Source organism: Nocardia macrotermitis, assembly GCF_009604405.1.
Classification (GTDB): domain Bacteria; phylum Actinomycetota; class Actinomycetes; order Mycobacteriales; family Mycobacteriaceae; genus Nocardia; species Nocardia macrotermitis.
The window spans coordinates 57672-173014 of the sequence record NZ_WEGK01000016.1; the positions used below are offsets into that span (position 1 = coordinate 57672).

99 protein-coding genes, 2 tRNA genes and 2 pseudogenes (2 of these 103 cut by a window edge) are annotated in these 115343 nt (G+C 67.6%); 66 read left to right on the forward strand and 37 right to left on the reverse strand.

Annotated elements, in window-relative coordinates; all coding sequences use genetic code 11:
* A protein-coding gene (locus NRB20_RS29865) for an MFS transporter (protein WP_319945593.1) crosses the window boundary here: on the reverse strand, window positions 1–1120 show its 5' portion. 308 nt of this gene lie to the left of the window's left edge; the window shows 1120 of its 1428 coding nt (coding positions 1–1120); its start codon is at window positions 1118–1120; the stop codon falls past the left edge of the window.
* A gap of 1032 nt (window positions 1121–2152) precedes the next feature.
* Here NRB20_RS29865 and NRB20_RS39405 point away from each other — a divergent pair.
* The 6 genes from NRB20_RS39405 to NRB20_RS29895 all read left to right on the forward strand — a co-directional run bounded on the left by NRB20_RS39405 (window position 2153) and on the right by NRB20_RS29895 (window position 9069).
* A complete protein-coding gene (locus tag NRB20_RS39405; protein WP_319945570.1) occupies window positions 2153–2665 on the forward strand; it encodes a DUF6764 family protein in 513 nt (170 codons plus the stop codon).
* A gap of 359 nt (window positions 2666–3024) precedes the next feature.
* Window positions 3025–4443: a cytochrome P450 gene (locus NRB20_RS29875; protein WP_153414762.1), complete on the forward strand. Its 1419-nt coding sequence runs from the start codon at window positions 3025–3027 to the stop codon at window positions 4441–4443.
* A gap of 286 nt (window positions 4444–4729) precedes the next feature.
* Window positions 4730–5659: a L,D-transpeptidase gene (locus tag NRB20_RS29880; protein ID WP_153414763.1), complete on the forward strand. Its 930-nt coding sequence runs from the start codon at window positions 4730–4732 to the stop codon at window positions 5657–5659.
* A 260-nt stretch (window positions 5660–5919) separates the two neighbouring features.
* Window positions 5920–6849 carry a carbohydrate ABC transporter permease gene (locus NRB20_RS29885; protein ID WP_319945594.1) on the forward strand — a complete coding sequence of 310 codons (930 nt, stop codon included), beginning with the start codon at window positions 5920–5922 and terminating at the stop codon, window positions 6847–6849.
* Window positions 6850–6902: 53 nt separating this feature from the next.
* Window positions 6903–7694 (forward strand): carbohydrate ABC transporter permease, encoded by a 792-nt coding sequence (locus tag NRB20_RS29890; RefSeq protein ID WP_194290062.1) that lies wholly within the window; start codon window positions 6903–6905, stop codon window positions 7692–7694.
* A gap of 34 nt (window positions 7695–7728) precedes the next feature.
* A complete protein-coding gene (locus tag NRB20_RS29895; protein ID WP_319945572.1) occupies window positions 7729–9069 on the forward strand; it encodes an ABC transporter substrate-binding protein in 1341 nt (446 codons plus the stop codon).
* A gap of 42 nt (window positions 9070–9111) precedes the next feature.
* On the opposite strand, the gene NRB20_RS29900 is transcribed toward NRB20_RS29895, so the two are convergent.
* The 4 genes from NRB20_RS29900 to NRB20_RS29915 form a co-directional block, all read right to left on the reverse strand.
* Window positions 9112–11130 carry a M13 family metallopeptidase gene (locus NRB20_RS29900; protein ID WP_319945573.1) on the reverse strand — a complete coding sequence of 673 codons (2019 nt, stop codon included), beginning with the start codon at window positions 11128–11130 and terminating at the stop codon, window positions 9112–9114.
* Window positions 11131–11592: 462 nt separating this feature from the next.
* The gene (locus NRB20_RS29905; protein WP_406603891.1) at window positions 11593–13575 is read right to left on the reverse strand and encodes a M13 family metallopeptidase; all 1983 of its coding nucleotides are present in this window, start codon (window positions 13573–13575) and stop codon (window positions 11593–11595) included.
* A 73-nt stretch (window positions 13576–13648) separates the two neighbouring features.
* Entirely contained in the window at window positions 13649–14125 is a 477-nt protein-coding gene (locus NRB20_RS29910; protein WP_153414765.1) for a DUF4190 domain-containing protein, read from the reverse strand.
* 53 nt (window positions 14126–14178) lie between these two features.
* The gene (locus NRB20_RS29915) at window positions 14179–14970 is read right to left on the reverse strand and encodes a pirin family protein (RefSeq protein ID WP_319945574.1); all 792 of its coding nucleotides are present in this window, start codon (window positions 14968–14970) and stop codon (window positions 14179–14181) included.
* A 190-nt stretch (window positions 14971–15160) separates the two neighbouring features.
* Here NRB20_RS29915 and NRB20_RS29920 point away from each other — a divergent pair, with 190 nt between their 5' ends.
* Window positions 15161–16549 (forward strand): MFS transporter, encoded by a 1389-nt coding sequence (locus NRB20_RS29920; RefSeq protein ID WP_406603892.1) that lies wholly within the window; start codon window positions 15161–15163, stop codon window positions 16547–16549.
* On the opposite strand, the pseudogene NRB20_RS29925 reads toward NRB20_RS29920, so the two are convergent.
* Window positions 16521–16763, reverse strand: a pseudogene (locus tag NRB20_RS29925) (pullulanase); the annotation flags it as partial. The gene NRB20_RS29920 and the pseudogene NRB20_RS29925 sit on opposite strands and share 29 nt — an antisense overlap.
* A gap of 164 nt (window positions 16764–16927) precedes the next feature.
* On the opposite strand from NRB20_RS29925, the gene NRB20_RS29930 reads away from it, so the two are divergent.
* A complete protein-coding gene (locus tag NRB20_RS29930) occupies window positions 16928–18517 on the forward strand; it encodes a DUF4185 domain-containing protein (protein ID WP_406603893.1) in 1590 nt (529 codons plus the stop codon).
* A 3-nt stretch (window positions 18518–18520) separates the two neighbouring features.
* On the opposite strand, the gene NRB20_RS29935 is transcribed toward NRB20_RS29930, so the two are convergent.
* The 4 genes from NRB20_RS29935 to NRB20_RS29950 all read right to left on the reverse strand — a co-directional run bounded on the left by NRB20_RS29935 (window position 18521) and on the right by NRB20_RS29950 (window position 22467).
* On the reverse strand, window positions 18521–19639 hold the full coding sequence (locus NRB20_RS29935; protein ID WP_153414769.1) for a sulfate/molybdate ABC transporter ATP-binding protein: 1119 nt from the start codon (window positions 19637–19639) through the stop codon (window positions 18521–18523).
* 230 nt (window positions 19640–19869) lie between these two features.
* Window positions 19870–20760, reverse strand: a complete 891-nt coding sequence (locus NRB20_RS29940; RefSeq protein WP_153414770.1) for an ABC transporter permease — start codon at window positions 20758–20760, stop codon at window positions 19870–19872.
* Between the two features lie 550 nt (window positions 20761–21310).
* Window positions 21311–22078, reverse strand: coding sequence for a molybdate ABC transporter substrate-binding protein (gene modA, locus NRB20_RS29945; RefSeq protein WP_319945575.1), 768 nt, complete (start codon window positions 22076–22078; stop codon window positions 21311–21313).
* Window positions 22075–22467: a TOBE domain-containing protein gene (locus tag NRB20_RS29950; RefSeq protein ID WP_227834007.1), complete on the reverse strand. Its 393-nt coding sequence runs from the start codon at window positions 22465–22467 to the stop codon at window positions 22075–22077. The genes modA and NRB20_RS29950 overlap by 4 nt, the downstream gene beginning before the upstream one ends.
* Before the next feature lie 139 nt (window positions 22468–22606).
* Between NRB20_RS29950 and NRB20_RS29955 the strand changes: the two genes are divergently transcribed.
* Entirely contained in the window at window positions 22607–23422 is an 816-nt protein-coding gene (locus tag NRB20_RS29955) for a hypothetical protein (protein ID WP_153414772.1), read from the forward strand.
* Window positions 23423–23428: 6 nt separating this feature from the next.
* Here NRB20_RS29955 and NRB20_RS29960 read toward each other — a convergent pair whose 3' ends face one another.
* A complete protein-coding gene (locus NRB20_RS29960; RefSeq protein ID WP_406603894.1) occupies window positions 23429–24913 on the reverse strand; it encodes a CCA tRNA nucleotidyltransferase in 1485 nt (494 codons plus the stop codon).
* 125 nt (window positions 24914–25038) lie between these two features.
* Between NRB20_RS29960 and NRB20_RS29965 the strand changes: the two genes are divergently transcribed.
* From NRB20_RS29965 to NRB20_RS30000, 8 genes are all read left to right on the forward strand, one after another.
* Window positions 25039–25575, forward strand: a complete 537-nt coding sequence (locus NRB20_RS29965; protein ID WP_319945576.1) for an NUDIX hydrolase — start codon at window positions 25039–25041, stop codon at window positions 25573–25575.
* 22 nt (window positions 25576–25597) lie between these two features.
* Entirely contained in the window at window positions 25598–28144 is a 2547-nt protein-coding gene (locus tag NRB20_RS29970; protein WP_153414774.1) for a DUF6049 family protein, read from the forward strand.
* A 1165-nt stretch (window positions 28145–29309) separates the two neighbouring features.
* Window positions 29310–33407 (forward strand): lipid II flippase MurJ, encoded by a 4098-nt coding sequence (locus NRB20_RS29975; protein ID WP_319945577.1) that lies wholly within the window; start codon window positions 29310–29312, stop codon window positions 33405–33407.
* A gap of 218 nt (window positions 33408–33625) precedes the next feature.
* Window positions 33626–34204 (forward strand): RNA polymerase sigma factor SigM, encoded by a 579-nt coding sequence (sigM, locus tag NRB20_RS29980; RefSeq protein WP_319945578.1) that lies wholly within the window; start codon window positions 33626–33628, stop codon window positions 34202–34204.
* Window positions 34205–34313: 109 nt separating this feature from the next.
* The gene (locus NRB20_RS29985; protein WP_153414775.1) at window positions 34314–35258 is read left to right on the forward strand and encodes a hypothetical protein; all 945 of its coding nucleotides are present in this window, start codon (window positions 34314–34316) and stop codon (window positions 35256–35258) included.
* Between the two features lie 120 nt (window positions 35259–35378).
* On the forward strand, window positions 35379–36365 hold the full coding sequence (trxB, locus tag NRB20_RS29990) for a thioredoxin-disulfide reductase (RefSeq protein ID WP_153414776.1): 987 nt from the start codon (window positions 35379–35381) through the stop codon (window positions 36363–36365).
* A 25-nt stretch (window positions 36366–36390) separates the two neighbouring features.
* Window positions 36391–36717: a thioredoxin gene (trxA, locus tag NRB20_RS29995; protein ID WP_153414777.1), complete on the forward strand. Its 327-nt coding sequence runs from the start codon at window positions 36391–36393 to the stop codon at window positions 36715–36717.
* A gap of 313 nt (window positions 36718–37030) precedes the next feature.
* Complete coding sequence (locus NRB20_RS30000) at window positions 37031–38236, forward strand: N-acetylmuramoyl-L-alanine amidase (RefSeq protein WP_153414778.1); 1206 nt, start codon at window positions 37031–37033, stop codon at window positions 38234–38236.
* A 70-nt stretch (window positions 38237–38306) separates the two neighbouring features.
* Here the strand turns inward: NRB20_RS30000 and NRB20_RS30005 are convergent, their stop codons facing one another.
* From NRB20_RS30005 to rpmH, 9 genes are all read right to left on the reverse strand, one after another.
* A complete protein-coding gene (locus tag NRB20_RS30005) occupies window positions 38307–39056 on the reverse strand; it encodes a GNAT family N-acetyltransferase (RefSeq protein WP_319945579.1) in 750 nt (249 codons plus the stop codon).
* Window positions 39057–39257: 201 nt separating this feature from the next.
* Window positions 39258–40277, reverse strand: a complete 1020-nt coding sequence (locus NRB20_RS30010; protein WP_153414779.1) for a ParB/RepB/Spo0J family partition protein — start codon at window positions 40275–40277, stop codon at window positions 39258–39260.
* Between the two features lie 4 nt (window positions 40278–40281).
* On the reverse strand, window positions 40282–41280 hold the full coding sequence (locus tag NRB20_RS30015) for a ParA family protein (protein WP_227834025.1): 999 nt from the start codon (window positions 41278–41280) through the stop codon (window positions 40282–40284).
* Between the two features lie 2052 nt (window positions 41281–43332).
* Window positions 43333–44061: a 16S rRNA (guanine(527)-N(7))-methyltransferase RsmG gene (rsmG, locus tag NRB20_RS30020; RefSeq protein ID WP_319945580.1), complete on the reverse strand. Its 729-nt coding sequence runs from the start codon at window positions 44059–44061 to the stop codon at window positions 43333–43335.
* 103 nt (window positions 44062–44164) lie between these two features.
* Window positions 44165–44830, reverse strand: coding sequence for a Jag family protein (locus NRB20_RS30025; RefSeq protein ID WP_227834008.1), 666 nt, complete (start codon window positions 44828–44830; stop codon window positions 44165–44167).
* A 33-nt stretch (window positions 44831–44863) separates the two neighbouring features.
* Complete coding sequence (gene yidC / locus NRB20_RS30030; RefSeq protein WP_319945581.1) at window positions 44864–46096, reverse strand: membrane protein insertase YidC; 1233 nt, start codon at window positions 46094–46096, stop codon at window positions 44864–44866.
* A gap of 4 nt (window positions 46097–46100) precedes the next feature.
* Window positions 46101–46457: a membrane protein insertion efficiency factor YidD gene (yidD, locus tag NRB20_RS30035; protein ID WP_153414781.1), complete on the reverse strand. Its 357-nt coding sequence runs from the start codon at window positions 46455–46457 to the stop codon at window positions 46101–46103.
* Window positions 46454–46870 carry a ribonuclease P protein component gene (rnpA, locus tag NRB20_RS30040; RefSeq protein WP_319945582.1) on the reverse strand — a complete coding sequence of 139 codons (417 nt, stop codon included), beginning with the start codon at window positions 46868–46870 and terminating at the stop codon, window positions 46454–46456. The genes yidD and rnpA overlap by 4 nt, the downstream gene beginning before the upstream one ends.
* 82 nt (window positions 46871–46952) lie before the next feature.
* On the reverse strand, window positions 46953–47096 hold the full coding sequence (gene rpmH / locus NRB20_RS30045; RefSeq protein ID WP_033085250.1) for a 50S ribosomal protein L34: 144 nt from the start codon (window positions 47094–47096) through the stop codon (window positions 46953–46955).
* Between the two features lie 583 nt (window positions 47097–47679).
* Here rpmH and dnaA point away from each other — a divergent pair.
* The 8 genes from dnaA (at window position 47680) to NRB20_RS30085 (ending at window position 59785) form a co-directional block, all read left to right on the forward strand.
* Entirely contained in the window at window positions 47680–49548 is a 1869-nt protein-coding gene (gene dnaA, locus NRB20_RS30050) for a chromosomal replication initiator protein DnaA (RefSeq protein WP_319945583.1), read from the forward strand.
* 859 nt (window positions 49549–50407) lie between these two features.
* On the forward strand, window positions 50408–51577 hold the full coding sequence (gene dnaN / locus NRB20_RS30055; protein WP_153414782.1) for a DNA polymerase III subunit beta: 1170 nt from the start codon (window positions 50408–50410) through the stop codon (window positions 51575–51577).
* Between the two features lie 131 nt (window positions 51578–51708).
* A complete protein-coding gene (gene recF, locus NRB20_RS30060; protein WP_153414783.1) occupies window positions 51709–52905 on the forward strand; it encodes a DNA replication/repair protein RecF in 1197 nt (398 codons plus the stop codon).
* A gap of 134 nt (window positions 52906–53039) precedes the next feature.
* Window positions 53040–53603 carry a DUF721 family protein gene (locus NRB20_RS30065; protein WP_153414784.1) on the forward strand — a complete coding sequence of 188 codons (564 nt, stop codon included), beginning with the start codon at window positions 53040–53042 and terminating at the stop codon, window positions 53601–53603.
* 389 nt (window positions 53604–53992) lie between these two features.
* Window positions 53993–56038, forward strand: coding sequence for a DNA topoisomerase (ATP-hydrolyzing) subunit B (gene gyrB, locus NRB20_RS30070; RefSeq protein ID WP_319945584.1), 2046 nt, complete (start codon window positions 53993–53995; stop codon window positions 56036–56038).
* Between the two features lie 48 nt (window positions 56039–56086).
* Complete coding sequence (gene gyrA / locus NRB20_RS30075) at window positions 56087–58600, forward strand: DNA gyrase subunit A (RefSeq protein ID WP_153414785.1); 2514 nt, start codon at window positions 56087–56089, stop codon at window positions 58598–58600.
* A gap of 44 nt (window positions 58601–58644) precedes the next feature.
* Entirely contained in the window at window positions 58645–59568 is a 924-nt protein-coding gene (locus tag NRB20_RS30080) for a DUF3566 domain-containing protein (protein WP_153414786.1), read from the forward strand.
* A 143-nt stretch (window positions 59569–59711) separates the two neighbouring features.
* Window positions 59712–59785: transfer RNA gene (locus NRB20_RS30085), tRNA-Ile, on the forward strand.
* An 81-nt stretch (window positions 59786–59866) separates the two neighbouring features.
* On the opposite strand, the gene NRB20_RS30090 is transcribed toward NRB20_RS30085, so the two are convergent.
* Window positions 59867–60322 (reverse strand): carboxymuconolactone decarboxylase family protein, encoded by a 456-nt coding sequence (locus tag NRB20_RS30090; RefSeq protein WP_153414787.1) that lies wholly within the window; start codon window positions 60320–60322, stop codon window positions 59867–59869.
* Here NRB20_RS30090 and NRB20_RS38560 point away from each other — a divergent pair.
* A complete protein-coding gene (locus tag NRB20_RS38560; RefSeq protein WP_227834009.1) occupies window positions 60321–60605 on the forward strand; it encodes a MarR family winged helix-turn-helix transcriptional regulator in 285 nt (94 codons plus the stop codon). The genes NRB20_RS30090 and NRB20_RS38560 overlap by 2 nt on opposite strands.
* Before the next feature lie 51 nt (window positions 60606–60656).
* On the forward strand, window positions 60657–61373 hold the full coding sequence (locus NRB20_RS30100) for an enoyl-CoA hydratase/isomerase family protein (protein ID WP_319945585.1): 717 nt from the start codon (window positions 60657–60659) through the stop codon (window positions 61371–61373).
* A gap of 56 nt (window positions 61374–61429) precedes the next feature.
* Here NRB20_RS30100 and NRB20_RS30105 read toward each other — a convergent pair whose 3' ends face one another.
* Both NRB20_RS30105 and NRB20_RS30110 read right to left on the reverse strand, forming a co-directional pair.
* A complete protein-coding gene (locus NRB20_RS30105; protein WP_153414789.1) occupies window positions 61430–62245 on the reverse strand; it encodes an SAM-dependent methyltransferase in 816 nt (271 codons plus the stop codon).
* Window positions 62246–62345: 100 nt separating this feature from the next.
* Window positions 62346–62816, reverse strand: coding sequence for a MarR family transcriptional regulator (locus tag NRB20_RS30110; protein WP_153414790.1), 471 nt, complete (start codon window positions 62814–62816; stop codon window positions 62346–62348).
* Here NRB20_RS30110 and NRB20_RS30115 point away from each other — a divergent pair.
* From NRB20_RS30115 to NRB20_RS30125, 3 genes are all read left to right on the forward strand, one after another.
* Window positions 62815–63582: an NmrA family NAD(P)-binding protein gene (locus tag NRB20_RS30115; protein ID WP_194290055.1), complete on the forward strand. Its 768-nt coding sequence runs from the start codon at window positions 62815–62817 to the stop codon at window positions 63580–63582. The two genes, NRB20_RS30110 and NRB20_RS30115, sit on opposite strands and share 2 nt — an antisense overlap.
* Window positions 63583–63716: 134 nt before the next feature.
* A complete protein-coding gene (locus NRB20_RS30120) occupies window positions 63717–64181 on the forward strand; it encodes a hypothetical protein (RefSeq protein WP_153414792.1) in 465 nt (154 codons plus the stop codon).
* A gap of 85 nt (window positions 64182–64266) precedes the next feature.
* Window positions 64267–64674, forward strand: a complete 408-nt coding sequence (locus NRB20_RS30125) for a helix-turn-helix domain-containing protein (RefSeq protein WP_153414793.1) — start codon at window positions 64267–64269, stop codon at window positions 64672–64674.
* A gap of 80 nt (window positions 64675–64754) precedes the next feature.
* Here the strand turns inward: NRB20_RS30125 and NRB20_RS30130 are convergent, their stop codons facing one another.
* Window positions 64755–65843 carry a DUF1152 domain-containing protein gene (locus NRB20_RS30130; protein WP_153414794.1) on the reverse strand — a complete coding sequence of 363 codons (1089 nt, stop codon included), beginning with the start codon at window positions 65841–65843 and terminating at the stop codon, window positions 64755–64757.
* Window positions 65844–65908: 65 nt separating this feature from the next.
* Here NRB20_RS30130 and NRB20_RS30135 point away from each other — a divergent pair, with 65 nt between their 5' ends.
* From NRB20_RS30135 to NRB20_RS30180, 10 genes are all read left to right on the forward strand, one after another.
* On the forward strand, window positions 65909–66652 hold the full coding sequence (locus NRB20_RS30135) for a GntR family transcriptional regulator (protein WP_153414795.1): 744 nt from the start codon (window positions 65909–65911) through the stop codon (window positions 66650–66652).
* A 201-nt stretch (window positions 66653–66853) separates the two neighbouring features.
* On the forward strand, window positions 66854–67144 hold the full coding sequence (locus NRB20_RS30140; RefSeq protein ID WP_153414796.1) for a hypothetical protein: 291 nt from the start codon (window positions 66854–66856) through the stop codon (window positions 67142–67144).
* On the forward strand, window positions 67141–67455 hold the full coding sequence (locus tag NRB20_RS30145) for a hypothetical protein (RefSeq protein WP_153414797.1): 315 nt from the start codon (window positions 67141–67143) through the stop codon (window positions 67453–67455). The genes NRB20_RS30140 and NRB20_RS30145 overlap by 4 nt, the downstream gene beginning before the upstream one ends.
* Window positions 67452–67931 (forward strand): hypothetical protein, encoded by a 480-nt coding sequence (locus NRB20_RS30150; protein ID WP_153414798.1) that lies wholly within the window; start codon window positions 67452–67454, stop codon window positions 67929–67931. The genes NRB20_RS30145 and NRB20_RS30150 overlap by 4 nt, the downstream gene beginning before the upstream one ends.
* A gap of 78 nt (window positions 67932–68009) precedes the next feature.
* On the forward strand, window positions 68010–68240 hold the full coding sequence (locus NRB20_RS30155; RefSeq protein ID WP_153414799.1) for a DUF397 domain-containing protein: 231 nt from the start codon (window positions 68010–68012) through the stop codon (window positions 68238–68240).
* Between the two features lie 316 nt (window positions 68241–68556).
* A complete protein-coding gene (locus NRB20_RS30160; protein WP_194290056.1) occupies window positions 68557–69447 on the forward strand; it encodes a nucleoside hydrolase in 891 nt (296 codons plus the stop codon).
* 96 nt (window positions 69448–69543) lie between these two features.
* On the forward strand, window positions 69544–70374 hold the full coding sequence (locus NRB20_RS30165; protein WP_319945586.1) for an SAM-dependent methyltransferase: 831 nt from the start codon (window positions 69544–69546) through the stop codon (window positions 70372–70374).
* Between the two features lie 29 nt (window positions 70375–70403).
* Window positions 70404–70721 (forward strand): hypothetical protein, encoded by a 318-nt coding sequence (locus NRB20_RS30170; RefSeq protein ID WP_153414801.1) that lies wholly within the window; start codon window positions 70404–70406, stop codon window positions 70719–70721.
* Window positions 70722–70761: 40 nt separating this feature from the next.
* Window positions 70762–71661 (forward strand): helix-turn-helix domain-containing protein, encoded by a 900-nt coding sequence (locus NRB20_RS30175; protein ID WP_153414802.1) that lies wholly within the window; start codon window positions 70762–70764, stop codon window positions 71659–71661.
* A 110-nt stretch (window positions 71662–71771) separates the two neighbouring features.
* Entirely contained in the window at window positions 71772–72626 is an 855-nt protein-coding gene (locus NRB20_RS30180) for a helix-turn-helix domain-containing protein (RefSeq protein WP_406603895.1), read from the forward strand.
* Window positions 72627–72814: 188 nt separating this feature from the next.
* On the opposite strand, the gene NRB20_RS30185 is transcribed toward NRB20_RS30180, so the two are convergent.
* A complete protein-coding gene (locus NRB20_RS30185) occupies window positions 72815–73615 on the reverse strand; it encodes an MmyB family transcriptional regulator (RefSeq protein ID WP_153414804.1) in 801 nt (266 codons plus the stop codon).
* A 1073-nt stretch (window positions 73616–74688) separates the two neighbouring features.
* Here NRB20_RS30185 and NRB20_RS30190 point away from each other — a divergent pair.
* The 9 genes from NRB20_RS30190 (at window position 74689) to NRB20_RS30230 (ending at window position 85455) form a co-directional block, all read left to right on the forward strand.
* On the forward strand, window positions 74689–75159 hold the full coding sequence (locus tag NRB20_RS30190; protein WP_153414805.1) for a hypothetical protein: 471 nt from the start codon (window positions 74689–74691) through the stop codon (window positions 75157–75159).
* Entirely contained in the window at window positions 75156–76388 is a 1233-nt protein-coding gene (locus NRB20_RS30195; RefSeq protein ID WP_319945587.1) for a cutinase family protein, read from the forward strand. Before NRB20_RS30190 ends, NRB20_RS30195 begins: the two co-directional genes overlap by 4 nt.
* Window positions 76385–77530: a lipase family protein gene (locus NRB20_RS30200; RefSeq protein ID WP_153414806.1), complete on the forward strand. Its 1146-nt coding sequence runs from the start codon at window positions 76385–76387 to the stop codon at window positions 77528–77530. Before NRB20_RS30195 ends, NRB20_RS30200 begins: the two co-directional genes overlap by 4 nt.
* 125 nt (window positions 77531–77655) lie before the next feature.
* Window positions 77656–78819, forward strand: coding sequence for a lipase family protein (locus NRB20_RS30205; RefSeq protein WP_153414807.1), 1164 nt, complete (start codon window positions 77656–77658; stop codon window positions 78817–78819).
* A gap of 93 nt (window positions 78820–78912) precedes the next feature.
* Window positions 78913–79626, forward strand: coding sequence for a hypothetical protein (locus tag NRB20_RS30210; RefSeq protein ID WP_153414808.1), 714 nt, complete (start codon window positions 78913–78915; stop codon window positions 79624–79626).
* Window positions 79627–79732: 106 nt separating this feature from the next.
* Window positions 79733–80635: an alpha/beta fold hydrolase gene (locus tag NRB20_RS30215; protein ID WP_153414809.1), complete on the forward strand. Its 903-nt coding sequence runs from the start codon at window positions 79733–79735 to the stop codon at window positions 80633–80635.
* Window positions 80636–80662: 27 nt separating this feature from the next.
* Window positions 80663–82627, forward strand: coding sequence for a BTAD domain-containing putative transcriptional regulator (locus tag NRB20_RS30220; RefSeq protein ID WP_153414810.1), 1965 nt, complete (start codon window positions 80663–80665; stop codon window positions 82625–82627).
* Window positions 82628–83541: 914 nt separating this feature from the next.
* Window positions 83542–84834, forward strand: coding sequence for a hypothetical protein (locus NRB20_RS30225; protein ID WP_153414811.1), 1293 nt, complete (start codon window positions 83542–83544; stop codon window positions 84832–84834).
* 132 nt (window positions 84835–84966) lie between these two features.
* On the forward strand, window positions 84967–85455 hold the full coding sequence (locus NRB20_RS30230) for a hypothetical protein (protein ID WP_153414812.1): 489 nt from the start codon (window positions 84967–84969) through the stop codon (window positions 85453–85455).
* 315 nt (window positions 85456–85770) lie between these two features.
* Here the strand turns inward: NRB20_RS30230 and NRB20_RS30235 are convergent, their stop codons facing one another.
* The 6 genes from NRB20_RS30235 to NRB20_RS30260 form a co-directional block, all read right to left on the reverse strand.
* A complete protein-coding gene (locus tag NRB20_RS30235) occupies window positions 85771–87225 on the reverse strand; it encodes a cutinase family protein (protein ID WP_194290058.1) in 1455 nt (484 codons plus the stop codon).
* Between the two features lie 257 nt (window positions 87226–87482).
* On the reverse strand, window positions 87483–88484 hold the full coding sequence (locus NRB20_RS30240; protein WP_153414814.1) for a C40 family peptidase: 1002 nt from the start codon (window positions 88482–88484) through the stop codon (window positions 87483–87485).
* Between the two features lie 6 nt (window positions 88485–88490).
* On the reverse strand, window positions 88491–89495 hold the full coding sequence (locus tag NRB20_RS30245) for a replication-relaxation family protein (protein ID WP_153414815.1): 1005 nt from the start codon (window positions 89493–89495) through the stop codon (window positions 88491–88493).
* An 86-nt stretch (window positions 89496–89581) separates the two neighbouring features.
* Complete coding sequence (locus NRB20_RS30250) at window positions 89582–92080, reverse strand: type IV secretory system conjugative DNA transfer family protein (RefSeq protein WP_153414816.1); 2499 nt, start codon at window positions 92078–92080, stop codon at window positions 89582–89584.
* Window positions 92077–93084, reverse strand: a complete 1008-nt coding sequence (locus NRB20_RS30255) for a TRM11 family SAM-dependent methyltransferase (protein WP_227834030.1) — start codon at window positions 93082–93084, stop codon at window positions 92077–92079. The genes NRB20_RS30250 and NRB20_RS30255 overlap by 4 nt, the downstream gene beginning before the upstream one ends.
* An 83-nt stretch (window positions 93085–93167) precedes the next feature.
* Entirely contained in the window at window positions 93168–93836 is a 669-nt protein-coding gene (locus tag NRB20_RS30260) for a hypothetical protein (RefSeq protein ID WP_153414817.1), read from the reverse strand.
* Between the two features lie 622 nt (window positions 93837–94458).
* On the opposite strand from NRB20_RS30260, the gene NRB20_RS30265 reads away from it, so the two are divergent.
* The 6 genes and pseudogenes from NRB20_RS30265 to NRB20_RS39700 form a co-directional block, all read left to right on the forward strand.
* On the forward strand, window positions 94459–95283 hold the full coding sequence (locus NRB20_RS30265; protein WP_153414818.1) for a hypothetical protein: 825 nt from the start codon (window positions 94459–94461) through the stop codon (window positions 95281–95283).
* A complete protein-coding gene (locus NRB20_RS30270) occupies window positions 95283–95666 on the forward strand; it encodes a pilin (protein WP_227834010.1) in 384 nt (127 codons plus the stop codon). The genes NRB20_RS30265 and NRB20_RS30270 overlap by 1 nt, the downstream gene beginning before the upstream one ends.
* A 2-nt stretch (window positions 95667–95668) precedes the next feature.
* Window positions 95669–97672 (forward strand): hypothetical protein, encoded by a 2004-nt coding sequence (locus NRB20_RS30275; protein WP_153414819.1) that lies wholly within the window; start codon window positions 95669–95671, stop codon window positions 97670–97672.
* Window positions 97669–100632 carry a PrgI family protein gene (locus NRB20_RS30280; RefSeq protein ID WP_153414820.1) on the forward strand — a complete coding sequence of 988 codons (2964 nt, stop codon included), beginning with the start codon at window positions 97669–97671 and terminating at the stop codon, window positions 100630–100632. Before NRB20_RS30275 ends, NRB20_RS30280 begins: the two co-directional genes overlap by 4 nt.
* A 61-nt stretch (window positions 100633–100693) precedes the next feature.
* Window positions 100694–100927 (forward strand): hypothetical protein, encoded by a 234-nt coding sequence (locus tag NRB20_RS30285; protein ID WP_153414821.1) that lies wholly within the window; start codon window positions 100694–100696, stop codon window positions 100925–100927.
* A gap of 164 nt (window positions 100928–101091) precedes the next feature.
* Window positions 101092–102183: pseudogene (locus NRB20_RS39700) on the forward strand (recombinase family protein); the annotation flags it as partial.
* Window positions 102184–102853: 670 nt separating this feature from the next.
* Here NRB20_RS39700 and NRB20_RS30295 read toward each other — a convergent pair.
* The 3 genes from NRB20_RS30295 to NRB20_RS30305 all read right to left on the reverse strand — a co-directional run bounded on the left by NRB20_RS30295 (window position 102854) and on the right by NRB20_RS30305 (window position 104734).
* Window positions 102854–102926, reverse strand: a tRNA-Ala gene (locus NRB20_RS30295).
* 75 nt (window positions 102927–103001) lie between these two features.
* A complete protein-coding gene (locus tag NRB20_RS30300; protein WP_153414822.1) occupies window positions 103002–103880 on the reverse strand; it encodes an SAM-dependent methyltransferase in 879 nt (292 codons plus the stop codon).
* A gap of 68 nt (window positions 103881–103948) precedes the next feature.
* Entirely contained in the window at window positions 103949–104734 is a 786-nt protein-coding gene (locus NRB20_RS30305) for an NAD(P)H-dependent oxidoreductase (protein WP_153414823.1), read from the reverse strand.
* Window positions 104735–104874: 140 nt separating this feature from the next.
* Here NRB20_RS30305 and NRB20_RS30310 point away from each other — a divergent pair, with 140 nt between their 5' ends.
* The 8 genes from NRB20_RS30310 (at window position 104875) to NRB20_RS30340 (ending at window position 111533) form a co-directional block, all read left to right on the forward strand.
* Entirely contained in the window at window positions 104875–105729 is an 855-nt protein-coding gene (locus tag NRB20_RS30310; protein WP_153414824.1) for a helix-turn-helix transcriptional regulator, read from the forward strand.
* 84 nt (window positions 105730–105813) lie between these two features.
* Window positions 105814–105921 carry a DLW-39 family protein gene (locus tag NRB20_RS38570; RefSeq protein ID WP_227834011.1) on the forward strand — a complete coding sequence of 36 codons (108 nt, stop codon included), beginning with the start codon at window positions 105814–105816 and terminating at the stop codon, window positions 105919–105921.
* A gap of 150 nt (window positions 105922–106071) precedes the next feature.
* Window positions 106072–107124 carry an adenylate/guanylate cyclase domain-containing protein gene (locus tag NRB20_RS30315; RefSeq protein ID WP_153414825.1) on the forward strand — a complete coding sequence of 351 codons (1053 nt, stop codon included), beginning with the start codon at window positions 106072–106074 and terminating at the stop codon, window positions 107122–107124.
* 713 nt (window positions 107125–107837) lie between these two features.
* Window positions 107838–108812 (forward strand): ATP-binding cassette domain-containing protein, encoded by a 975-nt coding sequence (locus NRB20_RS30320; protein WP_153414826.1) that lies wholly within the window; start codon window positions 107838–107840, stop codon window positions 108810–108812.
* Entirely contained in the window at window positions 108812–109654 is an 843-nt protein-coding gene (locus NRB20_RS30325; RefSeq protein WP_194290060.1) for an ABC transporter permease, read from the forward strand. The genes NRB20_RS30320 and NRB20_RS30325 overlap by 1 nt, the downstream gene beginning before the upstream one ends.
* Before the next feature lie 53 nt (window positions 109655–109707).
* Window positions 109708–109899, forward strand: coding sequence for a hypothetical protein (locus NRB20_RS30330; protein WP_153414827.1), 192 nt, complete (start codon window positions 109708–109710; stop codon window positions 109897–109899).
* 146 nt (window positions 109900–110045) lie between these two features.
* Window positions 110046–110573: a peptidylprolyl isomerase gene (locus tag NRB20_RS30335; protein WP_319945588.1), complete on the forward strand. Its 528-nt coding sequence runs from the start codon at window positions 110046–110048 to the stop codon at window positions 110571–110573.
* 90 nt (window positions 110574–110663) lie between these two features.
* Window positions 110664–111533: a rhomboid family intramembrane serine protease gene (locus NRB20_RS30340; RefSeq protein ID WP_319945589.1), complete on the forward strand. Its 870-nt coding sequence runs from the start codon at window positions 110664–110666 to the stop codon at window positions 111531–111533.
* 49 nt (window positions 111534–111582) lie between these two features.
* Here NRB20_RS30340 and NRB20_RS30345 read toward each other — a convergent pair whose 3' ends face one another.
* Window positions 111583–112044, reverse strand: coding sequence for a PH domain-containing protein (locus NRB20_RS30345; protein ID WP_319945590.1), 462 nt, complete (start codon window positions 112042–112044; stop codon window positions 111583–111585).
* 85 nt (window positions 112045–112129) lie between these two features.
* Complete coding sequence (crgA, locus tag NRB20_RS30350) at window positions 112130–112393, reverse strand: cell division protein CrgA (protein ID WP_153414829.1); 264 nt, start codon at window positions 112391–112393, stop codon at window positions 112130–112132.
* A gap of 191 nt (window positions 112394–112584) precedes the next feature.
* On the opposite strand from crgA, the gene NRB20_RS30355 reads away from it, so the two are divergent.
* From NRB20_RS30355 to NRB20_RS30365, 3 genes are all read left to right on the forward strand, one after another.
* Window positions 112585–113223: an aminodeoxychorismate/anthranilate synthase component II gene (locus NRB20_RS30355; protein WP_153414830.1), complete on the forward strand. Its 639-nt coding sequence runs from the start codon at window positions 112585–112587 to the stop codon at window positions 113221–113223.
* Between the two features lie 27 nt (window positions 113224–113250).
* The gene (locus NRB20_RS30360; RefSeq protein WP_153414831.1) at window positions 113251–113946 is read left to right on the forward strand and encodes a RibD family protein; all 696 of its coding nucleotides are present in this window, start codon (window positions 113251–113253) and stop codon (window positions 113944–113946) included.
* Between the two features lie 333 nt (window positions 113947–114279).
* A complete protein-coding gene (locus NRB20_RS30365; protein WP_194290061.1) occupies window positions 114280–114747 on the forward strand; it encodes a deaminase in 468 nt (155 codons plus the stop codon).
* 66 nt (window positions 114748–114813) lie between these two features.
* Here the strand turns inward: NRB20_RS30365 and pknB are convergent, their stop codons facing one another.
* Window positions 114814–115343: the 3' end of a Stk1 family PASTA domain-containing Ser/Thr kinase gene (gene pknB, locus NRB20_RS30370; protein WP_153414832.1), read on the reverse strand. It continues 1354 nt past the right edge of the window; the window shows 530 of its 1884 coding nt (coding positions 1355–1884); the start codon falls outside the window, past its right edge — the gene reads right to left on this strand; the stop codon is at window positions 114814–114816.

Here is a 115343-nt window from a genome sequence, read left to right on the forward strand (position 1 = left end):
CGGCGGCGGGGACCGCGCCCAGCACCGCCCCGGTCAGCGGGGCCACCAGGGTGGACAGGCCGAGGCCGAAGACGATCACGCCGGGCAGCACGTCGCGCAGGTAGCCGCCCACATGTCCGGAGTCCGGGCCGATGCGCAGCAGCAGCACCAGTCCGGCCGCGGCCAGCAGCGGACCGATGGTCATCGGCAGGCGCGGACCGTGGCGTTGCGCCCAGCGGCCCGCGGGGGCGGACAGCACCAGCATGAGCACGGTCAGCGGCAGGGTCGCGATACCCGCGAACAACGGCGAGAAGTGCGCGACCTGCTGGAGTTGCAGGACCAGGAGGAAGAACACGCCGCCCAGGGCCGCGTAGACCGCGAGGGTCACCAGGTTGGCCGCGGTGAACACCCGGGAGCGGAACAGCGCGGGCGGCACCAGCGGATGGTCGCTGCGCAGCTCGATCAGCACGAAGACCGCCAGCAGCACCACGCCGGCGACGGCGAGCAGCGGCATCTTCTCGATCAGCCCGAAGGTCAACGCGCCCAACGCCACCGCGACCACGAGCGCCCCCGGCACATCGGCCCGGCGCGAGGCGGCCGGATCCCGGCTCTCGGGCACATGCCGCAGCGCCACCGCGACAACGACCGCCGCCAACGGCACATTGATGAAGAAGATGGACCGCCAGGAAGCCACCTCGATCAGCCAGCCGCCCAGGAACGGCCCGACCGCGCTGGCGATGCCGCCGAACCCGGACCACAGCCCGATCGCCGCCCCCTGATCCCGCTCATCGATCGAGGAGGAGATCAACGCCAGACTCCCCGGCGTCAGCAGCGCCCCCGCCATGCCCTGCACGACCCGCGCGGCCACCAGCATCTCGATATTCACCGCCGCACCGCACAGCACCGACGCCGCCGCGAACCCGACCGTCCCCCAGACGAGCACCTTGCGCCGCCCGAGCCGATCCCCCAGCGACCCGCCGAGCAGAATGAACGACGCGAGCGTCAGCGTGTACCCGCTCAACGTCCACTGCAACCCCGCCACCCCGGTATGCAACGCATCCCCGATCCGCGGCAGCGCGATATTGACCACGGTCGCATCCAACGAGGCCACCGCCGACCCGAGCACGGTAGCCACCAGAATCCACCGCCCGGTCCGAGACCTCAACCGAGGCACCCCACCCCCACTCACACCCCACCCCCACGCTCGCCCACCGCCCAAGCACAACCGCTCACCCGGCCAGGCTACGACCCACCCCCACCCATCCACACCGTTTCACCGTGCGCGGAAATTTCCCAACCCCAACCAGTCCCGCCCCACATCTGGTCCTGTCCACTTGTCTTCGGGACATCCGGACCGCACGAACGGGCTGTCCACAGCACCGCCCTCGCAGGATGAACCGAGTTACCCAGCGGGAATACGTGATTCGGCAACGGCCCGGACACCCGACCATCGGACAGCACGGTCCCCTCGCCTCCGGTCCGGCCACCCCTGTCCGGTCACCTCCGGTCCGCTCGAAGCCGGTCCGGCCAACCCCGCACAGTCCGGCCACAACTCCATCAGCGCTCGATCCGCACCTGGTCGGTCTCGGCGACAGCGTCCCGACCATCGCGGACAGGCAGGCCGTCACACAGAACCGACCGGGCGGGCAGGCCCGAATCACTCGGCGAGAACACGTGATTCAGCGACGGCCCGGACACCCGAGCATCGCCCCTCTCGGACCACGCGCCTCCGGTCCGGCCAGCCCTGACCGATCGTGTGCTGGTCTCGTTCGGCCCGCTACGTCCGGTCCACTCGAGACCGGTCCGACTCTGGACAGTCCGGCCACGACTCCACCGGCGCTCGCATCCCGTGGTCGGTCTCGGTCACTCGGTCCGGCCGACGAAGCGTGGTGATTGGGACCTGTAACCCCGGGCCGGCTGACTCAGGTCGGTCTGTCTCGATCGGGGGCTCGGGCTGATCGGGGCCGCGGCTGTTCGGTCCGGGCATGTTGGGGCGATGGCAGGCGGGCCGCGGCTACTTGGTCTCGGGCTGTACGAGTCGGGTTGGTGAGGAGTGGATGGGAGCGGGGTGTTCAGGGATGCGGGGGTGGGCGCGGGGAGTGTTCATGTGCTCGATTCCTGGGTGTAGCAAATATCTAGGTATGGTTAGCGGTAGGTCAGGAGGGAGCGAACGGTGAAGGTTGTCAGCGTGGTTGGGGTTTCTGCTGTGGTGGTGGGGGTTTGTCTTTGTGGTGCTGGCAATGCGTCGGCTACTCAGGTGCAGTGTGATTCGGATGGGGGGCGGGATATCACGGTGGTGGCGGGGAATACTGCGTGTCGGGCGGCGGTGGGGGGTGCGGGGCACGCGCGGGCGGTGGGGTTGGACGGGATCGGGTTCGCGCAGGCCGGAGCGGGGGCTGTCGCGTTGGGGCTGGGGGTGTCCGGGGGGATCGGGGCCAGTGAGGGGACTGCGGGGGTGCCTATTGCTATCGGGGTGGGGCCGGAGGCGTATGCGTTCACCTCGTTGCACGATGCGACCGGGCCGGGGGTGAGCTTCGCGATGAATGGGTCGCTGGCGCAGGTCATCTCGGATTCTCACACCGTCACCTGTCTCGGATCGGCTGCGTTGGCATGGGATTCGCGGACCGGCAGTGGTTGCCTGGCCACACCCGTGGGCCTGTGGCGCACCGCCACACCACCGCGCTGACCGAACTCACCGGATTGCCCAGCACCGGCGGACGACACGGGAATCTGTAAGCCGAGACGGCCCGGTACTGCCGACGCCGAACGCCGCCGGTAACGACTGAAACTTTCGGCAGTCAGGAGAACCCGAACCGCATCGGGCTGGGTCGCGCTCGGGTGGGGATGGCACTCCGCCGCCGGGACGGCACTCGCCCATCGCCGTCAGAACGACGCTGCGCATCACCGTCGGGACGACGCCGCGCATTGCGGGAACCGCCGCCGAGACGGCCTGGTATCGCTGACACTGCCGAACATCGCGAGCAGCGGACTGTTTCGATAACGGATGCGCTCGAACCGGAGCGGGGGCTGTGTCGTGTTTCGGGTATGACTGGTGTGTCTCGGGGCGAGGGTGGGTTGCGGGTGCCGCGGCCGGTGGTGGGGCATGCGGTGGCGGCGGGGGTGGACTTCGAGCGGTATTTCCGGTGGCGGCGGGGGCGGGACGGGGATCCGTTCGTGGTGCGGTTTCCCGGGTTCGGGGGTGCGGTGTTCACGGGGACGGCGGAGGGGGCCGGGGAGATCTTCCGGGCACCGGTGGAACTGTTGAGGCCGCCGCTGCCGAATCCGATCGAGCCGTTGGTCGGGGCGGCATCGCTGATTCTGGCGCGTGATCAGCGGCATCGGCGGGAGCGGTCGATGTTGATGCCCGCCTTCCATCGGTCGCGAATCGCACACTACGCCAACGTTGTTCGTGATTCGGCGGATGCGGAACTGGATGGGGCGGGGGCGGGTCCGGCGTGGCGGGCGGGCACCCGGGTGGACGCGCGGGTGGCGGCGCGGGCGATCACGTTGCGTGTGGTGCTGGAGGTGCTCTTCGGGGACGGAAGCCGTTCTCGCCGTGCGGAATACACTGACGCGGTGGTGCGGTTCCTGAATGCCTTCAGCGGGCCGCTGATGTTGCTTCCGGCGTTGCGGCACAGCGCATTCGGATATGCGCCCTGGGATCGGTTCCTGGACGCCCGAGCCCGGCTCGACGCCTTGATCGATGCCGAAATCGCCACGCGGAGAACGGATATCGCGCGCAACCCGGCCCTGCCCACGGGCACCGACGTCCTGTCCACCCTGCTGGCGGCCCGCCACGACGACGGCTCCCCGATCGACGACGCCGACCTGCGCGATCACCTCCGCACCCTGCTGGTCGCGGGCCACGAGACGACCGCGACGAGCCTGGTCTGGGCGCTGTACCGACTACATCGCCATCCCGAAACGCTGGCCCGCCTGCGCACCGAACTGGCCGATCTCGATCCCGGCGACGATCCCGCCGAACTACCCCGACTGCCGTATCTGGACGCGGTCTGCCAGGAGACGCTGCGGCTGCATCCACCCGTGCCGATCGTGTTGCGGCGGCTGACCGGACCGTTCACGCTGCGCGGTGCGGCGCTGGACGCGGGGGACACCGTGGGCGTCGCCGTACCGTTGCTGCACTCGGATCCGAGGGTGTGGCCGGAGCCCGCGCGCTTCCACCCGGAACGTTTCCTGGACCGCCGCTACGGTCCCGCCGAGTTCGCCCCGTACGGCGGCGGACACCGCCGCTGCCTCGGTTCCACCCTGGCGGACTACGAGTTGCGCATCGTGCTCGCGCGGGTGCTGATGCGGACCGAACTGGCACTTACGCGCCACTATTCGCACGGACCGATACCGCTGTCCGTACCGCACAACATCGCCACGGGCCCGCGTGCCGGAATTACGTTCATTGTCGTGTCCCACCACGGACACCTTCGTGATTCGTATCACAATACTATTTGAAGTGACATCGTTTCCAATGTTGCTGGGTACTACGCCAGGTCGGGCCCACGACCCCCGCGAACGGCGATTACGCCCCGGAACACGGCTTCGCGACCACCCCGGTGACGCATCACACCCCATCCGGAACGAGCCCATGACCACCGATCGGCGATTGGCCGAACCCGTTCGGAAATGTAGTAATGGATGCCGGGCCGGGGACGACACACATCTCGTTGTGCATCGTGAGCTAGATCTTCCGCGCATCTGCGCGCGTGAGAAGAGTTGAGGACTGAGAGGACGTACGGCTTTGCGCACCACCACCTGTCGGAAACCCGCGCGGGACAAGGCAACACGAGGCACGCGGATCGGCGTTCTAGCCCTGGCGATCAGCGCCGCCGGAGCGCTCGCCGTGGCACCCGCGGCCGCCTCGCCGCTGTGGCCGGGCGGCCCCGATGTGCCGGGCGCACCCGCCCTGGTCCAGAGCCCGCAGCCCACGCCCGGCGCGGCCCCCATGCAGAACCCGCCGCCGATGCCGCAGGCCAACTTCGCCGCACCCGCCCTGAGCCCCGGCGACGGTGACGTGGTCGGCGTGGCCGAGCCGATCTTCGTCAACTTCAAGGCGCCGGTCACCGATCACGCCGCTGCGGAGAAGGCCATCCGGATCACCTCCTCGACGCCGGTGAAGGGCCACTTCTACTGGTACGGCGACAAGCAGGTGCGCTGGCGGCCGGAGAACTTCTGGCCCGCGCACGACACCATCACCGTGCAGGCCGCCGGCACCCACGTCGAGTACAAGACCGGCGACGAGGTCATCACCACCGCCGACGACGCCACCCACCAGCTCACCATCACCAAGAACGGCAAGGTCATCAAGACCATGCCGACCTCGATGGGCAAGAAGGGCCACGAGACGCCCAACGGCATCTACTACGTGGGCGAGAAGAACCGCAAGATGATCATGGATTCGGCCACCTTCGGCGTGCCGAACACCTCGCCCGAGGGCTACAAGACCCCGGTCGAGTACGCGACCCGGCTGGCCGGCAACGGCATCTTCCTGCACGCCGCCCCGTGGTCGGTGGCCCAGCAGGGCAACTCCGATGCCAGCCACGGCTGCCTGAACGTCAGCACCGACGATGCCAAGTGGTTCTTCGAGAACGCGCAGAAGGGCGATCCGGTCGTGGTGAAGAACTCCACCGGCACCGCCAGCCACAGCGACGGTATGGGCGACTGGGACTGAAGTAGGTAGTCACGCAGCGTGGCCCCGGGCATTCGTCCGGGGCCACTGTTGTCGGTGGCACCGCGCGCCGCCGATCCGCGAAAACCCTTGACGCGTCACGGTAGAACCCCCTGATGTTCACCGCGATTTGCCGTCGACGTGGGGTGGGCGCGTTTACGATTCGGCGCATGTCCGTTTTGCCACAGGGGGAGGCCACCGCCGAGCCGGTTCGGGGAGTCGGCGGGATAGGTCGAATGCTCGCACGTCGTCGCGGGGGCGAGGTGCGGGCCCGGCCGGAACGCGTGCTGCCGCGGGCCCGGGGGCGGGGATTGCGGGGGCGGCCGTGGAGCGACTACGCGTTGTTCCTGGTCCTGGTGGTGCCGAACCTGGTGCTGCTGGGCGTGTTCGTCTACCGGCCGCTGATCGATGACATCCGGTTGTCGTTCACCGACTGGAATCTGGCCGATCCGCTCGCGCACTACATCGGGTTCGCGAACTACCGGGAATGGTGGGGGCGCGGCGATTCCTGGCAGATCGTGGGCAACACGGTGATCTTCACCGTCGCCGCGGTCGCCGGAAGTATGCTGCTGGGCCTGGCGCTGGCGCTGCTGCTGGATCGGAAGCTGTTCGGGCGCAACGTGGTCCGCTCGGTGATCTTCGCGCCGTTCGTGATCTCCGGGGCGGCGATCGGGGTGGCGTTCCAGTTCATCTTCGACCCCAGCTTCGGCCTGATCCAGGACCTCCTGCACCGGCTCGGCGTCACGAATGTGCCGGACTTCTACCAGAATTCGCACTGGGCGCTGTTCATGGTGACGGTGACCTACATCTGGAAGAACCTCGGCTACAGCTTCGTCATCTACCTGGCCGCCCTACAGGGCGCCCGGCCGGATCTGATGGAGGCCGCCCGCATCGACGGCGCGGGCGCGTGGACGCGATTCCGCCGAATCCTGTTGCCGCAGTTGCGTCCGACGACGTTCTTCCTGTCCATCACGGTGATGCTGAACTCGTTGCAGGTCTTCGACATCATCAACGTGATGACGCGCGGCGGCCCGCTGGGCACCGGCACCACGACCATGGTCTACCAGGTCTATCTGGAATCCTTCCGCAACTTCCGGGCCGGGTACGGCGCGACGGTCGCCACCATCATGTTCGTGGTGTTGCTGATCATCACGCTGGTGCAGGTCCGGGTCATGGATCGGGGAGAGCAGTGAACGCCACCTACCAGCGCCGCAAACTCGCGGCCACGCTGCTGGGGTACGCCGCGATGGTGTGTGTGCTGATCATCGTGGGCGTCCCGCTGTTCTGGATCGTGATCACCTCCTTCAAGGCGCGCCCGGACATCTACACCGCGCCCGCGGTGTACTGGCCGCACAGCTGGCATCCGGAGAACTACCGCGAGGCGACCACGACGCTGCCGTTCTGGCAGTTCCTGCGCAACTCGCTGATCGTCACCGCGATCGTCTCGGCGGTGAAGTTCGTGCTCGGCATCATCAGCGCGTACGGGCTGGTGTTCCTGCGGTTCCCGGGCAAGAACCTGGTGTTCCTGGTGATCATCGCGGCGCTGATGGTGCCGAACCAGATCACCGTGATCTCCAACTACGCCATCGTCGCGCAGCTCGGCTGGCGAAATACGTTCCTGGGCATCATCGTTCCGCTGTGCGGCGTCGCCTTCGGAACGTTCCTGATGCGCAACCACTTCCTGTCGCTGCCCGCCGAGGTGATCGAGGCCGCGCGGATGGACGGCGCGGGCTGGTGGTCGCTGCTGACCCGGGTGGTGCTGCCGATGTCGGGGCCGACCATGGTCGCGTTCGCGGTGGTCACGCTGGTCAACGAGTGGAACGAATACCTGTGGCCGTTCCTGATGGCCGACGATTCGCGGGTGGCGACGCTGCCGGTCGGGCTGACCCTGTTGCAGAACACCGAGAATCCCAGCGTCACCAACTGGGGTCCGGTGATGGCCGGAACACTGCTGACGATGGTGCCGATCCTGCTGGTCTTCCTGGTCCTGCAACGGCACATGATCAAGGGTCTGACCTCCGGTGCCATCAAAGGCTGAGCCCGGCAACCAGTTCGGGGAGAAGGAGAGTTTCGTGTCCGATGCCGGTGGGCGTAACGCCGCGCGAAATGTGTTGTCCCGGCGTGGATTCCTGGGACTGTCGGTGGCCGCGGCGGGAGTCGGGGCCGCGGCGTGTGCCGGGATGGGCGGCGGCGGGGTGCAGGGGGGCGATCCGAACAACATCACGTTCTGGTCGAATCACCCGGGCCAGTCCAAGCACAAGGAACAGGCACTGATCGCCGCCTTCGAGCAGGCCCATCCCGGTCTGCGCGTCACGCTGGTGGACGCCGGCAAGGACTACCAGGAGGTGTCGACGAAGTTCAACGCGGCACTGATCGGCGGTCAACTGCCCGATATCGTGGTGCTCTCGGACGTGTGGTGGTTCAACTTCGCGATCAACAAGGCGATCACGCCGCTGGACCAGTACTTCGGCGCTGCCGGTGTGCGACTGGACGATTACGTGGACACCTTCGTCAGCGACTACAAGTTCCAGGACAAGCACTACGCGCTGCCGTATGCCCGCTCGACGCAGATCTTCTGCTACAACCAGGACATCTGGGCCGAAGCCGGTCTGCCGCAACGGGGTCCGCAGTCGTGGCAGGAATTCGACGAGTGGGGCCCGAAGATCCAGAGCATCATGGGCCCGAACAAGTGGGCGCACGGGTGGTACAACGCGACCAACAACCTGGCCTGGACGTTCGAGGGGCCGACCTGGACCTTCGGCGGCGCGTACTCCGACGGCTGGACGTTGAAGTTCACCGATCCGGGCACGATCGCGGCGGGAAACGCGTTGCGCGAGATGATCAATGTGAAGAAGTACGCCAGCATCCGCCCGCAGGCCGCCACCGATTTCGGCACCGGGGTCATCGCCTCGGCGATCACCTCGACCGGCGATCTGTCCGGTATCAACGCCAATGCCAAGGGCAAACTGTCCTTCGCGACGGACTTCCTCCCGCATCCCAACGGGCCGGGCTGCACCACCGGCGGCGCGGGACTTGCCATTCCGCAGCGCATTTCCGATGAGCGAAAGGTGAACGCGCTCAAGTTCATCGAGTTCATCACCGATCCCGCCAACACGGCTTCGTTCGCGCAGTCCACCGGATATATCCCGGTGCGCAAATCCGCACAGCAGGATCCGTCCGAGATGGCCTTCCTGGCGCAGAATCCGAATTTCCAGACCGCGCTGAATCAGTTGCCGCTGACCAAATCCCAGGATTATGGACGGGTATTCCTGCCCGGCGCGGATCAGATCATCGGTACCGGGCTCGAGCAGATCGGGTTGCAGAATCAGGATGTGCACACGGCGATGTCGAGTGTGGAGAATCAGTTGAAGGGAATCTACACCCGGCAGATCGCGCCGAAACTGCCGAAATAGCCGGCGGTTTCGGCCCTCGCGGCACTTCCCCCGCAACCGGAATTACCAGATACGTACGCGCTCTTCGGGTTCCAGATACAACGCATCGCCCGGCCGCACCTCGAACGCCTCGTAGAAGGCATCGATATTGCGCACCACGGCATTGCAGCGGAATTCGTTGGGCGAGTGCGGATCCGCGGTCAGGCGGCGGATCGCCTCCTCGGGACGTACCTTCGCGCAACGCATCCGGGCCCAGCCCATGAAAAACCGCTGCGCGCCGGTGAATCCGTCCAGGATCGGCGATTCGCCGTCGCCGAGCGAGATCCGGTACGCCGTCATGGCGATCGACAGTCCGCCGAGGTCGCCGATGTTCTCGCCGATGGTGAATTCGCCGTTGACGGTGTATTCGTCGGGCAGCTCGCGCGGGGACAGCACGGCGTACTGATCGATCAGAGCCCTTGTCCGCCGGTGGAATTCGGCGCGATCGGTGGCGGTCCACCAGTCGACCATGGTGCCGTCGCCGTCGTGGGTGCTGCCCTGATCGTCGAAGGCGTGGCCGATCTCGTGGCCGATCACCGCGCCGATCGCACCGTAGTTGGCCGCGTCGTCGGCGGACGGATCGAAGTAGGGCGGACGCAGATAGCCCGCCGGGAAGGTGATCGCGTTCATGCCGCGGTGGTAGAAGGCGTTGACCGTCTGCGCGGGAGTCAGCCATTCGGCGCGGTCGACCGGGCTCTCGAGGCGGCGCAGCTGGTGGTCGTGCGCGGCGGCGTGGCCGCGACGGTAGTTGCCGACCAGGTCGTTCGGGTCGATGTGCACGTCGGAGTAGTCGAGCCAGTGGTCCGGGTAGCCGATCTTGGCGACGATCTTCTCCAGTTTCGCCGTCGCCGCGATCTTGGTCTCCGGACCCATCCACGGCAGGTCCGCGATGCTGCGGCGGTAGGCTTCGCGCAGGTGGGACACCATTTCGGTGAGCTTCGCGCGGGCCTGCGGCGGGAAATGTTCGGCGATGAAGATCTTGCCGACCGCGTCGGGCAGCAGGTCCTGGACCAGCGCCACACCGCGCTTCCAACGCTCCCGGATCTGCCTGGCGCCGGTCAGGGTGCGGCCGTAGAACTCGAAGTGCTGCTGGGCCACGTCATCGGTGAGATACGGTGCGCGCCTGCGGATCACCTGCCAGGCGGTCCATACCTGCCAGTCGGCGAGAGGCGCGTCGGCCCACAGGCGCGCGAAGGTGGTCAGGTAGTCCGGCTGTCGCACCACGACTTCGGCATGCACTTCGGGTCCCGGGCGGCCGACGCCCGCGGTGAGTGCGGAAGTCCATGCCGCCCAATCGAATTCCGGGGCGGACTCGGTGAGTTCGGCGAATGTGCGCAGATTGTAGGAGGATTCGACGTCGCGACGGCGGACCACGTCCCAATGTCCAGCGGCCAGTGCGTGTTCGAGTTCGAAGACGCGTTTGCCGATGCCGTCCAGGTCGCCGGTGAGCGATGCGCGCAGGGCGGGATCGGCGGCGATCAGGGCGAACATCGCGTCGACGTGTTCGATGTAGGCCGCGCGGATCTCCGCGAATCCGGCTGTGCGGTAATAGGATTCGTCGGGCAGCCCGAGGCCGGACTGGGTCAGCTGGACCAGGTTCCGGCGCGCGTCGTGACTGTCGCTGCTCACATAGCTCTCGACCGCACCGCTCACCCCGGTGCGCTGCAACCGGCCCAGCAGCGCGGCCAACGCGGATCGGTCGGTGACGGCGGCGATGTCGGCGAGTTCCCCCGCGATCGGCGTCAGCCCGGCCTCGGCCACCGCGTCCAGATCCATGAAGCTCGAGTACAACTCGGCGATCCGGCGGATCTCCTCGCCCGCCGCGGCCGGTGCGGTGACCGCGGCCATGATGATCGCCTGCACATCCATTTCGGCCTGATCGCGCAGGTCCGACACCGAACCCGCGTGCACGCGGTCCGCCGGGATCTCGCAGGTGCGCAGCCACGCACCGTTCACATAGCCGTACAGATCGTCCTGCGGCCGCACGTCCGCGTCGATACGGGAGAGATCGATACCTGACACAGTTTCCGGCACAGCAGTCACCTCAACCAGTATGCCGTGATCATGCCCCCGACTCGGGCGAATCGGACCGCCTGCCCCGAATTCACCGTGCGGCAACCCGCTCGGCTCGATCGGACCGCCGACGCCCGGCCCACATCCGATTCCACCGATCCGGCTCGATCGCACCACCGACGCCCGGCCCACATTCAATTCCACCGATCCGACTCGATCGCACCGAATCCCAGCCGACCCGAGTCCGGCGGACATCGCCGAACCCGAGCCGACTTCGATCGAGTCGAATGCGACTGATGCTGCCGAGACCGGCCGCGTTCGACCGGACCGACCCATGTCGAACGCATCTCGGCCGACCGCAACGGGATCGAGCCGCCGCTCTCCGGATCATCGACACGTGACAACGCCGTTGCAGCGGAATTCGGCGGGGGAGTGTGGGTCGACGGCGAGGCGGCGGATGGCCTCCTCGTCTTCCGGACAGCGGCGCGCGAATCACCAAATGCGAACGCGCTCAGTGGGTTCCAGGTAGAGGGCATCGCCGGGTTTCAGATCGAACGCCTCGTGGAAGACGTCCAGATTCCGGACCACGCCGTTGCAGCGGAACTCGGCGGGGGAGTGCGGGTCGACGGCGAGGCGGCGGATGGCCTCCTCGTCGCGGGCCTTGGTCCGCCAGACCTGCGCCCAGCCGAAAAACACCCGTTGCAGACCGGTGAGTCCGTCGATGACGGGGGCCTGGGCCGCGCCGAGCGCGATGCGGTAGGCCACCAGGGCGATCGACAGGCCGCCCAGATCACCGATATTCTCGCCGATCGTGAATTCACCGTTGACCTTGTGGTTCTCGGCCAGCCCCTTGGGGGTGAACTCGTTGTACTGGTCGATCAGGGCGCGGGTGCGCTTACCGAATTCGGTGCGGTCAGCATCGGTCCACCAGTCGACCATATTGCCGTCGCCGTCGAACTTGCTGCCCTGATCGTCGAAGCCGTGACCGATCTCGTGGCCGATCACCGCGCCGATACCGCCGTAGTTGGCCGCGTCGTCGGCGTTCATGTCGAAGAACGGCGGTTGCAGGATGGCCGCGGGGAAGACGATCTCGTTCATGCCCGGGTTGTAGTAGGCGTTGACCGTCTGCGGGGTCATGAACCATTCGTCGCGATCCACCGGACCGCCGAGTTTGGCCAGGTCACGGTCGTGATCGGCGGCGTAGCCGCGACGGTAGTTGCCGACCAGGTCGGCCGGGTCGACGACGACGGCGGAGTAGTCCCGCCAACGGTCCGGGTAGCCGATCTTCGGGGTGAACTTGTCCAGTTTCGCCAGGGCGGCCTGCCGGGTGTCGGGGCTCATCCACTCCAGGTCGGTGATGTTGCGCCGGTACGCCTCCTGCAAGTTCTGCACCAGCACCTGCATCCGGGCCTTGGCCTCGGGCGGGAAGTGCTGTGCCACATACAGTTTGCCGACCACCTCGCCCAGGACGTCCTCGACCAGCGAGACGCCGCGCTTCCAGCGTTCCCGGTTCTCCTCGGTGCCGGTCAGCGTGCGGCCATTGAAATCGAACGACTCCTCGACGATCGCCGCGGTGAGATACGCCGCGCGCCCGCGCAATACCCGCCAGCTCGCCCACGCCTGCCAGTCGGCCAGCGACTCCGAGGCCCACAGCCCGGCGAAGGTGCGCACGTAGTCGGGCTGGCGCACGACGACCTCGGCGAACAGCTCCGGACCCGACGCCTCGACCCCCTCGGCGAGCGCGGATGTCCAAGCCGCCCAGTCGAATTCCGGATGCTCGGCGGTCAGTTCGGCGAAAGTGGTGAGGTTGTAACTCAATTCGGCGTCGCGGCGACGGACCACGTCCCAATGTCCCACAGCCAGTTTGCTTTCCAGGTCGAACACGCGCTGCGCGTCGAAATCCAGTCCGGCCAGGGCGAACATCCGGCCGATGTGCTCGACGTACTTGGTGCGGATCTCGGCGTAATCCTCGCCGCGGTAGTACGACTCGTCGGGCAGCCCGATCCCGGACTGGCTGGCGTGCACCAGATAACGCTGCGAATTCTTGTCGTCGGTGTCGACGTAGAACCCCAGCGCACCGCCCACCCCGACGCGCTGCAACCGGCCCAGCAGGGCGGCGAACGCGCCGCGATCGGTGACCGCGGCCACCTCGGCCAGTTCGGCGGCGATCGGCGTCAGCCCCGCCGCCTCGACCGCGGCCTCGTCCATGAAACTGGTGTAGAGGTCGCCGATCTTGCGCTCGTCGCTGCCGGATTCGGCCGCCGAGGCCGCCGCGGTCTGGATGATCTTCCGCACATCCCGCTCGGCCTGGTCGTAGAGGGTACGGAAGGCGCCGTCGACCGCGCGGTCCGCCGGAATCTCGTACGTCTCCAGCCATTGCCCGTTGACATGCGTGAACAGGTCGTCCTGCACCCGCACGGCGGCGTCGCGGTAGGTCAGATCCAGGCCGGAGGAACTCGTCAGATCAGCAGTCACGCAGTCCAGTATGCCGATGCGTGGCGAGCGTCGCCGGGATGTTCGCTCCGGGCGAGGAGTACCGGCCGATGCTTCAGCGGGACGGGGTGGGCGTGTTCTCGAAGCTGGAGCGGAACTGGTCGGCGCACTTCTGTACCTTCGCCTGATCGCCGTTGGCCTGCTGCGCGCAGTCCCAGTAGGTGCGGCCGCCGTGATCGACGATCCACATGCCCTCCACGACACCGAGCGCGATCGCGGCGATCAGGCCCAGGGCCGCCAGCGCCAGACCGACCCAGGCCATGGCGCCACCGCCCGCGGTGCCCCGACGCGCCTTGACCACCGCGATGATGCCGAAGATCAGACCGAGCAGGCCGAACAGCACACCGCCCACCAGGGTCGGGGAGCTGATGATCGCCAGAATGCCCAGTACCAGCGCGGTGATCGCCAGGCCGCGGCCCTGTCCCTGCGGCCGCTGCTCACCCGGCGGGGCCGGATAGTCGCCGGGCGGCGGCGGGGGATAACCGCCCTGACCCGGCGACGGGTACTGACCGGGCGGTGGATACTCCGTCATGACAGTCCTCTCGGAAGTTTCTCGGAGTCTGGAAGGTTCGCCAGTCCGGAAGGTTATTGCCCGCCGAGCCGCGCGTGCATCTCCCACACCAGGATCTCCGAAGGCTGGTTCGCGGTGATGCGCTGGCCGCCGCTGCGGGTCAGGCGCACGGCGTCACCCGCGTAGAGGGTGCCGATCCCGGCCATCTCGACCTCGCCGTGCGCGATGAAGAGATGCAGGTAGGGGGCTTCGGGCAGGTCGACGCCGGTCGGCCGGCCGGGCTGCGCGAGCCGCGCGACGTGCAGGGCCGAATGACTGCTGTTGATCTTGATAGCGGTGCGGTCGCGATAGCGCGGCAGTCCGGAAGCCACCGTCACCAGGCCGCCCGCGGCCAGTTCGGTATCGATCTCGAGCTGCTGATATCCGGGATCGATACCGGGCTCGTCGGGCACCACCCACATCTGCACGAAATGCACCGGGTCGGTGTGCTCGGCGGTGCCGCCCTGTTCCGGGGGCAGATGCCAGGAGTCGTTCTTCTCCGAGTGCAGGATGCCGGTGCCCGCGCTCATCCGCTGCGCCAGGCCCGGATAGATGATGCCGCTGTGCCCGAGCGAATCCTGATGGACCAGTGAGCCGCTCAACACCCAGGTCACGATCTCCATGTCCCGATGCGGATGGGTGTCGAAGCCCGCCCCGGGACGCACCATGTCCTCGTTGTTGACCAGCAGCAGGCCGTGGTGGGTGTTGTCCGGATCGTAGTGCTCGCCGAAGGAGAACGAATGCTTCGAATCCAGCCATGCCACACGGGTTTTCATGCGGTCGCCGCCGCGATGGACATCGATGTGCGGGGTCGTGAGTGTGGACACCATGGTCCTCCTCTCGGGCCGGGCGTCGAAACAGACAGTTCCAGCGTGCCACAACAGCACCCGCATCCGCCCGGTGGACGTGGTGGCCACACCGCAGCGGACTCTATCAGCAATTATTCGGCAAATACGCTGCCGCCCATCGTGCACCCGGGATATCGGACACGGCATCGAGATCGGCTAATCTCCCCCCGTGCCCGACCCGCGCCCCGATGACGTTCCGTCCACACCGGGTCGCCCGCCCGCGCGGCGGGAGCTGCTGCGTCTGCTCCGGAACTCGGGCGCGGGCGTGCGGCGGCTGTCGGCGGTGCGGTTCGCGGGCCAGTTCGGGGACGGCATGTTCCAGGCCGCGCTGTCCGGCGCGATCCTGTTCAACCCGGAACGACAGACCGATCCACCGGCCATCGCGGCCGGATTCGCGGTCCTGCTGCTGCCGTATTCGGTGATCGGGCCGTATGCCGGTGCGCTGCTGGACCGTTGGGATCGACGCGCGGTGCTGTTCGTGGCGAATGTGCTGCGGGTGGTGCTGATCGGTGCGGCGAGCGTCGGTCTGGCGACCGATATCGCCGAGACGCCGCTGCTGCTGCTCGCCCTGGCGGTGGTGGGGGTGGGCCGATTCGTGCAGGCGGGCGTCTCGGCGTCGCTGCCGCGGGTGCTCGAACAGCGGTGGCTGGTGGCGACGAATTCGATACTGGCGACGGTCGCGTCCGGATTCGCGACGGCCGGCGCCGCGGTGGCCGTCGCGATCATCGGGGCCATCGGATCGGGCAACCTGGCCGGATCGGTCGCGGTCGCGGCCAGTGCGTCGGGATCGTTGATCGGCGCGGTGTGCGCGGTCCGGTTCACGCCACGAGCACTCGGCCCGGACGAACACGACCCGGACGACCGGCAGGTGAGCTCGATCCGCGCCATCGCGACCGGGCTGCGCACCGGCGCGCGAGCGGTGTGGGAATCCGCGCACTGCACGATCGCGATGCTCGGAATCGGCGTGCACCGCATCGTCTTCGGCGCGGACACCCTGCTCATGGTGCTGGTACTGCGACGTTCGGCGCACGAGAGCGGATCGCTCAGCGGCGGTCTGGTCGGATTCGGGGTGGCCATCGCGGCGACCGCGGCCGGGATGCTGCTCGCCGCGGTCCTCGCACCGCTGGTGATCCCCCGGCTCGGGCGGCCGCGCACCGTGCTGGCGGGTCTGCTGCTCGCGCTGATCGTGCAGTCCGCGCTCGTCACACCCGTCACCGTGACGCACGGCGCGGACACCGACCTCGCGCATCGGCTGCTGCTGGCCGGAGCGTTCCTGCTCGGGCTGGCCGGGCAGACGGTCAAACTCACCGGCGACGCGACCATGCAGATCGATATCGACGACGCCCGCCGCGGCCAGGTGTTCGCCCTGCAGGACACGGTGTTCAATATCGGCTTCGTGCTGGCCCTGGCCGCGGCGGCGCTGATCGTCCCCGCCGACGGGCGGTCGATCGGTGTGGTGCTGGCCGGATCGGCCTGCTACGCGGTGGGCATCGTCGCGGTCGCGATCGTCATGGCCAGATCTGCTCGTCCCAGGTCCCCAGTCCGCTCGGATCGGTGAAGTAGTGGTCCAGGACGCCGTCGCCGTCCAGATCCAGGGCGGCCACGTCGGCGAGGCCGTCGCCGTCGGAATCCCAGAGCGCGTCGTCGGGGTGGCCGGAGCCGTCGAAATCCAGGCGGACCGCGTCAGGCACACCGGTGCCGGACAGGTCCAGATCGGCCGGGGCGGACCAGGTGTGGGCGGTGCCGTCACCGGTGCCGAAGACGTAATCGATGTCGGTCATATCGAGTTCGACGGATGCGCTCACCAGCGGGTTCCCGGCGAATCGGACCCGTTTTCGGCGCACCGGTTTCGCGGCGACGGGCGATTCGGTCCGGTGTGCGAGGATTCGGTCCGTTAGATTGGACGGGCTCTGCCCGGAACAGACCGAGAGAGGCCGTGGGGTTGCTGGCGAAATCCGCGCTGTTCGGCGTCCTGCTGACCGGTGTGCTGGCGGTACCCACCCCGGCGTGGGCCGCACCGCTGCCGTGGCAGCCGCCGCCCAAGAACTCCTGTGGGGAAACGGGTTTCGATCCCCGGGCGCGTAAGCCCGATCCGAATGCCAAGCCCGGGCCGCTGCTGCCGCCCACCATCGAGATTCCGATTCCGGTTCCGAAGATCACGCCGGTGCCGATTCCCGGGCCGCCGCCGAACAACACCCGGATCACGCCCGCGCCGCTGCCGTCGGATCCGTGCCGCAATCCGTGCCCGGACGTCCGGGACACGCCGAAGCCGACGCCGCCCGCGACCAAGCCCGAACAGCCTGCGCCACCGGCGGATTCGGGTTCGGCCTCGGGATCGGGTACCGGTTCGGGGACGGGGTCGGGCACCGGGTCCGGGCAGTTCAACCTGCCGAACATCCGGATCAAACCGGATATCGAGCCGATCCCGATTCCGGTGCCGGGTGGTCCCGCGCCCTCGCCGCAGCAGCCGCCGCCGACCATCGTGCATCCGGCCCAGCCCGGTCCGGTGGCCGCGCCGCCCGCGCCGCGGACGGTGAGTTCGGTGGATCTGGTCGATCAGGTCACCGGGCACGGGTCGGCCAACCGCACCGATATGCGCTGGCAGGTCGACGGCACCGATCTGGGCATCATGTGGGAGAGCGCGCCGGGACAGGTCGCGGTCGTGTTCGGGGACAGCTTCGGCAAGGGCTGGCACGGCGGCGGCGCGGGCGGGGACGATCAGGACTGGCGCAGTAATGTGCTGGCCTACAGCAGCAATCACGATCTGTCCCAGGGTCTGAAGATCGACACCATGGTCCAGGACAGCCGCTGCCACGCCGCGGAACTGCTGGACAGCCGCAAGATCGTCAACTTCGAGACCACCGTCATCCCGACCTCCGGATTCGCCCTCGGCAAGCGGCAGTACCTGAGCTACATGTCGGTGAACCACTGGAGCAAGATCCCGGGCATGTGGTGGACCAACGACGGTGGGCTCGCCTACTCCGACGACGACGGCAGGACCTGGGTCAAGGACCAATATGCCAAGTGGAACAACATGTTCGGGGTGGATCGGTTCCAGGTCGCGACGATGGTGCCGCACGGTGACTACGTCTACATGTTCGGCACACCCAACGGGCGTATCGGCGTCATCGGGCTGGCGCGGGTGCCGAAAGCGCAGGTGCTCAACAAGTCCGCGTATCAGTACTGGGTGAACGGGACCTGGGCGCCCGCGCAGGAGAATCTCGCCACGCCGCTGGTGCCGGGTATCGCGGGCGAATTGTCGGTCCGCTACGACGATTCCAGCGATCAGTGGCAGATGGTGTATCTCGATTCGCTGCGTCGCGCGATCGTGCTGCGTACGGCGAAGGAACCGCAGGGCACCTGGACCGACGGCGTGCCGCTGGTGAACACCGACGACTATCCCACGGCCTACGGCGGTTTCATCCATCCGTGGTCGACCGGGAAGGATCTGTACTTCACCATCTCGGCGTGGAACAGCTACAACGTGTACCTCATGCACGCGACGTTGAACCAGCCGACGCGGTAACGCTCAGCACGGATAGACCTGCACCTCAGCGGCTTTCACGGTGAAGTAGGCCCGCTCGCCGGGCGTCAGGGCGAGTTCGGCGACCGCGGCGGGGGTCAGGTCGGCGACCACCCCGGCACCGTCGGCACGGTCCGCGGCGTGTACCCGGATGACGCCGCCGCGGTCGGTGAGTTCGGTGATGGTGACGTGGAAGACGTTGCGGGGGCTGCCTTCCGGATGATTCCGATAGACCGCGACGGCCGCGGGGGAGAAGACGGCGGCGGCGCGGATGCCCGGGGGCAACGGGGATTCGGCGCGCCCCTGGACGAGGTCCGCACCGCAGCGGATCGTGCCCGAATCCGGCTGGGACGCTTCGGAAGTGCCGATCATGAGGTTGACGCCCGCGATCCGGGCGGCGAAGGGGCTGCGGGGGCGGGAAAGTACCTCGGCGACCGGGCCCTGTTCGACGATGCGTCCAGATTCGACGACCACCACGCGATCGGCGAGGGTGAGGGCGTCGACAATGTCGTGGGTGACCAGGAGGGCGCTGGGAGCCGCGGCTGTTTCGCTCTCGCGCAAGGTCTTTCGCAGCAGGACCCGCATCGCGGGGGCGGCGGTGACATCGAGCGCGGCCATCGGTTCGTCCAGCAGGATCACGCGCGGGGCCACTGCCAACGCCCGCGCCAGCGCCACCCGCTGCGCCTGCCCGCCGGACAACTCACCCGGCCGCCGACCGGCGAATTCGATCGCGTCCACGGCCCGCAACCACTCATGCGCCACCGCAACCGCCGCGCGCGAACGCATTCCGCGACTGCGCGGCCCGAACGCCACATTCGCCGCCGCCGTCAGATGCGGGAACAGCAGCGCGTGCTGCGCCAGCAGCGACACCTGCCGCCGATGCGCCGGAACCGCCACGCCCGCACCGACATCGGTCAACACCCGGCCATCCAGCCGCACCTGCCCCGCATCCGGCCGCACCAGCCCCGCCACGATTTCCAACAGCGTCGACTTCCCGGCACCATTGGGCCCCAGCACCGCCAGCACCTCCCCGGACCCCACCCGCAACTCGACATCCAGTCCTCGCTGCGCCAGCTGAACCGAAACATCCAGCCCGACAGCATCATTCACGACATCGTCACTCATCGCATATCACCCCCGGTGTCCGGTCACTGTCGCGATCGAACCAGCGGATCCGGCCGCTGCCACACCGACGGTCACCACATTCGAGCCGCGCACGACCTCCAGAATCCGCCCGGAACTGCCGTAATCCCAAGCAGTGCGATCTCTTCCGAATACCGCGCATGCCACGGCAACCGGCCCGTGCCGGCACTCGCGAAGCCGGATCGACGGCACCGGCCCGTCCGGTCGCTCGGTCACCGCTGCTCACCCTCGTCCCCAGTGGCCGCTGAGGCGCGGCCACCCCAGCGCCAGAGACCCGCGGCCCATTCGCGGCCCTCCGGGACACCGACGCGGCGGTAAGCGACCAGGACGATCAGGACGGCCATCACCACCAGCAACAACGAAAGGGCAACGGCGGCACCGGGATCGTTCTCACGCTGGAGGTAGATCTCCAAGGGAAGGGTTCGAGTACGGCCCTGCAAACTGCCCGCGAAGGTGAGTGTCGCGCCGAACTCGCCCAGCGCGCGGGCGAAGGCCAGCACCGAACCGGAGATCAGCGCGGGTCGCAACAGCGGCAACGTGATTCGCCACCACACCGTCGTCGGCGCGGCCCCGAGCGTGGCCGCGATCCGCTCGTAACGCTCACCCGAGGTGCGCATCGCCCCCTCCAACGTGATCACCAGGAACGGCAACGCCACGAAGGACTGCGCGAGCACCACAGCCGTTGTGCTGAAAGCGATCTCGACCCCCAGCGCCTCGAGATGCCGCCCCAGCAACCCGTACCGCCCGAACAGATACAGCAGCGACAGACCCCCCACCACCGGCGGTAACACCAAGGGCAGCAACACCATCGCCCGCAACACCGGCAACACCCGCCACCGCACCCGAGCCAACATCACCGCCATCGGCACCCCCAGCACCACACACACCACCGTGCTGGCCAGCGCCGTCTTCAAGCTCAACCACAGCGCGTCCCGGGACGCCTCCGAGGTCACCAACTCCCCGAAATGCGACCACTCCACCGCCCCCGTCAACGCCACCAACGGTCCGATCACGAACGCGAACCCCACCACCGCGGGCACCAACAACCACCGCGGCACCCCGGCCCCCGGCCCCCGCAACACCACCCGCAGACCGCGCGTCATCGGACCGACCGCCGACCGCTCGCGTACACCACCATCCAACGCAGTCGGCCCTTCATTGTTCACCGAGTCACCGCGCACATCGACACCGCCCGCCATCCCGAATCACACACCCCCATGACAGCGGCCCGGGCACATCTGCCACCGCGCGCACCTGTACTCGGCCCACTCCCCGCCGAGCACGCTGGCGAGGCCGGCTCCGCACATCTCGGTCGTAGTGCTCGGACACGTTCCGACCGATGCAAATCCGATCGCGCGCAAACGAATCGACCGGTCTCCGCCACCGCCGCTGTCCTCTGTCCGGACCGCACCCGTCCGGACAGGACTCCTCCTGTTCCCGCGCGTCCGATTGTGTCCGGACCACACGGTTTGCAGTCGGCTCCCCGCTGCCCGTGGCGATACCGACCCGAACACGTCCCGCGCACGGCCCGAACCATACGGACCGGGACACCCATCCCACAGCGTCCGAGCGGCGGGAAGTGTTCGGGGACAGCATCGTTCACCGGTCGATGCGATAGCGCCGCGGCCGTCGAACGATGCTGTCCGCCGACGGTCACGGGGCGCCGAATCCGGCCTTCGCCAGGGCCGCGCGGCCCTCGGGACCAGTGACCAGCTCGTCGAACTGCTTCGCCAGGTCGGCGTGCTTCGAATCGGCAACCGCGGCAATGGGATAGGTGTTGACCGCGCCCGACGACTCCGGGAAGGAGACCGCGGTGACCTTGTCGCCCGCGCCGGACGCGTCGGTCACGTAGACCAGACCGGCGTCGGCGGCACCGGAGGTGACCTTGGCCAGCACGTCGGTCACATCGGACTCCTCGCTGACCGGGTGCAGGGTGACGTGCGAGGCCGACTCCACCTTCTTGGTCGCCGAACCGCACGGCACCTGCGGCGCACAGACCACCACCTTCAGATCCGGTTTGACCAGATCGGTAAGGCTCGCAACATGTTTCGGGTTGCCGGGCGGGGTGACGATGGTCAGCACATTGGTCGCGAAATTCTTCGGCGTCTCGGTGATCCGCTTGGTCTCGACCACCTTCTGCATGTTCGCGGTATCCGCCGAGGCGAACACGTCGGCGGGCGCGCCCTGGTTGAGCTGCGCGGCCAGATCCGAGGAACCGGCGAAGGAGAAACTCACCTTGGTATTCGGATGCTCGGACTCGAACTTCTTGCCCAGATCGGCGAACACCTTGTTCAGCGAGGCCGCGGCGAACACCGTCACCGTCGTCGTCGAACCGCCGGAATCGCTCGAACCACAGGCCGTCAGCGCCGCGCCCAGGGCCGCGGCCGTGAGCAACACCCCCGCGCGCCGCGCGTACCTCACGGCGTTTCGACCACCACCGTGGTCGCCTTCACGCTCGCCACCGCGACGCTGCCGGGCTCGAGCCCCAGCCGCCGCACCGACTCGCTGCTCATCAGGGATATCACCGTGAACGGGCCGCATTGCATCTCCACCTGTGCCATCACCCCGTCGACCACCACATCGGTGACCAATCCGGGAAAGCGGTTGCGGGCCGAACTGGCCCCGCCGAGGGTCACCTGCGGCGGCCGCGCCTGCGCGACCGCCCATGCCGCCAGATCCTTGCCGTCGATGACCAGGCGTCCGGACGCATCCTTGTGCGCGTCCAGCACGCCGGTATCGATCCACCGGCGCACGGTGTCATCGCTGACTCCGAGCAGTTCGGCGGCATCACGAATCCGCAGGTCGGGCATCAGTCGAGAATAGTTCCGCAGATACGGTCGAACAATGGCGAATCCTCCGAAGCTGCGGAATTAATCGCCAGTTAACTCGGGAGGTGTGACATATCAGGAACGCCGGATGTCACCGGTTGCCAGTACGCTCGAAGCAATCATGGCCACCTATTTCGATCCGCGATCCTGGTCGCCGTTGCGGGCCGTCGGCCTCGGCAGGCGGTTGCTGGACCCGGGCTGGTTCGAACAGTGGAGTTCGTTCACCACCGCCTGGCTCGACCCGTTCGCCGACTTCGGCGCGGGCGCGGTCACCGCACTGCTGCCCGACGTGCTGATGACGCTGCTCAGCGAGGGCATCCTGAGCCGATTCGGCGGTCAGGTGATCAGCGCGACCCTGCTCGGCAGCGATATGACCGCCACCCTGGAATCCCTCGAGGCCCGCCGCCGCGGCGCGCACTTCGAAACCCGGGCGGTACTGCGCGGACTGCGCTGGAATCGGCATCCGATCGAGCACATGACCGTCGTCGGCCACGGGATGCGGCTGATTCCGGGGGTGCCGACGAAACTGCGCAGCACCCATCTGGACATCACCGGCACGATCAGCACCGCCGCCCTGATCGGCTGGCTCAACACCTGGCAGTTGGATTGGCGGCTGGGCATCGGCCCCGACGGGCTGATCACCGCCCGGCACCGGCGGCTGCGGATCCGAGCGCTGGTCGACGCCTCGGTGACCAACGATCTGCTCACCGTGCGGGTGCGACAGGCGAGCTGGCTGGGGGTGCGGATTCCGCGGCGGGCGTTCGCCGTGACCCCGATACCGCTGAGCAACCTGCCTAAACAGATTTCGGTGCGCACCGCCGAACGCGAGGGTGAGCTGGTGCGATTCCACGTCGACGTGCCCGAGATCGTCGGCTCGTTCGATCTGGCGCAGATGCGTTCGGCGATCGTCGCGGGGACGACGCTGATCATCTTCTGAGCGCGGCTACTGCCCGCCCGCGCGCCACCATTGCGTCAGCGCCGCCTCGGCCTCCTCGCGCGTCATCGGACCGCGATCCAGCCGCAACTCCTTCAGATACTTCCAGGCCCGCCCGACCTGCGGCCCCGGCTCCAGACCGAGCAGTTCCATGATGGCGTTGCCGTCCAGATCCGGGCGCACCCGCGCCAGATCCTCCTGCTCCTGCAACCGCTCGATGCGCACCTCGAGATCGTCGTAGGTGGCGCGCAGGGCGGCGGCGCGGCGCTTGTTGCGGGTCGTGCAGTCCGCGCGGACCAGTTTGTGCAGGCGGGGCAGGAGTTCGGCGCCGTCGGTGACGTAGCGGCGCACCGCGGAATCGGTCCACTGACCCTTGCCGTAGCCGTGGAAACGCAGGTGCAGGTAGACCAGGCGGGCCACGTCCTCGGTGAACTGCTTCGGATACTTCAAGGCGCGCATACGTTTTCGCACCATCTTCGCGCCGACCACCTCGTGGTGGTGGAAGCTCACGCCGCCGCCGGGCTCGTTGCGTTTGGTCGGCGGTTTGCCGATGTCGTGCAGCAGCGCCGCCCAGCGCAACACCAGATCCGGATCGCCCTGCTCCTGATCGATGGCCTGCCGCAGCACCGTCAGCGAATGCTCGTAGACGTCCTTGTGCTGATGATGCTCATCGATCTCGAGTTTCATCGCGGGCACCTCGGGCAGCACCCGCTCGGCCAGCCCGGTCTCGCACATGATGTCGATGCCCTCGGTCGGGTATTCGCCGCCGATCAGCTTGTCCAGTTCGGTGCGCACCCGTTCGGCGGTGATCCGGCCGATCTCGTCGGCCATCGTCGCGATCGCGACCCGCACCCGGGGGGCGAGTTCGAAACCCAGCTGGGACACGAAACGCGCGCCCCGCAACATCCGCAGCGGGTCGTCGTTGAACGAATCCTCCGGCGCCGCAGGGGTATCGAGCACGCCGGCCAGCAGCGCGGACATGCCGTCGAGCGGATCGGCGAACTCCAGCGCGCCGTCCGCGCCGATCCGCACGGCCATCGCGTTCACGGTGAAATCGCGGCGGATCAGATCGGCCTCGAGGGTGTCGCCGAAGGTCACCTCGGGATTGCGCGAGACACGGTCGTAGCTGTCGCTGCGGAATGTGGTGATCTCCAGCTGCCAACCGGATTTGGACGCGCTGACCGTGCCGAACGCCAAACCGCCGGTGTCCCACAGATTGTCGGCCCAACCCCGGATCAACTGCTGCACGATCTCCGGCCGCGCGTCGGTGGTGAAATCCAGATCGGTGCCCAGCCGACCGAGCACCGCGTCCCGCACACTGCCGCCGACCAGGTACAGCTGATGCCCGTGTGCGGCGAATATCTCACCGAGCGGGGTCAGCACATCGGACACCCGGCCCAGCGTGATCGCCGCCGACGCGAGCAGTCTCGTACGCCGATCCTCCGGCGACAGCGGGACCGGTACGGCTACATCCTCGGACTTCGGCGAAACCACAGCCACGCAGCTTACTGACCGGGCCGCGCCACTCCCACCGGCAGGTGTTCCGGCCGACGGCGAGCTCGCGGGCCGCAAACCCGCCGTAGCGGAGCGGAGGCCGAAGACGCCGTTAGACTGACCGGGTGTCTCCGGCCGATCGCGCGAACAGTCGACGCCGCCAACCCCGGCGCCGCGGTTCGGCCGGTAATGCGGCCATACCGAGGATGCGCACCGTGCGCGAAACCTCCGCGGGCGGGTTGGTCGTGGACGGGCTCGACGGGCCCCGCGAACAACGCTGCGCCGCCCTGATCGGGCGCACCGACCGGCGCGGGCGACTGCTGTGGTCGCTGCCGAAGGGACATATCGAACAGGGCGAGACCGCCGAACAGACCGCGGTACGCGAGGTCGCCGAGGAGACCGGGATCAACGGTGTCGTCGTCGCCGAACTCGGCAGTATCGATTACTGGTTCGTCACCGAGGGCCGCCGGGTACACAAGACGGTGCACCACTATCTGATGCGCTCGGTCGGCGGCGAACTGTCCGACGCCGATATAGAAGTCACCCAGGTTGCCTGGGTTCCGCTCACCGACCTCGATTCCCGGCTGGCGTACGCCGATGAGCGTCGGCTGGCGGAGGTCGCGAACCGCCTGATCGACCGGATGGAGAACGGCAAACAATGACGCATGCGGGTCGGAGGCGTCAATGAGTCAGCTCATCGACGCCTCCCAGGCGCGGGCGCGCACACTGTCTCGAAACCGCTGGGCGGCGCTGGTCGCCGCGCTGGCACTGGCCGTGCTCAACATCGGGCTCAGCGGCCCGGCCACCGCCGAACCGACGGGGATCGGCGACGCCTCCTCGACGCCGAAATTCCTCAAGCTCACCCTCGACTCCGTCACTCCGAACACGGTCACCACCAGCAGCGATGCCGTGGTCACCATCGCCGGGACGGTCACCAATATCGGGGATCGGGTGGTGGACGACATCGAGATCCGCACCCAGCGCACCGGTGCCATCACCGATCCGCGCGGGCTGCGGTCGGCGCTGCGGCTGGATCAGTCCAGCTATACGGTCAACACGCCGTTCGTGGACGTCGCGCGGGAGCTGAATCCCGGGCAGCGCAAACAGTTCACGCTGCGGATGGGGGTGCGCGCCGCGAGCAAGGGCAGCGCGTCGCTCGACATCACCGCACCCGGGGTGTATCCGCTGTTGCTGAACGTCAACGGGACGCCCGCCTACGGTGGTCAGGCCCGCCTCGACGACGCGCGTTTCCTGCTGCCGATCCTCGGCCTGCCGGGCGATTCGGATCCGAAGAGCACACCGCCGGTGTCGGCCCCGACCGAAGCCCCCGTCGCCACCACCATGCTGTGGCCGCTGGCCGACCGCCCGCGCCTGGTCGCCGGCATCCCGGGCTCGGTCAACGGCAAGGCCCTGCTCACCGACGACGAGTTGGCCGGTGAACTGGCCACCGGCGGTCGCCTCGATCAACTGCTCGGCGCGCTGGAATCCGCGGTGCACCCCGACTCGGCCGGGACCGGCGCCAACCTCGCGAACGCGCTGTGCCTGGCCGTGGATCCCGATCTGCTGCTCACCGTGTCGGATATGACCACCGGATATCGCGTGCTGGCCAGCCCGTCGGACCCGGACGGCCCGACCCGCGACGGCACCGGGACCGACGCCGCCAAGGCGTGGTTGAACCGGTTGCGCGCGCTGTCCTCGACGATGTGCACCGTCAGCCTGCCGTTCGCGCAGGTCGACCTGTCCGCGCTGGCCGCGGTGCACGATGCGGCGCTGACCGCCCGTGCCATCACCTCGCCCGCCGATCTGGTCGACCAGATCCTGTCGATCAAATCCGTGCACGGAGTGAGCCTGCCCGAATCCGGCAGTTTCGACGCCGATGCCGCGACGATGCTCGGCCAGCAGGGTTTCACCTCCGCGGTGCTGGCCGACAACGCCGTCGCACCCGCCGGAACCGCCGGGACGTCGAGCAGTTCCGGTTCCTCGGTGCACACCGCGACGCCGGTCTCGGTGAATTCGAGCACTGCGGCCCCCTCGACCGTGCGACTGCCCGGTCCGACGCCGCCCGCGGCCGCCGCGCCCGCGAACGGGACCTCCACCGTCACGGCCGATCCGGGGATGAAGGTGTCCACCTTCGACATCTGGCCCGCCACCGCCCTGGCCGCGGTCGGCTCCAATCCGCCGACGCCCGCGTTCACGCCCGAGAACGTGCGTTACGACGTGTCCAAGGACTCCCGGACCGCCCGCCTCCAGGACGCACTCGGCGCGATGTCGTGGACCGCGCTCAATCCGCAGCCGAACCGCCCGCGGTCCCAGCTGCTCATGCCGCCGCAGCAGTGGAGCGCCAACCGCGACGAGGCGAGCACACTGCTCACCCAGTTGCAGACCCTGGTCCACAGCGGGCTGGCGACACCGCGCTCGTTCCAGGATCTGCTTGCCGCACAAGCCGATTCGCATTCCTACGAGGTGCGGTACTCCTCCGGCGCGACCACCGACGCGGTGCCGAACACCTTCATCGCGCCGGTTCAGCTCCAGGCCGGGCGGATCACCGATCTGATGAAAACCCTGGTCGAGGTGCCGCAGCAGGAGCCGACCCCGCGCACCTTCCTGACCCCGCTGCGGGACGATCTGGTGCGTTCGTTGTCGCTGTCCGACCGGACCAGCACCGGTTCGCAGGCCGACACCGCCGCGCAACGTCGGCTGGATCAGACCACCACGGCCCTGGACGGACTGTTCCGCTCGGTCACCGTGCTGCCCCCGGGCGGGGTGTACACGCTGGCCTCGGAGCAGAGTCCGCTGCTGCTGGTCGCGCGGAACGAACTGCCCGTCGCGGCCCGGATCCGATTCAAGATCGGCGTCCCGTCCGGCACCGACATCACCGATATCGGCGAGCAGACACTGCCCGCGGAGGGCACCCGGTCGTTCCAGATCCCGACGAAGGTCAGCGACAGCCGCAGCCTGACGATCCCGATCTCCCTTACCACACCCGACGGGATCGCGCTCGGCAACGCCACCTCGGTCAAGGTACGGTCCAACGCATACGGTTCAGCGTTGGCGATAATTACCGCATGTGCCGGTGCACTGCTGTTCCTGTTGGCCGGTCGTCGTCTGTGGCGGCGCTTCCGGGGACAGCCCGATCCGGCCGACGAGGGGTTGGACCCGGGGAAACGACGCAGGCTGAACAAATACCTGCGTGCGCGCTCACGGGTCCTGCAGCGACAGGAGACACCATGAGGCACAACAGTGATCGAGCGGACGGCACGACCGCTCGGGGTGTCCCGTCGCGCCTGGATTTCGCCGACGCGTCCGGGCCCGTCCGCCCGACGCCGGGGGTCCGATGAGTGAATACGACGACCCTCGCCGCGCGGATCCGGCCGGAGACGATTCGTCCCGGCGACGCCCGCCCGCCGCGCCGTGGGAGCGGGGGAGCGCACCGGACCAGTTCGGTGAGCCGGGAAATCAGCCGGAGGCCCGGCCGCTGCGGGTGCCGCTGACCGGACCCATTCCGCAGATCTCGCAGTCCGATCCGCGTGGGCCGGAACAGGTTCCGCCGAACGGGCCGCGACGTGTCCCGGCGGATCGGCGGACTCCGGACCAGTCGCCGCCCAGCGGCACCATCCGCCAGTCCCCGCCGAACGGTGCGGACCGTCGTCCCCCGGACGACCGGCAACCCGGTCCGGACCAGCGTCCCCCCAGCGGAACCCTGCGACGCGTCCCCCCGAACGGGACCCCCCAACGCCCGCCCAGCGGAACCATGCGACGGGTGCCGCCAGGGGAGGCCGATCAGCGGCCGCCCGCTGGAACCACGCGCCGGGTGTCTCCGGGCGAGCCCGACCGGATGCCGCCTGAGAACGCGCGCCGGATTCCGCCCGGGTCCTCCGATCAGATGCCACCCGGACCCGACCGCCGCCCGCCCAGCGGAACCACGCGACGGGTGCCGCGGAACGAATCCGAGCAAGCGTCTCCGAACGAGCCCGCGCGACAGCCTCGTCCCGCCGGACCGGATCAACGTCCGCCGAGCGGAACCATGCGACGTGTCCCTCCGGGCAGCGCGGACCAGACACCCTCGGACGAACCGACCCGGCGGACACGTCAGCCCGGTCCGGACCAACGCCCACCCAGCGGCACGATGCGCCGGGTTCCCCCGGACCGCACACCCTCCGACGAGACCACCCGACAGGTCCGTCGCGGCGGCCACGATCAACGCCCGCCGAGCGGGACCATGCGTCGCGTGCCCCCGGGCGGCGCGGACCAGATGCCCCCGGACGATCAAGCCCGGCGGACAGGTTCGCCCGGTCCGGACCGACGCCCGCCGACCGGATCGATGCGGCAGACACCCCCGGACCGACAGTCACCCCCGGACCGCCGGTCCGCCGACCCCGGCCCGCCGAGCGGATCAATGCGCAGGTCACGGGGCGGACCGGTACGCCGGACAGCCCCGGACCAACCTGCCTCCGGTCCGATCGGGCCGGACCAGCAGCCACCGACCGGCGCGGGCCGACGCGTCCCGCCGCGCGGCAGACCACCGGCACCGGACAGCGGTCCGATCCGTCGGTCCGCGCCCGACGGCCCCGAAGGCAGGAGACCGCGGACCGGTCCGGGCGCACAACCCGGACCGCAGGGCCGCCGGACCCCACCGGGCGGACCGCAGACCGGCCGCCGCCCGGCCGCCGACTCGCGGTCCGGACCGCAACGCATCCCCGCACGCACCGAACGGACCGAATCCGGCACGGCCACCGCGACCGCACCGCAGCCCGAAACCAAACCGGCGAGCGCGAATTCACGTCTGCTCAGCGCCACCGGTTCGATGGCGATCGCCACCCTGATCAGTCGCATCACCGGATTCGGTAAGCAGGCGCTGCTGCTGATGGCGCTCGGCCCGGCCGTCGCCAGTGCGTACACCGTCTCCAGCCAGATCCCGACGATGATCGAACAGCTGGTGCTGGGCGCGGTGCTGACCGCCTTCGTTGTCCCGACGCTGATCCGTGCTCAGAAAGAGGATTCCGATCACGGCGAGGCGTTCATCCGGCGGTTGTTCACCACCGCCCTGGTACTGCTGGGCACGGCGGCGGTGGTGTGTACCGCACTGGCTCCGGTGCTGACCAGGTACCTGTTCCTGACCCATGACGGCAAGGTCAGTACCGACCTGACCACGGCGCTGGCCTATCTGCTGATCCCGGCCGTGCTGTTCTACGGCATGTCATCGCTGTTGATGGCGGTGCTCAATACACACGAGATCTTCAAGCCGGGCGTCTGGGCTCCGGTGCTGAACAATCTCACCACGCTGGTCGTGCTCGGCCTGTACATGGTGCTGCCCGGCGAGATCTCACTCGACCCGGTCCGGATGGGCCAGCCGAAACTGCTGCTGCTCGGCTTCGGCATTACCTTCGGTGTCTTCGTCCAGGTCGCGAGCATGGTCCCGGCTATCCGACGCACCGGAATCAATCTGCGGCCGCTGTGGGGTTTGGACGCCCGCCTCCGACAGTTCGGCACCATGGCCAGCGCGGTCGTGCTCTACGTGCTGATCAGTCAGGCCGGATTCGTGTTCGCCACCCGGGTCTCCTCGCACTGGGACGTGGCCGGGCCCGCGATCGTCAACCAGGCGTGGCTGCTGTTGCAGCTGCCCTACGGCGTGCTGGGCGTCACCGTGCTCACCGCGATCATGCCGCGCCTGAGCCGCAACGCCGCCGACGACGACACCCCCGCGGTGGTCGACGACCTCGGCGCCGCGACCCGGCTGACCATGATCGCCCTGGTCCCGGTCGTGCTGTTCCTGACCGTGGCCGGGCCGCAGGTCGGCGAGGTGCTGTACGGCTACGGTCATTTCGGCCACGACAACGCGCACCGCTTGGGCGAGGCGGTCAGCTGGTCGGCCTTCACCCTGATCCCGTACGCGCTGGTGCTGATCCATCTGCGCGTCTTCTACGCGCGCGAACAGGCGTGGACGCCGACCTGGATCATCCTGGGCATCACCGCGGTGAAGATCCTGATCTGCGTGATCGCACCGCTGGTGGTCAGCCCGGACCAGGTCGTGATGGCGCTGAGCATGGCCACCGGACTGGGATTCCTGGCGGGTGCGGTCATCGGTGGCTGGCTGCTGCATCGCAGCCTCGGCGATCTACGCATGTCGAACGTCGGGCGCACGGTGACCCGGGTGGTGCTGGCCTCGGTCGCCGCGGCGGCGGTCACCCTGATCGTCGATCAGCTGCTGGGGCTGTCGCGGCTGCATCACGGTCTGGGTTCGCTGTTCCGGGTCGGGGTCGACGGCATCGTGATGTTCGGTGTCGCGTTCGGGCTGATGCGTCTGGTCGGCATTCCGGAGATCGTCGCGATCACGGTCGCGATCTCCCGCAAGCTGGGCTTCACCCCGCCCGCGCCGGATCTCGATCTCGAGGGCCCGGCGGGCGACGACCACGAGACCACACTGCTGCCGCGGCCCGAAACCGCGCAGCCGTACTACTACCGGTACGACCCCTACACCGATGCACAGACGATGGTCCTACCGGTCATACGACCAGAAGCGGTTGACCGTACCGGCGGGGGTGAGTTCCCGTACCCTGTTCGGCAGAGAAACGCAAATGCCGAACCCGGTGCTCGCGGAGACGAGATTTTCACTTCTTCCGCAGCTCCGGGGCTCGGCCGGGTCGGCGACGAGCCGGGTGCGCCGTCGGCATATGGGACTTCGACACACCAGGGCGAAGGAGGAACGAGGGTGAGCGACGATGCGGCGGGCGGCGTCCCTGCCGCGCAAGCCGATGCCACCGCAGCGAGCGCGGTGCGCACCGAGGACGTCGTGCCCGGCGAGGTTCCCCCGGATGATCCGGGTGACGGGACGGAATTCGCCGAGGCACAGGACCAACCACCACACAATCCGACCTACGACACCGGCATGCTGCCGGTGGCCTCCCCCGAGATGCCGCCGATGCGTGTCGAATCGCCGTCCAAGCGATCGCAGCGCGGTCCGAAGCTGATCCCGGGCGCGTCGGTCGCAGGTGGCCGTTACCGGCTGCTGGCCGACTGCGGCGGTGCCCGCGGTCTGCGATTCTGGCAGGCCCTGGACGTGAAACTGGACCGCGAGGTCGCGCTGACCTTCGTGGACGCCGATCAGAAGTCCGCGGACAACTCCGGGCACGACGGACCGCAGGCCATCCTGTCCCGCACCCTGCGACTGGGCCGGATCAACTCCCCGGGCCTGGCCCGCGTGCTGGACGTGGTGCGCGGCAGTTCCGGCGGCATCGTGGTGGCCGAGTGGACCCCAGGACGGTCACTGCGCGAGATGGCCGAGACCAGGCCCTCGCCGATCGGGGCCGCCCGCGCGGTCCGGGCCCTGGCCGCGGCGGCCGAACTGGCCCATCGCGGCGGCGGTTCGCTGTCCATCGACCATCCGGACCGGGTCCGGATCAGCGCGTCCGGCGATGCGGTGCTGGCCTTCCCCGGCACCCTCGCCGATTCGGACGCGCAGTCCGATGTGCGTGGTCTGGGCGCGATGCTGTACGCCCTGATCACCGCGCGCTGGCCGATCCGCACCGGCGGGGTGAGCGGTACCGCCGCCACCGTGGGCGGGCTGAAACTGGCCGATTTCGGTCCCGACGGCACCCCGGTCGAACCGCGCCAGATCCGCCCGGAGACCCCGTTCGAGATCTCCGCGGTCGCGGTGCGCTCACTGGAGTCGAACAAGGGGGTGCGCACCGCCGCGACGGTGCAGCACGTCCTGGAACAGGCGTCGGTGGTCGATCAGAAGACCGATTTCATCCCGGTGCTGCGGTTGGGTCAGCGGGCCCAGGCGCTACCCGACGAATCCCTGGCCGATCCGGAACTGCTCGCCGCGGAGAAGGAACGCTCGCAGCGGATGATGTGGATCCTGGTCGGGCTGGGTGTGCTGGCGGCGCTGGTGGTCGGCGTGATCATCTGGTGGCTGTTGAGCGTCTTCGCGCCGTCGTCCTCCAACGCCCCGCTGGAAGACCAGCAGAAACTGGGTCTGACCACCGCCGCGGTGGCCCCCGCACCGTCCAACGCCGCCACCTCGGCACCGGCGAGCAGTGTCTCCGCCGGTGCCGGGGTGCCGGTCCCGACGACCGCGGCCACGGTGTTCTCCCCCGAGGGCACCCCCGACGATCCGAGTCACGTCTCGGCGGTACTGGACGGCAATCCGACCACCATGTGGCGCACCGACCAGTACTTCCAGCAGTTCCCCTCCCTGAAGAAGGGCGTGGGCATCCTGACCACCCTGGGCAGCCCGAGCAAGCTGACCAAGGTGATCATCAATTCCCCGAGCGCGGGCACGGTCGTCGAGATCCGCACCTCGCCGACCGCCTCGCCCACGCTCGACCAGACCCAGTTGATCGGCCAGGTCACCCTCGGCAACGGCGTGACCAACATTCCCGTGCACAGCGATCAGCCGGTCGGCTACGTGCTGATCTGGATCACCTCGCTGGCGCACACCGGCAACCAGTACCAGTCGCAGATCGCCGATATCCGCTACGAAGCGGCCCGCTGATCGTTCTGGTTGCCTGCCCTTCGAACCTGCCGATATGATTCGCAGCGCGCTCTCGGCAGGGGAGCTTCCCGGGATCTGACCACGCGGCCCCGGACGAGCGGGTATGGGCAGTTGTCCGAAACTGGGCATCGTGCCGTCGAGAGCGCTGTGCCAAGGGGTATGTGTTGCCGTTTGAAGCGATCGAGCGATCCACCGGGGGGACGTCGGAGGCGTCCGCTGTGGGCAGACGCCCGATCGAGCTGGACACGGCCACCGATATCGAACTTCTGAACGCCCATGTCGCGGGTGATCGCGATGCCTTCGGCGTGCTGTTCCGCCGACACTACAACCACCTCTGGCAACTGGCCCTGCGAACCTGCCGGATCCAGGAGGATGCGGCCGATTCGCTACAGGACGCGCTGTGGTCCGCGCACCGCAATGCCGCGAAGTTCCGGGGTGATGCCGAAGTACGCAGCTGGCTGCATCGCATCGTGCTCAACGCCTGTCTGGATCGGATGCGGCGCAACAAGTCCCGCTACAGCGTGTCGCTGTCCGACGAGAGCGTCGCCGAACCGGTCGTCGAGCGCGACGACATCGCTCGGTTGGAGGTATCGATGCTGGTCGACAGCGCGCTGATGCGGCTGCCCGACGATCAGCGCGCCGCGCTGGTGGCGATCGACATGGAAGGGTATAGCGTGGCGGATGCGGCGCAGTTGCTGGGCGTCGCCGAGGGGACGATCAAGAGCCGGTGCGCCCGCGGCCGCAAACGACTCCAGCAGGAGTTGGAATTCCTGCGGAATCCCGGGAACCGGATGTAGTCGAGATGCGTCATTACTAGTGACGGACGAATTCCGTCATACTGGCGGGCTCCGCGCGTAACGGAGTCGGCGAGTAGCCCGATTCAACACGGCCCGATCCGGAGAGGCGATGGATGACACAGGCGAATCCGCCGAGCATCAGCGCCGCACCGGAGTGAGCGGTCCGGACGACACAGGAGGTTCGATGGCAACTCCGCGACCTCCCTTCTCCACGGATCTGCTGGCGGATCTGCACGCCGACAATGTCGCCCCCGACCTGTCCGATCGGCTCTGGCCGCAGATCCGGCGCGATCCCGAGGCCCTGCGATTCCTGCGCTCGCTCGACGATGTGACCACCGAACTGCGGAATCTGGGCCGCGAACCCACGATCCTGCACCCGATGCCCGACCAGGTCACCGCCCGGCTCGACGCCCTGCTCGATCAGCTCGCCACCGGCGGCCCGGCATGTTCGGGCGAACCGGCCACACCCGCCCCCGAAAGCCCCGAACACGTCGCCACCGTGCACCGCCTGCCGCTTGCCCGCCCGGCGCAGGGCCCGCCCAGCACGCGTCCCCTGCCCGCCCTGGACGCCGAACACCCCGATACCGAAGAGCTCGAGCCCGTCGAGCCCGCGGCGCCGATCCCTCTGCGCCCCGGTCGAAGACGCTGGCGCTGGCTCGCCGCGGCGGCCGCGGCCGTCGTCGTGGTCGCCGGATCCCTGATCACGGTGGACGCCATGCGCAGTCCGCAGAGTCCGCCGACCGCACTCCCCACTCCGCAGTCCGGTGACGACGTCGACATCTCCGACGATCTGCCGGTCTCCCAGTTGCTCGGCGCGATGGGCCGCCGCGATCTGAGCGGTCCGCTGGCCGATCACGCCGCCCTGGTCGGCTGTGTCAACGCGGCCGGGCTGGATCGGTCGATCCTCGGCGCGACGAACGCCACCTACCACGGCAAATCCGCGGTACTGATCCTGCTCACCGGCCCGAGTTCGCCGAAGATCACCGCGCTCATCGTCGGCCGGGACTGCGGTCCGGGCAATGCCCACGTGCTGGTGCAACAGGACATCGGCTGAGCCGGATTCCACCTGCGGTCCCGCTCACACCGTGTACTGGCCGTTCGGGGGCGGGAACAACAGCGTTTACCCTGTTGTTGACCGACACGCCTGTTGAAACTTTTTCTTCGGAAGGGCCTCATGAGTACGCAAGTTCGCGACCTGATCATCGTCGGCTCCGGCCCGGCCGGGTACACCGCAGCGGTGTACGCGGCGCGCGCCGAACTCGAGCCGGTGCTGTTCGAGGGCACCCAGTTCGGTGGTGCGCTGATGACAACGACCGAGGTGGAGAACTTCCCCGGTTTCCGCGACGGCATCATGGGCCCCGACCTGATGGACCAGATGCGTGAGCAGGCCAAACGTTTCGGCGCGGACATCCGCACCGAGGACGTCGAGGCGCTGGACCTGTCCGGCCCGATCAAGAAGGTCACCGTCGGCGGCGAGGTGCACGAGGCCTACGCGGTCATCCTGGCCATGGGTTCCGCGGCCCGCTACCTCGACGTCCCGGGGGAGCAGCAGCTGCTCGGCCGCGGCGTGAGCGCGTGTGCCACCTGCGACGGATTCTTCTTCAAGGGCCAGGACATCGTCGTGGTCGGCGGCGGCGACTCGGCCATGGAAGAGGCGACCTTCCTCACCAAGTTCGCCGCCAGCGTCACCATCGTGCACCGCCGCGAGGAGTTCCGCGCCTCGCGCATCATGCTCGAGCGGGCCCGCGCCAACGAGAAGATCCGTTTCCAGCTCAACTCCGAGGTGGTGCGGGTCAACGGCGAGAACAGCGTCACCAGCCTGACCGTGCGCGACACCCGCACCGGCGAGACCTCCGAACTCGCCGCGACCGGCCTGTTCGTCGCGATCGGCCACGACCCGCGCAGCGAACTGGTCCGCGGCCAGGTCGACCTCGACGCCGAGGGCTACGTGCAGGTGAACGACCCGAACACCTACACCTCGCTGCCGGGCGTCTTCGCCGCGGGCGATCTGGTCGACCACACCTACCGCCAGGCCATCACCGCGGCCGGCACCGGCTGTCGCGCGGCCATCGACGCCGAGCGCTGGCTCGCCGAACAGGGCGACATCACCAGCAACACGCTCGACAACGCCGGTAAGCCGGTCGAAGTCTCCGCCAACTGATCCATCGCTCGAGGAGTTCATCACCATGTCCGATGTCACGAAGACCGTCGTCGACGCCACCTTCGCGCAGGATGTGCTCGGCAGCGCCAAGCCCGTCCTGGTCGATTTCTGGGCGGACTGGTGCGGCCCGTGCAAGATGGTCGCCCCGGTGCTGGAGGAGATCGCGACCACGCACGGCGACAAGCTGACCATCGCCAAGGTCGACGCCGACGCCAACCCCACCACCTCGCGCGACTACGGCATCATGTCGCTGCCGACGATGATCCTGTTCTCCGAGGGCAAGGAGATCAAGCGGATCGTCGGCGCCAAGGGCAAGGCCGCGCTGCTGCGCGAACTCGACGGCATCATCTGACCGACACATCTGACAAGCATTCACCTCACAGCGACGGCGACACGGGTTAGTATTTCGTCGCCGTCCGCTGCTGCGTGTGTTGTTCGCACGTCCGGCGTGGTTCCGTGGTTACGCAATGACGCGCCACCGCCGGGGTAGGATCCTCTGCACTCGCCAGAATTGCAGAAATTCGGTCCGGGTCTGAGACAATCGACCGACGTTCCGGACGTGCGCCCCGCGGGGATCGCGCCCTGGCACACCCCCGAAAAAGCTTCGGGAGTGGACGGTCCCAGAAATGGGTACTCGGGTTGGCGGAAGGAAAGGGCTCTCACGCATGCACCGACTTCGTCACGGCGATACCGGTCCAGCCGTAACAGAGGTTCGGAGCACCCTCGCAAGTCTGGGTTTCCTCCACATGCATCCGCATGGTGCGGATCGTTCCGACGGCCACGGTGAATTCTGGAAAGAGACCGACGGCGTCTTCGACCACGATCTCGATTCCGCCGTACGCGCCTTCCAGCAGCATCGCGGACTGCTCGTCGACGGTGTGGTCGGTCCGGCCACCTATCGCGCGCTCAAGGAGGCGTCCTACCGCCTCGGCGCGCGCACCCTCATCTATCAGCTCTCGGCCCCGCTGTACGGCGACGATGTCGCGACATTGCAACGCCGCCTGCAGGATCTGGGCTTCTACGTGCACCGCGTCGACGGCTACTTCGGCCCGCAGACCCACGACGCGCTGACCGCGTTCCAGCGCGAGATCGGCCTGTCCGCGGACGGTATCTGCGGTCCGGACACGCTGCGTTCGCTGGATCTGCTGGGTGCCCGCGTCACCGGCGGCAACCCGCACCGGATCGCGGAGGAGGAGGTCGTGCACCGGGCCGGGCCGCAGCTGACCGGTAAGCGGATCATCATCGATCCGGGTATGGGCGGTCCCGACAAGGGCGTCACCGTGCCCACCGAATTCGGCGACGTCTACGAGTCGGAGATCCTGTGGGATCTGGCGAGTCGGCTGGAGGGCCGGATGGCCGCGACCGGCATGGAGACGTTCCTGTCCCGGCCGTGGGGCGCGAATCCGACCGATGCCGAACGCGCGGACATCTCCAACACCTTCGACGCGGATCTGATGATCTCGCTGCGTTGCGCGACCAACCCCAGCACCCTGGCCAGCGGCGTCGCCAGCTTCCACTTCGGCAACTCACACGGCTCGGTCTCGATGATCGGCCAGGTGCTGGCCGGATTCATCCAGCGCGAAATCGTCGCGCGCACCTCGCTCCAGGACTGCCGCACCCATTCGCGCACCTGGGATCTGCTGCGCCTGACCAAGATGCCGACCGTGCAGGTCGACATCGGTTATCTCACCAACGATTACGACGCGTCGGTGCTGACCAATCCGCGCATGCGCGATGTGATCGCCGAGGCCATCCTCGTCTCGGTCAAGCGCCTGTACCTGCTCGGGCAGGACGACCAGCCCACCGGCACATACACTTTCGCCGAACTCCTCGCCGAGGAACTGGCTGCGGCCGACTCGGCCGCCACGTAATTCCCCGCATCACCAACTCGGCTCCGGACGCGTACTGCCCTGTGGCGGTACACCTCCGGAGCCGATTCGTTCACCGGCAGCCCACCCGGGTCGGAGTCGTGCTCGCGGCCGCGGCGGCCAGCAGTTGATCGAGGGCGTGTTCGACATCCTCTTTCCAGAGGTGATCGCTGTCGAGCTCCAGCCGCAAGCGCGGAAAACGCTGATGCGGTGCGATCACCGAGAATCCGACGTCCTCGAGGAATTCGGCCTCGATCATGCAGCCCTCGGGGGTACAGGCGCCGTTCGCCCGGGAGGCCGACGGTGTGCCGGACGGTATTCCGCTCGCGGGCGTATCGATCCGTTCCATCAGGAACATCGAACTGACCGACCGGGTCGGCAACATCGTGGCGGCCGGATCCTGGCGAATACCGAACGCCTCGATCGCGCGCACACCGCGGCGCATCAGATCGGCCACCACGGCCTGTATCAGCCGATTGGCGACACCGGTGTCCTGATAGGGGAGTTCGGCCCGCAGCGTGGTCAGCAGGACCGCGTCCGGGCTCACCGGCGAGGTGGGGAACAGGCCCGCCCGCGGCACCGCACTCGGCGGTGAGTACAGCGCGCATCCGGCGGACTGGCCGTCGACGAGCGCAACCTGTCCGCACGAACCCCATTCGAGCATGACCGTGGACAGCCATGCTTCCTTCTCGAAGACCGGATCACTGAATTCGCGAGAGTCCTCGGCCACGGCGGGGTCGATCTCCCAGAACACGCACCGGCGTGCGTGCGTCGGGAGTTTGTCGAGTCCGCCGAGGGTCAGTGCGGTCACGCTGGTCGACACCGCTCTGCTCAGCCTCCAGCTGTCGGATTCATCCACGCTCACGTGGCATCAATAACTACTCGCCAGCAAGAATAAGCGATCAACACGAACCGCCTCATTTCCGTCGCCACATCTCGATGACACATGCCCGTCACAGTGACGTTTCGGCGCAGGGGCAATGTTCATCGGATGCTCATGGATTTTCGACCACTATTTACGGTGTCAGGACCGCTGTTTTTCCATCAGTGTCACGATGCGCTCGAGATCGGCGAGATCACCGAACTCGACGGTGATCTTGCCCTTCTTCTTACCCATACTCACCGTGACACGAGTATCGAACGAATCGGCCAGGCGCTCGGCCAGACGATCCAGACCGGGGGCGTACACGGGCTTGCGTTCGGGGGCGGGCTTGCGCTCCTGTTCCGGATAGCGGTTCGCGAGCGTCACCGCCTCTTCGGTCGCGCGGACCGACAACCCCTCCGCGACGATCCGTTCCGCCAACTTCTCCTGCGCCTCGGCGCCGGCGTCCAGGCCGAGCAGCGCACGGGCGTGCCCCGCCGACAGCACCCCGGCCGCGACCCGTCGCTGCACCGGGATCGGCAGTTTGAGCAGCCGGATCATATTCGTGACGACCGGTCGGGATCGGCCGATCCGATTCGCCAATTCCTCGTGGGTGACGTCGAATTCCTCGAGCAGCTGCTGATAGGCGGCCGCCTCTTCCAACGGATTGAGCTGCACGCGGTGGATGTTCTCCAACAGCGCGTCGCGCAGCATGGCGTCGTCGGTGGTCTCCCGGACGATCGCCGGAATGGTCGCCAGCCCGGCCTCCTGGCAGGCCCGCCAGCGACGCTCACCCATGACGATCTGGTAGCGCAGGGGGGAGCCGGAGTCGGTCGTGGCGGGCTCGCTGAGCGCGCGCACCACGATCGGCTGCATCAGGCCGAATTCGCGAATCGAGTGGATCAGCTCATCGAGCGCGCCCTGTTCGAAGACCTGACGCGGCTGCTTCGGATTGGGCTGAATCTCCTCGGCCGGGATCTCGCGGTACACGGCTCCGGCCTCGGAATCCGCGGCCGGATCGGGGACCCGGTGCAGATACGCCTCGGCGGGATGCGGTCCGATCGGATCCAGGCCGATGACGGCGTTCGCCGCGGCACTCCCGAGCCCCTGCACCTCGGCGGGACCGGTCGGGATCAGCGCGGCCAGCCCGCGCCCTAATCCACCCTTCTTCGCCTGACTCATCGGCTTATCGGCCCCTTTCCTCATTCACATCGCCACCCTCGGTAACCGGCGTCGCCGTCACCAGATCCGACGCATTGGTCGCACCGACGGACCGAGCCGCCATTTCCCGACCGGCATCCAGATAGCTCATGGCACCACGAGAACCGGGATCGTAATCGAGAACCGTCATACCGTAGCCCGGTGCCTCGGAAACCTTCACACTGCGTGGAATGACCGACCGCAGCACCGCGTCGCCGAAGTGTCCGCGGACCTCCTCGGCAACCTGATCGGCCAATTTGGTGCGGCCGTCGTACATGGTGAGGACCACCGTCGAAACGTGCAGTTCCGGATTCAGATGCGACTGCACCAGGCCGATATTGCGCAGCAGCTGTCCCACGCCCTCCAGGGCGTAGTACTCGCACTGGATCGGGATCAGCACCTCCTTCGCGGCGACCATCGCGTTGACGGTCAGCAGGCCGAGCGAGGGCGGGCAGTCGATCATCACGTAGTCGATCTCGTAACCGGCCAGGTTCGCCTCCTGGATCGCGGTCTTGAGGCGACCCTCGCGGGCGACCATCGAGACGAGTTCGATCTCGGCGCCGGCCAGATCGATGGTGGCCGGAATGCACAGCAGGCGCTCGTTGTGCGGACTCTGCTGGATCGCGTCCTGGACCGGGATCTCGCCGATGAGAAGTTCGTAGCTCGACGGGACGCCGGAATGGTGGTCGACGCCGAGCGCGGTACTGGCATTGCCCTGCGGGTCGAGATCGATAACGAGGACGGTCATTCCCTGTAGCGCGAGCGCTGCGGCGAGGTTGACCGCCGTCGTGGTTTTGCCGACGCCACCCTTCTGGTTGGCGATGGTGATGATTCGTTGTTCGCGCGGCTTGGGAATGTTCATCGAACCAGGGTGCAGGACCTGGCTCGCACGTTGTGCTTCCGCCGCGATCGGCGTGTCCGCGGAGATGCCTCCGAAGGGCGTGCGACTGAAGTCCTCCGAGTCGAAGGCATTGCCCTCGAGCATCCCGGGAACCCGCGAGGTTGTTTCCCGTGAAACTTTTGCCGGACCGTTCGACATACAGGCTCCTAACCCCGAGAACTTCAGACACGTGCCGAGCGTGGCGTCGACGTCACGCGGCTCGAGTAGGCGGAGCGCCGCCTTGTTGCGAGACCGATGGCCATCCGGCGGACTGCCGGGCACCGAGAAAATGCGCTCACACTCAACGCCACTTAGCTTGCCAGTACTGGACGCAATACGGAAGTTGAACCGCGGCAATCCTTCTCCGACACGCCGAGAATCGGACAATTCTTCTGTGCACCGCAAGCACGCGCACCCCATCCGCAATGTTTCACATGAAACCAGCACCCCCGAGCCGCAGCTCCAGTCCCGCCGCCGCCCACCAACAGACCTCGAACTGCGGACCCGAAATCACGGTCAACTGTCCGCCGCTCCAACCACTCGCTGCCCGCGTCCGCCACTCGCTACCCGCGTCCGCCACTCGCTACCCGCGTCCGCCACTCGCTACCCGCGTCCGCCACTCGCTACCCGCGTCCGCCACTCGCTACCCGCGTCCGCCAGTCACTACCCGTGTCTGCAACCCGTGTCTGCAACTCATGTCTGCTACCGATGTCCGCCACTACCTGTCGGTCGCCCGTATCCGCCATGCGGACAGTCCGCACAGCGCCCACCTCTTGTCCGTCCTGACGGTCCGCTGTCCGCCCTAACAGCCCGCTGGCCCACATCGCGCCCACTGGCCCGACTGTCATTTGCGCATTGGCCAACCCATCCGATGACTACTGGCCGAGTCGCCCGATAGTTGTCCCGAGCGCATCGATGCGCTGTCCCACCGGCCGCGCACTCGGCCTGCCTCACAGCCGCTTCCGGCCCCAACCACGTATGGCGGTCCGCAGCTTCCCGCCTCAGCCTTTCCTCTTTCCACGTCTCCCACGAAGTTCATCAAGCCGGCCGGTCTCATCGGCCCAGCCGTTCCCGCTCAGCCAGGAGGCATCCAACCGCCGATCCGAGTTCCACATCTCCGACGAGTCCAGCGCACAGATCGGGCCGACCCACCCTCGGCCCGCTGCTTCCTCCGGCCCGCTGCTTCTTCCGGCCCGCCGTTTCCTCCGGCCCGCCGTTTCCTCCGGCCCGCTGCTTCCTCCGGCCCGCCGTTTCCTCCGGCCCGCCGTTTCCTCCGGCCCGCTGCTTCTTCCGGCCCGCCGTTTCTTCCGGCCCGCTGCTTCTTCCGGCCCGCTGCTTCTTCCGGCCCGCTGCTTCTTCCGGCCCGCCGTTTCCTCCGGCCCGCTGCTTCTTCCGGCCCGCTGCTTCCTCCGGCCCGCTGCTTCCTCCGGCCCGCTGCTTCCTCCGAGCCGCCGCTCCCTCCGAGCCGACACGTTCGCGGTCCGGCTATGCCTTCGGCCTTGCACAGCACTTCGACGGTTGCGGTCCGGACCGCTCTCTGTCCGCGACAAGTCCTTGCTCTCGAGTGAGGTTTGTCCCTCCGGCCTGTCCGTCCACCCCGCCTCGACACTGAGTCTCGAGCCACCTTCGGACAAGGCGTATCCCGCTTCCGTCAGTTGGTCCGGCATCAACTGCGATCGAAGTGTCTGCCTGACGGGCAATCTGACCGAACGCGAAATGAGCGCCACCATCCCGTCCGTCGACCGACCTTCGTCACCGTGACGGGAACGGTGCGACCGCAAGATCATTGCCAACCCGACCGGTTGAGCGGGAGGATCGATAGCCACCCTTACGACGGCTTCTGCGGCCGGGACTCGGGGTGGGGCGGCAACTCGTCCGACCGACACTGCAACTCGTGTTTCACATGAAACATGCACGCTCGACGACGATCGAAACGAAGCGCCCGCGATCCAGACCAACCACCGGGTTCGACGGGGATTGCATGCCGATCAATCTCAACGCCGACAGCGCTACGGCACTCCCGAGAACGACAGCGCTACGGCGCGACAGCCAACCGCTCACCGGAGATCCCCGGAACTACATCGAGCCGGTCACGTTTCACGGGAAACATGACCGGCTCGATGTGGCTCCGGTTTCACATGAAACATTCGAGCCGAACTACCGCGTCCGACGCACTCGAACTCCGCGACGTCCCGGACGCTCGGAGCGGGGGAGTCGCTCCACGCTCAGCACCACGGTCGGCGGATCGACGAGACCCGCGCCGCATTCGAGAACCTGCGCGTTGCCGCCACCGGCTCGTGTCAACTCCTCGCGATCCCGCTCCAACTCCTCGGCGACGCTCGATCCCTTCAGCGCCAACATCCGGCCGTGGTCGTGCACCAGCGGCAGCGACCACTGCGCCAATTTGGCGAGCGGCGCGACCGCGCGCGAGGTGACGACATCCGCGCCACCTACTTCCTTCCGAACTCCCGGCTGCTCCGCGCGCCCGCGAATCACCGTCACATCGAGACCGGCGGCCTCGATGAACTCCGCGAGAAATATGGTCCGCCGCAGCAGCGGCTCGACCAGCGTGACCCGAAGATCGGGTCGAGCGATCGCCAGCGGGATCCCGGGCAACCCGGCGCCACTGCCGACATCGACCACCGCGGCCCCCTCGGCGATGAGCTCCCCGAGCACGGCGCAGTTGAGAATGTGTCGATCCCACAGCCGCGGTAGCTCCCGCGGTCCGATCAATCCGCGGTCGACCCCGGCACCCGCCAGGGCCGCGTAGTACTGCCGGGCCAGCGGTAGCCGATCTCCGAAAACTCGCGCCGCCTCAACGGGCGGCTCCTCCGCACCGGAAGCGGGGGAGGGGTTCGGATCAACGCCGTCTGCGCCTCGTTCCACGTGAAACTTCCTTCCCGACCGATAGGACTGGATCTCCGGACGTCCGTACAAGACTAGGGCCCCCGGTTCAGCGAACCGGGGGCCCTACCCTCACACCACACTGCTACGACGGCACGACCACCACGTGCCGGTTGGGCTCGACGCCCTCGCTCTCGCTCTCGACACCGTCGACAGCGGCCACCGCATCGTGCACGATCTTCCGCTCGAACGGAGTCATCGCAGCGAGCGATTCGGGCTTACCCGAGTCCAGCACCCGCTGCGCCGCGGCGGCGCCCAGCGCACTCAGATCTTCCCGGCGCTTGGCCCGCCACCCGGCGACATCGAGCATCAACCGGCTGCGGACTCCGGTCGCCTGCTGCACGGCCAACCGAGTCAGCTCCTGCAACGCGTCCAGCACCTCGCCGCGACGACCCACCAGCTTCGACAGATCGCGGCCGCCGTCGATACTCACGATCGCCCGATCGCCCTCGACATCCAGATCGATGTCACCGTCGAAGTCGAGCACATCCAACAGCTGCTCGAGGTAGTCGCCGGCGATCTCGCCTTCCTCGATCAACTCCTCTTCCGCATCACCGGCCTCGTCGGCGTCATCCGCCTCGTCGGTATCATCCGCGTCGGAGTCGGTTTCACGTGCCACACCGGAATCGGCCGGGGCCTCCTGCACGACGTCGGATTCGGGGACCTCAGTGGTTTCCGCGGCCGCCTGCTCGATCGTGCCGTTCGCGCTCAGCGCCACAGTGGCGTCCCCTCCATCGGTCTCAACAGTCATTGTTGTCGTTTCCTTCACTCCTGCCGCGAGCTATCAGCGACGTCGCTTCTGATTCGGACGGCCACGATTACCGGATCGCTTGCGATTACCCTGTCCGGTCGACTTACCCGAGGAGGCGGTCGACTTACCCGACTTCGCCGTCCCGTTCTTCGACGCCGCGGTGCCGTTCGCCGACTGTCCGGTGCCGTTCTTCGATGCGGTCGAATCGTCGTCGACGGGAGCATCGACGGGCACATCGGCACCATCCACGGTCGCGTCGACCGGAGCATCGGTCACCGCACCGCGCTTACGCCGGTTGTCGGGCTTAGCTCCCGGCTTGGGAGCATTCTGCGCGCGACGCTCGAGCGCCTCCTGCTTCTTGCGCTCGTCTTCCTTGTCGATCTGCTTGAACACGATGTGCTGCTGCGCGAACGTCCAGATGTTGTTCGACACCCAGTAGAGCAGGATGGCGATCGGCAGGAACGGACCACCGACGATCACACCGAGCGGGAAGACGTACAGCGCCAGCTTGTTCATCAGCTCGGCCTGGTTCGGCCCCATCGGGCTCGGCGAACCGCCGCCGCCCATACCCGTCGGATCCACCGAGACGCCGGTCGCCCGCTGCCGGGCCACCGAGGCACGCGCGTTGAAGTGCGTAGCCAGACCCGCGATCAGCATCAGCGGAACGGCGACCGCGATCATGTGCGAGATCTCGGGAATGCCGCCGTAATCGGCGAACGCTGCCATCTGCGATTTAGGCGTGGTGATCGCCGCGGAGATCGGCGCACCGAAGATCCGGGCGCGCAGGAAGGACTGCACATCGTCGACACCGAAGGCGTAGTTCGCGGTGTGCGCGTTCGCGTACGCGCTCATCCCGCCGCCGTGGCCGAAGCCGGGCAGGCCGCTGGTGACGCCGACCCGGTTGAACGAGCGCAGCACGTGATACAGACCGATGAAGACCGGCACCTGGGCCAGGATCGGCAGACAGCCCATGAGCGGGTTGAAGCCGTGTTCCTTCTGCAGCTTCTGCATCTCGAGCGCCATCTTCTGGCGATCGTTCTTGTACTTCTTCTGCAGTTCCTTGATCTTCGGCTGCAACTGCTGCATCTGCCGGGTGGTGCGCACCTGCTTCACGAACGGCCAATACAGCACCAGACGGAGAGTGAACACCAGGAACACCACGGACAGCGCCCAGGCGAACCCGTTGTCATTGCCCAGTGCCAGCCCGAAGGCCTTGTGCCAGAACCATAAGATCCAGGACACCGGGTAATAGATGAAATTGAGCACGGCTCTAAGTACTCCCGTCGGTCGTGTCGCCGGTCGCCGCGCGCGGCGACTCCTTCAAAGGCTCGTGTTCGGCAGCCGCGTCGGACGATGCCGGATCGGCAGCAGCCCCTTTCCGTTTACGCTCCGGAACGGGGTCCCACCCTCCAGGGTGCCAGGGTGCACATTTGGCCAAGCGCACGGCCGTCAGTCCGAGACCGATGAACAGTCCTCGGGTGCGCAACGCCGTCACCGCGTACTCACTACAGGTGGGCGTGAATCGGCATACCGGCATCCGCGTGGGGGAGACGTAGGTGCGGTACAGCTCGATGAGAAAGATCAGAATTTTCGCCGGGAGTGCGGCCAACGTCCGCAGCCGGTTCATGAGGACCTGCCGTGTTCCGGCACACCCTTGTCCGCGGAGGTCGGCGGCGGAAGCAGTTTGCGCAGCGCGGATCGCAGCTGCCGATCCAGTTCCGCGCTGTCGGCGGCCGCCGCACCGGGCAGGGCACGAATCACGACGTTCGCGGCGGTGGGCAGTTCCTCGATCACGCCGGCGCAGATATGACGCAGGCGGCGGGCCACCCGGTGACGAACCACCGCGGGGCCCACCGCCTTACTGACGATCAGACCGAACCTCGGCCCGCCACCGCGGACGGACGGAGTTACACCGTCCGCCTGCTGCGCGGGTGTGAGGTATATGTGCACGACAAGATCATGTCTCCCGATTCGTCGGCCGTGCCGCACCGTCCGGGAGAAATCGGCACGATGATGCAGCCGGTACGGCTCAGGCAGCACCTGGGTGTCCGAGCACGTAACGGGTGGAGCGGAGCGGACCGAACGGCGAACAGATCATGACGCCGATACCGGTACCGATGGATCAGGCCGTGAGCTTGGCGCGGCCCTTGCCGCGACGCGCCGACACGATGGCGCGACCCGCGCGGGTCCGCATCCGGAGACGGAAGCCGTGGACGCGCGCCCGACGACGGTTGTTCGGCTGGAACGTCCGCTTGCCCTTGGCCACGGTCGACACTCCTCGAGTAGGTGGGCGTCCAGTGACGCCCGAAGCTGGTGGGTGAAACTCTTGCGTGCTCGCGACGGCGGACGACATCCGCATCGGAGCAATCCCATCGGGATGCGCCAACCTCGCTACCTGGGCAGCAGACATTCGGCACCACGTCAATGGGTGACTGTACGAGGGTACTGATCTGCTCCGACAGGGTCAAACCCGGGTCCCCGGATGCGATCCACACCACTTCGGAGTGATTCCGCGGCCCGACACGCCGCCGGGCCACACGAGATGGCCCTATGCCGTACGAGATGGCCGAAACCACCCTTGTCGGCCGGTCCACACAGCATATAGGGTGCTTAGCTAGCAGATTGCTACGGAAGCGCTGGTCTCGGCGTTCCAGGGGGAATGTGTACAGCGCGACGCTAGCGCACAGGGTTGTCCACATCTGTGGATAATTGTGTGGAAGAAGCAGTGGGGTGGCATATTCTTATGGCCCCCAGCCATCCAGACGGCCACGTCGACGCTCATGCCACCGGGGGTTGCGGGCGATGCCGACCGTCGGCTCCTAGCGACCTTTATCGGGGAGGAAGTATACGTGGACGACGAGCAGAACGTGTTGACCGCCGTGTGGCCGGAGGTGGTCGCCGAGCTCACCACCGGATCCGGTGATGGTGCCATACCGCCGGTGTCCAATGCCCAGAAGGCATGGTTGGGCCTGGTCAAACCGCTGACGGTGGCCCAGGGGTTCGCGCTGCTCTCGGTGCCGTCCTCACTCGCCCAGGAGGCGATCGAACGCGATCTGCGCGAACCCATCCTCCGATCGCTGGCCCGTCGGCTCGGTCCACAGGTGGAGGGACTCGGTGTGCGCATCGCCGCGCCGGCCGCGCCACCGGCCGATCGCACGGGTGGTCCGCCCCGGCACGCCCGGCTCACCTCGCGTCCGGACCGGCTGCGCGAACATCCGCGCGCTCCTCGCGAGCCTGTGAATTACCCCGCACCGGACGCCTACCAACCGGCCCCCGAGTACGGCGCACCGCGCTATCACACCCCGCCCGAATACCCGGGTCACGACGACTATCCCCAGCCCGAGTACGTCACCGCGCCGATGGCCGGAGAATTGCCGACCATCCCCAACCACGCGCAGGCAACCCCTCAACGACGTGATATCGATCTACCTCCGGTCCGGAACGTCCCGGTTCCGCCCGGACAGGAGTCGTTGTTCGCCTCGGATCCCGAACCCGCGCCGCCGCGTCATCCGATGCAAACCGAACAACCGATGCATCACCAGATGCCGGGCGAACAACCGATGCACCGTCCGATGCCGAACGAGCAGCAGGACGACGAGCCGGTCGTCAACGCGCACAACTCGTGGCCGACCTACTTCACCAAACCGTCGGAACCGCCGGCCCCGGCACCGGCCCCGGCGGCGTCGTCCTCCGCGAGTCTGAATGCCAAGTACACCTTCGAGACGTTCGTCATCGGCGCCTCGAACCGGTTCGCGCACGCGGCCGCGGTGGCGATCGCCGAGGCCCCCGCACGGGCCTACAATCCGCTGTTCGTCTGGGGCGCTTCGGGTTTGGGCAAGACGCACCTGCTGCACGCGGCCGGTCACTACGCCCAGCGGCTGTTCCCCGGCATGCGGGTGAAGTACGTCTCCACCGAGGAATTCACCAACGACTTCATCAACAGCCTGCGCGACGACCGCAAGGTCGCGTTCAAGCGCCGCTACCGCGAGACCGACATCCTCCTGGTCGACGACATCCAGTTCATCGAGGGTAAGGAAGGTATCCAGGAGGAGTTCTTCCACACCTTCAACACCCTGCACAACGCGAACAAGCAGATCGTGGTCTCCTCGGACCGGCCGCCCAAACAGCTGGCCACCCTGGAAGAACGACTACGCACCCGGTTCGAATGGGGGCTGATCACCGATGTGCAGCCGCCCGAACTCGAGACCCGCATCGCGATCCTGCGCAAGAAGGCGCGGATGGATCGCCTGGACGTCCCGCACGACGTGCTCGAACTCATCGCCAGCCGGGTCGAACGCAACATCCGCGAACTCGAGGGCGCGCTGATCCGGGTGACGGCCTTCGCCTCGCTCAACGGTCAGCCGCTGGATCTGTCGCTGGCCGAGGTGGTGCTGCGGGATCTGATGCCCGACACCACCACCCTGGAGATCACCGCCTCGACGATCATGGCCGTGACCGCGGAGTACTTCAACACCACGCTCGAGGAGCTGACCGGCCCGGGTAAGGCGCGTCCGCTCGCGCAGGCCCGGCAGATCGCGATGTATCTGTGCCGCGAACTCACCGATCTGTCACTGCCGAAGATCGGCCAGGCCTTCGGCCGCGACCACACCACGGTCATGTATGCGGAGAAGAAGGTGCGCAAGGAGATGACCGAACGCCGCCGGGTGTACGACCAGGTTCAAGAACTAACAGCCAGAATCAAACAGCGCTCCCGCTGATTGCCTCCACAGGCCCCTTCACCCCGTTGACCTGGGTGAAGGGGCTTTTTTCAGGTGTGGATTCCTCGAGGAATTCTTGTGGAGTCCTCGAGGAATCCACCGGCTGTCCACCGAGTTGCCCACAGCGCTGGGGAGGAATCTGTGTACGGGCCACTCACAGGGGTTAGTACACAGATTGCACAGGCGGATCCATCCTCGAGGGCTGACCTGCGCGGACGACCTTTTCGGCTTGTGGATTCCTCGAGGAATCCATGTCAGGTCCTCGAGGAATCCACCCGTTCTGCACGGGATGGTGCACATGTGTGCACAACCGGGTGATCATGATGGAAGAACTCGAGGATGGCTCGAGGATGGACCTGGGACAGATTCGCGGCGTCCACAACGACTCTCCGTTCATCCTCGAGTCACCCGCTCGACATCCCCATGCCGCCACGCCTTCCCAGCAGGGGATTCGGCGGGAGTCCACAGATTCCACAGCGCCTACTACTACTTCAGTTCTTCTTCTAGAGATCTCTCTTTTAAAACAGGGTGTGTGGAAACTCGGTTAGGGACGGATCGGCACGAGGGGGCTTCGTCCCCAACCCGTATCGATGAGCAAGGAGAAGAACGGAACAGTCCGGAGCCGGAACATCGCGCGAACCCACCGAGCCGCGCCCGGATGCGCATTGCCCATCCGACGCACCGGGAGGGGTGGTTCAGTCGGTAGGCTCGTCCGCGAGTACGGTTTGGTGTCGGTCGCCTGTGTCACACTGCGTTGAGACGAATGCGGGAGGCCGATCCAGCACCTCCTGCATGAACCCGTACCGCCGAACCGATACAGATCACGACCGATCGAAACTGGGAGAGGAACTACCGGGCGATGGAGCTTGCAAGCATGAAGTTTCGGGTCGCTCGCGAGGATTTCGCCGAATCCGTCGCCTGGGTGGCCCGGAGTCTGCCCTCGCGGCCGCCGGTTCCCGTGCTCGGTGGCGTCCTGCTCGTCGCGAGTGAAGACGGCCTGACGGTCTCCGGTTTCGACTACGAGGTCTCCGCGCAGATGCGAGTGGCCGCCGAGGTCGCCGGTCCGGGTCAGGTCCTGGTCTCCGGCCGCCTGCTGGCCGACATCACCAAGGCGCTCTCGAACAAGCCGGTCGACGTCTCGGTCGACGGCACCCGCGTGCTGATCGCCTGCGGCAGCGCCAAGTTCTCCCTGCCGACCATGCCGGTCGAGGATTATCCCCAGCTGCCCGAACTGCCCCCGCAGACCGGTGAACTCGGTGTGGACGTCTTCGGTTCGGCCGTCGGCCAGGTCGCCGTCGCCGCCGGCCGTGACGACACGCTCCCCATGCTCACCGGTATCCGGGTCGAGATCGACGGCGAGAAGATCGTGCTGGCGGCCACCGACCGCTTCCGGCTCGCGGTCCGGCACCTGGAATGGCGGCCGGGCCGTCCCGATGTGGAGACCGCGGTGCTCGTCCCGGCGCGCACGCTCTCCGAATCGGCCAAGACGCTCGGTTCCTCCGATGCCCCGGTGCAGCTCGCCTTCGGCACCGGCACCGACGGTCTGCTCGGCATCGTCAACGGCGGCCGCCGCACCACCACCCGGCTGCTTGACGCGGAATTCCCCAAGTTCCGCCAATTGCTCCCCAAGGAGCACACCTCCATCGCCACCCTCGAGGTCGCGGCGCTGATCGAGGCCATCAAACGTGTTGCGCTGGTTGCCGAACGCGGTGCCCAGGTTCGGCTGGAATTCTCCGAACAGGGCCTGCAACTCTCGGCCGGCGGCGACGACGCGGGCCGCGCCGAGGAGTGGCTGGAGGCCGAGTTCCGTGGTGATCCGCTGACCATCGCCTTCAATCCGGGCTACCTCAACGACGGTCTGTCGGCACTGCATTCGGATCGGGTGACCTTCGGATTCACCACACCGAGCCGTCCCGCGGTGCTGACCCCGACCGGCGAGGAGGAGCCCGAGGTGCTCGACTCCGGTGCCTTCGCCGCGTTGTCCACCGACTACATCTACCTGTTGATGCCGGTGCGCCTGCCGGGCTGATGCCACGGGTGAGCATCCGGACATCTGTGGATAAATGTTGACAGCTCTGTGAAAAACCAAGGGCGAGGCCGGTATTCGACGGCCTCGCCGAGGTTTTCCACAGTGTTCCCGAACGGGCGGTGGACTGAGCGATGTACGTGCGGACGTTGACGCTGCGTGACTTCCGCTCGTGGGATCAGGTCGATCTCGAATTATCCACAGGCCGAACGGTTTTCCTGGGTGCCAACGGCAACGGCAAGACCAATCTCATCGAGGCGATCGGCTACCTGTCCACACTCGGTTCCCACCGCGTCGCCTCGGACGCACCGCTGATTCGCCTGGGCGCGAACAAATCTCGGCTCGGGGCGACGGTGGTCAACGCCGGGCGGGAACTGCGCGTGGATGTGGAGTTGAATCAGGGCTCGGCCAATCGCGCGCAGATCAATCGTTCACCGGTCCGGCGTACCCGGGAGATCCTGGGGATAACTCAGACCGTGTTGTTCGCGCCGGAGGATCTGGCCCTGGTCCGCGGCGATCCGAGCGAGCGCCGCCGCTTCCTCGACGAATTGTGCACAGCCCGGCTGCCCAGACTGGCCGGTGTCCGCGCGGATTACGACCGGGTGTTGCGGCAACGTTCGGCGCTGCTGAAAACCGCTGGTAGACAGTCGCGTTCGCGTTCCTCCCAGGCGACCGAACTGAGCACGCTGGACGTCTGGGACGGACATCTGGCCACCCACGGCGCCGAACTGCTGGCCCAGCGGCTGCGCCTGGTGCACGACCTGTATCCACACCTCGAACAGTCCTACCGTTCGATCGCCCCCGAATCGCGCACCGCGTCGATCCGCTATCGCAGCGGTTATCTGCTGCCGGAATTCCTGGATCCGGCCCGCGATCCACAGCCCGAGGACGTCGAGGTGCTGGCGGCGACCATGCTGAGCGAATTGGCGCAGGCCCGGCCCAAGGAGCTCGAGCGCGGGGTGTGTCTGGTGGGCCCGCACCGGGACGATCTGGAACTCGTGCTCGGCTCGGCTCCGGCGAAAGGCTTTGCCAGCCATGGGGAATCGTGGTCGTTCGCGCTGGCGCTGCGGTTGTCGGCCTTCGAACTGCTGCGCGGTATGGGCACCGATCCGATCCTGATGCTCGACGACGTGTTCGCCGAACTGGACCGGCGTCGCCGCACCGCGCTGGCCGCCGTCGCGGCGACCGCCGAACAGGTGCTGATCACCGCCGCGGTCCCCGAGGACGTCCCGTCCGAACTCGAGGCGACCCCGTTGCGAGTGGAGACCTCCGGCGAGGCCGACGAGCGAACCTCACATATCGCAGATCAGGTGTCGCCCACGACAACCTGACTGTCACCGGATGTCACAACAAAGTCATGTGACACTGCCCGGCATCCCGGCGTGTCCCCGCGCGAAGCGACTAGCCTACTTATCCACAGATCGACCCCGCATTCCACAGCTCGACCGAAACGAAGGACACCGCGATGGATTCCGGACCCGACGAGGCCGCCGCATCGTCCGGTGCTTCCGGCCCGGAGTTGCGCGGTGTCGATCTCGCCCGCCGCGCGCTCGAGGAGGCGCGGGCCGCGGCCAAGGCCAGCGGCAAGGCGGTCGGACAGGGCCGGGCCTCGCCGCGTAAGGGCGGCGTGCGGGCGCTGCGTCGCCGCGGCTGGTCCGGTGCACGCCCCGATGAACGCGATCCACAACTGCTCTCCGCGGTCGCCGGTGCGTTGGCCAAGAGTCGCGGCTGGAACGGAAAGGTCGCCGAGGGCATGGTCTTCGGCCGCTGGTCCACCGTGGTCGGCGAGGATATCGCGACCCACGCGACGCCGATCTCCCTCACCGACGGCGTGCTGAGCATCCAGGCCGAATCGACCGCCTGGGCCACCCAGCTGCGCATGTTGCAGGCTCAACTGCTGGCCAAGATCAATGCGGCCGTCGGCCAGGGCGTGGTCAAAACCCTCAAGATCAGCGGCCCGGCCGCACCCAGCTGGCGTAAGGGTGCGCGGCACGTGAAGGGCCTGGGTCCGCGCGATACCTACGGCTGATCCGTTTCACGTGGAACCTGCCGCGTCCGGTATCGGCGAGTGCCGCAACCGATCCCGAGCCGGTTCCACGCGCCGGATCCACACCGCAGTCGCACGGGCATCGGATCGGCCGCAGAGGCTTACGGGATATTCACACCTACAAGCCGACCCGGTGTAACTCGATTTATCGCACTCACGGAGCCGCCAGGGGTGTCATAGGTGCATCCTGTGCCGGGCGTACCAGTAGGATGGTGAGGTAACTAGCGGCGATACTCTCGGCATGTTCCGTGCCGCCGCGCGCTGGACCCGTAATTCTCGAGCGCTTCGTCATCTCGAGCAGAGACCGTCTGGGGTCCGACGTGTGTCGTGGCCGTGCCGAGGGATCAGCAAGTAAGGAGAGCTACCGAGCAGTGGCTGCCAACGACTCCCAAGCAAGCGGCTCGACCAACCCCAAGTCAGGTAAGCAGACCTACGGTGCCGACTCCATTACCGTCCTCGAGGGACTCGAAGCGGTACGCAAGCGCCCCGGTATGTACATCGGTTCCACCGGTGAGCGCGGTCTGCACCACCTGATCTGGGAGGTTGTCGACAACTCCGTCGATGAGGCGATGGCCGGTTACGCCACGCGCGTCGACGTCACTCTGCTCGCCGATGGCGGTGTCGAGGTCGTCGACGACGGCCGCGGTATTCCGACCAGCATGCACGCCCAGGGCATCCCCACCATCGAGGTGGTCATGACCCAGCTGCACGCGGGCGGCAAGTTCGACTCCGAGTCCTATGCGGTGTCCGGCGGTCTGCACGGCGTCGGCATCTCCGTGGTGAATGCGCTGTCCACGCGTTTGCAGGCGGAGATCGACTACGACGGATATCACTGGAGCCAGGAGTACAAGGACGCCAAGCCCGGCAAGCTGATCCAGGGCGAGTCGACCAAGCGCACCGGTACCACCATCCGCTTCTGGGCGGATCCCAATATCTTCGAGACCACGGTCTTCAACTTCGAGACCGTATCGCGTCGCCTGCAGGAGATGGCCTTCCTCAACAAGGGCCTGACCATCACGCTGACCGACGAGCGGGTGACCGATTCCGAGGTCACCGAGGAGGTCGTCAGCGAGACCGCCGAGACGCCCAAGCACGCCGAGGAATCCGCGCCGGTCGAGCACAAGGTCAAGACCCGGACCTACCACTACCCGGGCGGCCTCGAGGATTTCGTCAAGCACATCAACCGGACCAAGCAGCCGATCCACAACACGGTCGTCGCGTTCACCGGTAAGGGCACGGGCCACGAGCTCGAGGTCGCGATGCAGTGGAACTCGGGTTATTCCGAGTCCGTGCACACCTTCGCCAACACCATCAACACCCACGAGGGCGGTACGCACGAGGAGGGTTTCCGTGCGGCGCTGACCACGGTGGTGAACAAGTACGCCAAGGACAAGAAGCTCCTCAAGGAGAAGGACGGCAACCTCACCGGCGACGACATCCGCGAGGGCCTGGCCGCGATCGTCAGCGTGAAGGTCGGCGAACCGCAGTTCGAGGGCCAGACCAAGACCAAGCTGGGCAACACCGAGGTCAAGTCCTTCGTGCAGCGCACCTGCAACGAGCACCTGGCGCACTGGTTCGAGGCCAATCCGGCCGACGCGAAAACCATTGTGAACAAGGCGGTTTCCTCCGCGCAGGCCCGCGTCGCCGCGCGCAAGGCCCGCGAGCTGGTGCGGCGCAAGAGCGCGACCGATCTGGGCGGGCTGCCGGGCAAGCTGGCCGACTGCCGTTCCAAGGATCCGACGAAGTCCGAGATCTACATCGTGGAGGGTGACTCCGCCGGTGGGTCGGCCAAGTCCGGCCGCGATTCGATGTACCAGGCGATCCTGCCGTTGCGCGGCAAGATCATCAACGTCGAGAAGGCCCGCATCGACCGCGTGCTGAAGAACAACGAGGTGCAGTCGATCATCACCGCGTTCGGCACCGGCATCCACGACGAGTTCGACATCGCCAAGCTGCGGTATCACAAGATCGTGCTGATGGCCGACGCCGACGTCGACGGCCAGCACATCTCGACGCTGCTGCTGACGCTGCTGTTCCGCTTCATGCGCCCGCTGGTCGAGCACGGTCACGTCTACCTGGCGCAGCCGCCGCTGTACAAGCTCAAGTGGCAGCGTTCGGATCCGGAGTTCGCGTACTCCGACCGCGAGCGCGACGGCCTGCTCGAGGCCGGTCTGGCCGCGGGCAAGAAGATCAACAAGGACGACGGCGTCCAGCGCTACAAAGGTCTGGGCGAGATGAACGCCAAGGAGCTGTGGGAGACCACGATGGACCCGGCGGTGCGCGTGCTGCGCCTGGTCACCCTGGACGACGCCGCCGCTGCCGACGAGCTGTTCTCCATTCTGATGGGCGAGGACGTCGAGGCGCGTCGCAGCTTCATCACCCGCAATGCCAAGGACGTTCGCTTCCTCGACGTGTAGTCCGGTGCGAAAGACACTGCCGCACACCAGGATTACCAAGGAGACTTCATGACTGAGACGACACTGCCGCCCAGCGGTGGTGGCGACCGGATCGAACCGGTCGACATCCAGAACGAAATGCAGTCCAGCTACATCGATTACGCGATGAGTGTGATCGTCGGCCGTGCGCTGCCCGAGGTCCGCGACGGCCTCAAGCCGGTGCACCGCCGCGTGCTGTACGCGATGTACGACAACGGCTATCGCCCCGATCGCGGCTATGTGAAATCCGCGCGTCCGGTCGCCGAAACGATGGGTAACTACCACCCGCACGGCGACGCGTCGATCTACGACACCCTCGTGCGTATGGCGCAGCCCTGGTCGCTGCGGTATCCGCTGGTAGACGGCCAGGGCAACTTCGGTTCCCGCGGTAACGACGGCGCGGCCGCCATGCGGTACACCGAATGCCGCCTGACACCGCTGGCCATGGAGCTGCTGCGCGAAATCGACCACGAGACAGTCGATTTCACGCCGAACTACGACGGCCGTTCGCAGGAACCGGTGGTTCTCCCCAGCCGGGTACCGAACCTGTTGATGAACGGTTCGAACGGCATCGCGGTCGGAATGGCGACCAACATCCCGCCGCACAACCTGAACGAACTCGCCGAGGCGATCTACTGGGCGCTGGAGAACTACGACGCCGACGAGGAGGCCACCCTCGCCGCGTGCATGGAGCGGGTCAAGGGCCCGGACTTCCCGACGCACGGCCTGATCGTCGGCACCCAGGGCATCCACGACGCCTACACCACCGGGCGCGGTTCGATCCGCATGCGCGGTGTGGTGGAGATCGAGGAGGACAATCGCGGCCGCACCACGATCGTCATCACCGAGCTGCCGTACCAGGTCAACACGGACAACTTCATCAACGCGATCGCCGAGCAGGTCAAGGACGGCAAGATCGCGGGCATCTCCGACATCCACGACGAGTCCTCGGACCGCGCGGGCATGCGGATCGTGGTCACGGTCAAGCGTGACGCGGTGGCCAAGGTCGTGCTGAACAACCTCTACAAGCACACCCAGCTGCAGACGAGTTTCGGCGCGAACATGCTGTCCATCGTGGACGGGGTGCCGCGCACGCTGCGCCTGGATCAGATGATCCGGTTCTACGTCGATCACCAGTTGGACGTCATCGTCCGGCGCACCCGCTACCTGCTGCGCAAGGCCGAGGAACGCGCCCACATCCTGCGTGGTCTGGTCAAGGCGCTGGACGCGTTGGACGAGGTCATCGCCCTGATCCGGCGTTCGGCCAATACCGAAACCGCGCGCACCGGCCTGATGCAGCTGCTGGATATCGACGAGATCCAGGCCACGGCCATCCTCGATATGCAGCTGCGTCGTCTCTCGGCCCTGGAGCGGCAGAAGATCGTCGACGAGTTGGCCAAGATCGAGGCCGAGATCGCCGATCTGAAGGACATTCTCGCCAAGCCGGAGCGTCAGCGCGCCATCGTGCGCGACGAGCTCAAGGAGATCGTCGAGAAGTACGGCGACGACCGGCGCACCCGGATCATCTCCGCCGACGGCGACGTCGCCGACGAAGATCTGATCGCCCGCGAGGACGTCGTCGTCACGATCACCGAGACCGGTTACGCCAAGCGCACCAAGACCGATCTGTACCGCAGCCAGAAGCGCGGCGGCAAGGGTGTGCAGGGCGCGGGCCTCAAGCAGGACGACCTGGTCAAGCACTTCTTCGTCACTTCGACACACGATTGGCTGCTGTTCTTCACGAACCTGGGCCGGGTGTACCGGACCAAGGCGTACGAACTGCCCGAGGCCGCCCGCACCGCGCGCGGTCAGCACGTGGCGAATCTGCTGGCGTTCCAGCCGGAGGAGAAGATCGCCCAGGTCATCCAGATCAAGACCTACGAGGACGCGCCGTATCTGGTGCTGGCCACCCGCAACGGCCTGGTCAAGAAGTCCAAGCTGACCGATTTCGATTCCAACCGGACCGGCGGCATCGTCGCGGTGAATCTGCGCGACAGTGACGAATTGGTCGGCGCCGCACTGTGTTCGGCCGAGGACGATCTGCTGCTGGTGTCCGCGCACGGCCAGTCGATCCGGTTCCCGGCCAACGACGAGGTGCTGCGTCCGATGGGCCGCGCCACCTCCGGCGTGCAGGGCATGCGGTTCAACACCGACGATGAACTGTTGTCGCTCAACGTGGTTCGTGACGATACGTATCTGCTGGTCGCGACGTCGGGCGGCTACTCCAAGCGGACCGCGATCGAGGAGTACACCGCACAGGGCCGCGGCGGTAAAGGTGTGCTGACTATTCAGTACGACCAGCGACGTGGCAGTCTGGTGGGCGCGCTGATCGTCGACGATGAGGATGAGCTCTACGCGATCACCTCCGGTGGTGGGGTCATTCGGACCGCGGCGAAGCAGGTTCGCAAGGCGGGACGTCAGACCAAGGGCGTGCGATTGATGAATCTCGGTGAGGGAGATACCTTGCTTGCGATCGCTCGTAACGCAGACGAGCCCGACGAGGTTCCCGGCGAAGACGACACCAGTGGTTCCGAGAAGAAGTAGTTTTACCCGAGCAGCGGCGGCACAACGGATCTAAGGAATCCCCATTGACCACTCCGAACCAGCCGAACGACGAGCGGCCCCACGCCAACGGTGTGACCGAGCGGATAGCATCATCACCCATTCCGCCGCGTCCCATTCCGCGGCCGGCGTCCACTGACGGCGCGTCGGGCAGTACGCCCGAAAGTGCCGATCAGTCAGCCGATTTCGCGAGTCAGGAGGAGTCGGGCTCCGCGACCGAGGCCGGTTCCGGCTCCCGGTTCGAGGAGGGTTGGTCGCAGTTGCCGCAGCGGGAACCGCAGTCGAACCTGAACCGTCCGGGCCAGGCCCCGGTGAAGGGGCGGCCGCAGTCGGTCGGTCTGGGCGGTTCGGGTAACGCGCGGACCACCGCGGATCTGGCGGCGAAGGCCGCGCGTAAGGAGGCGGCGATGGTGAAGTCCGTCGGTATCGACGGGCCCACCCGCAGCATCGCTCGCCCCGAGTTGGTGAAGGACATGCCGGACCTGTCCGAGCTGCGTCATCCGCTGCCGCCCTCGGAGCACACCGCGGTGCAGCAGCCCGTATCGCCCGCTGTCCCGCAGGCCGTGGTCCAGGCCGCGGCTACGGGTCAGCCGTTGCGCGCGACCGTGCAGTTGCGGCACATCGATCCGTGGTCGACGTTGAAGGTCTCGCTGGTGATCAGCGTGGCGATGTTCTTCGTGTGGATGCTGGCGGTGGGCTTCCTGTACATCGTGCTGTCCGGCATGGGTGTCTGGGACCGGTTGAACAGCACGTTCACCGATATGGTGTCCGACAGCAACTCGAACTCCTCGGCCCTGATCGACGCCGGTACGGTCTTCGGCTACGCCGCGGTCATCGGCCTGATCAACGTCGTACTGATGACGGCCCTGTCCACGGTCGGCGTCTTCATCTACAACCAGTGCACCGACCTGGTCGGCGGCATCCAGGTCACCCTGGCCGACCCCGACTAGACCCGCACGCCCCACGGCCGGACCCGCATCCCGCAGGTCCGGCCGTTCTCGTCTCCACGCCCTCCCTACCAGCGGTTTTGGTTGTTCCTACCCTGTTCGGGTAATCTTTGCTCTCGGTTCGGGGCAACAACCCCAGCCCCTACGGGCCTATAGCTCAGGCGGTTAGAGCGCTTCGCTGATAACGAAGAGGTCGGAGGTTCAAGTCCTCCTAGGCCCACACTCATTCGGAACCCTCGATCGAATTCGGTCGGGGGTTTCGTCGTTTCGCGGGTTGTTCGGGGCGATCTCGTCGCGGTGTTCAGATCGCGCGGATCAGGCGGTTGGCGAAGGTGGACATGGTGTAGGTGCCGATGCCCAGAACTACTTCCAGGGCGTTGCGTTCGGTGTAGCCGTGGGCCAGGAAGGTGGTGAGGGTGTGGTCGTCGACGTTGCCGGTGGTGGCCAGGGCGGCGAGGGTGAAGGTGCGCAGGGCCTCTAGTCGGTTGTCGGGCAGGGGGTTTCGCGATCGCAGGGCGGTGATCAGGGTGGGGTCCGCGTGGAGTCGGCGGAGTCGGGCGGTGTGGACGCGGACGCAGACGTGGCAGTCGTTGTGGGTCGCGACGACCATGGTGACGACCTCGACCGATATCGGATCGAGGGTGCAGTTCTCGAAGCTGTGCGACATGGCCAGGAAGCCGTTCAGCAGTTCGGGGGAGGTGGCGAGTTTGGCGACGGCGTCGGGCAGTTCGCCGAACGCGGCGGCGGTCTGCCGCATGGCCGGGCGGGATTCCTCCGGGGCGGTCGATCGGCTCGTCGCGGCCGGGTACGCCGAACGGGCCGACGATCCCGCCGACGCGCGCCGCCGGATCGTCCGGTTGACGCCGCGCGGGCTCGACGCGCTGGCCCGCTCGGCCGCCATCTTCGATCGGATCCGCGGCGGTTGGAGTGCGGTGCTGGGGGAGGATCGGATGCGGGCGTTGGAGAACGATCTGCGTGCGGTCGCGGCGCCGACCGCGTTCCGGCTCGATGCGGCCGGGTGGATGGGTGGCACGAACTGATCTGCCCGGAAATCCCCGAAGCGGTTTCAGCAACCATGTAGCGTCACCGAGGTGCCATATCTGGAACACGAAGGAGACGTTGCAATCCTGCACTTCGGCGAGTCTCAGCACACTGCTGGCAGCGATCCGGAGAACAGATTCCATCCCGAATGGATCGCGCGGGTGCACACCCTGCTCGACGAGGTCGAGGCCCATGACGGACCGCGGGCGCTGGTGACGATCGGGGCGGGCAAGTACTACTCGACCGGGGCCGATCTGCGGTGGGTCGGCGCGCATCCCGACGAGGTCGACGAGTACCTCAGCGAAATCCAGCTGCTGTTCGCGCGGTTGCTCGTCGCACCGTTGCCGACGGTCGCCGCGCTCCAGGGGCATACTTTCGGGGCGGGTGCGTTCCTGGCCCTGGCGCACGATCGCGCGGTGATGCGGGTGGATCGCGGGTATTTCTGCCTGCCCGGGATCACCATCGGCGCCTCGTATGCGCCCGGCACCGTGGCGTTGGCCGCGGCCCGGTTGGCTCCGCGCGCGGCGCATGAGGCGCTGGTCAGCGGGCGTCGGTACGGCGGCGCGGAGGCGTTGACGCTGGGGCTGATCGACGAGACCGCCGCGGAACACGAAGTGCTTTCCGCCGCAGTCGAATACGCCAAGAACGTGGCGCACACTCGCGGGCCGGTGCTGGGGGAGATCAAGTACGGGCTGTACGAGGACGCCGTGACGCGGCTGCGGATGCCGGTGCGCGGTTACAACAACACGAGTGTCGCCTGCGGGTAGTCACCCGCGCGGGCGATCTCGGGTGTCGTCGACGGTAGTTCGAGGCTCGGACGAGGTCAGCGCTTGACCCCGACGCCACCGAGCCAGTCCAGATACCCGGCTTCCTGCGGCGTATCCGCATCCGGCCGCCACAGCGGAACCTGCACCACGCCCGGCTCCACCAGTTCGAATCCGTCGAACAGTGCGGTGATCTCGGCCGCCGACCGCGGTCGCCCCGGTGTGGTGGTCGAACGGGTGAGCTCGAGCAGTTCCTCGAGGCGTTCGGCGGACCAGCCCTCATTGGTGAAATGCGAGATCGCCAGCCGGCTGCCCGGGGTCAGAACCGCTCCCAGGCGGCCGAGCACGCCGTGCGGATCCATCTCGTCGCCGACCACGTGCAGGATCGAAAGTACCAGTACCGCAACAGGTTTCGTGAAGTCGATATGCTGCGTGACCTCGGGTGACCGCACCAGCGTGTCCAACTCACGGAAGTCGCCGCGGATCGCCGTCGCCCACGGGATATCGGCCAGGATCCGGCGTCCCATCAGGAAGGCGACCGGATCGTTGTCCACGTACACGACCTGCCCGTTCACCCCCAACTCGGTCAGGATCTCGTGGATATTGCCCGCGGTCGGAATACCGGACCCGATATCCAGGAACTGAGTGATCCCCGCCCGCACGCAGTATCCGACCACCCGCCGCAGAAAAGCGCGATTCGCCCACGTCGCCTGCGTGATCCCCGGCCACCGCCGCTCCAGATCATCCGCCCACTCCCGATCGACTGCGAAGTTGTGCGACCCACCCAGCAGATGATCGTAGATCCGCGCGATACTCGGCACCCGAGGATCGATGTCATCGTCCGCCCAATCGGGAAGCTGTGGCACAGTAGACATTTCGGCCTCGATTCCTACTCGTCACCACCGGACCGTGACGCTCTCCGACGCTACCGGACCGTCGTCGGATGCGCTACAGAGCGCGGCATCGTGGAGGGAGTCAACGGCTTACGCGGGCCTCAGAGGGGGCCGAGGCGGACGATGTGTCGCAGGGTTTCGCGGAGGATGTCCAGGGGTCCGTCGCCGAGGTGGGCTCGCCATTCGGCGTCGATATCGGCGAGGATGCGACGGCCCGCGGACTGCGCCGCGATGCCGCGCGGGGTGAGGCGGATCGTTTTGGCGCGGCGGTCCTGCTGGTCGGGGGCGCGTTCGCGTAGCCGAGCTGTTCGAGTTCGGTGACCAGGTCGCCGATGGCCTGTTTGGTGACCCCGGCGCGCGCGGACAGGTCGGTGACGCGGGCGCCGGACTCATCGATGAAGCGCAGTGCGTGACCGTGCCGGAAGGCGATGCCCGCGAAGCCATCCTGCGCCAGACGTCGATGCAGCGTCGTGAGCGTGATGCTCTTGACCTGATCCAGCAGCGCGGGGAACGGAATGTCGGCGGAGTCCGGTTTCCCGTCAGTGCTGGTCATGCCGCAGGCACCGGCCGCGCGGGAACTCGCCGCAGCCGGGGCGGAGGTCGTGCGGGGCGACTTCGCCGATCCCGACTCATTGATGCGGGCCGTGGACGGTGTGTACGGCGTGTTCTCGGTGCAGAGTTTCCACGAGGAGGGCACCGAGGTCGAGCGGCGCAACGGCCGGGCGATGGCCGCGGCCGCCGCGCGTGCCGGGGTGGAACATTTCGTCTACAGCTCGGTGGGCGGGGCCGATTGCGGAGTCGGAATCGGTTTCCACGACAGCAAATTCGATATCGAGCGGCACATCGTGGACCTCGGTCTGCGGTACACGATCTTCCGGCCGGTGTTCTCCATGCGGAACTGGGGCCAGGTGCGTGCGGATGTCCGGGCGGGGGTGCTGCCGTGGCCGTTGGCGCCGGATACGGTGCTGCAACAGCTCGCGTTCGAGGATCTGGCGGTGTTCGTCGGGAAGGCGTTCCGGGAACCTCGGCACTGGATCGGCCGGATCACCGAGTTGGCCGGCGACGAGTCGACCATGGCCGAGGTGGCGGACGTCTTCGGGAAAGTGCTCGGCCGACCGGTGCGCTACCAGCGGATCCCGCTCGACCGGTTCAGCGAAAATGTGCGTGCCGCAACGGGATCGCCGCTCGACGCGGATCATCTGCGCATGCTGCGCTGGTTCGACGAGGACGGGTTCCACGCCGATCTGCCCGCATTACGCGCGGAATATCCCGGCCTGACCTCGTTCGAACAATTTCTGCGGCGTTCCGGGTGGTTCTGAGCCATCCCGGAACGGGACCTCAGGCGAGATCGAGCCGGGAGCGCGGGGCGCGGGGTATCTTTCGGTCGATCGAACACTGGCTATCCATCGGAAAGAGGTCTGGCGAACATATGTTTCACAAAAGATTTCGCGCGGTGTTCACGAGCGGCGCACTGGCCCTGACCGCACTGGCCGCGGTAACCGCCACCGCCGGAGCCGCACCGATCGGCTACACCGATACCCCACTGCCGCAATCCTCCACGGCCGTACGCGGATTCGGTTGCGCCGGTGAGGTGTGGGGCAATGCGCGGGTATGGCACAACCTGCCGTCCGAACGCGGAAAAGTCACCTTCACGGTGTTGGGCAGCCTGAAATTCCTCGGCATTCAAGCGCCGTGGTGCGCGGTCACACCGACCGTGCACTGGCGCAATCTCACGACCGGCGCGACCGGATCCCAAACGGTGAATCTCACCGCCCCCGCCGAAATCCCCGATTTCTTCGGCATGCCCACCCCGAAACGCGGCGAATTCGCCGCCCACACCGGTCCCGGCCGAGTCGAGGTCGGAATCGATACCGATATGCCACATTCCCCGAGCGTCACAACGATTACGGTCGACTGAACCGCGAAACGGAAAAGCCCGTAGGTCGGTGAACCTACGGGCTTCTACACTGGTGGACCTTAGGGGACCTTACTACAACACGAAGATGCAGGTAGACGCGTTGGAAAACCTGCATCGGAAGCTTCCCGACCCATCCGCACCCGTTTCACCGCCTGTCGTTCGCCCTAAGCCAGGCCGCGCCCGCCAACTAGATCTCAATCAGGTTCAAGCACTCATCGCAGGATACAAGAGCGGCGAGACGGTCTACCAGTTGGGTACCCGGTATGGCATCGCGCGGCAGACGGTCAGCGAGATCTTGCATCGGCACGAGGTGCCGATGCGCCGTCGGGGGTTGTCCACCGAGCAGACCGATGACGCGATCCATCTGTACAACCTCGGCTGGTCCCTCGCTCGTGTCGGTCGACATCTGGGTGTTGATTCCACCACTGTGCTGGCCAAACTCCGCCAGCGCGGCGTTCCCACGCGCGATGCCCACGGGCGACCACGTGCATAGAGACGGCAGCATCGACATGAAGTCCGATACAAGGCCGGGAACATCGTCTCAAGATGGCTTGGCCAAGATCCGAGCAGCGCTCAGGGGTGCCTCACCTGGTACAGCGGCGGCCGGAAGTTGTGCGGGCGTTGTTCAGTGAGTAGTGAGCGCAGTGCGTCGGTAGCCTCCGGTGCAATCGCCGAGACCAGTTCGGCCACCCGCCGGACGGTGAGCGCGGTTACGCCTCGTTCGCGCGCGTCGACGGTGTACTCGTCGATCACGGCGAGCGTGTCTCGGCCGGGCATCCGGACCTTGGCACGGTCACCGGCCGCGCGCTGTCGCTCGATGTCGAGCTCGCTGCGACCAGCACGCCGGTCGCGTAGCAGCTGCTCAGCCTCGTCCAGGCTCGTTGTGTCCGCAAGCACTGCGGCTAGCGATGCGTCGACGAGTTCGTGCGCACCGACCTCGAACACGGCGGGCGACGCGTCGGTGAGCGCGACCGCGGCGTTGCGCTGACACTCGACCGTGCCACGCCACCCGGACGCCGCTGCGGCGAGCAACGCATTCGCCTCGCTCGGGTGCCACGCCCAGATATCTTCGAACGGCGCTGCCTCCTGCGGGGTGAGGTCGGGAAGTTGCTGGGCATTCAGCTTGTCGAGTCGTTCTGCGGCCTCGGCCGCAGGCAGCTCGCCGTCCATACCGATCCCAGCGACCACGACGCGAGTGTCGATCCCGGTGCGCACCGCCGCAGCAAGCGCGAGCGAATCGGCCAAAGGACTGCGCAGACTCACCTCGTGGCCCTCGGCGAGGATGTCGCCTCCGACGTCGACCACGATGATCCCGTCGGCATCGAATGCTGTTGCGGCACGGGCGATCAGCGCCGAAAGCCCGACCGCACCCTCATCGGCCTCAACGAGCAACAGCGGCTGCTCGATCGCCCCGGCGAGCCTCGGTAGCGTCGACTGCCCGATATGTAGTGTCGCGGTCGGCGGGATTTCCGCGACACCGCCGCGGTCGATCAGCCCGTCGAAGTCGCCACGGACACGCGGGCCAGGAGACGGGTCGATCATGAACCGATCCCAGGAATACGACATAATTGCCGCAATCCCCAGATCCGGACGGGCAGAGGCGAGCATGGCCGCTGAGACCGCGTCACCGCCGCCTCCTGCGGCAATAGCTATCGAGCGCATCAACGACTACCTGTTCCGTGATCCTATAGTGGCTACTGGCCTATGGTAGTTCAGGAGGTGTCCGGGTGTCCGAGATCAAAGAGGTACCCGCGAAGTACTTGCAGATTGCTGGTTTCCTACGCGATCAGATCATCCGCGGTGACCTTCAGCCCGGTGACGAAGTTCCTTCCGAGCGTCGTCTCGCCGAGTTGTACAGTGTCGCCCGACCAACCGCGAGTCGTGCCCTTGAGGTGCTGCGTCGCGAACGACTGGTCGAGGCCCGGCAGGGCGCGGGCACTTTCGTCCGTTCTGCGAATGCGGCACCGCGCGCACGCGAGCGACTCGAACGCGCCGTCGAGCTCGGCAGTATGTACAGCGACAGCGAGGACTGCACGTTTCCGTTCGTCGGCATCGTGGACGGCCCGGCGTACGTAACCGACGCGTTGAACCTGCCCGCTGGAAGTCGAGTCGTTCGTCGTCAGCGGATCATCAGCAATCCGACCGGGCCGGTCGAGTTTTCGACGAGTTGGTTTCCAGCTGCGCTCGCAGACCTGGCTCCGAAACTACTCGTCACCAGTCGCGTCGGCGGTGGCACGCTCGGCTACCTCGCCCGCTATACCGACATCCGGCCCACCTATGCGCGTGACCAGGTCTGTGCTCGTTTGGGAACCGCCGAGGAAGTTGCCGCGCTACACCTGCCGGAGAACTCGGCGGTGCTGGTGTACTGGCTTGTCGCGTGTGACAGCAACGACGTTCCGGTCGAATTCGACGAAGGCATCTATCCGCCGGAACGATTTGCCTTCCGTCAGGAATTCCCTGTAACTCTCTAGTCAGATCCGCAGGATTTTCAGGAAATTTTCCACAATCGGTCATGTGGACTATGCCACTTCATAATTAAGTGGCATAGTCCACATATGCCTTGGTTGCATCACAAGGTGGTTTGGACACATCCGACCAGCATCAGGAGGACGCCTCCGATGGAACACATCACTCCCTCATCCCGGCCCGCGATACGTTGCATACGGTCGGACTTGATCCCCACAGCGGACCGCGAACGCGTCGAGAACGAAATGGCCGAGCTCGGCGCACGCCTCGGCCGCGCGGTCGACGTCACCACTGTCGTCATCGATCCGAGCGTCGCGGGCCCGTGGGCTACCATCGCGGCGGCACTCGGTCGCACCCGGGCGACCGATCTGATCGTCCCGAATCTTGCGCATGTCGAGGGTATCGAGACACTCATTCGCGAACGCGCACAGCTGATCACGTTGACCGGCGAACGGATTTTGCAGCGCATCCATCTCCGTGCGGGAGCCTCGGAATGAGCACCGAGGCAACGGGCTGGGTGATCGCCGGTGCGCTCACGCTTTTCGTACTGACCATGATGACGGTGCTCTGGTTTCAGGGCGGCCTGATCGCGCGTGATGAACGACCACTACCGAGCGTGGTGGTCGGACCGCAGCGGCCGCTCGGGCGATGCGCCGCGCCGACAACGAGGCTCAGCATCGGCCAGGCGCACCGCGAGATGCAGTTGCACCGCGATCACCTCGCCGCGGACTGCCCGCGCAAAGCCGCGGCGTTCCGCGTGCTCGTCGAGGAACGGCGCGTGACACCGGACAGCGGCCGGACAACATGACCGACGCACATGTGTGCACCGCGATCATCGCCGTTCGGCCGTCTCTGTGCGGCGCAGGGCTCGAGTTCGCCGAACGGCAGTTGCTCCGCCGTGCTGACCGCCTCGGCTATGTGGTGCTCGCGGTTGTGGACACCGATGCGATCCGCGAGCTGTGGATGATGCTGACCAAATGGCACCCCGACGCGGTAATCACCCTGAGTGAGAACCACATTCACCACCTCGCCGACGTGACACGGCTCGTCGACGTCATCACCATGACCCCTGAGGCTGTCCATACCCGCGAGGGCTACGAGCGCCTGAACGTCGATGCCGAGCAGGTGCCGGGGCGTCCTCTGCCGAAGCGGATCCCTGGTGCGTCGGGCCTCGCCCCGCATCCGAGGGCGGAGCGCCCCCGTGCTGCGACCGCCGAAGACTGGGGCCGACTCCTCCCCGCCCTCCTCGGCGTGCTCCGCGGACGCGCCGATACCGCCAGATAGGCACTCACTGGACTACCGGGCCCGATCGGGCCCGGTGATCAATGACGGCTGGAGCCGTCCAACCGATAGGAGAAATGTATGCAAGCCTTCGCCCCCGACGCCTCGGAACTCCGCACGACGGTCGCGTTCCGCAAAGCCTTGGCCAGTACGCCGAGCGGCAACTGCGTGGAGGTAGGCGAGCTCCAGGACGGCACCATCGCGATCCGCCACTCCAGTGTCCCGAGCGGTCCGGCGCTGATCTTCACGCCGGGCGAATGGGATGCGTTCGAAGACGGTGTGCGCCGTGGCGAGTTCACGCGCTCGGCGTAGCCCACACATGCGAAAAGGCCCCTCAGCCATAAAGGCTGAGGGGCAAGCCAATCCGTAGGGACAGCGGCGGCGGTCTCGGCGGCGGCGTAAGTCAACGTGCTGGCTCACCGTCGAGGGCATGCGGCATCCCACAGTGTCTTACTGCTGGCGGTCGGGTCGATGGGGTGGGCGGTCCGGCACGAGGACCTCCTGCCTGTTGAGCATCTCGGATTCATTACCAGCACAACTTGTTTCGATCAGTCCCCGGTGGGGTCGGCGCGTTCTGGGGACACGGGGTGTTTGTTGTTCGTGAAGTATGAAAGATGAAGGGAAGCAAATGGATTCGGATCTTCAGCCGATGTATGTGATCTGTACGGATTGGGGCGATGATATCGATGACGCGATCTCGGTCGCGTTGGCCGCGCGCACGATCGATCGCTTCGTGGTGCTGACCGCCGACGAGTCCGGTGACCACCGTGCCCGTGGGGTGAGTGAACAGTTGCGGCGGCACGACCGCACTGATGTGCCGGTGATTCGTGGGCTCGAGATCGGTGGGGGCCGTGGTCGTCGCCGTTCGAGTATGGGTTTGGCTACTCGCCCGTGTGAGCACGACCCGGAGATGATCGAGGCCCTTACGGATCTGGCGTTGTCCAGTAGTGAGCTGCGATGGGTCGGTCAGGGCCCGCTGTCGAATGTCGCGGCTTTTGCGCAGGCTCGACCTGATCTGGCTGGGCGTATTCGCTTGACGCAGATGGGGTTCTGGTTGGACAGGTATCGCGATACCAGCCGTGCCAGCCACAATCCTCGGATGGATCCTCGGGCGGCCGGGGCTGCGGTGCGGCTGCTGGACACGCCTCGGCTTGTCCTGTCCGATCACACCGAGGCGGCGGCTATTCGTATCACTCGTGAGCACGACTTGATGCGCAGGCTCGCGGCCCCGGACGCCCCGGGCTGGGCGCGGTTGTTGGTTGACGGGTTCGAGGAGTGGGCCGCGTACAGATCCACCGCGGCGGACCAGAGCAGCGGTGTCGGGAGTTGGTTGCACGACCCGCTCACCTTGTCCGCTGGGTTGGACTTGGGGTTCGTGCGGTTCGTCGGCGAGCGGATCCGGGTGGAAGCGGACGCGCGGGCCTATCGAGATCCTGAGGGGATCGAGGTCGAGGTGTCCACCGGGGCCGATCACGAGGCATTCATGGATTGGGTGATGAAAATCCTCCTCGAGGACTGAGGAAACACCGTTCGACGACGCTCTGGGCCTGGTCGGCTGAAACCGGCCCGAAGTGCCGTCACCCGATCCCCAATCCCCCTCGTGAAGGAGTTCGCCGTGTCCGACGGCTCGATCGATTTGCGCACCGATGTGCCGCATCCCGCCCGGATGTACAACTATTTCCTCGGCGGCAAGGACAACTACGCCGCGGACCGCGAGGCCGCTGCGTGGGTGGAGGAGGACTTTCCGGCGGTCCGGATCGCCGCGCGCGCCAACCGCGATTTCATGGAGCGCGCGACTCGTTATCTGGCCGCCGAACAGGGTGTGCGGCAGTTCCTGGATGTCGGGACCGGTATTCCGGCCGTGCCCAATCTGCATCAGGTCGCGCAGGAGGTCGCGCCCGAGGCGCGGGTGGTGTATGTCGACAACGATCCGCTGGTGCTGGCCCACGCGCGGGCGCTGCTGGTGGGTGTGCCAGGCCCCAGAGGACGAGGACACAGCACCGCGTATGTCCAGGCCGATGTCAGTGATCCGGCCGCGATTCTGACCGCCCCCGAACTGACCTCGACGTTGGATCTGAGCCAGCCGGTGGCGGTGTCGCTGATGGCGCTGCTGCACTTCGTGCCCGGCGATGTCCACGAGATCGTCCGGACCTTGATGGCCCCGTTGGCTCCGGGCTCGTATCTCGCGTTGTCGCATGTGACAACGGATTTCGACTGTGGCCCGGACGATCCGGACGGGATGGGCCGCGCCGTGGACGTCTACACCAGCAGAGGGATTGCGGTGACTCCGCGTACCCGCGCCGAGGTGGGGTGGTTCTTCGAGGGCCTGGAGCTGCTGGAGCCGGGTGTGGAGGTGGTCCACCGCTGGCGCAACGAGCGCGTCGAGGACCCACCGCTCCGAGACAAGCAGGTGTCGCTGTGGGGCGCGATCGGCTGCAAGGTCTGAACCCAGTTCACAAACAAAGAGAGGGCGGAATGACAACCAAGACAGAAGCGTCGGCGCGAAGGGGACAGGACGGGCGAGATCTGGAGATCTCGTTTCGGTGGTGGTGGTGGGCCTCGGCGCGTGGCTGGACCGTTGTGGTCGTGCCGGTCGTCCTGGCCGTCCTGGCGGTGCTGTTCGCTGCGGCGGCGGTCGCGCACGCCGAGGCAACACAGCACGCGACCAGCGCGCACCACGCCCGCCAGGATCTGGTCCCGGGCTCGGGGATCGGTGACCGCGAGCTCATCACCACACCATCCGCGGCGGTCCGCACCCTCGTCGCGACTCCTGCAACAGCCCGGGATTGCTGAACCTACTGCGTCCTGACGAGTATTTGAGAAAGGTTGAAAGATGGTGGATGTGCACCTGCGGGCGTTGGGGCGTCGTCTGCGCGCGCAGCGGGAGGCGGCGGAGATGACCCAGTCCGCGGCGGCGCGAGGGGTGTTCTTGTCGTCGCAGACGATCGGCCGTCTGGAGGACGGGATGTCCACGCGGATGTCGGAGCTACACCTCACCACGTTGTGCGACCTGTACGGGGCGGGGATGGCTGAGCGCGAGGAAGCGCTGGCGTTGCTACGGCGGGGACGTGCGGCCGTGGTCCAGAATACGGACTGGCAGGGCTTGTTCGGCGATTTGATGTCGGCGGATGATCGGTCTCGGATGGCGCTGGAGCAGCATGCGATCTCGATGACGGCGTTCGGGGCGACGCTGGTTCCGACGCTGCTCCAGACCACGGAGTACCGCCGTGTGGTCGAGCAGGCCCTGCACCCTCAGGACTCGCCGGACGAGATCGAGCGGCGGGTCCGGTTGGTACGGGCACGACGTCTGCGCACCAATGGCGCGCGAGCGCATTTCTATATGCTCGAATCAGCGGTACGGCACGTGATCGGGGACGCGGCGATGATGCGTGACCAACTGCTGGAACTGGCAGAGACCAGATCACCCAGGATCTCGGTCCAGCTGATCGACCAGCACGCCGGTCACAATATCGGGCTCCACCTCACGAGCTTCGCCCTGTTGGAATTCGGGGCTCTGGTCGGCGGTCAGCCCGAACCTCCGGAGGTGTTCCTCGACAGCGGTCCCTGGGCGCTGCGCCTGGATCGTGAGGACGACCTCGCCCATTACCGGGACGCCGTGGCCGAGTTGCCGCGAACGGCGTTGTCCAAGAGTGACTCTCGCGAATTACTGCGTGAGATCGCCCACGGCTACGACTGCATGAGCACCAGCAGCGACTCACAGGCGCAGCCGTGAGGAGGACTCGAGCGTCTACCGGCGGTGGACCTGTCGATCATCACGACCAGGCACCACAGCCGGGGAGCGCGCGGTCGGCGCATGTGGCGCGGTGGAGTCTGGGGCGCAGGATGTGTGCGTTGCGGCAGGCGGCTGGAGTGCCGGTTTCCGAGGCCGCGCGGGTAGCGGAGGTGTCCCCGGAGGTTATTCGGCGGATGGAATCGGGCCGGATCACGCTGCTGGGAACCATCCACATCACCGTGCTGCTGGATCGGTTCGAGGTCGATGACGACCGCGAACCGATCCTCACATTGGTCCGGATGGTCCGGCAGTATAAGAAGATTCGGCGGCACTGGTGGGACCCCTACAGTGATCTGCTGCCCGAACAGGAGATCGACCTGCTCGGGCTCGAGGAGTCCGCACGGGTGGTCAGCGTGTGCGGTGCGACGGCGGTGCCGGAACTACTGCGGACCCCGGACTACCACCGCGCCGTGCTGCGCGTCTGGGACCCGCAGGAATCGGACATCGATCTCGACCGGCGGGTCGAGTTGCTCACCCAACGCCGGGACAGGCTCCGCGACAACGGTATTCGCCTCCGCGGATACATCCTGGAGGCCGCGCTGCGGAACCCGATGGGCGGACCCGAGATGATGGCCGCCCAACTGACAGGGCTGGTAGGGCGTGGTGCGGACAAGAACGTGTCGGTCCAGGTGATCGGATCCGGTACCGGGACTCACCTCGGATGGCATTTGGGTGATGTCTCGATGCTGGAGTTCGACGCCCTGGTGGAGGGCGTGCCCGAGCCGCCGATCGTGCACTCGCAGAACATGCTCTGGGATATCGAACAGGACGGTGATGACGTCGACGGTTATCTAGGGGTGTTTGCGGAGTTGCGTCGAACAGCATTGGCGCAGAAGGTATCTCGGAGCCTCATCGAGGAGATCGCGCACGGTTACAGCGATGAGGCGACAACGCGGTCGAACTGAGTCCTAGAGGCTCCGGGACAAAGGCGGAACCGCAGTTGTGGCGATGAGGGGAATCCGGCGAGCGCAGGGGTGCTCGCCGGATTCGCCGTGCCGCTGTGGTGTTGTGGCGGTGGGAGGTTGTGGCGGTGTGGCTCCGGGGTGTGGAGTCGGTGCCACCGTGGAGGGTGTGGCCTCGTGGTGGTGAGGTGTTACCCGGGGTCGTCGGCTTGTGGCCAGGCGAGGAATCCACGAATTTCGGGCGCGTCGGTGATTTCGGTCAGTTGGACGGCCAGGGTGTAGGGCTTGCGGGTGGTCGGGTCGCGGACGTGTAGGTACTGGTCTTCGCGGCGGCCGTGGGCGACGTGGATATCGCGGTGCCAGTGGTGGTTGAAGACTTTGTTGCGTGAGAGCTGCTGGTACAGGTCGGTCACCTCGGGGTTGTCGCGGTAGCGGGCGAACGCGCTGCGCAGGGTGCCCACGAGCCAGCGTGTTTCGTCACGGGGGTGGATCAGTACGGACTCGGCCGGCGAGGGGTCGGGGTCGGGGGGTAGCGACCAGCGTGCGAGGTTCTCGGTCGCGGCGGCTCCGGCGCCGGGGAAGAGTGCGAAGAAGGTGGCGTTGGCGGTGAGGATGTTCCAGAGCGGGTCGAGGTAGGCCAGGGCGATGTGGGCGGGGTCGAGCTGGGTCAGGAGTCGTAGGCGGGCGGGTGTGGCGATGCGTCTGCGCAGCTCGCGCACCGATGGCAGGGGCGTGGGTGGTCGGCGCAGGTCCCGGGTCAGGCGGGCCTGTGCGCGGTCGAGCTGGTATCCGGCGATGAGGCTCTCCAGGACATCGGGCCCGGGGATGACCTGGTTGTTTTCGATGTCTTTGAGGTAATGCCAGCTGACACTGGTGGTTTTCTCGGCTTTGCGGCGGGTCAGGTCTTTGTGCTCGCGGATCGCGCGCGTCCAGTTGGCCAGGTGTATCACGGTATCGGGCTTGGGGTGGGCCCCACCGTGTTCGGTGTTCATGGTCAAACCCCCTGAATTCAGGTCTTCCGCCCAGGATCGCCAGGCAGATATGATGGAAGGTTGATCTCCCCCGAGACACTTCAATAGGTATCAGACTCGGATCGTTGAAAGCAATACCATCCCGGGCGTTACTTTTCGTAGCCGACAAATAGCCGGACCTTGATCCCCGCTCGCATATCTGTGATGTGAGTCACCGTTCCTGGTTCGGTAGGGGAAAGTTGCGGAAATGATGCTGGCTACTTTTCTGGTGTCGATGCTGGCAGACGGCGGATGGGGGCCGAGAATTCGAGAAGGGGGGTAAATTACCCCCCTCGAACCTCTGGCGCGGCAGCCTGTTTCGTGAGTTTGATGGAGAGGTCGGATCTTCTGGTCACTCACGAAGGGAATAATTTATCGTGGATCCTCTGACAATTTTATGGTTGATCAACATCGGATCGTCGATCGCGGTCAATGTGGTCAATCTGGCGTCCGACGCCTTGTCGGCGATCGCTCCATACCTGCCTCACTTGTAGGCCGTCCTTTTATCTGCGGTGGCTCCTGGCTGCGCATATCGCGGCCGGGAGCACCGTTACGGCGCGCGTTGCGAGTGCGCTGTTCCGAATTTATTCCACCTTGCGTGAAAGGGCTTATTCGGCATGTCCGACTCAAGATTTTCTTCTCCTCGATTGTCGAGGAAAAAATATCGGGAAGGTTTGCAAGCACCTATTTCGGAGCGTTTGACCGATCGCCAGAGGCGGGCTTTGTTGGCGCGGGTGCTGGCGGTGGGTGTGGTGCCGGTCGTCATCGCGTTGGCGGCCCCGGGTCTCGCGTCCGGGATGGGTGCTGGACCGATTGCTGGGCAGCCTGGGGTAACGGCGGGTACCCAGCCAGGGACTCGTACTCCGGCCCCGCCACCACTGCGGGCGTCCGATCCGGCGGCGTACCCGGAGCAACCGGTCGCGGTGCGCAACGGTCCGACGCCTCGTCCGGAGCCGTCTCCGGATCCGGTCCCGGCGGTGCAGGTGGCGGATCTGCATCCCCCTCGCGCTGTACCGGCGGTCGCGCCGATCGCGCCGCCACCGGACGAGATCCGTGTGGGTCAGTTCGCAGTTCCCGCGCCGCCGTGGCTGCCGGGGCAGGTCAAGGACGCGATCAACGGCACCGCGGCGACCGCCGAGGCGCAAGCGGCGACAGCGCTGGACTCGATCGGCATTCCGCCGGGCCGTTCGGATCGGGTCGCGGGTGCCACAGCGGCCGGTGCCGGGATCGGTGGCGCGATCGGTGGGGCGATCACCGCTGCTCCGGCCGCTGCGGTTGGTGCGGTGGTGGGTGGTCTGGTCGGTGGCACGCTCGGTGGTATCGCTGGGGCGGCGGTGGGCACGGTGGTCGCGGTGCCGGTTCTGGGCACGGTGACCTCGGGGGTCGCGGGGACCGCGATCGGTGCGGCGGCGGGCGCGGTGGCCGGGGCTGTGATCGCCGGAGCACCCGCGGCGTTGGTCGGGGCTGTGGTCGGTGGCACGGTGGGCGCGGGGTTCGGTGCTGGTGTCGGAGTGGATCAGCGGTGAGGGCCTCGGTGGTGCGCGCGGCGGTGGCGGCGCTGCTGATCGGTTGCGGCGCGAGCTTGACGGTGGTGCCGGGCCCGGCCGGGGCGACGGTCCCGATCGATCCGGCTCATTGCCCACCGCTGTACGTTCTGTCGGTCCAGGGCACCGGGCAGTCCTCGATGGCCGCGAGTCCGACCGCCGATACCAGCGTCCTGGGCGCGGTGGTGGGCCCGGTACTCGCCGCAGCCCCGCAGGTCCAGCGAGCCTATGTGGCGTTCCCGGCCGGGTTCGGCGGGCTCGTGCCCGGCGGATCGGACGCCTCGTACACAGTGTCGGTGCGCGCGGCGATCACGTCCGTGCGCAGCGACCTGGGGCAGGTCGTGTCCGCGTGCCCCGGGACGGAGGTGGCGCTGGCGGGGTATTCCGCTGGTGCGCAAGCTGTTTCGCAGATTGCTCGGGAGATCGGTGCCGGGCGAGGCCCGGTCCCGGCCGCGAAGGTCGCGGCGGTCGTGTTGATCGCTGATCCTGAACGCGCGCCGGGTTCGCCGCTGTTTCCGGGTCGTCCCGGTCAGGTGGTGCCGGACCCGGCTCCCGGTACCGGGGGTGCGGCGGTCTCGCGGGTGCGGATCACGGGCCCGGGTGTGTCCGGGAGCGGTCTGGCTGACGACGGTGCGCGGTATGGTGCCCTGGCCGGTCGGACCGTGGACATCTGCGCTGACGGAGATTTGGCGTGTGGGGCGCCCGAGCACACCGCGCTGTTGCGGGTCGGTGCCGAACTCGCCGCGCAGGCCCGCCTGACCGACCCTGTTGCCGCGCTGTCGAGCCTGCAACAACTCCTGTCGCAGGCGTTCGGAAGCGCGTGGACCACCGTGCTGGACAACGACTTTCGCATAACCCCGACCACTGTCGACTATCTACCGAGGGTGCGGCTCGCGCAGCGGTTGATCGAGGCCGCGGACCCGCGCCGCCCGAGCCCCACGCCCGCGGAGGTCCGCGCGGCGGGCCAGCGGTGGGCTCAGCTCACCGCGACGGTGACCGCGCACCCGGCCCTGCTGGCGGCGCTGGCCGGGCAACTCGCCGGTGCGTGGGGCCAGCTGGTCGCTGATGACGCCGACCTGCTCACCCCGGCGGTGTGGATTCACTTCGCTGACACCGCCGCACGCCACGACAGCTACGCCACCACGGGCCGGTTCCCGGCGTTGACCGCCTGGCTGGTGGCTGTGGCGCATGATTTGGAAGGACACTCATGATCGACACGAAAATTCTCGAAAAGCATACTGCCGCAGCATTATCGGATGCCGAGTTCTACACTCCGCCGCCGGTGGAGTCGTCGCGTGGGCCCGGGGAGATCCTGCGGTTGCGTCCGGTCCGGGTGCCGGGTGTGGCTGGTGCGGGTCCGGCGTGGCAGGTGTTGTTCGTCTCCCGGGACACTCTGGGCGCGCCGATTCCGGTGTCCGGGACCGTGATCGCCACCGAGGTCCCGGACGAGGCACCGCTGCTGGTCTATTACCCCTCGTTCCACGGTCTCGGTGGACCCGCACCCTCGCAGCGGCTCGCGGCGGGCAATGAACCCGATACGGTACAGATCGGCGCGGCGTTGGCGCGTGGCTGGCATGTGGCGATCCCGGACGGGGAGGGGCTGGGGGTACTCGGGCAGGGCCCGCACACGGTTCTGGCCGGGCACGCGGCCGGGCAGATCATGTTGGATCTGGGGCGTGCGGCGGCCCGGATCCCGGCCCTGCACGCGAGCGACGCGCCGGTCGCGTGTTGGGGTTGCGCGGACGGCGGTCGTGCGGCGATCGCGGCGGGGGGACTCCAACGTGATTACGCGCCGGAGATGAATGTGTGTGCCGTGGCGGCGGGTGCGGTGGTGACCGATCTTCGCCGGATGCTGCGGGTGTTCGACGAGGGGGCCTGGCCCGCGCTCGGGCTCGCCGCGGTGCTGGGGCTCTCGCGGGCGTACCGGCACCTCTCGTTGCGGCACGTGTTCGCGACGTCGGCGCGCAGCCTGCTGGCCGAGGTCGAGCAGGCCAGTGTGGGGGTGCTGTGCGAGCGTTACCAGCACGCGTTGGCGACCTGGTGCGACCGGGACGTCGTCGAGGATCCGATGTGGCAGTACGTGTTTGCCCACGAGCGCGCCGACACCCGGCTTCCGGGGGTGCGGGTGCATCTGTATCACGGGAGCCGCGATGCGATCGTGCCCGCGTCGATGGGCCGCGCGCTGGCCGAGGACTACCGGGCTCGCGGGGTGCAGGTGAGTTGGCGCGAATACGACGCCGACCACTTCCGCACCCGCGTCGAGGCCATCGGTGAGGTTCTGGACTTCCTCGCCGCCGAAGCCGGGCTCCGGGCCCTCGCGCCTGCGGGCACCGGCGGGACCGTCCACCCCTAACAGACCAGCCTGAGATGCCCTGCCCTGCCCGGGCGTCCCCTCCGCCGGGCAGGGCAGGTGCCACCGGGTGATTTGTCAATGTTGTTGCGTCACAACCTATTTCGATTACTTCGTGGAGGCTTGTCATGACCGATATCTATTACAGTCCACCGGCGATCGAGCGGGATCGTCGGGCGGGTGATCTGCTGCGGATCCGCCCGAGTTTCGTGCCGCTGCTGCCGAGGGCAGGGGGAGCCTGGCAGATCGTCTACCTCGGCACGAATTCGCGGGGCGGGGTGATCCCGGTGTCGGGCATCGTGATCTTGCCGGAGACCGATACCACGACCGGCCATGCGGGTGGGTCGGGCTCGTGCGGGTTGTTGGTGTTCTGCCCGCCGTTTCGTGGCTTGGGTGGGCGTTCGGTCTCCCAGCAGCTGGTGTTGGGTGACGAACCCGGAGCCGAGACCGATACCGCCGCGATCGCCGCAGCCCTGGAGCAGGGGTGGGTGGTGGCGGTCCCGGACGGGGAGGGTTTGGGCGTCGATGCCGGGCCGCACACGTTTCTCGCCTCACGCGCGGCGGGGCAGATCGCGTTGGATCTGGCTCGCGCCGCACAAGGTATCCCGGATCTGGACACCATCGAGAGCGAGGTCCCGGTGATGCCGGTGACCATGTGGGGATACGCCGATGGAGGCCGCGCCGTCGTCGCCGCGGGCGAGTTGCATCAGCGGTACGCGCCCGAGTTGGATCTGCGGGGGATCTGCGCGGGCGCGGTCGTGTCGGACCTGGCCGCGCTGGGCCCGGCGACCAGCGACGGTATCCACGCCGCGCTCGGGATGGCCGCGCTGGTCGGGTTGTCGCGCGCCTACCCGCATCTGGCGCTCGAGCGCGTGCTGACCCGGGAAGGACAGCAGGTCGCGGTCGAAGCCGGAACACTCACCAGCGCGGAGTTGTACGAGCGGGTGCGGGGGCCGCTGGCGCACTGGTGCCGCCGCGAGGACCCGTGGTGTGACCCGGTGTGGCAGCAGGTGCTGGCCTACGAAGTTCTCGCCCACACCGCCACGCTGGCCCCGCTGCACCTGTATCACGGCCACAACGATCGTGTCGTGCCCGTGCGCGCGGGGTTACGGACGTTGATCGCGCACCGCCAACGCGGCACGAACGTGACCTGGCGCGAGTACGACGCCGGACACGCGGAAACCCACGCGCTCGCGGTGCGCGACGTGTTGGCCCGGCTCGCGGAAAACCTCACCCACACACCACATCCGGGCCCCGGAACCGACACTCCCGCCCCCGCGACACACCCCTGAACCCGCACCCCGGAGACCCCCGCGCCGACTACCGCCGACGGTGCTGCGGGCGCGGACCGACCGATTAACACAACCTTTGGGAGGTGAACGAGGTTGCCCGAGAACACATCCGACGACAGCGACGAGTACATCCCGGTGGACATTCCCCCGGCACCCCACCGTCCCGGCGGCCCCGACTCCCTGCGGATCGGCGATGCGCTCGAACCCATGGCGGACAGTGCCTGGCTCGTGCCCGCGCCCTCGACCCCGCCGGGTGAACCGGCGTCGTCTCCCGGGCCAGGGCGAGGGTTCCCGGGCCGGGTGTCGCTGCGCGGCTGGGCTGGGCTGGCTGCGGTGGTCGCGGTGGCTGTGGGCGTGGTGGTCGGTGCGCAGGGCCCGCGCCCTGCGGCCACGCACGCCGGGGCCGGGGGCTCGACCACGCCGTCGTCGGCATCCGCGGCTGCGGGCGCGTGTGCGGGTTTGTCCGGGCGGGTGGTCACCGACCGCGGTGGTGATCGGTCCACCGTGCCCGGGGTGATCGCCACGTTCGAGGACGCCTACTACACCCAGCGCAACGCCGAGGCCGCCGTGCGAGTGGTCGCTCCCGAGTCCGGGATCACGCAGCAGGCACTGGCCGCCGGGATCGACTCGATCCCGGTGGGCACCGTGCACTGCGTCGCGATCACCCCGGTCACCGCCAACACCGCGACCGTGCACCTCGTCGAACTGCACGCCGACGGCAAGAGGGTGGACTACTTGCAGGTGATCAACACCATCTCCGGCCCCAACGGCAGCTTGCTGATCAGCCACGTCCAAGAGCAGGGATGAGCACCTGTGCGCCCCGCCGAGCGGAAACATCCAGCACGCCACCACATTCGACCCGACCGGGCCCGTGCCCGGTGACCGAGCCCCGACATCGAAGGATCCCGCACCGATGAGCCTGCCGGATTTCCACCACGCTCTGAACATCGCCGCCGACGACGGAATACACCTGGCCGCCACCCGTGTCGGGCGACCCTCCTCGGCGGCGACTCTGGTGTACATCCACCCGCTGCTGCGCGAGCGCGGGTTCTGGTCCCCGCTCACCGCGCGCATGCACGAGCTGCTGTGCGGCGCGGTCACCCAGATCACCTACGACCAGCGTGGACACGGCGATTCGGATCGCCCGGACCTGGACCAGATCACCACTGTGCGCCGCCTGGCCCAGGACCTGCACAGCGTGCTGGAGCACGCGTCCGGGTCGGTGGTGCTGGTGACGCACTCGACCGGCGCGCAGCTCCTGCACGCCTACGCCACCGTCCACCGCGACCGCGCCGCGGACCTGGCCGGGCTCGTGCTGCTCAACGCCGCCGCCGAACCTCCTGCGCTGCCACGCTATGCACGCACCTGGCCCCACCGCCTGATCCGGATCCGGCGACACCGAGCCCTCGCGCCGGTCGCCGCGGCCGGTGAGGCCGTGCTGGGCTACCGCCTCCGGCACACCGGCCTCGTGCCGGGCCTCGGCGTCGATCCGCGGGTCAGTATCGATGTTCTGGCCGCCCACGCGGGCTTCGGGTTCTTCACCGGAATCGCGCAGGCGCTACGGCACATTCCCTCCGCCGTGCTGGCCGGAGAACACGACACCCTCGTGCCCCCGCAGCACGCGGTGCGGCTGGCCGATGCGCTGTGGGCCGACTACGACATCGTCGCCGGTGCCGGACACGAGCTCCCCCGCACCCACCCGGGCCGCGCTGCCGACACCATCACCACCACCCTCGACCACGCCCTGCGCACCGACCTCGAACAACCGCGCCCCGACACCGCCCACACACCGGAGGCCGGACGTGACCAGGCGTGAGGTGAATCCGAAACCGGCTCTGCGGCAATGACTCCCACTCCCGCACCCGCCACCCCCGCACCGCGGCGTCCGCTGCTGATCGCCGTCGCCGGTCTCACGCCCCGCACCGGGGTCACCACCACCACGGTCGCGCTCGCGCACAGCTGGTCGGGCCCCGAGCCCGCTGTGCTGGTGGAGGCCGACCTGGTCGGCGGGCAGCTCGCCGAGCTGGCCGCCGCGGACCCGTATCGCGGGCTGGCGAGCATGTCCTGGGCCGCACATGTCGGCGCGCAACCGGTACAGGTCATCGAACACGTGCAATACCTGCGCAACGGGGTCGGATTCCTGGCCTCGCCACCGGGCTACGACACCGAGCGCGACGCGTGGGTGACGATGCTGTTGACCGGCCGCCACCACGATCGCGAACTCGAGGAACTGGCGGCCTGGCACGAGTTGGGGGCCACGGTGTTCGTGGACTGCGGTGCCCCCGGGCCCGGCTCGGCCCTGGAACCGATCCTCACCCACGCCGACGCCTGCCTGGTCCTGGTCCACGCCGACCACCCCGACCCGGACTCGGCCGGTCACCAGATCCGCGAACTCGTCGGCCGCACCCGCCACCCCGGAGTCCTGCTGCTGGGCGCGGACACCGACAGCGACTACGCCAACGCCCTGCGAGTCCCTGCCCTGGCCACCGTTCCCCACCACCGGCCATCCGCGACCGCCCTCCTGCGACACAAGCCCCGCCCGTGGGATCGCAACCGAGTCCTGTCCGCGGCCCGCACGACAGCCGCCACCATCGACACCCAACTGCGCCCACCCCCGGCGAGGCCACCCAGCACCCAGACGAACACCCCGCACCCCCACACCCCGCCGCGCCCCCGCGTCGGCACTCTGGGCCGCCCGGTGACCGGACCCACGGTCTACCGGATCGATCGCCCCGCTGACCTCAGGAGGGGACCGGGCGGGGCGTCTCCGGGCCCTGTGCGGGACCGGCCTGGTACCCACGCCCCCGCGCCCACCCCACCGTGGCCCCGGATACCGCCCGCCGCTCCCACACCCCCCGGCCCCGCTGGCGGGAGCGAGCCCCCCGGCACCGCCGAGCCTTCGACGCCGAACCCCGCCCGTCCTGCACCCCCCGACACCGGGACCGCACCCAGCGCGCAGAACCGCGACCTGCCCGCTTCGCCGCAGCCCGCTGCGTCGCGTCCGGTTCCGCTGGCGGAGACCGCGCTCGCGGGCGGTACTGGGCCGGGGTTGCAGATCCAGGTCTTCGGGCCGACCCGGATCCTGTGGCGTACCAGCTCGGACGCGGACATCGAAGCAGCCGAGATCACTCGTCGTCTCGAGCCCAGGAGCCGGGAGTTGTTGGCGGTGCTGGCCCTGCATCCCGATGGCCTGACGCAGCCGGAGTTGATCGAGGCCCTGTGGGGCCAGCACCCTCCCCACCGGCCGGTCAAAGCCCTCGGCAATGCGCTCAGCCGCTTGCGCACGACCTTGGTCACCGTCACCGGAGGCCCGGTCGCGGGTCTGTTCACCGACGACCGGCCGCGCTACCGCCTCGGTCCCGCCGTGAGGTGGGTGGACTACTGGGAATTCGGCGAGGCGGTCACGCAGCGTCGCGCGGCCCACGGTGAGGCGGACCAGGCCGCCGCGTGCGCGCGGATCGCCGCGATCGCGACTGCGCCGCTGGCCGCGGACCTGTCCCACCTGTGGGCCGAACCGCTGCGCGAAGCCACCCGCCGCGACACACTCGGCGCGTTGAGCTGGCTGGCCGACCACCCCGCCGCGCACGACCCCCGCGCCACTCTGGGCATGCTCGAAACCGCCGTGAAAACCGACCCGTACAACGAGCAACTCTGGCAATACGTTTTGCGCCTGCACGCACGCTTGGGAGAACACGACGCCCTGGACCGCACATACGCGGTCCTGGAAAGAAAACTCGCCGAAATCAACACCGAACCCGACCAGGAAACACGCCAACTCCTCGACCACCTCCGGCGCACGACCCGATAATCAACCACCCGCCGGGATCGCTGACGATAACCACTCCGCAATTCTGTCACGAACCGCATCCCGCGAGGCCCTCGCAAGAATCCCACCCCAGCGCCGAATATGTACGATGAAACCCGAAAGTTTGCCGTCCTCACCCAAGGCGAAAACCACGGAATCCCACCCGTGGGCGATCACCTACCGCCAATTGATTTATATACTTGGAAATATCGCCGCTGACGCATTTGTTAGACGATAGGACGTCGCGAGGGAATGCGTGAAAAACGAGCCGGAGAATCGGCGACCGCAGCATTTATCGACTTTTCTGTGAAGAATTCTTTATTCTTGTCGAAATGGATTGAATTCGGGTGGCCGTTGGGCGGGGCGTTCGGTGGGGCGTTGTGTGGGGTGTTCGGTGGGGTGGTCAAACCGCCCCACCCGGCAGCCGTAAAGCGCCTGGTAGGGGTGGCCGCCCTCGGCTCGGGGAATCCCGGGATCATGCCTCCGCAGGAGTGGAGAGACATGATCCGGGGGCCGAACCCCCGGCGTGTAGTGGTCACTCGTATGGCGAGTATCCATCCCTGGTTGTCTGTCGATCGTTTCGTGTCGTGCCGGTTCTCTTTGAATTTCATTTATTTATTTATTTTCCTTTTCTCTCCATGTGCCGCCGAGGGGTGTTTGAAGTGTTCCGCGCGTTTCATTTCTGATTTGCTTTGTCGAGTCTTCGTCGAGTCGGATGACTTCGGGGAAAAATGTTTTTGGAATGGGGTTGTGTGCGTGTGGCGCGTCGAGCTACCGTCGGTTCGGTCGGAAATTCGAAGGGGCACAGAATCCGCAATTGCTACAGCGCTTGTTCTGTGCGGATATTCACGATTTCCGTGCGCCGTTCGATATAGCGGCGTATCACCGGCCGAACCCATCTAGCCGAAGGAAAATTCATGTCCACCATGTCAACGCAAACGAGCCGTACCGACAACGAGGACGCCTTGTGGCGGGCACTGAACGCCGCGCCCATGGCGACTACCGCCGAATTGTCGGCCGCCGCTGGAATCACCTCGTCCAGCGCCCGCAAGATCTTGGGCCGGTGGGCCGAAGACAATACGGTCACCCGTCACGCCGATGACGCCAACAGCCCGCACCGCTGGGCCGTGACCGACACCGACACGACACCGGCCCCGGACACAGCCGCAGCGGGCACGGGCGGGGCGTCGGAACCGGCGGCCCCGGCCACCGATGCCGATGCGGCGGCCCCGGGCACCGATGCCGATGCGGCGGCCCCGGGCACCGATACCGCCCCCCAGGACACCGACACGCGGCCCGCCGAACCGGCCGCTGATGCGGTGTCCCCGGCCGATGCGCCCGCCGCATCCGAACCGGCCCCCGCGCCCGCTGATGACAGCGCGCCGGACGATGACACGGATCCGGATGAGATGCCCGATGACGAGGAGGAGTCGCCGTTCGGTGCGCCGTGCCCGATCGCGGTTGGTGATGAGGTCGCCAACCGGTATCACCGGTCGTGGCGTGGGCGGGTGACCGAGATGGCCTGGCAGCACGGTATCGCCCGGTGCGTCATCGAAACCCCCGACGGCGCGCAGAGTTCGATCCCGCCGTGGGTGCTGGTGCCCGCCGGGCTGGACGGGGTTCCCGAAGAGTGGCAGCAACAGATGGACGCGTTGGTCGCCGCGCAGCGCGACCGCGCGGCCGACGAATTGCAGGACCGGTCGATCGCCGCGCGTGAACACCTCGAGGACATGACGCGGCGGCTCAACGGCATTGCGGCGGTACTGGATTCGGGCACCGTCTCGCACGACGACGCCACCCCGATCGCGGATTCGGTGGGTGAACTCGAGGACGCGATGCTCGAGTTGCAGGAATTCCGCACCCTGGTCATCGATTCGGGACTGTTGACGGTCGATGAGATCAAGCGGGCCACCGCCCGCCCCGCCCCCGCGCGTGTCACCAGTACGCGGGCCACCGCGCCCGCCGCGAATCACAGCCCGGCGGACAAGCTTCCCCCGGGCGGGTTGCGCGGCATGGTGGAAGACGCCCTGCGCGACAACCCGGGCCGCACTTTCACCAGCACCGCGCTCAAGCGCGTGATGGATGCGGAACATCAGCGGAACATCTCGAGCGGCGCGATCAGCAACGCCCTGGACAAGCTGACCGAACAGGGGGTAGCGCGCCGGATCAGCGACGCCCCCCGGACCTGGGCACTGATCGAAAACGCCTGACATCGCCCCCCGGGTGGGGGAACCGGCACCCGCTGGTTTCCCCACCCGGCCCATTGCCCGGCCACAGTGACGCGCTCGAGCGGCGCGCCTCACCCATCGCGATTCGTCCCACCCCTATCGAAAGGTTTTTTCATGTACATCGCCAGCATGCCCACCCCGGCCGTCGAGGCTGTGATCGCCGCCGCGTTGCATCGCGTGTTCGCCGCCGCGCCGTATGCGCCGGACAGTCTCGAGCTGTGGCTCGAGATCACCGGGGCGGCGGTCGAACTGTTGCACGATCCCGGCCGGGTACCGCAGTCGATGCCGGTGTTCCTGGTCTACCGCCAACAACGCACCGAAGCCCGCTACAACCTCGAGGTGGGCTCGCTGCACATCACCAGCGGGCCGCTGGCCGGGACCGTCCATTCCGATCTCGACGGCGCGGCCGAGGAAGTGGTCCACGCCTGCGGCAGCAGTGACCTCGCCCGCACGGACCCGCTGCCGATATGGCGGTTCCCGCATGACCCGGACCCGCGCGCGACCGCCACGGCTGACCCGACACCCGCACGCGCGCGGGCCCGGACCGACCACGACGGCCGCGATGTCCCGGGGACAGCGATCGTGACACCGGCCGCCGACTGAGCGCCGCACGATCGGGGGCGCGGTACCGGGCAGCACTCACCTGCCCGGTACCGCGACTCGGACCCTAGAACGCCCCCGGCGGTTCGGCAAGACTCGCCGACCGCGACACGGGCGGCACGACAATTCCACGCAGGAAACCGCACCCCGGCCAATCGGCCGGGGTGCCGTCGTTTCCGGCGACCACGCCCGCCCCTGTCGCGCCTGGTTCGTGCCCTCACACACCCGCTGAATGGGTGGTTACCCGGGGCCACGTGCGCCGGGGCGCGCGGCGGGCACGTGGTCCGGGGGCGGTGATCGGATGGTTGGTGAATGCGCTTATTTCGCGGGGCCGAGGAGGCCCTGGACCCACTGGGTGGTGTGCTGCACGGCGGCGGTGATCTCGGTCTGTGGCAGTCCGGCGGCGGCTGATCGCGTGGCGTGTGCGCCGGGGTGAGTCAGATCGGACAGTGCGGTGCTCGTGCTGGGAGTCGTGCGAGCGCTGAAAGTGTTCGCCAGCCCGGACAGGGCGGACCCGCCATCGCCGAGGAACGCCTCGGCGGCGGTGGCGATGAGGTCGGCACCGACGGGCACGATGCCGGACAGGGCCAGGGCCGCACCGGCCGGATCGCCTGTCGCGAGTTTTTCCACTGCGCCCCAAGCGATTTCCTGTGCCTGGCCGATATCGGCCGCGAGGTGCCCGATGTCGAGGTTGGCCACGATCGCGACGATCTGTGCTGCGATCTCGGTCCAGCCGGAGGTGTCCAGCGGCGCGGCGAGCGCCAACGCGGTGGCGACCAGGTGCAGGTCGATACCCGAGGCGAGTTGCACCAGCGGCGCGAACCGATTGTTGAGATCCCCCGCGACCCGGTGCAGGCCGGGGATATTGCCGGTGGTGATCAGGCCCGGCAGTTGGGCGAGGTCACCGATGATCGCAGGGACATCCTGCGCGAAGTCGCTCAGCCCGGCCAGGACGGTGACGACCTCCTGGATCACCGTGGACGGATCGAGCCCGCCGGGTGCGGCCGAGGTTGTTGTGCTGGGTGTGCGCGGCGTCGAGGTCGGAGTCGGGGTCGGGGTGCTCGTGTCCTGACCGGCGGAGGGGAGGGTGCCGGCGGCGAGAGTGCCGATCGCGGTGAGGGCGGGTGCGGCGTGCGGGGAGGTCGCACACGAGATCTCACCGGCCGGGCAGAGGGTGCGGACTCGCCCGGCCAGGACACCGAAGTTCTGGAGGCGGGGCCCGGCGATGCCCACACCGGGCGCGCTCGGCCCGAGTTGGGGGGTGTCGGGGTTGCGGCGCGGGTCGGCCAGGAGCCCGACAGCGGTGACTCGGTCGGCGGGCACCGGACCCTGATCGTGCCCGATCTCGGTGGCGAGGTCCCCGACGAGGGCCGCACCCCGGGCGTAACCGGCCAACACCACCCGGGTGGACGAGCACAACTCGGCCACGAGGGCCGAGAGGGTGTGCACGCCTGCGGTTTCCGAACCGTCGGACACCGCCGAGGAGGCGGTGTCGGCGGGGGTGCGCACCGCGATGTCCGCGCCGTAGCGGTGGCGCAGGCTGTGAGCGAGCGGGGCGAGTTCCCCGGCGGGCTGGGCCGAGGTGGCGGGTGCGGTGGTTCCGGTGCCGGGCACCAGGACCGCTGTGAATCGGGGACAGGCCGGAGTGGTGGGGGTGGCGCTGGCGATGGTGGTGCCGCACAGGGCGACCACGGTCACCACGGCAGCGCACAGCAGGGCGCGGAAGGGTCGGCGGGCGCGGGCGTGTGTGTGGATAGGGGTGTGGGAAATCATGTCGTCTCTTTCGGTGTCGGGAAGTAGGAGGTGTGGTGCGTGGCGGGGGATCGGTGCCTCGGTGGATGTCGTTGCGGTGCAGGGGTATTCGGTCTCGTGCTGGGTGGGTGGTGCCTGTGTGTGGTCGGAGCCATGCGCACTGTGCTCCGATGGCGGCGGCGCTGATCGTCCGCTGCGGCGACCAGACCCCGGGGTGGTTGAGGGCCTGGCTGAAACACGCGGTCGGGCCTGATGACCGGCGGGGGTGAGGGAGTCGGTCATGTGCGCGCCCGGGAGTCTGTCGTGCTGACGCGTTCGGTTGGCCGAGTACCGGTGTAGAAGTCGTTTCCGGGGTATTTCACCTCGCCGATTTGGACGGGTTTTCCGAAGTCGGGGGCGTGGATCATTTTTCCGGCCCCGAGATACAGGCCGACGTGATGCACATCGCCGCCGGATCGGTAGAAGATCAGGTCTCCGGGTTCGAGTTGCTCGTAGAGGATCCGAGGGCCCACTCCTACTTGTTCTTCGCTGGTGCGTGGGAGTGTGATTCCGGCGCGGGCGTAGGCGGCTTGGACCAGGCCGGAGCAGTCCCAGCCGCCGCTGGTTTCCGGCCCGGTTCCGCCCCACACGTACGGTTGGCCGAGCTGGCTGCATGCGTACGAGATCGCCTGTGCGGCAGCGGGGTTCGGAGCTGTGATGGTGTGGCAGTCGCCGCTGCCGGTGGGTGGGGCGAGGCGGTAGCGCGCGGCACAGGCCAGGACTTGGGCAACGTAGTCCTGGCTGTGGTTGTAGGTGAAGATCGCTGCGTGCAGGTCGCGGGGGGCGCCGGAGTCGCACAGGTAGAAGGCGGCGGTGTGGATGGCGTCGGAGTCGTTGTAGCGGCTGGGTGGATTCGCGCCGCCGGGAGGCAGCCGGTGCCGTGAGGTGACTGCGGCGAAGGTGGGTTCGAGGAATTGCATCAATCCCGCGGCCCCGGCGAAATTCTCGCCCTCGTGTACGCCGGGCAGTGTGGCGCGGCCGTGGTCGGTCTCGACTTTCCCGATCCCCGCGAGCGTGGACCAGTCGAGGCCGGGGCAGTCGCCTGCCGCGTGCTGGTACAGCGCCAGCAACTGGGGCGGGATATCGGCGCGGGCGGCCGGGCTGGGGGTGCTGCCCGCGCCCGCTGCTGTGTTGGGTGTGGCCACGTGTTCGAATGCCGCGACCGTGCCGAGGATCGCCGCGACGACTACGACCAGGACCATCAGTATCGCTGCGCCCGCGCCGAGACCTTTGCCGAGCATCGCTGCTCACCTCGATCCCGTGTCGGGTGGGGTCGGTCCGGGCGCGGGCAAGGTCACCAGCCCCCCGAGTGTGCTCGGGTGGGCGGGTTCTGGGCCAGGGTTCGGGGGAGGGGTGCGTGCGGGCCACACACCGGCCAGCTCATGCAGGTGGACGCGGCCGGTGCCGGTCTCGTCCAGGGGCAGCCAGACCCGGTCGGCCGGGCTCGGATCACCGGTGGTGGGGTCCAGGAGATCCGCGGCGGCGGTGGCGACCGGCACCGTCGCCGGGTCGGGCAGTCGCGCCCAGGTCTCGAGGAGTGCTCGGCGCACGGGGGTTTCGCGGCCGGTGGTGGGGACCCACACCAGGACGGGGGTGGTGACGCCGCTCCCGCGAGCCAGCTCGCTGTATCCGAGCAGCTTGGCCGCGACGCGGGTCGTCGAGCTGCTGGCGAGGTCGTATTCGAGGAAGAAGTCCAGCCGTTCTCCGGCGCGGGTGTAGCGGCAGAAGGCGTCCGGGCGGACCAGATCGCCCCACAGGCGGGCGCAGCGCACCTCGGACCACCACGCCAGCACCGCCGAGGGGTCGGGGTGGTGGCGGGCGGCGGTGGTGAGGGTAGTGAACCATTCGGCGATTCCGACGGTGTGGGTCAGGCGCAGGCTGTGCGCGACCGCGAGGGCGCGCTCGGGGCGGTACCCGAGCGCTGTGACCTCGATTCCGGCCTCGGCGGCCAGGACCGCGGCCCCGGCCGGAGCCAGGACCCAGTGCCCCGGTGCGCTGCCGTGGGTGCGCAGCGGGCGGAACCGGTCGAGCACACCGGCCCGGCGCAACAATGCCAGGCGGCGGCGGGCGATTTTCATCGTGGGGAAGGCGAGCTGTGCGAGCTGGGGGGTGGTCAGGACGCGATGCTCGTGCACCATTGTCAGGATCCAGCGGTCGCGGGCGGTCAAACGAGTCGCCAACCCGAGCGTGCCGGGCCGCGGGTCGGGACGAGGGGCACGCAGATCGGCCTGCCGGTCGGGACGAGTGATCATCAAAGAGGGCCTTTCGTGGGAAGGGAAATAGAAGACGGCGGTCGGGGTGTCGGCGTCGTGGGGGATGCCTCGCGGCAGTGCGGGGCTTATGTGATGCGAGGGTCGCCGGGGCGGGGATCGGTGACGGGTGTGTTGGCGGGTGCCGGGCCGGGGCGGGTGTGGCGGGCTCGCGCGACGGCGGCGATGTGGCGGGCGCGGCCGGGCACGGGCGGGTCCAGCGGTTGGGTCGTCACAGTGAACGGTCTGGCCTGCTGGCCGTGGACCAGGAGCCGAGCCGCCGCGTGGAAGGCGTCCAGGTGGCGCAGGTCGTGCTCGGACAGCCAGGGGCTGGTGTGGCGGGCCAGCTCGCGCGCATCGTCGGGCGAGACCCCGAAAATCACCTTGTTGCGGGCGTTGGCGGAGATCGCGTCCCGCAACTCGCGGGGCAGCTGGCCCAAATTCTGATGCGCGAGCACCATCGACAGGCGCAACCCGCGGGCCTCGGCGAGCATGTCCTCCACCGGTGTGGACAGATGCAGAAAGTTCTGCGCCTCGTCCAACACCAGGGACGCGTCGGCGCGGTCGGCGGCGGGCTGGCGAGCTCGGGCGGTGGTGGCTTGCCAGGTCCGGGCCACCAGCAGCGAGCCGACCAGGCGGGAGGTCTCCTCCCCGATCGAGCCCTTGGGCAGGCGGGCCAGGCAGATCCCGCCGGAATCCAGGACCTCGCCGAACGACACCGTCGAGGGTCCGGCCGCGATCGCCGCACGCACCCACGGCCGCAACAAGAACGCCCTCAACTTGTTGAGCAACGGGCCGATGACCTGGGCGCGACCGGCCTCGGACAACGTCTCGTACGCCGACCAGAAACCCAGCAGGACCGGGTCGGTGGTGGTGCGGGTAACTCGGGCGCGGAAGGGTGCCTCGGTGAGCAGGCGGGGTAGGTCGGCGAGGGTGGCGACCCCGGGCTGAGCGCACAGGGTCAACAGGCTCGCGCGCATCACGTCATCGGTCCGCGGTCCCCAAAACTGGGAGAAGATCCGGTGGAACACGGTGACGAGGTTGTCCACGGCCAGGTCCAGGCTCGCGTGGCTGGTCCGGTCGATGTCCAAGGGGTTGACGCACGGGGGCGGGGCCGAGGAGTCGGCGTCGAACAGCACCACCTTCTCGGCCAGGCGTTTCGGGAGCCGGGACAACACGTCGGTGACCAGATCGCCCTTAGGGTCGATGACGATCAGCCCGCGCCCGGCCTCGGCGTCATCGAGGATCATCCGCGCCAGCAGCGTCGATTTGCCGACCCCGGTCGGTCCCAGGATGTGCAGGTGGTGCCGGGCATCGGAGACCCGGACCCCGACCGGACGCCCGCTCGCCGAGTCCGCGACCCCGAGCGACTTGATGTACGCCCCCTGGGAGGGGATCTCCGGGGACGGGGCCAGCGCGCGTGCTCCGGCGCGTTGCAGGGCGGGCAGGTTCGGGTCGTACGGCAGGTGCGCCAGGGCCGCGAGTTCCGGCACCGACAGCACATCCCCGCGCCCGAGCCGCCGCTCGCACAGCACCCGCCCCAACCGTAATTGCCGTCGGCGCCGGTAATAGTTGTACTCGGCGGCCGACCCGGCCACGGTCGCCAAGGCGTCCGCGCGGCCCCGCGCCACCTCCCGCAGCGTCCGCACGAGGCCGGGCTCGGCATCCGGTGGTACCGGGACCGAAACCGCGTACCTCAGTATGGTTTCCCAGTGCGGACCCCGTGCCTTCACCGCCGCGGCGCGCGCGGCAGCGGTGGACTCCAGCACCGCCTGCCACTCCTGCACCCGGCCCCGGCCTGCGGTGGTGGTGGCCGGGCGGGTGACCGGGCCGGGGGTGAGCAGGTTGAGCAGGTCGCGGGCCAGGCCCAGTACCAGCCCGGTTCTCGGGCTGGCGGTGCGGACCGCGCGCCGGACGCGGCGGCCGGTGACCGGCCGCGCGAGGATCTGCACACAGGCCGCGTGGCCGGGGTCGAGATCCTCGGCGGCGGTGATCACGTCCCGCACGAAGTCACCGGCATAGTCCGTGCGCAGCGGGTACCCCTCACCACGCCCGAGCCGCAGCTGCCCGCCGACCAGCAGCCGCCGAGCCGCCGGGCCGGAAACCGGGACCGCAGGCTCGGCGGCCTCGAGGGTGTGGGTATGTGCGCCGGGCCACGCGGAGGTGATGGCGCGTTCGACCAGCCCGCTCGGGATGCTGCCGGGCACCCACACCCGGATCGCGGCCCCGGCCTCGGGGGTCACGGTGTATTCCCACCCCAGATGCGGCTGCCCGAGCAACAACCGCGCCCACGCCGGGCGGAGCTGCCCGATCAGATGCGCCCACAGCGCGAGCGCGGCCTTCGCATCGACCTCGGGCGGGGTCCTCACCGTGATCTGCCGCCCACGCGCGGCCAGCCGGTGCGCTCGCACCGTCACCAGCACCCGCGCCACCGCGAGCATCCCCGCCACCACCAGCACCAACGCAATCACCGCGGGCCAGGCGAGCAGGTGCTCCACCGCGCGGGTGAGCGTGCGTAGTGGCGCACCCGGGTCGAGCAGGAACCGGCCCAGCCACCCGCGGGCAGGAGAACCCGCTGCGGCGATCATGCGGCGGCTCCGTACGCGCTGGTGCCCGCCTCCGGGAACACGGTGGGCCCGTACTCGGATCCGGGACGAAAACCCTTGAGTCCCACCAGCTTCGAGCCGGGTTCGGGCTTGCGCAGGATGATCACGTCCTCGTGCGCGATCAGATGCATCGGTAGTCCGGCCGCGCGGTTCTTCACGATGAAGTCCCGCTGAAAGAAACTGGACCGCGCCACGATGTCGTCCTCGGCCAGCCGCCCCAGCAGCGCGACGCACCGCTCCACCGGGACGAGCCCGGCCAGGGTGCCGCACGTGAGCAGATGCGCGGGCAAGTTGACCAGTTCCGCGTGCTGACGCCACGGCCGCGCGGTGATCACCACATGCCCACCGGGCGCGAGGAACTCCTCCACACCCGCCAGCACGCGCGTGAACCCCGACAACAGGCGGCCCAGGCCCACATTGGCGAGGTTGCCGCGATCCAGCACCGCCCCGTACCGGTTGTCCCATTTGCGGACCGGCTCCCCGGCCTTGACGCGGACGTGGCCGTGGACCGAGTCGCCGTAGGGCGGGGAGGTGATCACCAGATCCACCCGGCCTCGCAACTCCTCGGGCAGCAGGGTGGGCAGTTTACGGGCGTCGCCGGTGTAGACCTCGGCTTCGTTGGTGTGCCCGGCGGTGCGGGCCAGTGCGATGTTCTCGCGCGCGAGCTGTGCCCATCGGGTCTCGTACTCGACCCCGATCGCGCGCCGTCCCAGATGCAGGGCCTCGACCAGGGTGGTACCGATCCCGCACATCGGATCCAGCACCAGGCCGCCGGGCCGGGTGTACGCCTGCACGGCGTGTTGCACGATAGCGGGCAGCATCTTCGCCGGATGCTGCACGCTCTCGGAGGTGTATTTCCCGCGCCGCTGCACCGCGGGCGCAGCTTGGGCGGTCGTCCACACCGACACCGGAACCGGATCGGCACCGGAGGCCGCAGTGGTGTCGCTATTGATGTTCTCGGGGGTCATATCGTTCTCAGGGGTCATCGTGAGGTGTCCTTCGCGGGGATCGGTGGGAGTGCTGGCCGAGACGGCCGGCGGGAGGCGGTGAGCGGGTCTGGGCGCGGCGCTCATCGGGCCGCGTCCGTGCGCGGCCGGAGGAACACGAACAGGTCCGTGTGCGTCACGACGTGCGCGCCGTGGCTCGGAGTGGACGGGTCGAGCCGGGGGCTGGGGATGGTGGCTTCGCTGACGGGGGTGGCGATGAGGTGTTGCAGGTACAGCAAGTCCGCGGCCTGCGCGGCGAGGGCGACCGACCCGGCCGGATCGCTCAGCACGCCGTCCTCGGTGTGGCCGCAGCGGGCCAGCACCACCAGTAGGCCGCCCTCGCTCAGCCGTGCCATGGCAAGGGCGGCGACCGTGTCGGCCGCGGCCACCGGATCGGCCACGGCGGGCAGCAGGCTCGCCACGACCAGCTCCGCCGACCGCACCGGGCCGGACACCCCGGGCCCGGCCCAGCCGGTCTCGGTCCAGCCGTGACGGCCCAGACGCTCGACCACCCCCAGCGCCGCGCCGGTGTCCGAGGGGGCCGCCGTGAGCGGGGGTTCGGCGGCGGGTGCGGGCCACGCGACCAGCAGGACCCGATCGTCGGGGTCGCTGAACTCGTGCACCGCGCGCTCGAGCAACGCGGTGGGCCATCGATCCGCCGGATCGATCGGGCCGCGACCACACGCCCATACCGAGGCCGGGACTACGGCGCGGGTGGAACGGGGGGAACGGTGAGAAGAATGCTCGGTCATACGGGGTTACTCCTGACTTGGCGGGAAAGGGAAAATCTGTCTACTTATCAATTGCCAAGCGACCCCCCGTTTTGGCCACCGCCCACCCGAAAAAGTTTTAGCAAATATTCGGCAATAAATCCGGGGTGGGTTGGTGCGGTCGCGGAAAAACTCGACGGCAACAAGCCGGTGGCGAGTGATATCAAAAATTAATTTCCTAGCCGGGGTGCGGGGCTGTGGCGCGTTCCCCAGTGATTCCCCGCCGATTCCCCGAGTCGTCCCTATTGCCTGGTAGACAGCCCATGTGGGGAGTATCGCGGGATCGTGCGGACCGGGTCCGGGTGAGGCTGGTGAATAGATTTCGGGGAATGTTCGGGGAATCTTCCGGGGACGTCTCGAGCGTTCTCGGGGAATCTCCGGGGAATCTCGGGGGAATGTTCGGGGAATGCGTCTGATGTCCTTGCCGGGTCGGAATATGTCGTTTCGCCACCCGAGTAAGGAGTGTGTAGTGATCAATCCGGAGCACAGGGATTCAGAATGCTGTGATTCGTGGAGCAGGAATTCACGCGCCGGGGATTCGTGGCCTCGCCGCGGGGCCGGTGACCGGTCGCCGCTGACGGTGGCGCGGTCGGGGTTCGACCGGATGGCCGGGCAACCGCTGCGTCTGCCGCCGGTGCCAGGAGTTCGGGCCGGGTCGTGGGGACAGCTACGCGAGCGGTTACTGGGGCGGACCCTGCCGATCGGCACCGTGGACGCGGTCTGGGGGTGGCTGATCGAGCGAGCACGCGAGCCGGGACCCGGGCGCGCCCAGATCGCTCTGGGGTGCCTGGGGCTGGCGGTGCCCATGCTCGCCGCGGCCACCGATCGATACGTCGCCCCGTACAGCGCGCACCGCGAGGACGCGGAATCCGAGCTGGTGGCAGGGTTCCTAAGGCAGCTACGCGAGATCGATCCGGACCAGCCGCATCTGTGGCTCCGGCTGCGGTCGGCGATGCGGCACCAGGCCCGGTCCTGCGCGCATCGACAGTCCGGCGTGGCATCCCCGGCCGAACTCGACCATGTGGCCCACACCTGCCTGGCCCGGATGCGCATACCCGCCGGGCATCCGGAACTGGTGCTGGCACGGGCGGTCGCGCGTGAGGTGATCACTGCCGAGGCCGCCGAGTTGATCGTCTCGACCCGGTGGGAATCGCGGTCGGTGACCTCGATGGTCGGCCAGCTGCCCGGAGTGCGGTCGCAGTGGCCGGTCCGCAAACTCAGCAAATTCCGCCAGCGGGCCGAAGCCGACCTCGCGGCATGGCTCAACCAGCAGGCGACCGATCCAGCCCCCACCGGCACCCGCGACGCGCGCACCCCGACCGCGTCGCCGGGCCGCCAGGAGGGGTCCTCCACCGCAGTCCGATCCGGGCACAGCTCGTGGCCCCCGATTGCGACCGCCCCGGCGGCCCGGCACCAGGGGGTGCGGTGATGCGCAGGAATCGACTCCGCCCCCCGGCGACCGCCACCCGGGGCCGTGTGTGGCGGCGGGTCCTGGTCGCGGCCGGGGTGGTCGCGGGCGTTGTGGTGTTGCTGATGGTGCTCGCAGGTTCGGCCGAGGCGGTACCGCCGGTGCAGATCGCCACGTCGCCGGAACAGGTGCTCGACAATCTCCGGAACTGGTTGACCGGCATCTTGGGCTTGGTGGCCACGGTGTGCCTGACCTTCGCGGGTATCCGGTATGTGATCGCCAGCGGTGATCCCGGCGAGATCGAGAAGGCCAAGGGCGCGCTGCGCGCGGCCTGTCTCGGCTATGTGCTGGCGATGCTCGCGCCGTTGATCGTGGCTGTGCTCAAGACCTTCGTGGCGGCCTGATCATGACCACTCACCCCAGCATCGAGTCCACCCTCGGATCCACGGCGGCGCAGCACCCGGCGCGGGTGCGGTGCGCCCGCGCGGTGGTGATGGTCCTGGTGGTGATCGCGGCGGGAGTGCTCGTTCTCGGGCACGCTGCCAGCGTCGCCGCGCAGCCACCGGTGCCGCCGACGAGCCCGGCGTCTCCGGCCGCGGCGGTGTCGACACCGCCGGAGCCGTTCATTCCGGCCCGGCCGTCCACGAGCCCACCGCCCACGCCTCGGCCGTCGTGGGATCCGAACCCGGTCCAGCCGAACCCGATGACCACGGCCTCGCCGACGCCGGGCCCGGACGCCCCGAACCCGGCGATGCCCGAGCCCGCGTACCCGGGCGGGGCGGATCCGAACTTTCCCACCCCGTACCCCACCCCCAGTCCGGCCCCGGCTCCGGCGGACCCGGACTCCTCCGGTGGGCCGTGGACCTCGCCGCAGGACGGGGGATCGAACAGTTGCGGGATCACCAACATCTCCGGGTGTGTCGAGCACGCGATCGACACGTTTTTGCAGCACCTGGTCAGCTCGGCGTTGAACCCGCTGCTGGAGCTGCTGGGCCAGACCTTGCTGACCACTCCCGACCCGGACACGCTGCCGCAGCTCGGGGTGTTGTGGAACAACTCGTGGCAACTGGTCCTGGCGATCTACGGGATCGTGGTGATGGTTGCGGGCGTGCTGGCGATGGTGCACCACACCTTGCAGACCCGATGGTCCGTACGCGAGCTGGCACCGCGGCTGCTGATCGGGTTTCTCGCCGGGGCGATGAGCATGCTGATCGCTACCGGGGCGATCCGCCTCGCCAACGCTCTGGCCAGGGCGGTGGCCGGCAGTGGGGTCGATCCGAGTTCGACCGCGACGGCGATCCGTCAGTTGATCGAGGCGAACAACACCCAGGCCGATACCTTCCTGCTCTGCTTGGAGTTGGCGTTGCAGGTGATGCTGGTCATCCTGTTCGTCGCGTATGCGGTGCGGGTCGCGGTGACCATCATCCTGATCGTCGGCGCACCGCTGGCGGTGATGTGTCACGCTCTGCCCGGTATCGACGCGATCGCGCGCTGGTGGTGGCGCTCGTTCGCCGCGTGCCTGGCCATTCAGGTCGCGCAGTCCCTGATCCTGGTCACTGTCCTGCGGGTGTTCCTGACTCCCAACGGATGGGCGGTGATCGGCCCCAACTCCAGCGGCGCAGTCGACATCATGGTCGGTATCGCGCTGATCGGCGTGCTCGCCAAAGCCCCGTTCTGGCTGCTGTCCGTGCTCAAGATCGGCCAGGGCCGCACCCTGGTCGGGTCGATCGTGCGCTCCTACATCACCTACAAAACCCTCGGCCTGCTCAAATCCGGCCGGGCTGCAACCCCGCGCGCGCCCAGCAAGGTTCCCGCGCCGCGCAAGGTCCCCGCGCCGAAGGACCCGTATGCGCGGGTCCGCGCGACCCCCGACGGGCAGCTGATGCTGCCGTTGAAGGGCCTCAAGCGAGTCCCGCCCAAACCCGCACCACCGCAACGGATCCCCCACGCCCGCACGATCCCGGTGGCTCAACCCCAGGGGGAGCAACTGATGTTGCCGCTGCCGCAGTTCCACGGCGGTGTCGCCCTGGGGCCCACACCCCGCCTCGGACGCGACGGGCAATACCAGCTCCCGATCACCGTCCACCGCGTCCGCACACCCGCACCGACCCGCGAGCCGCCGGTCCCGAAGTCACTGCCCGGGACACGAGGCCGCCGTCCCAAACAGCTGGCATTCGACTTCACCTTCACCGAGGCAGACCCGTACCGGGGGATCCGGCCCCGGCGTAACGGCCAATACCCCCTCCCCATCGCGACCCCCAAGAAGGTGCCCCGGGACACGAGCGCACCAGCCGCGGCCACGCCGCCACCACCGCCGTCGGGGTCGGTGGCCGAGAAGGGACGCCAGCTTCATCTCCCGCTGCCGGATTTGCCGGTCAAGCGGCGTACCAGCCCAGGAGGAGCGCGATGACCACGCCTGTGCGTATCCACGCTGATGTCGATCAGCCCGACAAGTTGCTCGGCCCGTTCACCTTCCGCCAACTCGTGATCGTGGGGGCGACCGCGCTGGGTCTCTATGTGATCTGGGCCGTGACCCGGGCCGTGGTTCCGCCGCTGATGTTCTTCGCCGGTGCGGTCCCGATCGCTGCGCTGGTCACGGTCGCGGTCCTGACTCGCCGCGACGGGCTGTTCGCTGACCAGCTGCTCGGGGCCGCGATCGCCCACCGCACCCGGCCCCGCCACCTCGCAGCCGTTCCGGACGGCCTGGACGGCAGATTCGCGGTCGCGCCGCGGTGGGCTACGGACCGGGTCCTGCGGGGAACTCGCCGTGCGCCGGTCCCGGCCGCGTTGTCCGCGCGCGCGCTGCGGTTACCGCGGGAGGTCACCGGTGCCAGCGCGGGCATCGGGGTGGTCGACCTCGGTGCCGACGGGCTCGCGGTCATCGCCACGGCCAGCACCCTGAACCTCGCCCTGCGGAGCCCGGCCGAACAAGACAGCCTCGTCGCGGCCCTGGGGGGCTGGCTGCACACGTTGCGTCAACCCGTCCAGATCCTCATCCGCTCCGCGCGCCTGGACCTGACCGCGCACCTGGACCGCCTGCACACCGCCGCGCACGAGATGTCCCCCGATCTGGCCGCCGCCGCGCGTGAACACGCCGAGCACCTGCGCGAGCTGGTCACCGACGAGGCCCTGACCCACCGGCACGTCCTGCTGGTGTGGCGCGAACCGATCCCGGCCACCAGCGGGCGGTCACCGATGGCGACCTTGGCCGGGCTGCTGCCCGGCCGGGCCCGCCCGCGCGGGCCCGCCTCGCCCGCCGCCCGCCGCGCCGCCGAGTCCCGGCTGCTGCGCCGGGTATCCGAAGCCACCGACCTGCTGGCCCCGCTCGGGGTGACGGTCACCGCGCTGGACCCGGTCCAGGCCAGCGCGGTGCTCGCCGACTGCTGCGACCCCTCCCGCCTCGTTCCCGCCACCGCCGACGTCGCCGGACCCGACGCGATCATCACCGCCCACCACCCCGAGACCATCGATACCGTCCTGCCGACCGACCCCACCGACCAGACGCGATTCGGGCCCGAGTCCCTCACGATCGGGACCCGCCATCTCGAGGTCGGGTCCGAGTGGGTTACCACTCTCGCGGTCACCGGATATCCGCGCGAGGTCGGCGCTGGTTGGCTCGCGCCGCTGCTCTCGCACCCCGGACGCGTCGATGTGGCCCTGCACATCGACCCGGTCGACCCCGCCACCGCGGCCACCCGGCTGCGACGCCAGAGCGCCCGCTTCGAATCCTCCCGCCTGCACGACGCCAGGCACCACCGCCCCACCGACCCGGCAGTCGAGGTCGCCGCCGAAGACGCCGCCGACCTCGCCGCACGAGTCGCCAGGGCCGAGGCCCGACTGTTCCGCGTCGGCCTCTACCTCACCGTCCACGCCGACAGCGAGGCCGACCTGGCCGACGAAGTCGCCGCGGTACGGGCATTGGCCGCGGGCCTGCTCGTGGACACCTGCCCCGTGACCTACCGGCAGGTCCACGGCTGGGTCACCACCCTGCCGCTCGGTCTCGACCTGATCGGGATGCACCGCACCTTCGACACCGGCGGCCTGGCCGCCGCGGTGCCCTTCGACTCCCCGCAACTCCCCGCCCCCGACCCGGTCGAGGTCACCCGACCGCGCGGAGTGCTCTACGGCCGCGACGCCGCCGGGGGCCTGATGTTCGTGGACAGATTCGCCGCCGGGATCGACAACCACAACATGGTCGTCCTCGGGCGCAGCGGGGCAGGAAAATCGTTCCTGGTCAAAACCGAAATCCTGCGGTCGCTGTATCGCGGGATCGAGCAGATCATCATCGACCCCGAAGACGAATACCGGCGCCTCGCCGACGCCGTCGGGGGCATCCGCATCCCCCTCGGTGTCCCGGGATGGCGGCTCAACCCGTTCGACCTGGACCTGCACACCAGCCCCGAGGGCCGCCGCACCGCCCCACGCGACGCGCTCACCCGCCGAAAGTTGTTCCTGCACACCCTGATCCAGGCCATGCTCGGCGAACACACACCCGCTCGCCGCGCCGCGCTGGACACCGCCCTGACCGCCACCTGGACCGCCGCGGGCATCACCGGGGACCCCGCGACCTGGACCCGTCCCGCCCCCACCCTCAGCGACCTGCGCGAGCACCTCGCCGCGAGCCGGACACCAGCCGGTGACGAGCTGGCCGCCGCGCTGCGCCCCTACACCGGTGAGGGCAGCTACGCCGGGCTCCTGGACGGCCCGACCACCATCACCCCGCACGGCCCGCTGGTCGTGTTCTCCCTGCGGGAAGTCCCCGACGAGCTACGCACCATCGCGACCGTGCTGGTCCTGGACGCGACGTGGCGGCACATCTCCAACCCCGCCACCAGGCGACCCAGAATGGTCACCGTCGATGAAGCCTGGCTGGCCCTGCGCCAGCACGCCGGAGCCGAATTCCTGTTCCAAGCGGCCAAACGGTTCCGCAAATACTGGGCCGGACTGACCCTGGCCACCCAAGACTGCGCCGACGTCCTGTCCACCGACCTCGGCCGCGCCATCATGGCCAACGCCGCCACCCAAATACTGTTACGCCAAGCCCCCTCGGCCATCGACGAAGTCGCAGGCGCATTCAAACTCTCCGACGGCGAAAAACAATTCCTCCTCTCAGCCGCACAAGGCAACGGACTTGTCGCGGTCGGCGGCGGCACCGACCGCGCCGTATTCGGCTCGCTGGCCTCACCCCGCGAATACGCCCTGATCACCACCGACCCCAGCGAACTCACCACCACCACGGACGACTACGACAGCGATACCGATATCGACCTGACCGCGCTGCCGCGACTCACCGGCCCGACCACCGGAAACAGCGACCTCGACACCGAACCCGATCAAGACGTGTTCATCGACGTTCAGGACACGGCATGAGCCTGGATCGGCCCTCACCCTGCTCAGCGCCAGGCGACATGACAAACGAAGGAGTCCACGTATGACGGCGCAACGAAAGCCGCGCAAGAAAAAGCGTCCCGAGACCGGCGCTCACCGAGTGGTCGTTCGTGGATCTCGTCACGATCCACCAGACGCCCGCAAACTGGCCGCGGTGATCGTCAGCCTCGCCGAATCACTCGCGGAAACAGACAACGAGAAAAACACATTCACACCCGAAACAGCGATAATCCCGATAATCGACAATGCGCCGGAAGGGAATTCGGAAGCGGCATAGAAATATTCGACCGGTTTGATAATATCGAAAATCCATGGGGCTGGATAAACGGAATGTCGACACAATTGTCCCGGCGCGGGAATCTATTTTCTGTGCCTGGCGGGGAAGGTGCGCCGTCCGTGATGTCAGTGCCGTTGTTTCTCGACTGAGTGAAAGAGTGTTTCATGGTCAGTGCATATGCAGAACTCGACGACGAGTGGTGGTCGGAAGAGATCGGCACCACCACCGCGCCAGTGCCGACAAGGGAGGTGGAACCGGGCACTCGCGCGGTCATCTACCTGCGGGTGTCATCTCCGGGACAGGTCAAAACCGACTACGACCCCGAAGGCAACTCCATTCCGGCGCAGCGAGTCCGATGCCAGCGCAAGGCAGAACAACTCGGCTTGACCGTCGTCGATGAATACGTCGAGCCAGGACGCACGGCCACTGAGATGTCGAAACGGGTTGCCTTCCAGCGAATGCTCCAGCGTGTTCGGAGCGCTGGCGATGTCGACTACGTCATCGTCTACAAGCTGTCCCGTATGGCACGCAACCGACTCGATGACGCCATCGTCATGGCAGATCTGCGTAAGCGGGGCGTCACCCTCATCTCGGCCACCGAGAACATCGACGACACCCCCGTCGGCCAACTCATGCACGGCATCCTGGCGACCTTCAACGAATACCAATCACGCGAATCCGGGGCCGACATCGCCTACAAGATGGGCCAGAAAGCCCTCAACGGTGGCACGATCGGCCGCGCGCGCCTGGGCTACCTCAACGTGATCGACCGATTCGACGGCCGCGAGATCCGCACCATCGCCACCGACCCCGACCGCGCGCCCTTGGTGAAACTCGCCTTCGAGCTCTACGCCACCGACACCTACACCCTGGACGACCTGTCCGACGAACTCTACGATCGCGGCCTGCGCACCCGCCCCACCCGCAAACACCCCTCCAAACAGGTATCGATCAACAAACTGTCCCACATGCTGCGGGACCGCTACTACCTCGGCTACGTGCAGTACGACGACCAAGAGATCCAGGGCCGCCACGAACCGCTCATCGATGACGATCTGTTCGACCGAGTTCAGGGGATCCTGGACTCACGCTCCACAGCCAAGGAACGCCGACGAGTGCACCACCACTACCTGAAGGGATCCCTGTTCTGCCAGCGCTGCAAACGACGCGGCATCACCCAGCGCATGATCCTCCAGCACACCGTCAACCGCCGAGGCACCGAGTACACCTACTTCTTCTGCCGCAACAAACAGAACGGCACCTGCAACGCGCCACACGTGAACGTCGCCCTCGTCGAGGACGCCGTGCAAGCCCACTACACCACCGTCCGGTTCAGCCCGCAGTTCATCCTCGAAGTCCGCACCCACATCGCTGGCGTAGTCGAGGAACAGAACACCGCCGAACGGCTCCTGCACAAACAACTCACCACCGAACTACAAGCCCTGGACACCCGCGAGGACAACCTGATCGAGCTGGCCGCCGACACCACCATCGCGCAGCCGAAGATCAAAGCCAAACTCAGGGAGATCGCCCGCGACCGCCACCGCCTCACCGAACGGATGACCACCACCACCGAGAACCTCTCCGACAGCGCCCGACTCATCGAGGTGGCACTCGAACTACTCGAAGACCCCCAACAGCTCTACCTCCGATGCGACGACCACCAACGCCGCATGCTCAACCAAACTATCTTCCACGCCCTGTACATCGACGACGAACAGATCACCGACCACGACCTACGAGAACCATTCGACCAACTACACGCCATCCAACACGCCCGACACACCAACCACAGCACCCCGATCGCGGCCCCGAACCCCCACCCCACACAAACCAAAAACGCCACCACTTCACAACGAAGCGGTGGCGTTGACGTCCTACTACACGGCATTGATTCGGCACCGTGTTCTAGTAAGCGCCCTAAGGTGGAGCCTAGGGGAATCGAACCCCTAACCCCTGCCTTGCAAAGGCAGTGCTCTGCCAATTGAGCTAAGGCCCCGGAGAGGGAGTTGTCGCCTGGACAACCCCCAAGACGGTACCGCGTGGGGGTCTCGGGGGTCAAAACGTGGTTCGGCTACTTCTTGCGGCCGACCGCGGCCCAGAAGGAGACCTTCGCGTCCATGTCGTCCAGGGATTCGTCGCCGACCTCCACGGTCGCCTCGTGATCGGGGCGCCAGCGGTGGGAGCCGGTGATGCCCGGTTCGATCACCTCGAGGTCGTCGAAGAAGCGGGCGAACTCGTCGTGCGTGCGGGCCTGCAGGGCCAGGCCGTTGCTGACGTAGGCGTCGACGATTCCGGCCACCTGGGTGGGGTTGAAGTCGGGGCTCAGGTGCGTCATCACCAGGAACGAGCCGGGGGCCAGGGCGTCCAGCAGGGTGTCCACGATGCCGTACGCGTCGTGCTGGTCGTCCTGGACGAAGTGCAGCAGGGCGATCAGGCTCAGCGCGACCGGCTTGTCCAGGTCCAGGACCTCGTGCAACGCCGGTGCGGTCAAGATGGTGCTCGGATCGGTGACGTCGGCCTGGACGTAGGTGGTGGCGCCCTCGCTGGTGCCGTGCATCAGCGCGCGGGCGTGGGTGAGGACCAGCGGGTCGTAATCGGCGTAGATGACCCGGGATTCCGGCGCCACCCCCTGCGCGACCTGATGCAGATTCGGCGGGGTCGGGATGCCGGTGCCGATGTCCAGGAACTGCCGCACACCCTGTTCGGCGGCCAGATAACGAGTCGCGCGGTGCATGAACGCCCGGTTCACCCGCGCGCACAGCTTGATGGTCGGAAACGCCAGTTCTACCTGTTCGACCGCGTCACGATCGCACTGGAAGTTGTCCTTGCCCCCGAGGTAATAGTCGTACATCCGCGCGCTGTGCGCCTTGGTGGTATCGATCGCACTGCCGACGAGCGGCTCCGATGTGGATGTTTTGGGACTTTCGTCCCGAATTTCATTGCTGGCCATGGCGATTACCGACTCCCTTCCCGTGACAGCGTAACCCTAACCGAGCCCGGACCGCTCGACTCGCGGAATCATCGGATGATATCGCGATGTAGCCCGAAACCTTTGTCGCCCATGACTTCCCGTCCGGCGCGCAGCCGCAGCGAGGGCATCTCGTAGTCGCCGCCGTTCTGCGTGCGATAGGGGATCGGATCGGTGTCCGCGAGCGCGAGCAGACGCTGTTCCCACGCCTTCGCCGCATCCGAGAAGTCTTCCGGCGAAACATGATTCATGCCGTACAGGGTGAACGGCGGCAGCACCTCCATACCTGTGAAGTAGAGGATGCCGTGCTGGATCGGGAAGAGCAGATCCTCGATCGGGCCGTTGATCCCGCGGTCGCTGTAGTGCGATTCCTTACCGCCGATCGTCACCGAGACCAGCGCGCGCCGACCCGCGAGCGTGCCCTCGCCGTAGCGATCGCCGTACCGGTGTTCGTCGTGTTCGCCTACGCCGTAACCGAATCCGGCCGTGAACACCCGATCCACCCAGCCCTTCATGATCGCGGGCATCGAGTACCACCACAGCGGGAATTGCAGGATCACCACCTCGGCCCAGCGGAGCTTGTCCTGCTCGGCACGGATGTCGGCGGCGAGCGTCCCGGTGCGATAGGCCGCACGGGAATTGCGCTCGGTGTGCAGCGGATGCGTTGCGGCGGAACCGAAGTCGTCCGCATCGACGGTCGGCTTCCAGTTCATCGCGTACAGATCGCTGACCCGAACCTCGTGCCCGGCGGCGGTCAGCGTGGACCGCGCGATATCGGTGAGCGAACCGTTCAACGAGTCGCGTTCGGGGTGGGCGTGGACGATGAATACCTTCATGACTGCCTCCTGGAAGTGGGTTGCCCTCGATGGTGGACGCCGGGACGCGCGCTGTTCAGGGGCGCTGCAACCGTCGGACCGGCGTTCCTGGTATCGGCAGGACCACCCGGACGCACGGTTCGCGTGGCGATACTGGTGCTATGGACGATCTCGCCGATTTCCTGCGAACCCGCAGATCCCGGATCGATCCGGCGTCGGTGGGCATCACACCCGACACGCGTCGCCGGGTCACGGGACTGCGGCGCGAGGAGATCGCGCATCTGTCCGGCGTGAGCGTGGACTATTACGTTCGGCTCGAACAGGGACGTGCGCGCCAGCCCTCCGAACAGATCCTCGACGCGCTGGCCCGGGTCCTCGGTCTGAACGCGGTGGAACGGTCCCATCTGCACCGGCTCGCCCACCGGCCGCGCCCGGTGACCGATCGCGACACCCCGTCCCGGCAGCGCCCGGAACTGCTGCGGGTGGTCGAGTTGATCCCGGACAGTCCGGCGTTCATCGCCGATCAGCGGCTGACCGTGGTGGCGGCCAACCGGCTCGCCGAACTGCTCTACGGGCGTCGGCCCATGCGCGGGATGAACATCGCCCGGCACATCTTCCTGGAGGACGACGGCCACGACCTCTACGCCGACTGGGACGCCTGCACCCGCGACACCGTGGGCCAGTTACGTCTCGCGGTCGGGAAATATCCGGACGATCCGCAGCTCACCGCCCTGATCGGCGAACTCGCCGTGCGCAGCGAACGTTTCCGGAAACTGTGGGCGCAGGCGGATGTGCGCTGCCGTTCGCACGGTCGCAAACCCTTCACGCATCCGCTGGTCGGCGACCTGGAACTCCACCAGGAGAACTTCATGGTTCCCGGCGACAACGGCACCGAACTCGTCATCCTCTCCGCCCGGCAGGGCAGTCAGGCCTACGACGGGCTGCGGCTGCTGGCGAGCATCGGCGCGACCGACGATCGGGACCGATCGATTCCGGGGAGCCGTCCCTCGGTATGAGACCGGTGCGGCCGGGAGTGCTTGCGGGAGAGTAACTTCGGGCCCTCGTGGGCGGGATTCGGGGATGACAGTAGGGTGGGATTCATGAAACTTCTTCTGACTCTGGGTGTCGTCGTCGGTGTCCTGTTCGCCATCAACAAGTTCCGTCAGCGCGGTGACGCCGATCTGTGGCACGAGGTGACCACTCGCTGAACCCGTTCGCGGGCGGTCGGGGGTGTGCCGACCGCCCGTTGTGACGATTCGTCCATCCGGCCAGCGCGGGTGTGACGGTCCGCGCCCGGTGTTGTGACACAGCACTATCGGCTGGGGGTCGACGGTGTATCGGCCGTATGGTCGTTGACCATGGACCGCGCGGAGTTGTCGATATTGGTGCAGTCGGTCGTGGAGCCGTATCTGCTGGACGGCCCGCGGCAGTACGACCGGGCCGAGGTGGTGCGGAAATCCGGGGTGCCGCAGGAATTGAGCGGGCGGCTGTGGCTCGCCCTCGGATTCGCCGCCGATCCGGACGGCACCGCGATCGAGTACACCGACGCGGATGTCGCTGCGGCACGGGACTTTCGGAGTCTGGACGCGCTCAGTGCCACCGATGCGCGGCGGCAGTCCGCGGCCGTGCGGACCATGGGCCAGTCGATGGCGCGGCTGGCCGAATGGCAGGTCGATCTGGTGGTCGAGGAGATCATCAACCGGATCGCCTCGATCACCGCGCAGGATCCCGAGCTGGATCCGCAGCGGGTCGCGATGGAGGCGACCGACGAGGTCGTCACCACCCTGCAACGTTTACAGGCTTATGCGTGGCGACGTCATCTGGCCGCCGCGCTGGCCCGCTCGCTGGGCAGTGACGGCGCGGGCGAGAGTGTGCGCGACCTCGCGGTGGGTTTCGCGGATATGGTCGGCTACACCCGGTTGACGCGGCATCTGGATCGCGACGAACTCTCCGATCTGCTGGAGACCTTCGAAACCGTCACCACCGGGGCGATCACCGCCAACGGCGGGTGGGTGATCAAGAACGTCGGCGACGAGGTGATGTTCGCCGCCGAGACGGCCGGGGTGGGTGCGCGCATCGCGCTGGACATCCAGACCGCCGCCGCCGATCGCACCGAACGCGGTGAGTCCGATGCCACCACCATGCCCGAACTCCGCGTCGGCCTGGCTTACGGGCAGGTGTTGCAGCGGTTCGGTGATCTGTACGGCTCGACGGTGAACATCGCCGCGCGGCTGACGGGTGTGGCGCGGCCGGGGACCGTGCTGATCGACGACGGCGCGGCCACCCAGCTGTCCGGGCAGTCGGAATTCGCGATGCGGCATCTGCGCAGTGTGCGGGTGCGGGGGATCAGCCGATTGCGGTCACATGTGTTGCGTCGCAACGGACGTGGGCGATACGCGGCCGATTCGTAGGGGGCTTCGCCCAGTGCGGCGGTGCGACGTTGGATGCTGCACCGCCGCCGTTCGGGGCTACCCGGAAATTAGGAGCGGGCCTCGGCGAAGGGGGGGAGTTTGCCGAGGCCCGCGTAGGGTCGGCCCGGGGGGGAGGGGCCGACGTGAATGATCCTACGCGACGATCGGCGATTGTGTGAGTATGAGGGCTGCCACTTTTCGAAAGTTTTTCCAGCGGGCGTGTCGATCGGGCTGCTGAGTTGTCGCCGATGATCTCTTCCTGTGCTGCCGGTTTTCTGAAATCTCTTGTTGCGCAGGAATTTACGAGGCAATCGACGTGTCGACACCGGTTCGCTGGATGGTCGCTGTCGACCGGTCGGTATGCGAATTCGCGACACGGTCACAATTGAGAAGTACACATTCCGGGCGTGTCCGGGGGCGGGCGGGCCGGTCGAGTGAGTACCCGCCGCGGCGGAGTCGGGTAGCGCGGTACTCGCGCATCCGGTGCGCCCGGGGGAGACGATGAACTCGGTCGCATCCCGCCGGCACCCCCGAGCACCCGCCGGACCCCCGGGATGCGGCCCCTGAACTTTCCCGCCCGCAGCGGCCCTCCGTCGAAACGTTCGCACTGGTAGCGGCGATATTCGATGGAACTTGTCGGTGGTCTGGGCAATACTGGCCGCGAGATCCGCCGAGATCCGATCCGCGGCCGGTGGGAACATCAGGAGAGGGTCATGGTCGATGCCATCATCGCCGAGGGCCTGGTCAAGAAATACGGCCGCCTCGTCGCGCTCGACGGTTTGGATCTGCGGGTGCCCGAGGGCACGGTCACCGCGCTGCTGGGGCCCAACGGGGCCGGTAAGACCACCACGGTCCGGGTTTTCACCACGCTCCTGACGCCGGATTCCGGCCGCGCCACCGTCGCCGGAATCGACGTGCTGCGCGAGCCGCGCCGGTTGCGGGCCCGGATCGGAGCCTCGGGGCAGTACGCGGCGGTGGACGAGTACCTCACCGGTTTCGAGAATCTCGAGATGGTCGGGCGGCTCTACCATCTGGGCGTGGCCCGCAGTAAACAGCGGGCCCGCGAGCTGCTCGAGCGGTTCGACCTCGCCGATGCCGCCGATCGCCCGGTCAAGGGCTACTCCGGCGGTATGCGGCGGCGGTTGGACCTGGCCGGGGCGCTGGTCGCCAATCCGCCGGTGCTGTTCCTGGACGAGCCGACCACGGGCCTGGATCCGCGGGCCCGGCTGGATCTGTGGGACGTCATCGAGGAGTTGGTCGCCGCGGGCACCACCCTGCTGCTGACCACGCAGTACATGGAGGAGGCCGATCGGCTGGCCGACGCCATCGCCGTCATCGACCACGGCACGGTGATCGCCCGCGGCACCGCCGACGAGCTCAAGACCATGGTCGGCGGCGACCGCATCGAGCTGACCGTCGACCACGTCGGCAGCCTGGAGATCGCGCGCGACGCACTGGCCGAGCTGGCGGTCGGGGAGATTCACCTCGAACCGGGGCTGCGGCGGGTCACCGTGCCGGTCAGCGACGGTTCCCAGGCCCTGGTCGACGCGATCGGGCGGCTCGGCGCCCGCGAGGTGAAGATCCACGACGTCGGGCTGCGACGGCCCTCGCTGGACGACGTCTTCCTGACCCTCACCGGGCACGAGGCGCGGGAGAGGACCACCACGGGCGAGCAGGAGGATGCGTAATGGCTTCCGCGACAGTCGTTTCCGATGAGCCCTCGCTGGTCGAGCGGACACGGATGCTGGTCAGCGACAGCATGACCGTCACCAAGCGCAACGTCATCAAGATCCGCCGGGTGCCCGATGTGCTGATCTTCTCGACGCTCTCGCCGATCATGTTCGTGTTGCTGTTCGCGTACATCTTCGGTTCGGCGATCACCGTCACCGGCACGTCCTACCGGGAGTTCCTGATCGCGGGCATCTTCGCGCAGACCGCCGTGTTCGGCGCGACGTTCACCGGGTCCAGCCTCGCGGAGGATATGCAGAAGGGCATCATCGACCGGTTCCGTTCCCTGCCCATGGCGCCGGCGGCCGTGCTGATCGGTCGCACCGTCGCCGATGTGGTGATCAACGTGGTCAGCCTGGTGGTGATGTCGATCACCGGACTGTTGATCGGCTGGCGGATTCGCGGGTCGTTCCTGGACGGCGTGCTCGGCTATGTGCTGCTGTTGCTGTTCGCCTACGCGGTCTCCTGGATGATGGCCGTGGTCGGTTTGCTGGTGCGGGCCCCCGAGGTGTTCAACAACGCGAGTTTCATGGTGATCTTCCCGTTGACGTTCATCGCCAACACCTTCGTCCCCAGTGCGCAATTGCCAACGCCGCTAAGGATTTTCGCGGACTGGAATCCGGTGTCGGCGGTGACGCAGGCGATCCGCGAGCTGTTCGGCAACACCAGTGCGCTCACCCCGCCGCCGGATGTGTGGTCCATGCGGCATCCGGTGCTCACCACATTGATCTGGGTGGTGGTGTTGCTGGTGGTCTTCGTGCCGCTGTCGCTGCGGCAGTTCGAACGCACCGTCAGCAGGTGAGGTCGCGAGCAGTGCCTACTGCACGAAATGCGCGGCTGTGACACAGTGGTCGTATGCAGTTGGGCAGTTCCCGTAAGGGCCGGTTGCGCAACCGGTTGATCGTCGTAGTTCTCGCCGCCGTCGCGGGCGGTACCGCTTGGCGGGTCGTCACCCGCAAGCCGCAGCTTCCGGCGCCGGCGCCCGAACCGCCTCGTCTCGGTTACAGCACCAACGGCTCGACTCGACAGCACGCCACCGCGCACTGAGCGAGTTTGCCGGGTTCGGCGCGGTTATCCGATTCACCCTGTGAGACAACCGAAATACCGGTGCCGAGGGGTGTTTGCTCAGGAAAACCCGCGGCACCGGTCGGTGCTCGGCGGAACACGGCCTCGCATGTGTCAACATGTTCGGCGTGACTTCACCGAATCAGACCTCCGTGGCAACGCTGCATACGAACCACGGTGATATCAAGATCGCGCTCTTCGGTAACCACGCGCCGAAAACGGTGCGTAACTTCATCGCCCTGGCCGACGGCAGTGCGCCGTACTCGACGCAGAACGCCGCCGGTGCGACCACCGGCCCGTTCTACGACGGCAGCACGTTCCACCGCGTCATCGACAGGTTCATGATCCAGGGCGGCGATCCGACCGGGACCGGTCGCGGTGGTCCGGGGTACGAGTTCGGTGACGAATTCCATCCGGAGCTGCGGTTCGACCGCGGTTACCTGCTGGCGATGGCGAATGCCGGACCGGGCACCAACGGTTCGCAGTTCTTCATCACCGTCGGCCCGCAGCCGCACCTGAACCGCAAGCACACCATCTTCGGTGAGGTGCTCGAACCCGATTCGCGCAAGGTCGTCGACGCGATCGCCACCACCGCCGTGGATCGCAACGATCGGCCGAAGGAACCGGTGACGATTTCCGGTGTCACGCTCGGCTGAATTCCTCGCCCGGGATGAGCGGTCCGTTTTGCGAGGGTAGCGTGCAATTACCACCCTCGTGCCGCTCGTAGTCGATGAACACGGAGTTTCGTGAATCCTCAACCGCCCGCACCGACCTGTTTCCGTCATCAGGACCGCACCACCGGTCTGGCATGCACTCGGTGCGGGCGTCCCGCCTGTCCGGAGTGCCTGCGCCAGGCCGCGGTCGGCCAGCAGTGTGTGGAATGCGTCTCCCAGGGACAACGTGAGGTGCGGCAGGCGCGCACGGCCGTCGGCGGCCCGGTGGCCACCCGGCCGGTGCCGTATGTGACCTACGTGCTGATCGCGTTGAACGTCGCGGTCTTCGCGTTCACCGCCTTCCAGGCGCACAGCGTGGCCGCCAATCAGTACTCGACGCTGTTCGAGGACTGGGTGCTGTGGCCGGTGGGGGTCGCGCGCGGTCAGTGGATTCGCGTGGTCGGAGGTGCGTTCCTGCACTACGGCCCGCTGCATCTGGCGGTCAACATGTTCGCGTTGTACATGCTCGGGCGCGACGCGGAGACGGTGCTGGGGCGCTGGCGGTATCTGACGATCTACCTGATCTCGCTGTTCGGGGGCGCGGCCGCGGTGATGTGGCTGGCCCCGCACGACGCGACCGCGGGCGCCTCGGGGGCGATCTTCGGGTTGTTCGGTGCGCTGACCGTGGTGCTGTTGCGTTTGCGGCGCAGTCCCACCCAGATGCTGGTCGTCATCGGGATCAACCTGATCATCAGTATTTCGGTGCCGGGGATTTCGTTGTGGGGTCATCTCGGCGGTCTGGCCGCGGGCACGCTGGCCACCGTCGGGTTGCTGTACGGGCCGCAGTGGGTGCGGGTTCGCACGCAGGAGAGCGGATTGCGGGTCGGGTGGGCCGCGATGGGGCTGGTCGCGGTGCTGAGCCTGGTGTTGATCGGGGCGGCCGCGGCGTCGATCGGGTCCTGAGCCGATCCCGAACCGAACCGTTCCGGCCGCGCGGTCCGGTCGAGCCGTGCTAACCGAGCGGCTCGGGTACGGCCAGTCCGTGCTCGACCAGCGCGTCCAGCACGTCCTGGGGATGCGTGCCCAGATCCCAGCGCCCGAAGATGAGCAGCCGATCCTCACCGTCGTGCTCGACGTCGATCTCCAGATTCGGCGATTTGCGCCCGAGCCGCCGGAAACTCACCACCCGGGCCCGCAGGATCCGGTCCCGCGGATATTCCACCGCGCCCAGCAACCCGCGCACGACCAGCACAGGGCGTTGACCGGGCACGATGCTGAGGCGCGGACGTTGCCGCAGACCCACCGCGGACAGTCCGAGCAGCAGTAGCGCCGCGAGGCCGACCAGCAGGCGGCTCGGCGCGTCGCCGGTGAAGATCGCGGCCACGGCCAGCACGATCCCGCCCACTGCGGCGGTCACCAGGGCGGCGGGTGGTGTGGACCATCGCAGCCGGGACACCGGTTCGGATGCCGTCACGATCCCCACTCGCTCCTCGGGTTGTCCACAGGCTCATCCACAGGTGTGCATGAATAACACAGATGTAAGAACACGCGGTGCGGGATCAGCGCCACCGCATGGTCATGACCAGGCCGACGACCATGAGTCCGAAGCCGATCAGGAAGTTCCAGGCGTCGAGTTTGCCCATCCAGGCCAGCTTGTCGCTGGCCAGGTAGTACACGATCAGCCAGGCCAGACCGGCCAGCATGAAGCCGAGCATGAGGCTGACGTACCAGGCCGAGGAGGGGCCGCCCTTGATCTTGACCGGGGTGCGACTGGCAGGGTTGATCGTATGATCGGTCTTCTTGCGGACCTTCGACTTGGGCATGACGTCCTCGTATTCGGGTGCGGGTCGTACCGGCGGGGGCATACGCATGCGACGCCCGGCGTCGCCGGTCTGCCCTCAGGCTATCCCAGCCGGGTCGCCGTGCGTGGGTCGCGGTGCTGGTGAGCAGCTCACGGGGGTGCCGACGGTGGTATTCGCGCGACGTCGGATCGGCCACCCCGTAGGCTGGCGCCATGCGTGTACTGGTCGTCGACAACTACGACAGCTTCGTGTTCAACCTGGTGCAGTACCTGGGCCAGTTGGGTGTCGAGGCCACGGTGTGGCGCAACGACGATGCGGAACTGTCCGATCCGGACCGCGTCGTCACCGCATTCGACGGCCTGTTGATCAGTCCCGGACCGGGTACGCCGGATCGTGCCGGTGCCAGTATCGACCTCGTTCGCGCCTGTGCGCGCCACGAGGTGCCGCTGCTCGGGGTGTGCCTCGGGCATCAGGCGATCGGCGAGGCGTTCGGCGCGACGGTCACCCGCGCGCCGGAGCTGCTGCACGGCAAGACCAGTTCGGTGTTCCACGTCGGCGCGGGTGTGCTGGCCGGACTGCCGGACCCGTTCACCGCGACCCGCTACCACTCGCTCACCGTCGTCGAGGACACCCTCCCCGCCGAGATCGAGGTGCTCGGCCGCACCGAGACCGGCATCGTGATGGCCATGCGGCATCGCACCCTGCCCATCCACGGCGTGCAGTTCCATCCCGAATCGGTGCTCACCCAGGGCGGGCACCGGATGCTCGCCAACTGGCTCGAAGTCTGCGGCGAGCGTCCGGCGGAAGGACTGGTCGAGACGCTCGAGGCCGAGGTCGCGGCGCTGGTCTGAGCGCCTCGCAACGGGAAGGTGTGGTCTTTGAGCCCTGGGCCGCGACCCCATGTGCTGCTGTCCGTGGCGGTCAGCCTCGACGGGTATCTCGACGATGCGAGTCCGGACCGGCTGCTGTTGTCCAATGCCGAGGATTTCGACCGGGTCGACGCGGTGCGTGCGGATTCCGACGCGATTCTGGTCGGCGCACAGACGTTGCGCAGTGACAACCCCCGGCTGCTGGTCAACGACGCCGATCGCCGGGCCCGCCGGATCGCCGCGGGGAAACCCGAGTATCCGCTGAAGGTCACCGTCAGCGCGAGCGGCGAGTTGGATCCGGCCCTGCGGGTCTGGCATCACGGCGGCGGCAAACTCGTCTACACCACCGACGCCGGTGCGACCCGGCTCGGCGACCGCCTCTCCGGCCTGGCCGACGTCGTATCCCTCGGTCCCGCAATCGATTTCGGCGCACTCCTGGACGACCTCGGCCGCCGCGGCATCACCCGCCTGATGGTCGAGGGCGGCGGCCGCATCCACACCGCCTTCCTGTCCGCCGACCTCGCCGACGAGCTCCTCCTGGCCGTGGCCCCCATCCTGGTCGGTGATCCGGCCGCCCCCCGCTTCCTGCATCCGGCGGCGTATCCGGGGGGATCCGGACGTCGGCTGGAGTTGGCCGACCTCACCCGCGTCGGAGATATCGCCCTGCTGCGCTACCTGCCCAAGGGACACCAGCTCGGCGCCTGAACCGGTCGATTCGCGCTCGCCTTGATCCGATGTCGGCGAGCCCGAGATCTGTTCCGCCCTCGAAAAGTCGCCTTGCCGGTCCACTTACACAGGCGCGCAACGTAGTTGGCGTATTCGCGGTACATCCACATGTCGATGCGGTGCCCGAGACCTGTCGGTCCGGCACCCGAGCGCCGGTCGGGGCCGTTCGTGACGCAGAATGGAGGTGGTCACCGGAACCGGGATCGGCATTTTCCGCGAGTGGAATTACCCACCGGCACAACAGAATTCGTAGTCGAACGAGGCGCGGGTCAAGTGGCCGCGCATGTCCGAGGTAGGGAGAGGAGCGTCGAGATGTCCCGAGAGGATGTCGAGAGGCGTGATCGGGCTCGGATGCGGCATGCGATCGAGCTGGCGCGGTTGTGTCCGAAGAGTCCGGGGGCGTTCTCGGTCGGGGCGGTGATCGTGGATCAGGACGATGTCGAACTGGCACACGGGTATTCGCGGGAGACCGACGCGAAGGTGCATGCCGAGGAATCCGCGCTGAACAAACTCGGCGACGATCCGCGCCTCGCCCACGCGACCATCTACAGCACCCTCGAGCCCTGTTCGCAGCGCGCCTCCCAGGACCGCGTGCCGTGTACCGATCGCATCCTCGCCGCCGGAATCCGCCGCGTCGTCATCGCCTGGCGTGAACCGGCCACCTTCGTCGCGGACTGCGTCGGGGTGGAGAAGCTGCGGGAACACGGCGTCGAGGTGATCGAGCTCGCGGATCTGGCCGACGAGGCCATGTCGATGAACCGGCACCTCGAACTCGGCTGAATCACGCTCGGCGGCCGAAACACGTTCCGAGCCGGGCACTCTCACCCGACTCGGAACGTGCGCGTATCACGGCGGGCCCAGCACTCCCAGCACGAACGTTATCGTCGAGTCCTTGGAGATCGTCGAACTCGCCTTCGGCTGCTGATCGACGATCCGCCCGACGCTGCCCGCGTCGAAGGTGCCCTGCGTGGTCTGGGTGATCTGGCTGACGCTGCCGGTCCAGCCCGCCGACCGCAGTTTCTCCAGCGCCTGCGCGGAGGTGAGTCCGGACAGATTCGGCATGGTGATCTGATCGCTGGACACCTGCACCGTGACGGTCGAACCCTTGTCGGCCATCGAACCGCCCGGCGGACTGGTCGAGATCACCTCGCCGCTGGGATGCGAGGACGGCACCCGCTGCACGACCACCTTGAAACCACTGCTGTCGCTCAGATTCGGCTCGGCGACACTCAACTGCTGGCCGACGACCTGCGGCACCCGCACCTGATCCGGACCCTTGCCCAGGGAGATGGTGACCTTGCTGCCCGCGTCGATCTTCGACCCCTCGGGCGGATTCTGGCTCACCACCTTGTCCTTCTCCTCGATACTCGACGTAC

Excerpts from the sequence above, each read along its gene's own strand:
- NRB20_RS30130 (WP_153414794.1), bottom strand. The coding sequence starts at position 65,843 with ATGCGCTCGATAGCTATTGCCGCAGGAGGCGGCGGTGACGCGGTCTCA.
- NRB20_RS30200 (WP_153414806.1), top strand. The coding sequence starts at position 76,385 with ATGATCGACACGAAAATTCTCGAAAAGCATACTGCCGCAGCATTATCG.
- yidD (WP_153414781.1), bottom strand. The coding sequence starts at position 46,457 with ATGAACCGGCTGCGGACGTTGGCCGCACTCCCGGCGAAAATTCTGATC.
- NRB20_RS30025 (WP_227834008.1), bottom strand. The coding sequence starts at position 44,830 with ATGACTGTTGAGACCGATGGAGGGGACGCCACTGTGGCGCTGAGCGCG.
- NRB20_RS30260 (WP_153414817.1), bottom strand. The coding sequence starts at position 93,836 with ATGACCGAGCATTCTTCTCACCGTTCCCCCCGTTCCACCCGCGCCGTA.
- trxA (WP_153414777.1), top strand. The coding sequence starts at position 36,391 with ATGTCCGATGTCACGAAGACCGTCGTCGACGCCACCTTCGCGCAGGAT.
- NRB20_RS30115 (WP_194290055.1), top strand. The coding sequence starts at position 62,815 with ATGCCGCAGGCACCGGCCGCGCGGGAACTCGCCGCAGCCGGGGCGGAG.
- NRB20_RS38570 (WP_227834011.1), top strand. The coding sequence starts at position 105,814 with ATGAAACTTCTTCTGACTCTGGGTGTCGTCGTCGGTGTCCTGTTCGCC.
- NRB20_RS30365 (WP_194290061.1), top strand. The coding sequence starts at position 114,280 with ATGTCCCGAGAGGATGTCGAGAGGCGTGATCGGGCTCGGATGCGGCAT.
- NRB20_RS30305 (WP_153414823.1), bottom strand. The coding sequence starts at position 104,734 with ATGAAGGTATTCATCGTCCACGCCCACCCCGAACGCGACTCGTTGAAC.
- NRB20_RS29890 (WP_194290062.1), top strand. The coding sequence starts at position 6,903 with ATGGTGTGTGTGCTGATCATCGTGGGCGTCCCGCTGTTCTGGATCGTG.
- NRB20_RS30265 (WP_153414818.1), top strand. The coding sequence starts at position 94,459 with ATGGCCGGGCAACCGCTGCGTCTGCCGCCGGTGCCAGGAGTTCGGGCC.
- NRB20_RS30285 (WP_153414821.1), top strand. The coding sequence starts at position 100,694 with ATGACGGCGCAACGAAAGCCGCGCAAGAAAAAGCGTCCCGAGACCGGC.
- NRB20_RS29935 (WP_153414769.1), bottom strand. The coding sequence starts at position 19,639 with ATGAGTGACGATGTCGTGAATGATGCTGTCGGGCTGGATGTTTCGGTT.
- NRB20_RS30225 (WP_153414811.1), top strand. The coding sequence starts at position 83,542 with ATGTCCACCATGTCAACGCAAACGAGCCGTACCGACAACGAGGACGCC.
- NRB20_RS29940 (WP_153414770.1), bottom strand. The coding sequence starts at position 20,760 with ATGACGCGCGGTCTGCGGGTGGTGTTGCGGGGGCCGGGGGCCGGGGTG.
- NRB20_RS30105 (WP_153414789.1), bottom strand. The coding sequence starts at position 62,245 with ATGTCTACTGTGCCACAGCTTCCCGATTGGGCGGACGATGACATCGAT.
- NRB20_RS30145 (WP_153414797.1), top strand. The coding sequence starts at position 67,141 with ATGAGCACCGAGGCAACGGGCTGGGTGATCGCCGGTGCGCTCACGCTT.
- NRB20_RS30155 (WP_153414799.1), top strand. The coding sequence starts at position 68,010 with ATGCAAGCCTTCGCCCCCGACGCCTCGGAACTCCGCACGACGGTCGCG.
- NRB20_RS30175 (WP_153414802.1), top strand. The coding sequence starts at position 70,762 with ATGGTGGATGTGCACCTGCGGGCGTTGGGGCGTCGTCTGCGCGCGCAG.
- NRB20_RS30245 (WP_153414815.1), bottom strand. The coding sequence starts at position 89,495 with ATGATCACTCGTCCCGACCGGCAGGCCGATCTGCGTGCCCCTCGTCCC.
- NRB20_RS30170 (WP_153414801.1), top strand. The coding sequence starts at position 70,404 with ATGACAACCAAGACAGAAGCGTCGGCGCGAAGGGGACAGGACGGGCGA.
- NRB20_RS30315 (WP_153414825.1), top strand. The coding sequence starts at position 106,072 with ATGGACCGCGCGGAGTTGTCGATATTGGTGCAGTCGGTCGTGGAGCCG.
- dnaN (WP_153414782.1), top strand. The coding sequence starts at position 50,408 with ATGGAGCTTGCAAGCATGAAGTTTCGGGTCGCTCGCGAGGATTTCGCC.
- NRB20_RS30015 (WP_227834025.1), bottom strand. The coding sequence starts at position 41,280 with ATGCTCGAGGGCAATGCCTTCGACTCGGAGGACTTCAGTCGCACGCCC.
- NRB20_RS30065 (WP_153414784.1), top strand. The coding sequence starts at position 53,040 with ATGGATTCCGGACCCGACGAGGCCGCCGCATCGTCCGGTGCTTCCGGC.
- NRB20_RS30275 (WP_153414819.1), top strand. The coding sequence starts at position 95,669 with ATGACCACTCACCCCAGCATCGAGTCCACCCTCGGATCCACGGCGGCG.
- NRB20_RS30330 (WP_153414827.1), top strand. The coding sequence starts at position 109,708 with ATGCAGTTGGGCAGTTCCCGTAAGGGCCGGTTGCGCAACCGGTTGATC.
- NRB20_RS30010 (WP_153414779.1), bottom strand. The coding sequence starts at position 40,277 with ATGAGTCAGGCGAAGAAGGGTGGATTAGGGCGCGGGCTGGCCGCGCTG.
- NRB20_RS30270 (WP_227834010.1), top strand. The coding sequence starts at position 95,283 with ATGCGCAGGAATCGACTCCGCCCCCCGGCGACCGCCACCCGGGGCCGT.
- NRB20_RS30110 (WP_153414790.1), bottom strand. The coding sequence starts at position 62,816 with ATGACCAGCACTGACGGGAAACCGGACTCCGCCGACATTCCGTTCCCC.
- NRB20_RS30250 (WP_153414816.1), bottom strand. The coding sequence starts at position 92,080 with ATGATCGCCGCAGCGGGTTCTCCTGCCCGCGGGTGGCTGGGCCGGTTC.
- NRB20_RS29950 (WP_227834007.1), bottom strand. The coding sequence starts at position 22,467 with ATGCCCGACCTGCGGATTCGTGATGCCGCCGAACTGCTCGGAGTCAGC.
- NRB20_RS30220 (WP_153414810.1), top strand. The coding sequence starts at position 80,663 with ATGACTCCCACTCCCGCACCCGCCACCCCCGCACCGCGGCGTCCGCTG.
- recF (WP_153414783.1), top strand. The coding sequence starts at position 51,709 with ATGTACGTGCGGACGTTGACGCTGCGTGACTTCCGCTCGTGGGATCAG.
- NRB20_RS30000 (WP_153414778.1), top strand. The coding sequence starts at position 37,031 with ATGCACCGACTTCGTCACGGCGATACCGGTCCAGCCGTAACAGAGGTT.
- NRB20_RS38560 (WP_227834009.1), top strand. The coding sequence starts at position 60,321 with ATGGCCGGGCGGGATTCCTCCGGGGCGGTCGATCGGCTCGTCGCGGCC.
- trxB (WP_153414776.1), top strand. The coding sequence starts at position 35,379 with ATGAGTACGCAAGTTCGCGACCTGATCATCGTCGGCTCCGGCCCGGCC.
- NRB20_RS30255 (WP_227834030.1), bottom strand. The coding sequence starts at position 93,084 with ATGACCCCTGAGAACGATATGACCCCCGAGAACATCAATAGCGACACC.
- NRB20_RS30300 (WP_153414822.1), bottom strand. The coding sequence starts at position 103,880 with ATGGCCAGCAATGAAATTCGGGACGAAAGTCCCAAAACATCCACATCG.
- NRB20_RS30150 (WP_153414798.1), top strand. The coding sequence starts at position 67,452 with ATGACCGACGCACATGTGTGCACCGCGATCATCGCCGTTCGGCCGTCT.
- NRB20_RS30185 (WP_153414804.1), bottom strand. The coding sequence starts at position 73,615 with ATGAACACCGAACACGGTGGGGCCCACCCCAAGCCCGATACCGTGATA.
- NRB20_RS30125 (WP_153414793.1), top strand. The coding sequence starts at position 64,267 with ATGCAGGTAGACGCGTTGGAAAACCTGCATCGGAAGCTTCCCGACCCA.
- crgA (WP_153414829.1), bottom strand. The coding sequence starts at position 112,393 with ATGCCCAAGTCGAAGGTCCGCAAGAAGACCGATCATACGATCAACCCT.
- NRB20_RS29955 (WP_153414772.1), top strand. The coding sequence starts at position 22,607 with ATGGCCACCTATTTCGATCCGCGATCCTGGTCGCCGTTGCGGGCCGTC.
- NRB20_RS30230 (WP_153414812.1), top strand. The coding sequence starts at position 84,967 with ATGTACATCGCCAGCATGCCCACCCCGGCCGTCGAGGCTGTGATCGCC.
- NRB20_RS30355 (WP_153414830.1), top strand. The coding sequence starts at position 112,585 with ATGCGTGTACTGGTCGTCGACAACTACGACAGCTTCGTGTTCAACCTG.
- NRB20_RS30215 (WP_153414809.1), top strand. The coding sequence starts at position 79,733 with ATGAGCCTGCCGGATTTCCACCACGCTCTGAACATCGCCGCCGACGAC.
- NRB20_RS29910 (WP_153414765.1), bottom strand. The coding sequence starts at position 14,125 with ATGACGGAGTATCCACCGCCCGGTCAGTACCCGTCGCCGGGTCAGGGC.
- NRB20_RS29985 (WP_153414775.1), top strand. The coding sequence starts at position 34,314 with ATGGATGACACAGGCGAATCCGCCGAGCATCAGCGCCGCACCGGAGTG.
- NRB20_RS30325 (WP_194290060.1), top strand. The coding sequence starts at position 108,812 with ATGGCTTCCGCGACAGTCGTTTCCGATGAGCCCTCGCTGGTCGAGCGG.
- NRB20_RS30180 (WP_406603895.1), top strand. The coding sequence starts at position 71,772 with ATGTGTGCGTTGCGGCAGGCGGCTGGAGTGCCGGTTTCCGAGGCCGCG.
- gyrA (WP_153414785.1), top strand. The coding sequence starts at position 56,087 with ATGACTGAGACGACACTGCCGCCCAGCGGTGGTGGCGACCGGATCGAA.
- NRB20_RS30280 (WP_153414820.1), top strand. The coding sequence starts at position 97,669 with ATGACCACGCCTGTGCGTATCCACGCTGATGTCGATCAGCCCGACAAG.
- NRB20_RS30240 (WP_153414814.1), bottom strand. The coding sequence starts at position 88,484 with ATGCTCGGCAAAGGTCTCGGCGCGGGCGCAGCGATACTGATGGTCCTG.
- NRB20_RS29975 (WP_319945577.1), top strand. The coding sequence starts at position 29,310 with ATGCGCAGGTCACGGGGCGGACCGGTACGCCGGACAGCCCCGGACCAA.
- NRB20_RS29875 (WP_153414762.1), top strand. The coding sequence starts at position 3,025 with ATGACTGGTGTGTCTCGGGGCGAGGGTGGGTTGCGGGTGCCGCGGCCG.
- NRB20_RS30090 (WP_153414787.1), bottom strand. The coding sequence starts at position 60,322 with ATGCGGCAGACCGCCGCCGCGTTCGGCGAACTGCCCGACGCCGTCGCC.
- NRB20_RS30320 (WP_153414826.1), top strand. The coding sequence starts at position 107,838 with ATGGTCGATGCCATCATCGCCGAGGGCCTGGTCAAGAAATACGGCCGC.
- NRB20_RS30235 (WP_194290058.1), bottom strand. The coding sequence starts at position 87,225 with ATGATTTCCCACACCCCTATCCACACACACGCCCGCGCCCGCCGACCC.
- NRB20_RS29970 (WP_153414774.1), top strand. The coding sequence starts at position 25,598 with ATGAGTCAGCTCATCGACGCCTCCCAGGCGCGGGCGCGCACACTGTCT.
- NRB20_RS30205 (WP_153414807.1), top strand. The coding sequence starts at position 77,656 with ATGACCGATATCTATTACAGTCCACCGGCGATCGAGCGGGATCGTCGG.
- NRB20_RS30310 (WP_153414824.1), top strand. The coding sequence starts at position 104,875 with ATGGACGATCTCGCCGATTTCCTGCGAACCCGCAGATCCCGGATCGAT.
- NRB20_RS30160 (WP_194290056.1), top strand. The coding sequence starts at position 68,557 with ATGGATTCGGATCTTCAGCCGATGTATGTGATCTGTACGGATTGGGGC.